General features: G+C 43.5%; 80 protein-coding genes and 2 pseudogenes. 42 read left to right on the top strand and 40 right to left on the bottom strand.

The window, feature by feature from the left end:
• Nucleotides 1–375: 375 nt before the first annotated feature.
• The 4 genes from IFO66_RS15395 to zwf form a co-directional block, all read right to left on the bottom strand.
• Nucleotides 376–1,722 carry a glucose-6-phosphate isomerase gene (locus IFO66_RS15395; protein WP_192026008.1) on the bottom strand — a complete coding sequence of 449 codons (1,347 nt, stop codon included), beginning with the start codon at nt 1,720–1,722 and terminating at the stop codon, nt 376–378.
• A gap of 107 nt (nt 1,723–1,829) precedes the next feature.
• Nucleotides 1,830–2,480: a fructose-6-phosphate aldolase gene (fsa, locus tag IFO66_RS15390; protein ID WP_192026007.1), complete on the bottom strand. Its 651-nt coding sequence runs from the start codon at nt 2,478–2,480 to the stop codon at nt 1,830–1,832.
• Between the two features lie 236 nt (nt 2,481–2,716).
• Nucleotides 2,717–3,610, bottom strand: coding sequence for a phosphogluconate dehydrogenase (NAD(+)-dependent, decarboxylating) (gene gnd / locus IFO66_RS15385; protein ID WP_192026006.1), 894 nt, complete (start codon nt 3,608–3,610; stop codon nt 2,717–2,719).
• Between the two features lie 532 nt (nt 3,611–4,142).
• Complete coding sequence (gene zwf / locus IFO66_RS15380) at nt 4,143–5,657, bottom strand: glucose-6-phosphate dehydrogenase (RefSeq protein ID WP_192026005.1); 1,515 nt, start codon at nt 5,655–5,657, stop codon at nt 4,143–4,145.
• 263 nt (nt 5,658–5,920) lie between these two features.
• Between zwf and IFO66_RS15375 the strand changes: the two genes are divergently transcribed.
• A complete protein-coding gene (locus IFO66_RS15375; RefSeq protein WP_192026004.1) occupies nt 5,921–6,250 on the top strand; it encodes a winged helix-turn-helix transcriptional regulator in 330 nt (109 codons plus the stop codon).
• Between the two features lie 116 nt (nt 6,251–6,366).
• Here the strand turns inward: IFO66_RS15375 and IFO66_RS15370 are convergent, their stop codons facing one another.
• Both IFO66_RS15370 and IFO66_RS15365 read right to left on the bottom strand, forming a co-directional pair.
• A complete protein-coding gene (locus IFO66_RS15370) occupies nt 6,367–6,978 on the bottom strand; it encodes an acetate uptake transporter (protein ID WP_192026003.1) in 612 nt (203 codons plus the stop codon).
• 313 nt (nt 6,979–7,291) lie between these two features.
• Nucleotides 7,292–7,609, bottom strand: a complete 318-nt coding sequence (locus IFO66_RS15365) for an MTH1187 family thiamine-binding protein (RefSeq protein ID WP_192026002.1) — start codon at nt 7,607–7,609, stop codon at nt 7,292–7,294.
• A gap of 217 nt (nt 7,610–7,826) precedes the next feature.
• Between IFO66_RS15365 and IFO66_RS15360 the strand changes: the two genes are divergently transcribed.
• The 5 genes from IFO66_RS15360 (at nt 7,827) to IFO66_RS15340 (ending at nt 16,942) form a co-directional block, all read left to right on the top strand.
• The gene (locus IFO66_RS15360) at nt 7,827–8,438 is read left to right on the top strand and encodes a TetR/AcrR family transcriptional regulator (RefSeq protein WP_192026001.1); all 612 of its coding nucleotides are present in this window, start codon (nt 7,827–7,829) and stop codon (nt 8,436–8,438) included.
• A 1,387-nt stretch (nt 8,439–9,825) separates the two neighbouring features.
• Complete coding sequence (locus IFO66_RS15355) at nt 9,826–11,328, top strand: MDR family MFS transporter (protein ID WP_192026000.1); 1,503 nt, start codon at nt 9,826–9,828, stop codon at nt 11,326–11,328.
• Between the two features lie 438 nt (nt 11,329–11,766).
• Complete coding sequence (locus IFO66_RS15350; protein ID WP_192025999.1) at nt 11,767–14,628, top strand: 2-oxoglutarate dehydrogenase E1 component; 2,862 nt, start codon at nt 11,767–11,769, stop codon at nt 14,626–14,628.
• A gap of 37 nt (nt 14,629–14,665) precedes the next feature.
• Nucleotides 14,666–15,955 carry a 2-oxoglutarate dehydrogenase complex dihydrolipoyllysine-residue succinyltransferase gene (gene odhB, locus IFO66_RS15345; RefSeq protein WP_192025998.1) on the top strand — a complete coding sequence of 430 codons (1,290 nt, stop codon included), beginning with the start codon at nt 14,666–14,668 and terminating at the stop codon, nt 15,953–15,955.
• 348 nt (nt 15,956–16,303) lie between these two features.
• A complete protein-coding gene (locus IFO66_RS15340) occupies nt 16,304–16,942 on the top strand; it encodes a toxin-antitoxin system YwqK family antitoxin (protein WP_192025997.1) in 639 nt (212 codons plus the stop codon).
• Between the two features lie 270 nt (nt 16,943–17,212).
• Here the strand turns inward: IFO66_RS15340 and IFO66_RS15335 are convergent, their stop codons facing one another.
• Together IFO66_RS15335 and IFO66_RS15330 are read right to left on the bottom strand one after the other, a co-directional pair.
• Nucleotides 17,213–18,139, bottom strand: a complete 927-nt coding sequence (locus IFO66_RS15335; RefSeq protein WP_225445801.1) for a hypothetical protein — start codon at nt 18,137–18,139, stop codon at nt 17,213–17,215.
• Nucleotides 18,136–18,285: a hypothetical protein gene (locus IFO66_RS15330; RefSeq protein ID WP_192025996.1), complete on the bottom strand. Its 150-nt coding sequence runs from the start codon at nt 18,283–18,285 to the stop codon at nt 18,136–18,138. Before IFO66_RS15330 ends, IFO66_RS15335 begins: the two co-directional genes overlap by 4 nt.
• Nucleotides 18,286–18,566: 281 nt before the next feature.
• Here IFO66_RS15330 and IFO66_RS15325 point away from each other — a divergent pair, with 281 nt between their 5' ends.
• From IFO66_RS15325 to IFO66_RS15295, 7 genes are all read left to right on the top strand, one after another.
• The gene (locus IFO66_RS15325; protein WP_192025995.1) at nt 18,567–20,351 is read left to right on the top strand and encodes a vWA domain-containing protein; all 1,785 of its coding nucleotides are present in this window, start codon (nt 18,567–18,569) and stop codon (nt 20,349–20,351) included.
• Between the two features lie 148 nt (nt 20,352–20,499).
• Nucleotides 20,500–23,889, top strand: coding sequence for a tubulin-like doman-containing protein (locus tag IFO66_RS15320; RefSeq protein ID WP_192025994.1), 3,390 nt, complete (start codon nt 20,500–20,502; stop codon nt 23,887–23,889).
• A gap of 4 nt (nt 23,890–23,893) precedes the next feature.
• A complete protein-coding gene (locus tag IFO66_RS15315) occupies nt 23,894–26,422 on the top strand; it encodes a transcription initiation factor TFIID (RefSeq protein ID WP_192025993.1) in 2,529 nt (842 codons plus the stop codon).
• A gap of 249 nt (nt 26,423–26,671) precedes the next feature.
• On the top strand, nt 26,672–27,958 hold the full coding sequence (locus tag IFO66_RS15310) for a vWA domain-containing protein (protein ID WP_192026017.1): 1,287 nt from the start codon (nt 26,672–26,674) through the stop codon (nt 27,956–27,958).
• 761 nt (nt 27,959–28,719) lie between these two features.
• Complete coding sequence (locus IFO66_RS15305; RefSeq protein WP_192025992.1) at nt 28,720–29,364, top strand: beta-mannanase; 645 nt, start codon at nt 28,720–28,722, stop codon at nt 29,362–29,364.
• Between the two features lie 13 nt (nt 29,365–29,377).
• Nucleotides 29,378–30,640: a hypothetical protein gene (locus IFO66_RS15300; protein ID WP_192025991.1), complete on the top strand. Its 1,263-nt coding sequence runs from the start codon at nt 29,378–29,380 to the stop codon at nt 30,638–30,640.
• Entirely contained in the window at nt 30,637–33,534 is a 2,898-nt protein-coding gene (locus IFO66_RS15295) for a GAP1-N2 domain-containing protein (protein WP_192025990.1), read from the top strand. The genes IFO66_RS15300 and IFO66_RS15295 overlap by 4 nt, the downstream gene beginning before the upstream one ends.
• Nucleotides 33,535–33,699: 165 nt before the next feature.
• Here IFO66_RS15295 and IFO66_RS15290 read toward each other — a convergent pair whose 3' ends face one another.
• Nucleotides 33,700–34,200 carry a GNAT family N-acetyltransferase gene (locus IFO66_RS15290; RefSeq protein WP_192025989.1) on the bottom strand — a complete coding sequence of 167 codons (501 nt, stop codon included), beginning with the start codon at nt 34,198–34,200 and terminating at the stop codon, nt 33,700–33,702.
• Nucleotides 34,201–34,337: 137 nt separating this feature from the next.
• Between IFO66_RS15290 and IFO66_RS15285 the strand changes: the two genes are divergently transcribed.
• Nucleotides 34,338–35,528, top strand: coding sequence for an MFS transporter (locus tag IFO66_RS15285; RefSeq protein ID WP_192025988.1), 1,191 nt, complete (start codon nt 34,338–34,340; stop codon nt 35,526–35,528).
• A 211-nt stretch (nt 35,529–35,739) separates the two neighbouring features.
• Here the strand turns inward: IFO66_RS15285 and IFO66_RS15280 are convergent, their stop codons facing one another.
• Complete coding sequence (locus IFO66_RS15280) at nt 35,740–36,504, bottom strand: TrmB family transcriptional regulator (protein WP_192025987.1); 765 nt, start codon at nt 36,502–36,504, stop codon at nt 35,740–35,742.
• 522 nt (nt 36,505–37,026) lie between these two features.
• On the opposite strand from IFO66_RS15280, the gene tnpA reads away from it, so the two are divergent.
• The 6 genes and pseudogenes from tnpA (at nt 37,027) to IFO66_RS15250 (ending at nt 42,895) form a co-directional block, all read left to right on the top strand.
• Entirely contained in the window at nt 37,027–37,425 is a 399-nt protein-coding gene (gene tnpA, locus IFO66_RS15275) for an IS200/IS605 family transposase (protein WP_192025986.1), read from the top strand.
• A gap of 5 nt (nt 37,426–37,430) precedes the next feature.
• Nucleotides 37,431–38,509: pseudogene (locus IFO66_RS15270) on the top strand (RNA-guided endonuclease InsQ/TnpB family protein).
• Between the two features lie 30 nt (nt 38,510–38,539).
• On the top strand, nt 38,540–38,713 hold the full coding sequence (locus tag IFO66_RS15265; RefSeq protein WP_192025985.1) for a hypothetical protein: 174 nt from the start codon (nt 38,540–38,542) through the stop codon (nt 38,711–38,713).
• Nucleotides 38,650–39,053, top strand: a pseudogene (locus tag IFO66_RS15260) (3-oxoacyl-[acyl-carrier-protein] synthase III C-terminal domain-containing protein); the annotation flags it as partial. The gene IFO66_RS15265 and the pseudogene IFO66_RS15260, both read left to right, overlap by 64 nt.
• A 226-nt stretch (nt 39,054–39,279) precedes the next feature.
• Nucleotides 39,280–41,961 (top strand): PAS domain-containing protein, encoded by a 2,682-nt coding sequence (locus IFO66_RS15255; RefSeq protein WP_192025984.1) that lies wholly within the window; start codon nt 39,280–39,282, stop codon nt 41,959–41,961.
• Between the two features lie 97 nt (nt 41,962–42,058).
• A complete protein-coding gene (locus IFO66_RS15250; protein WP_192025983.1) occupies nt 42,059–42,895 on the top strand; it encodes an alpha/beta fold hydrolase in 837 nt (278 codons plus the stop codon).
• Nucleotides 42,896–43,041: 146 nt separating this feature from the next.
• Here the strand turns inward: IFO66_RS15250 and IFO66_RS15245 are convergent, their stop codons facing one another.
• From IFO66_RS15245 to IFO66_RS15235, 3 genes are read right to left on the bottom strand one after another with little or no spacing between them, the layout of a single operon-like run.
• Entirely contained in the window at nt 43,042–43,707 is a 666-nt protein-coding gene (locus IFO66_RS15245) for a hypothetical protein (RefSeq protein ID WP_192025982.1), read from the bottom strand.
• Nucleotides 43,704–44,603 carry an ATP-binding cassette domain-containing protein gene (locus tag IFO66_RS15240; protein ID WP_192025981.1) on the bottom strand — a complete coding sequence of 300 codons (900 nt, stop codon included), beginning with the start codon at nt 44,601–44,603 and terminating at the stop codon, nt 43,704–43,706. The genes IFO66_RS15245 and IFO66_RS15240 overlap by 4 nt, the downstream gene beginning before the upstream one ends.
• Nucleotides 44,600–44,935, bottom strand: a complete 336-nt coding sequence (locus tag IFO66_RS15235) for a GntR family transcriptional regulator (RefSeq protein WP_192026016.1) — start codon at nt 44,933–44,935, stop codon at nt 44,600–44,602. Before IFO66_RS15235 ends, IFO66_RS15240 begins: the two co-directional genes overlap by 4 nt.
• Before the next feature lie 326 nt (nt 44,936–45,261).
• Between IFO66_RS15235 and rluF the strand changes: the two genes are divergently transcribed.
• Nucleotides 45,262–45,987: a 23S rRNA pseudouridine(2604) synthase RluF gene (gene rluF, locus IFO66_RS15230; RefSeq protein WP_192025980.1), complete on the top strand. Its 726-nt coding sequence runs from the start codon at nt 45,262–45,264 to the stop codon at nt 45,985–45,987.
• A gap of 18 nt (nt 45,988–46,005) precedes the next feature.
• Here the strand turns inward: rluF and IFO66_RS15225 are convergent, their stop codons facing one another.
• From IFO66_RS15225 to IFO66_RS15175, 11 genes are all read right to left on the bottom strand, one after another.
• Complete coding sequence (locus IFO66_RS15225) at nt 46,006–46,923, bottom strand: type II CAAX endopeptidase family protein (RefSeq protein WP_192025979.1); 918 nt, start codon at nt 46,921–46,923, stop codon at nt 46,006–46,008.
• A gap of 120 nt (nt 46,924–47,043) precedes the next feature.
• The gene (locus IFO66_RS15220; RefSeq protein ID WP_192025978.1) at nt 47,044–48,306 is read right to left on the bottom strand and encodes an MFS transporter; all 1,263 of its coding nucleotides are present in this window, start codon (nt 48,304–48,306) and stop codon (nt 47,044–47,046) included.
• 1 nt (nt 48,307) lies between these two features.
• Nucleotides 48,308–52,423: an amino acid adenylation domain-containing protein gene (locus tag IFO66_RS15215; protein WP_192025977.1), complete on the bottom strand. Its 4,116-nt coding sequence runs from the start codon at nt 52,421–52,423 to the stop codon at nt 48,308–48,310.
• 32 nt (nt 52,424–52,455) lie between these two features.
• Nucleotides 52,456–65,301 carry a non-ribosomal peptide synthetase gene (locus IFO66_RS15210; RefSeq protein WP_192025976.1) on the bottom strand — a complete coding sequence of 4,282 codons (12,846 nt, stop codon included), beginning with the start codon at nt 65,299–65,301 and terminating at the stop codon, nt 52,456–52,458.
• 101 nt (nt 65,302–65,402) lie between these two features.
• Nucleotides 65,403–66,188, bottom strand: a complete 786-nt coding sequence (locus IFO66_RS15205; RefSeq protein ID WP_192025975.1) for a HalD/BesD family halogenase — start codon at nt 66,186–66,188, stop codon at nt 65,403–65,405.
• Between the two features lie 76 nt (nt 66,189–66,264).
• Nucleotides 66,265–67,473, bottom strand: a complete 1,209-nt coding sequence (locus IFO66_RS15200; protein WP_192025974.1) for a hypothetical protein — start codon at nt 67,471–67,473, stop codon at nt 66,265–66,267.
• A gap of 89 nt (nt 67,474–67,562) precedes the next feature.
• A complete protein-coding gene (locus IFO66_RS15195) occupies nt 67,563–68,273 on the bottom strand; it encodes a hypothetical protein (RefSeq protein ID WP_192025973.1) in 711 nt (236 codons plus the stop codon).
• Nucleotides 68,274–68,566: 293 nt separating this feature from the next.
• The gene (locus IFO66_RS15190; RefSeq protein ID WP_337913160.1) at nt 68,567–69,289 is read right to left on the bottom strand and encodes a YiiX/YebB-like N1pC/P60 family cysteine hydrolase; all 723 of its coding nucleotides are present in this window, start codon (nt 69,287–69,289) and stop codon (nt 68,567–68,569) included.
• Between the two features lie 37 nt (nt 69,290–69,326).
• Nucleotides 69,327–70,046, bottom strand: coding sequence for a hypothetical protein (locus IFO66_RS15185; RefSeq protein ID WP_192025971.1), 720 nt, complete (start codon nt 70,044–70,046; stop codon nt 69,327–69,329).
• Nucleotides 70,047–70,166: 120 nt separating this feature from the next.
• Nucleotides 70,167–70,883 carry a hypothetical protein gene (locus IFO66_RS15180; RefSeq protein WP_192025970.1) on the bottom strand — a complete coding sequence of 239 codons (717 nt, stop codon included), beginning with the start codon at nt 70,881–70,883 and terminating at the stop codon, nt 70,167–70,169.
• Nucleotides 70,884–71,881: 998 nt separating this feature from the next.
• Nucleotides 71,882–72,094, bottom strand: coding sequence for a cold-shock protein (locus IFO66_RS15175; RefSeq protein WP_028594471.1), 213 nt, complete (start codon nt 72,092–72,094; stop codon nt 71,882–71,884).
• A gap of 350 nt (nt 72,095–72,444) precedes the next feature.
• Here IFO66_RS15175 and IFO66_RS15170 point away from each other — a divergent pair, with 350 nt between their 5' ends.
• Nucleotides 72,445–72,864, top strand: coding sequence for a CHRD domain-containing protein (locus IFO66_RS15170; RefSeq protein ID WP_192026015.1), 420 nt, complete (start codon nt 72,445–72,447; stop codon nt 72,862–72,864).
• Nucleotides 72,865–72,923: 59 nt separating this feature from the next.
• Here IFO66_RS15170 and rnhA read toward each other — a convergent pair whose 3' ends face one another.
• Nucleotides 72,924–73,571 carry a ribonuclease H gene (gene rnhA / locus IFO66_RS15165; RefSeq protein ID WP_192025969.1) on the bottom strand — a complete coding sequence of 216 codons (648 nt, stop codon included), beginning with the start codon at nt 73,569–73,571 and terminating at the stop codon, nt 72,924–72,926.
• A gap of 275 nt (nt 73,572–73,846) precedes the next feature.
• Between rnhA and IFO66_RS15160 the strand changes: the two genes are divergently transcribed.
• Nucleotides 73,847–74,389 (top strand): copper resistance CopC family protein, encoded by a 543-nt coding sequence (locus IFO66_RS15160; RefSeq protein ID WP_192025968.1) that lies wholly within the window; start codon nt 73,847–73,849, stop codon nt 74,387–74,389.
• A complete protein-coding gene (locus tag IFO66_RS15155) occupies nt 74,386–75,468 on the top strand; it encodes a copper resistance D family protein (RefSeq protein WP_192025967.1) in 1,083 nt (360 codons plus the stop codon). The genes IFO66_RS15160 and IFO66_RS15155 overlap by 4 nt, the downstream gene beginning before the upstream one ends.
• A gap of 157 nt (nt 75,469–75,625) precedes the next feature.
• On the opposite strand, the gene IFO66_RS15150 is transcribed toward IFO66_RS15155, so the two are convergent.
• Complete coding sequence (locus tag IFO66_RS15150) at nt 75,626–78,706, bottom strand: copper amine oxidase N-terminal domain-containing protein (protein ID WP_192025966.1); 3,081 nt, start codon at nt 78,704–78,706, stop codon at nt 75,626–75,628.
• Nucleotides 78,707–78,914: 208 nt separating this feature from the next.
• Nucleotides 78,915–79,490, bottom strand: coding sequence for a GNAT family N-acetyltransferase (locus IFO66_RS15145; protein WP_192025965.1), 576 nt, complete (start codon nt 79,488–79,490; stop codon nt 78,915–78,917).
• A gap of 98 nt (nt 79,491–79,588) precedes the next feature.
• Between IFO66_RS15145 and pdxR the strand changes: the two genes are divergently transcribed.
• A complete protein-coding gene (gene pdxR, locus IFO66_RS15140; protein ID WP_192025964.1) occupies nt 79,589–81,007 on the top strand; it encodes a MocR-like pyridoxine biosynthesis transcription factor PdxR in 1,419 nt (472 codons plus the stop codon).
• Between the two features lie 107 nt (nt 81,008–81,114).
• On the opposite strand, the gene IFO66_RS15135 is transcribed toward pdxR, so the two are convergent.
• Nucleotides 81,115–81,975: a DegV family protein gene (locus tag IFO66_RS15135; protein WP_192025963.1), complete on the bottom strand. Its 861-nt coding sequence runs from the start codon at nt 81,973–81,975 to the stop codon at nt 81,115–81,117.
• 30 nt (nt 81,976–82,005) lie between these two features.
• Nucleotides 82,006–82,506 (bottom strand): hypothetical protein, encoded by a 501-nt coding sequence (locus tag IFO66_RS15130; protein WP_192025962.1) that lies wholly within the window; start codon nt 82,504–82,506, stop codon nt 82,006–82,008.
• Between the two features lie 527 nt (nt 82,507–83,033).
• Between IFO66_RS15130 and IFO66_RS15125 the strand changes: the two genes are divergently transcribed.
• Nucleotides 83,034–84,026 carry a hypothetical protein gene (locus IFO66_RS15125; RefSeq protein WP_225445799.1) on the top strand — a complete coding sequence of 331 codons (993 nt, stop codon included), beginning with the start codon at nt 83,034–83,036 and terminating at the stop codon, nt 84,024–84,026.
• A 72-nt stretch (nt 84,027–84,098) separates the two neighbouring features.
• On the opposite strand, the gene IFO66_RS15120 is transcribed toward IFO66_RS15125, so the two are convergent.
• From IFO66_RS15120 to IFO66_RS15100, 5 genes are all read right to left on the bottom strand, one after another.
• Nucleotides 84,099–85,451 (bottom strand): hemolysin family protein, encoded by a 1,353-nt coding sequence (locus tag IFO66_RS15120; RefSeq protein ID WP_420488674.1) that lies wholly within the window; start codon nt 85,449–85,451, stop codon nt 84,099–84,101.
• A 308-nt stretch (nt 85,452–85,759) separates the two neighbouring features.
• On the bottom strand, nt 85,760–86,143 hold the full coding sequence (locus IFO66_RS15115; RefSeq protein ID WP_192025960.1) for a hypothetical protein: 384 nt from the start codon (nt 86,141–86,143) through the stop codon (nt 85,760–85,762).
• Nucleotides 86,144–86,273: 130 nt separating this feature from the next.
• Entirely contained in the window at nt 86,274–87,557 is a 1,284-nt protein-coding gene (locus IFO66_RS15110; RefSeq protein ID WP_192025959.1) for an ABC transporter substrate-binding protein, read from the bottom strand.
• Nucleotides 87,558–87,813: 256 nt separating this feature from the next.
• Entirely contained in the window at nt 87,814–88,653 is an 840-nt protein-coding gene (locus tag IFO66_RS15105) for a carbohydrate ABC transporter permease (RefSeq protein ID WP_192025958.1), read from the bottom strand.
• Nucleotides 88,653–89,534 carry a carbohydrate ABC transporter permease gene (locus IFO66_RS15100; protein WP_192025957.1) on the bottom strand — a complete coding sequence of 294 codons (882 nt, stop codon included), beginning with the start codon at nt 89,532–89,534 and terminating at the stop codon, nt 88,653–88,655. The genes IFO66_RS15105 and IFO66_RS15100 overlap by 1 nt, the downstream gene beginning before the upstream one ends.
• Nucleotides 89,535–89,708: 174 nt before the next feature.
• Here IFO66_RS15100 and IFO66_RS15095 point away from each other — a divergent pair, with 174 nt between their 5' ends.
• From IFO66_RS15095 to IFO66_RS15080, 4 genes are all read left to right on the top strand, one after another.
• Nucleotides 89,709–91,583 carry a cache domain-containing sensor histidine kinase gene (locus IFO66_RS15095; RefSeq protein WP_192025956.1) on the top strand — a complete coding sequence of 625 codons (1,875 nt, stop codon included), beginning with the start codon at nt 89,709–89,711 and terminating at the stop codon, nt 91,581–91,583.
• Nucleotides 91,580–93,307: a response regulator gene (locus IFO66_RS15090; protein WP_192025955.1), complete on the top strand. Its 1,728-nt coding sequence runs from the start codon at nt 91,580–91,582 to the stop codon at nt 93,305–93,307. Before IFO66_RS15095 ends, IFO66_RS15090 begins: the two co-directional genes overlap by 4 nt.
• Before the next feature lie 140 nt (nt 93,308–93,447).
• On the top strand, nt 93,448–94,077 hold the full coding sequence (udk, locus tag IFO66_RS15085) for a uridine kinase (RefSeq protein ID WP_144992969.1): 630 nt from the start codon (nt 93,448–93,450) through the stop codon (nt 94,075–94,077).
• 172 nt (nt 94,078–94,249) lie between these two features.
• Nucleotides 94,250–94,432 (top strand): hypothetical protein, encoded by a 183-nt coding sequence (locus IFO66_RS15080; protein WP_420488673.1) that lies wholly within the window; start codon nt 94,250–94,252, stop codon nt 94,430–94,432.
• Between the two features lie 75 nt (nt 94,433–94,507).
• Here IFO66_RS15080 and IFO66_RS15075 read toward each other — a convergent pair whose 3' ends face one another.
• A complete protein-coding gene (locus tag IFO66_RS15075; protein WP_192025954.1) occupies nt 94,508–95,227 on the bottom strand; it encodes a YebC/PmpR family DNA-binding transcriptional regulator in 720 nt (239 codons plus the stop codon).
• A 301-nt stretch (nt 95,228–95,528) separates the two neighbouring features.
• Here IFO66_RS15075 and IFO66_RS15070 point away from each other — a divergent pair, with 301 nt between their 5' ends.
• The 4 genes from IFO66_RS15070 to IFO66_RS15055 all read left to right on the top strand — a co-directional run bounded on the left by IFO66_RS15070 (nt 95,529) and on the right by IFO66_RS15055 (nt 103,859).
• Nucleotides 95,529–96,506 carry a CgeB family protein gene (locus tag IFO66_RS15070; protein WP_225445798.1) on the top strand — a complete coding sequence of 326 codons (978 nt, stop codon included), beginning with the start codon at nt 95,529–95,531 and terminating at the stop codon, nt 96,504–96,506.
• 37 nt (nt 96,507–96,543) lie between these two features.
• Entirely contained in the window at nt 96,544–97,521 is a 978-nt protein-coding gene (locus tag IFO66_RS15065; RefSeq protein ID WP_192025952.1) for a CgeB family protein, read from the top strand.
• Nucleotides 97,522–97,838: 317 nt separating this feature from the next.
• On the top strand, nt 97,839–98,405 hold the full coding sequence (locus IFO66_RS15060; RefSeq protein ID WP_192025951.1) for a class D sortase: 567 nt from the start codon (nt 97,839–97,841) through the stop codon (nt 98,403–98,405).
• Between the two features lie 120 nt (nt 98,406–98,525).
• Nucleotides 98,526–103,859 carry a SpaA isopeptide-forming pilin-related protein gene (locus IFO66_RS15055; protein ID WP_192025950.1) on the top strand — a complete coding sequence of 1,778 codons (5,334 nt, stop codon included), beginning with the start codon at nt 98,526–98,528 and terminating at the stop codon, nt 103,857–103,859.
• 166 nt (nt 103,860–104,025) lie between these two features.
• Here the strand turns inward: IFO66_RS15055 and IFO66_RS15050 are convergent, their stop codons facing one another.
• On the bottom strand, nt 104,026–104,580 hold the full coding sequence (locus tag IFO66_RS15050) for a CGNR zinc finger domain-containing protein (protein WP_192025949.1): 555 nt from the start codon (nt 104,578–104,580) through the stop codon (nt 104,026–104,028).
• Between the two features lie 332 nt (nt 104,581–104,912).
• Between IFO66_RS15050 and IFO66_RS15045 the strand changes: the two genes are divergently transcribed.
• The gene (locus tag IFO66_RS15045; protein ID WP_192025948.1) at nt 104,913–106,112 is read left to right on the top strand and encodes an epoxide hydrolase family protein; all 1,200 of its coding nucleotides are present in this window, start codon (nt 104,913–104,915) and stop codon (nt 106,110–106,112) included.
• 119 nt (nt 106,113–106,231) lie between these two features.
• On the opposite strand, the gene IFO66_RS15040 is transcribed toward IFO66_RS15045, so the two are convergent.
• The 3 genes from IFO66_RS15040 to IFO66_RS15030 all read right to left on the bottom strand — a co-directional run bounded on the left by IFO66_RS15040 (nt 106,232) and on the right by IFO66_RS15030 (nt 107,971).
• Nucleotides 106,232–106,603, bottom strand: a complete 372-nt coding sequence (locus IFO66_RS15040; RefSeq protein WP_192025947.1) for a hypothetical protein — start codon at nt 106,601–106,603, stop codon at nt 106,232–106,234.
• A gap of 166 nt (nt 106,604–106,769) precedes the next feature.
• On the bottom strand, nt 106,770–107,588 hold the full coding sequence (locus tag IFO66_RS15035; RefSeq protein WP_192025946.1) for a protein-glutamine gamma-glutamyltransferase: 819 nt from the start codon (nt 107,586–107,588) through the stop codon (nt 106,770–106,772).
• 182 nt (nt 107,589–107,770) lie between these two features.
• On the bottom strand, nt 107,771–107,971 hold the full coding sequence (locus tag IFO66_RS15030; protein WP_028594447.1) for a cold-shock protein: 201 nt from the start codon (nt 107,969–107,971) through the stop codon (nt 107,771–107,773).
• A gap of 298 nt (nt 107,972–108,269) precedes the next feature.
• Here IFO66_RS15030 and IFO66_RS15025 point away from each other — a divergent pair, with 298 nt between their 5' ends.
• The 5 genes from IFO66_RS15025 to IFO66_RS15005 are packed head-to-tail and all read left to right on the top strand — an operon-like array spanning nt 108,270 to nt 112,108.
• The gene (locus IFO66_RS15025) at nt 108,270–108,962 is read left to right on the top strand and encodes a hypothetical protein (protein ID WP_192025945.1); all 693 of its coding nucleotides are present in this window, start codon (nt 108,270–108,272) and stop codon (nt 108,960–108,962) included.
• A 44-nt stretch (nt 108,963–109,006) separates the two neighbouring features.
• Nucleotides 109,007–109,717 (top strand): cytochrome c biogenesis CcdA family protein, encoded by a 711-nt coding sequence (locus tag IFO66_RS15020; protein ID WP_192025944.1) that lies wholly within the window; start codon nt 109,007–109,009, stop codon nt 109,715–109,717.
• Between the two features lie 21 nt (nt 109,718–109,738).
• A complete protein-coding gene (locus tag IFO66_RS15015) occupies nt 109,739–110,329 on the top strand; it encodes a TlpA disulfide reductase family protein (protein WP_225445797.1) in 591 nt (196 codons plus the stop codon).
• A gap of 20 nt (nt 110,330–110,349) precedes the next feature.
• Nucleotides 110,350–111,039 (top strand): response regulator, encoded by a 690-nt coding sequence (locus IFO66_RS15010; RefSeq protein ID WP_192025943.1) that lies wholly within the window; start codon nt 110,350–110,352, stop codon nt 111,037–111,039.
• Nucleotides 111,040–111,064: 25 nt separating this feature from the next.
• Entirely contained in the window at nt 111,065–112,108 is a 1,044-nt protein-coding gene (locus tag IFO66_RS15005) for a sensor histidine kinase (protein WP_225445796.1), read from the top strand.
• Between the two features lie 277 nt (nt 112,109–112,385).
• Here the strand turns inward: IFO66_RS15005 and IFO66_RS15000 are convergent, their stop codons facing one another.
• On the bottom strand, nt 112,386–113,585 hold the full coding sequence (locus IFO66_RS15000) for an MFS transporter (RefSeq protein ID WP_192025941.1): 1,200 nt from the start codon (nt 113,583–113,585) through the stop codon (nt 112,386–112,388).
• A 182-nt stretch (nt 113,586–113,767) separates the two neighbouring features.
• Here IFO66_RS15000 and IFO66_RS14995 point away from each other — a divergent pair, with 182 nt between their 5' ends.
• Both IFO66_RS14995 and IFO66_RS14990 read left to right on the top strand, forming a co-directional pair.
• Complete coding sequence (locus IFO66_RS14995; RefSeq protein WP_192025940.1) at nt 113,768–114,364, top strand: TetR/AcrR family transcriptional regulator; 597 nt, start codon at nt 113,768–113,770, stop codon at nt 114,362–114,364.
• Between the two features lie 69 nt (nt 114,365–114,433).
• Nucleotides 114,434–115,192 (top strand): aminoglycoside adenylyltransferase domain-containing protein, encoded by a 759-nt coding sequence (locus tag IFO66_RS14990; protein ID WP_225445795.1) that lies wholly within the window; start codon nt 114,434–114,436, stop codon nt 115,190–115,192.
• The last annotated feature ends 151 nt before the right edge of the window (nt 115,193–115,343 follow it).

Below are 115,343 nucleotides of genomic sequence, written 5' to 3'. Positions count from 1 at the left end.
CCGGATGCCGGAAGCAGAAAGTGGAGTCTCAAACTTTACCACCGCTTTGCCTCGGCCTCACAGGGGTCATGGGGTAGCTCAAGCCTGAAGTAAATAACAACCTCCACAATCAGCAACCTTGAAAACCCCCTCATTATCAAGCTCGTCGGCTAGCCATTGCCTCAGCTGTGAATAATAAGGGGGGTTATATGTGCTTGTTTAAGAACTGACCCTGTCTTACCTGTCTCCACTAACGCTAACTATGGCTGTAGGTACCAGAGATGCAAAAAGTGCGACAGGACAGAGACTCCATAAGTGTGATTGTTGTCTGTAACAATTCATACTTTGTGATACCAATACGCAGAGAATTACAAATACTCACACTCACTCTCCTGCTTAAACGTTTGTACCTTCCAAACGCTTCAGAAGAATCGCTTGTTCTTCCTCATAGCCCGGCTTGCCAAGCAGAGCAAACATGTTCTTCTTATACGCCTCTACACCCGGCTGATCGAATGGATTAACTCCGAGCAGAAGTCCGCTAATCGCTACTGCCTTCTCGAAGAAATACACCATCTCACCAAATGTGTAAGGATTCAACTCATCCAGCGTAACGACCAAGTTCGGCACGTTGCCGTCTACGTGCGCAAGCAGGGTGCCTTGGAAGGCACGGCGATTCACTTCATTCATCGTCATGCCGGATAGGAAGTTCAAGCCATCGAGGTTCGCAGGATCACGCTCAATCGTAATCTCACGACGCGGCTTGCTTACTTGCAGCACCGTCTCGATTAGATCACGGCGACCTTCCTGCACATATTGTCCCATTGAATGCAGGTCAGTCGTAAAGTCGACCGATGCTGGGAACAATCCTTTTTGATGCTTGCCTTCACTTTCACCGAATAGCTGCTTCCACCATTCTGACACGGTGTGCAAACCTGGTTCATAGTTCACAAGCAACTCAATCGATTTGCCTTTGCGATATAACGCATTGCGCACTGCCGCATATTGATAGCTTGGATTGCTCGCTAGGTCAGGATTGCTGAATCGCTCTGCTGCAGATGCCGCGCCCAACATCATCTGGTCAATGTCGATACCCGCTACTGCGATGGGTAGCAGCCCTACCGGTGTTAGCACCGAGAACCTTCCACCGACATCATCAGGAATGATGAACGTCTCATAGCCTTCTTCATCAGCCAGCTTGCGCAAAGCTCCTTGCGCCTTATCTGTCGTTGCAAAAATACGCTTGCGCGCGCCATCTTTCCCGTACTTGCGCTCCATATAGTCACGGAACAAGCGGAAGGCAACAGCAGGCTCCGTCGTCGTTCCTGACTTGGAAATAACGTTTACGGAAATATCCTTGCCTTCAAGCAGTTCCAACAGGTCAGACACATAATCCGAGCTCAAATGATGTCCGACATAATAAATACGCGTATTGCCTGCCATCTCATTGTGGAACGTATGCGACAAGGAATCGATTGCTGCCCGTGCTCCCAAATAAGAGCCGCCAATCCCGATAACGACAAACGCATCGGAATGTTCGCGAATGGAAGCTGCTGCTTGCTTAATGCGAGCGAATTCTTCACGGTCATATTCACGCGGCAGATCAATCCAGCCCAAATAATCAGAACCAGGGCTCTTCTTCTCATGCAGCAAGTTGTGCGCCGTTCGCACAAACTCGCTCATATAATCAACTTCACTAGCCTCCATAAAAGGCAGTGCTTGCGAATAGTCAAATGAAATAGCCATCGTTAGTCTCTCCCCCAAATCATTATATGATTACCAATATGATTGCCAACATGATTGTCAACGAAGTGCAGCACCTCTAGTCAGCGCCACACTTAACGTCACACCTATTACTTCGTTTGCGGTACAGAAGCCCAGTCTTTCAAGAAGCGCTCCAGACCAATATCCGTTAACGGATGCTTCCACAACGAAGGCAATAGCGAACCCGGAATCGTTGCAATATGAGCGCCAGCAAGCGCCGCTTGTTCCACATGCTCAATACTGCGAATGCTGGCAGCAATAATTTCGGTAGAGAAGTTGTACTCGTTTAAAATGGTCTTCAAATCACGAACGAGTTTCATCCCATCAACGCCGATATCATCCAACCGACCTACGAAGGGGCTAATGTAAGTTGCCCCTGCCTTCGCAGCCATCAAGCCTTGTGCAGCTGAGAATACGAGCGTCACATTCGTCTTGATACCTTCTTGAGAAAGTTGATACGTTGCCTCTAATCCACTCTCTGTTAAGGGAAGCTTAACGACGATATTGGGAGCCCAAGTCGCAATTTCACGACCTTCTTTGATCATCTCTCTGGTTGATGTACCGATAACTTCCGCACTAATCGGCCCAGGTACAGTACGAGCTATATCTTGAATAATATCCTTAAAAGGACGTTTTTCCTTCGCGATAATAGACGGATTCGTTGTTACACCGTCAACAAGACCAAGACGATTGATGCGTGTGATTTCCTCCATGTTGCCTGTATCCAAGAAAAACTTCATGATAATACCCTCCCTGTTTTCATGTCCGTAAAGTGTTTTGGAAAAGAAAAGCGTTCGTGTTACCTATCAACTAGCAAAATGTTATATCGCTACAACAATGTTGGTGTACTTTCGTGCCAAATAGAATCTCATCGTGTTATTTAACGTGCTACTCCATGTTGTACTCAGTGGTTATTCAGTACTTATTAAATGTGTTATACCGTCTCTTAAACGATCTTCCCCACTTTTGAAGCTAATTACTTCTTCTCTACAGCATGTCCGCCGAACTCATTACGAAGCGCTGCAACTACTTTGCCGTTAAACGTATCTTGATCTAGCGAGCGATAACGCATCAGCAATGACATCGCAATAACCGGTGTCGAAGCTTGAAGATCAAGCGCTGTCTCAACCGTCCATTTGCCTTCGCCGGAAGAATGCATAACGCCTTTGATTTCATCCAGCTTCGCATCTTTGGAAAATGCACGCTCCGTAAGCTCCATTAGCCATGAACGAATAACAGAGCCGTTGTTCCACACTCGCGCTACTTTTTCATAATCGAAGTTGAAGTCACTCTTCTCTAATACTTCAAAGCCTTCACCGATCGCAGCCATCATGCCGTACTCGATACCGTTGTGCACCATTTTCAAGAAGTGGCCGCTGCCAGCTCGTCCGCCATAGAGATAACCGTTCTCTACCGCTGTGTCACGGAAAATAGGCTCCACGTGCTGCCATGCATCTTCGTCTCCACCAATCATGTAGCTAGCTCCGTTGCGAGCGCCCTCCATACCGCCGGACGTGCCGACATCCATGAAGCGAATGCCTTTCTCTTTCAGCAGCTCGTAACGACGAATCGATTCTTTAAAGTGAGAGTTACCAGCTTCGATGATGATATCGCCTGTGGACAGCAAAGGTGTCAACTGATCGATGACCGAGTCAACCACACCATGAGGCACCATGATCCACAATACTCTCGGCGCTTCCATCGCCTGTACCAGTTCCTCCAGGGTATAAGCACCCTCGGCACCAAAAGACTTCATTTCTTCTACCGCTTGCTTATTAAGGTCGAATGCTACAACCTCATGCTTATGATCGAGCAAGTTCTGACCAAGATTAAGTCCCATTTTTCCTAATCCAACTAATCCTACTTTCATGCTGTTTCCCTCCACCAATTTTCTTTATATTTGAAAGATGTAAAATAGCTTCTATATATTACAAATAGCATTAACGCTAATGTTCCAAACTTTGTTCAAGCCTGTTTATTTAACCATTACATACACAGCCACGTTTACAACCTTTGAAAAAGTAATTTCAGACTGCGGGACGTTGTGGCATACCTTTGCAATGCCACTAACGAACGCCATGGACTTTATTTTCGTAAAATTGCCCATTTCAGATTTGTAACGGTTGTAGTCGAGCTTATTTTAGCAATATTGGCGAATGATATCGTTCACTCAGACAATTAAGCTCATTGACGCCCGTTACATTTCAAAATCGAGCCATCTCCACGAAATAGCCTCTGTGGCAACCGTTACGCAATTGTTGCTATGCTTCCTATGGCTATGACTTGCCTTGTTTTCCATCCAGGACACTCAACTGAACTACCCCTATACGCCATAGCTTCAGTCACTTCTTTTATATAGGGTTCTTGCCTTCTTGCGGTAAAAGGTGCGAACTTGTGTTCAATCAGGCCATTACAGGCTCGTTCTTTTTGCTATTGATAGCGGGCTTTACTTCGGAATCCAACCACCATGTGTTACCGTCCTGCCCAACAAGTCCCTCAGAAGCAGCAGGACCGTAAGAACCAGACTTATATTTGTACAATGGAACGAGATTCTCTTCGAAAGCTTCAAGAATAGGCTGTACAAACTTCCAAGACAACTCCACTTCATCCCAATGCGCGAAGAAAGAAGCATCACCACGGAAAGCATCATAGATCAAATTCTCATACGCTTCCGGCATCTCTTTGGCAACTTTGTAGTCGATTTGAATCGGCTCTATGCCTTCGCCTTTTGCTACGTCTTTGCTATTTAACTGGAGCGTAATTCGTTCATTAGGACTAATCTCAATGACCAACAGATTCGGACGTTCTGGCTCAGATGGATCTTGCGTATAATATTTGTTCATCGGGTCCTTGAACTCGATCACAATTCGAGTCGATTTCTCTTTCATCCGCTTACCTGTGCGAATATAGAACGGTACTTCACTCCAGAACGTGTCATCGATCCATAGACGTGCTGCGATGAACGTATCATTTTGCGAAGAAGAATCAATGCCCGGCTCATCGATATAGCTAACAACAGGCTTGTCATTCACGGTACCCACTTCATATTGACCACGCACAACAGATGCAGCTACTTCTTCTTTATGAAGAGGACGAAGAGCTTCCAATACTCTTTTCTTACGATTGCGAATATCTTCTGCATTGCTTCCTTTAGGCAAATGCATCGCGATCATCATAAGCAGCTGTAACATATGATTCTGGAACATATCACGGATAGCTCCTGCTTGATCATAGTAATCTGCTCTGCCCTCTAGTCCTACCGTTTCACTTGCTGTAATCTGCACATTATTAATGTAGCGATTATTCCACAGTGCATGCAGAACTGGATTGGAGATTTCCAACACTTCAAGGTTCTGAACCATCGTCTTACCTAGGTAATGGTCAATACGGAACACTTCATCTTCCGCAAATGCCTTACTAAGTCGTGCATTCAAGTCACGAGCAGATGCGAGGTCATGACCGAATGGCTTCTCAATAACGAGCCGCTTCCAACCGGCTGTATCCCCAAGACCGCTAAGCTTAATATTCTGAGCAATCGTGTCAAAATATTCAGGGGCAACCGAAAGATAGAACATGCGATTCTGCGGAAGATTCAACTCAGCTTCTCTTGCTGTCACGACCTCATGCAGCTTCTTATAATCTTCCGGTCGTGTTACATCTAATGCCTGATAGCGTATCGCCTGCAAAAAAGAATCAAGCTTCTTCGTAGCACTTGGCTCACGACGAGAAAATGTCTCTAGAGACTGACGTACCGTTTGTTGAAATTCCGTATGCTCGATATGCTTTCTCCCCATACCGATAATGGAGAATGCGGACGGCATCTTCCCATCTATATAAAGGTTAAATAGAGCGGGAAATATTTTTCGCTTCGCCAAGTCGCCTGTCGACCCGAACAGGACAAAAGTTGCTGGTTCCATCTCTTTCTCCTCCTTATATGCGAACAACCTTACATTAACTGGTTTATATTTATGATGTTAGTTACTTTTTATAACCTATTTACTTTACGAGATCATAATACTCCTCTTAAAGTCATCCGTCAACCCTTATTTGTCCAAAATGTGAACGTTAGAACTTTCTCTTTCTTGTTAGCGTTTTCTGTGATAAAGTATGCTAAATTTACAAATCATAAATACAGATAACCTGATTACTATTAATAACTAGATGAAGGAGGAGTTTAGAAATGGATGAGGAAAAAAAGAGAAAAGAAGATTGCCCTTTATGTGACAAGATTGAATACTCGTATCAGCTAATCGGCAAGAAGTGGATTGGGTTAATTATTCATACGCTTCTGGATGGACCTAAACGATTCAGCGAGATTCACGCCTACATTCCTGACCTCAGCAAGCGCGTACTAAATGAACGCATCAAGGAGCTAGAAGACTGCGGCATTATTAATCGGAACGTCATTCCTACCCGACCGATCCGTACCGAATATTCACTGACGATCAAAGGAACGGAATTGGGAAAGGCGCTTATACCAGTAGAACAATGGGCAAAAAAGTGGCTATAAGCCTTTCTACCACACATCATTGCAACCATCTAACAACCAACCACAACTACCAACACATACGAAAAAGGCGTTCCCTCTGCAGCAAGCAGCAAGGAACGCCTTTATTCATATCAAACTTATTTTTTGAAAATACCGAACGGCTTACCGACTGGCAAGAATATACGGCCAAAGTGTGTATTCAATACTGCTGCCGCAGAACCGTAGAAGCTGAGCAATGCGATCAACAACTCGGATACAGCCGCAAGCGTATGCGAGAATGGCGTCATGATGCCAAATGCATCAAGGGAAAGACCAATGAACAAGAAGTCAATTAGCACGAAAATAAAGAACAACACTTTATGTGTTTCCATAGCGCCAATTGTCATGAAGATCGTAAAGATCAAATAACCAACGAATGCCATACCAAGCTGATGCGTATCAGCCGCTTGTGCCATAGACTCACCGAACATACCATGTTGGATCATCCATGTCATCGATACCCCAAGCCAGAAGAACGCATAAGCACCAAAAGCAGTCGTACCAAACGTGTTGTTCTTTTTAGCATCGTGAATACATGCGAACAACTGTGCAAATGCACCCAAGAAGATTGCCCATGGAATGATAAGCGAAGTCCCTTCTGTCCATCCGAGCTTCTGTGAAGAAGCAACGAGTGTAACGATTGCCAAGCCGAACAAGCCGATAGCACTTGGATCTGCCGTCGTAATTTTTACTTTTTGCTCTGTCTGCATTTTCGATAATACCCCTATCCATTTGTTTATCTATTTATATACTCCGAAAAAAACACCAAAAGATATTCTATCACACTGCACAACTGGTGAATATATCAAATATGCTTGTAACAATTTACATTTCACTTCTTTTTAAAATATGTGCAAAAAACACCTTTCTATTCACGCTGCTCCATAAGCGGAGACAGCAAAGGAAAGGTGCTTGAAATGCTCGTTAAATTAGATACATTTGTTACGTTTTTTACGTCGTCTTCGTTGTTCTCGTTGCATCTGCTGAATAGGCACAACAGGGATACCACTGAAATTCGCTCAATTAATTATCGATGGATTGCGACAACTTCGCTTGCACAGATTGAAGCTTCTGTTGAGATGATGCTTCGCGATCACGTCGATCATCGATCTTGATGCTCGTAGACACTCTAGCTGCTCCCGCTTCGAACGTCGATTCATGCAGCACATGAATGACCTCTAATACACGCGCAAGAGGTCCTTCAATAATTGTGCTCATCGAAGTTAATTCGTAACTTATTCCCTCCTGTTGAGCCAGCACACGCTGCATATGTGCGACATAGTGACTCAAGCTTGTTGTTGCTGTGCCAATAGGAATTATCGTCACTTCAGCAATAGCCATAATTTTCATCCTCCAATATGTAACGATTATATGAAGTTATTCGTAATATAAACGAGGGAGCCTACATCATGTCATCACCATTTACTTATCCCGCTAAATATTGACAAAACACCCTTAACTCCCTTACATTACCAGTGTCTAGATTAACCTACATACGAGTACGGAAAGACTTACGTAAGACCAGAAAGGAGAAGCAGGAATCTCCTGCAGGTATTTGATGAAGAAAAGAAAATCATCGAATCGGGATATCGTACTCCGAGTTGCGGCTGAACTATTTCTCAAAGCAGGCTATCATTCCACTAGTATGGATGACATCGTCGCAATCAGTAAAGTATCCAAAACGAACATTTATTATCATTTCGCAAGTAAAGAGGCGATACTGCTGGAGATCGTCGATGATGCGGTAGCTTATTACGATGCACGCTCCGCACTAATCAGATCTCAACAGCATGTAGAGGTTATTACAAGAATAGAGTTTCTGCTGCGGCTCATCGCGTATGATCCCTATCAACAAGATTGCCGCGTAGGCGGTACGTTCCTGACATTATTTGCGCAAACCTCGCGCGAAGTGCCGGCAGTTCGTGAACGGATCGATCAATTCTTCCGTCGACATCAGCAGTACCTCGAGCAGTTGCTCGAAGAAGGAATTACAAACGGTCAACTGCATGTATCGCTCCCTGTTCCGCAAACAGCAGCACTTGTTCTGTCGATTTTTGAGGGCAGCCTATTCCTATCAGAAGTGTATCAAGATGGCGATCACCTACAACATGTATTCCAGTCGCTCGAATGGCTGATAAGGCTGCATCCTCCATTACGCACAACCTTATAATATAGCACCTCGTTCTGGATGGCCTCTTCTATGCGGCCTCTATTATTCTACTAGGGTATCATTCTATTAGAGCGATAATAGAGGCCGTTATTCAGCCATCCTATTCAGCATGCTGTTCAACATATCATTGAACTTGCTGTTCATCTAAAAAGTCTATCCTCACCTTTTCCATTCCGATCCCTACCGTACACTTGCCTTTACACACAGTACACAGTTCATAGTTCAAAGTGCACAACACAAAAAAACACATCACCAAAATCTTACAACTACACATAAAACCATGTTGACAGTTACATATTACCCCTTAATAATTAGGTAGTGCTGCTTCATTACAAAATAGGCTGGTATAGATTGATAATAGAACTGCATCTGCATCTAACTCTAATCGAGACTAGCCAAGGTTAGCCTAATGTAACCGAGTCTATTTCGCTATTATCAGTCCCTTCTGGGAATTGAATGTTTAGGCATACCAGAAAGAAGTGACCATTTAATTTCTCAAAATTATGTTTGCCTATTCAACAACTTTTACAAGGTAATTACAATAAAAAAGGTAGATATGAAGGCAGCGTAGATCCGCATTATATGTTGGACTCACGCAACCATTCACGTGATTGCCGTCATACGTTGCATAGCGCATACATGCATGACATACATGCCTATCGCGAATATGTAATATGCGTTCATAACACGTGCGCCTTTCGCGAGCATGTAGAATAGGCGCATGACTATGCGCATATAGCATGAGTTAATGGCATGTGCAACAACAATCATACTTTGGACAAAAGTGCAGTTATTTTAAGCGGAAAACGTCATTTAACCGTAAATATGGACAAATGTGCATCTATTTTTCTCAATTAGTCATCTAAATGGACAAATAAGCAAAAATAAATGCATTTTTGTCCAATAACCATCCAAATAAGCTCATTTACAGGTAAAATAACTGCATTTTTGTCGTCAATCTTCATGAAGCGCTTTCCACGGCAGGCTGATTTGTCCGTTAGTATGAGTTGTATGATTGTTGGTATCAGCCTAATTCAAATTAAGCAACTATAGCCTAGAGCTGATTAATTTCACTAACTCTACTGCTTTCTTTTTCAAGAATTGTTCCGTGTTATCGATATCAAAATAGCTGTATGAGCAGTAGAGTATACTTCTTCATAGTTCATGCTGTTGATGCTGTTTATACTTTGCATGCTGATTACGCTCTGTATACTGTTCATTCAGATTATACTTTGTACGCTGATTGCGCTCTATATACTGTTCATTCTGATTATGCTGTGTATGCTATTTAGCTGTTCAGCTGTTCAAATGTTCATCCTACTCACACTGCTCCACAGCTACTCCCTATCGTCCACGGATAAATAATAGAAAGGATTGAATCTTGAACATGAATCGCACAATGATAATGGCCTCCCTCATGGTAGCCACATTCTTAGCGGCAATTGAGGGCACCATCGTCAGTACAGCCATGCCCAAAATTGCAGGCGACTTGCAAGGCTTCCATATGATGAGTTGGGTATTTACTGCCTACTTGCTAGTCTCTTCCGTATCCGTACCTATATACGGAAAGCTGTCTGATATTTGGGGCCGCAAAGCTATTTTCCTTACAGGTATTGCTCTCTTTCTTATTGGCTCTACCTTATGCGGCTTCGCGCAAACGATGGAGCAGTTGATCTGGTTCCGCGTCATTCAGGGACTTGGAGCAGGGGCCATCCTCCCCGTCACCAATACGATTATCGCTGACCTATATCCCTATGAGCAGCGTGCCAAAATTCTCGGCTATATCGGTGCCGTATGGGGAACAGCAGGAATTGCTGGACCACTCGTAGGTGGCTTTATGGTCGACCAAATTTCATGGCACTGGATCTTCTTTATGAACATCCCATTTGGTGTAGTAGCAATGATACTCGTTGCCATTTATTTAAAAGAAGAAAAACGCACGAACAAGCAGCCGCTCGATTTCGCCGGCGCGATCACCTTCACAATTGCCGTTACTGCTTTGTTATACGGCGTTCATGTTGGCAGCGAAACAGGAGAATGGCTCTCTATCAGCGTATTAGCTCTATTCGCTGTATTTATCGTGTTTATTATTGCCTTTATCCGTATTGAAGCAACAGTGAAAGATCCGATCATGCCTTTGCAGCTATTCCGTAATCGGGCTGTGGCCGTAACAAATGTACTTTCTTTCATTATTCATGTGTTGCTAATCGGCATCGTCGTTTACGTTCCGCTATGGATGCAAGGAGTAGCTGGCTCTAATGCAACACTATCTGGCTTAGCGCTTGCACCTATGTCTATCACTTGGACATTCGGTGCCTTCCTATGTGGAAAACTAATGATCAACCGAGGCATGCGCACCTCTTCCATTATTGGAGGCCTCTTCTTATTTTTGAGTGCCCTTGCCTTGCTCTTTATGCAAGTAGACAGCAACCATTGGTGGCTGTATGTTATAACAGCCTTTATCGGAATCGGCTTCGGAATTTCCGTCACGCTGCATACCGTTGTCGTACAATCTGCGATAAGCCCAGATATGATCGGAACTTCAGTTGGAACGAACGTGCTGTTCCGTAATATTGGGCAAACGATTGGTGTGTCGCTTATCGGCAGTTATTTCAATGTTCAAACCGCGCAGACGATTGGTAGCCACCCAGACAATGCGGGCGATATCACACCTGCAATGCTGAACACGATGATTCAGCCTTCACAAGATAGTATGTCTCTGAGTGAGTCTGTCATTTCCGTCTTGCGAGATAGTCTTGCAAGCAGCATTCACGTGATATTCATCATCTTAATTGTCGTTGCTTTCAGTATGGTAGCACTATCGTGGGGGTTACCTTCACGTAAACAAAAGTCATTTGAGCAGGAAGCAGATTCACCTACATCAGCATAAACAATACAATGCTCGTCGTATGGAAAACTTCTATGGCGAGACGCATATCATTCATGCCGCTACCCCCTAACAAGGTGTAGCGGCATGTTGTTTTCTGAAACACAATTATAGGATTTTATTTTTCGAAAATATATTTCCCTTCCCAATTGCGCATTCAACTCTCTCTACAGCACATCCTATGATCTTACTACCATCCAAATAAACGCATAAAATCAGCGTTTTCCCTTGCTATAGAGCCATCTATCTCTTATTGATATAATTATCATCTTTAATCTGTATCTAAAATTTAATGCTCTTTATTATTCAATCCGTCAATTGTTTAGTATAATGAAGACGTTTCCAGTATTCTCTATTGAAAGCGCATTTATTGGCTTATTATTAAGATTAAAAAACTACTACACCAACAACCTGTACGAGAACATTAAGGAGGTCCTATCCATGTCGGCTGGGGTGTCACACAAGAACGGGGCGTGGGAGCGATATTTCGGTCCCAATCTTGGATACATTCATGAGCAATACGAGCAGTACCTAGACAACCCGGATGCGGTTGATGCACGATTCCAAGAATGGTTTGAGCAGTATGGTCCACCACCTGCTTATGCTAATGAGGAATACACATCACAATCCGTTAACAGCACTGCTTCTACAATCCATTATGCATTGAGCAGCGGAGAAGCGCTCATGCAAGCAGTCAATGCAGCAAAACTTGCAGAACATATTCGTACGTACGGTCATTTGGCAGCTAATATCGATCCACTTGGCATCAATGCTACACCAGACCCTCGTCGCTTCTCTCCAGAAGCGTACGGTTTAACGGTTGAAGGCCTGCAAGCTCTTCCTGCTTCCATCGTATGGAATAACCATCCTGCTGATGTGAAAACTGCATGGGATGCTATCCAGCACTTGTTGAAGTCTTACACTCGTTCGATTGCTTACGACTTTGGACATGTGCATGATGTGAACGAGAAGCAATGGCTTCGCGACAAAGCAGAACACAAACAAGTTCCTCCTGTCATGTCGAACGAAGATCGCATTCAACTCCTTCGTCGCTTGATGGAAGTTGAGCATTTCGAGAAGTTCTTGCATAAGACTTTTGTTGGTCAAAAACGATTCTCCATCGAAGGCAACGATGCACTCGTACCTATGCTTGATGAGCTTGTACGCGACTTCGCGCGCGATGGTGCTAAACATATTTTGATGGGTATGGCTCACCGAGGACGTCTGAACGTGCTTACTCATGTATTGGGCAAGCCTTACGGCGCTATTTTCTCAGAGTTCCATCATTCACCGAATAAAGATCTGTTCCCTTCCGAAGGCTCTACAGGCATCAACTACGGCTGGACTGGGGACGTAAAATATCACTTGGGTGCCGATCGCGACTTCGAAGAAAACGAACATAAGACGACGATCAACTTGGCGAACAACCCGAGTCACCTTGAATTCGTAGACCCTGTCGTTGAAGGCTTTGCACGTGCAGCACAGGAAGACAGAAGCAGCGCTGGTTTCCCTGTACAAGATACAGAGAAAGCCGTTGCGATTCTGATGCACGGAGACGCAGCATTCCCTGGCGAAGGTATCGTAGCAGAAACATTGAACTTCAATAATCTGCGCGGTTACCAAAATGGAGGAACGTTGCACTTTATCGTCAACAACCGCATCGGCTTCACAACGGAAAGTGAAGACTCCCGTTCTACGCTGTACGCGAGTGACTTGGCGAAAGGCTATGAGATTCCAATCATTCATGTGAACGCTGATGATCCAGAAGCTTGTATCGCTGCAGCACGCATGGCGTTCGAGTATCGCGATACATTTAAGAAGGACTTCCTTATCGACCTAATCGGCTACCGCCGCCATGGTCACAATGAGATGGATGATCCGACCGTAACACAACCAAAAACATACGAGAAGGTGCATGCTCACCCGACCGTTTATCATTTATATGCCGAGCAATTAAAGACTCAAGGTGTCGTAACGGACGAAATCATCAAGCAATTGCAAGATGATGTAGATGCTGTCTTGCAGCAAGCTTATGATCAAATGCGCGATACGGCTGAGGGCCAGTATCAATCCCATATCGACAAGCTTCCTAGAGCGCATATTCCTAATCCAAAGAGCGCGCCAGTTACATTGGAGCAGTTGAAGTCGATTAACAACGGATTGCTGGAAACTCCAGAAGACTTTAAGCCTTATCCGAAGCTTGAGCGTATCTTGAAGCGCCGCGCAACTTCACTTGATGAAGGTGAAAAAGTAGAGTGGGCTAACGCAGAGGCACTTGCTTTCGCTACGATTCTAGCAGAAGGACAACCGATTCGAATTAGCGGTCAAGATTCCGAGCGTGGAACGTTCGCTCATCGCCATCTTGTACTGCACGATCATACGAACAACAATACGTACTGCCCATTGCACCACTTGCCAGAAGCAAAAGCATCTTTCGCTATCCATAACAGCCCATTGTCCGAAGCTTCTGTACTTGGCTTCGAATATGGCTACAATGTGTTCGCGCCAGAAACGCTTGTTATTTGGGAAGGACAGTACGGCGACTTCGCTAACACGGCTCAGGTCATCATCGATCAGTTCATCTCTGCTGGCCAAGCGAAGTGGCATCAGTATTCCAACTTGGTTATGCTTCTGCCGCATGGCTACGAAGGTCAAGGGCCAGAGCATTCCAGCGCACGTTTGGAGCGCTTCTTGCAGCTGTCAGCGGACAACAACTGGACGGTAGCGAACTTGTCGAGTGCAGCTCAGTACTACCATTTGCTTCGCCATCAGGCAGTAATCGGTGGTACGCGTCTAGCACGTCCATTGGTTGTTATGGCGCCGAAGAGCTTGCTGCGTAACCCGCGCAGTGCTTCTCCAGCTGCTGATCTTGTTGACGGTTCATTCCAAGCTATCGTTGAAGAACCATTGTTAGGTCAAAAGCCTGCTAAGGTTAACCGCCTTGTTCTCTGCAGCGGCAAGATCACTTTGGAGTTGCAAGCAGAACTGGATAACCATCCAGACAAAGACTGGAGCTGGCTGCACATTATCCGTGTCGAGCAACTGTATCCGTTCCCAGCAGAAGCTATCGCTGAAGTGATCGGCCGTATGAAAGGTCTCAAAGAGATCATGTGGGTACAAGAAGAGCCTCGCAACATGGGTTCATGGACATTTATGGAATCACGCCTTCGCGCAATTATGCCTAAAGGTGCAGAAGTAACGTACAACGGACGCGCCGAGCGCTCCAGCCCTGCAAGCGGCTATGCAGATGTGCACAGCTACGAGCAGCGTAACATTATCGAACAAGCGTTAAACTTGAAATAAATAATCCGAATGTACCGTGCTAAAGGAGGAAGCTACCGTGACAGAAGTAAGAGTGCCTGATTTGGGAGAATCAATCACAGAAGGAACGCTGCACAAATGGCACGTTCAACAAGGTCAAGCAATCAAACAAGGTGATATCGTAGCTGAATTGGAAACGGATAAAGTTAACTTGGAAATTAGTTCGGACGAAGATGGGGTTGTTGGTGAGCTTCTTGCTCAAGAAGGTGACAACGTACTTGTTGGTTCCGTCATCGCAATCATCAACGCTGGTGGTGGTGCTGCTGCACCTGCTCCAGCACAAGCTGCAAGCCAACCTGAAGCTGTAACTCCAGCTCCAGTTGCTGCGGCATCCGCAGTAGCAACTGCTCCTGCTCCAGCAGTGGCTGTTCCAGCGCCTAGCGCGGACGGCGTACATGCAACGCCATCTGCTCGCAAGCTTGCTCGCGAGCATGGCATCGACTTAGCTCAAGTGCAATCACGCGATCCAATCGGTCGCATTACAACCGATGATGTGCAAGCACAGGGCCGCAACGGAAGCCCAGCACCTGCTGCTGCGCCTGCTCCTGCAGCACGTCCTACAGCGGCACCTGCTCCGCAACTGGGTGCAGCTGATGCAGAGAACGGCAAGCCTGTTGAGCGCACAAAGATGTCCCGCCGTCGTCAAACGATCGCGAAGCGTCTTGTTGAAGCACAACAAACAGCTGCGATGCTGACAACGTTCAACGAAGTTGATATGACTGCGATTATGGACGTTCGTAAGCGCCGCAAAGATTCTTTCAAAGAGAAGAACGAAGTCAATCTTGGCTTCATGTCCTTCTTCACCAAAGCCGTTATCGGCGCATTGAAAGCATTCCCATTGTTGAATGCTGAAATCGACGGCGACGAGCTGCTCGTGAAGAAATATTACGACATCGGTATCGCGGTATCCGCGAAGGAAGGTCTTGTCGTACCCGTTGTACGCGATGCAGATCGTCTTGGCTTCGCTGGCATCGAGAAAACGATCATCGATCTTGCAGGCAAAGCACGCACGAACTCTCTTGCGCTGTCTGACTTGCAAGGTGGTACATTCACGATTACGAACGGCGGCGTATTCGGTTCCTTGCTGTCCACGCCAATCTTGAATGCTCCACAAGTCGGTATTCTCGGCATGCATAAGATTCAATGGCGTCCAATCGCTATCGATCAAGAGCGCATGGAGAACCGCCCAATGATGTACATCGCCCTGTCCTATGACCACCGTATCGTAGACGGCGCAGAAGCAGTTAGCTTCCTTGTAAAAGTGAAAGAATTGCTAGAAGATCCAGAGTCCTTGTTGTTGGAAGGCTAAGCCGACCGAACAGGATTACTGAATATAGAGATGCTGTCATTTCGTATCATCTGCGAGGTTCAGCACAACAGGGGCTGTTTCGCGAGTGTAGATATTCTACCTCCGACGCAAGCCCCTGTTTTTTATACCGCTGCTATTATAGATACTAGGAAAATATACGATATAAGTAATAACCCAGCCTAGTGGCGATGGTGTTATTTTGTTCTTCCACCACTCTTCTAAAGTTGGTACAATAAGGATAATACATATAAACAACTTTCATATATCTATATCCCAATTCTGTCACCTATCTACGCTATCAATCCCTTATGACATACATATACTTATACCTACAACAGGGGGCGCATAATGCGATTCGATCTTATGGATTGGTTTTTATTAAGCATGATCATGTTTTTTATTTTACTAGGCATCACAACAGCTACCGTCGCTTACAAGAAAGGACGCTCATACTTCCCCGGCTTAACCTCTATTTTCATGGCAGGCTTATTTACAATACTGTTTGCATTTAAGCTCTATCACATTGCAGATGCGCAGCGCGCTGCACTCGATGCAACGATTACAAAGGCTTGGTACCATCCAGAGAAAGGCAACAATAAAGATAACCCTACCGACCTCACCATTACATTTAACGACCAAATATATCGTTACCAAGGAAACATTGTCGGCTTTGTTGCTAATGGCCAGGGAGAGGCTTATGACAATCAGGGAAATCTCATCCTCGCCGGCACCTTCCGGGATAATCAACTTCATGGCACTGGGGTATGGTATCGTCCTGATGGTACTACGAGATATTCAGGCCACTTCCGTTACAATCAGTTGCATGGTAAAGGGATAACCTACGACACGCAAGGAAATATCGCTATTAATGGAACCTACCGAAATAGCAAGCTCCATGGAGAAGTGTATCACTATCAAGACGGCAAGGTTCATACGTTCAGCAAATACGAGAATGGCAAGAGAATTAAAATTTTGCGGCAGTATTGAATGTGAAACGTAGAACGTAAAATCTAGAAACTCTACATAACGATATGAAAAGACCTCCCCTACCCTTATCAAAATAAAGGTGTTAAGGAAGGTCTTTTTCGTGAACTCATTTATCGTCATATACCCTTTTACATGCATCCATTCGATAACAGTCGAGATATTCCAACGTCTATTTGAAGGTGTTGAACAAACGACTTGCGTCATATAACCCAGCAGGTTTGTTGCAGGTCGTTCCTTTACGTTATTGCAACCTATCACAACTAGTTAGCATTAGTGAAAATCCGCATCCCAGCGGTATTTTTCTTGATAGATGCGATAAACTTCCTCCTGCAACCCACCCCAATCGTGGTCCGGGTACTCGGCCAGCATTCGATACAGCCGAAGGAAACGATCTTTCGGTAGACTGAAAGCATAGCGCCGCACAAGCGGTGAATACGATGCGACATAATGCTTCGTTCGAAGGGATGCACCGACGACCGACGTCATAATCGCAAGCCCTGACTCAAGACGAAGGATGGAATGTTCATGACGCAGCACATAGCGAAGCGTTCGATCACGAATCAATTCTCGTTTGAGCTTGGCAACTTCACCGATGTAATTAGCTAGCAGTGGTTCAAAATGCCTTAACAAGAGAGGATCCAATTCAAGATCCATGTCTTTTCGCAAAATAAACGAATCGAGCATATGCAGCTGCTGCATCCGAATGGTGTCATTGTGCATCAATGTTGCAATCTCACGAAGCATTGCGTATGTTAACGGCTTGTCCTTGTTCCAGTTCTCAATGGCTACTTCCCAATCACGGAATACACCATTCACGATTACTTGCTGTTCCTGCTTGATCAGTTCAAGCAGCTGCCTAGACACCGCTTGCGGTCGCAGCATAACTTGGACTCTCCATAGAACAATGATGACTGGGAGCCCTATCGTACCGCAAATGAGTCGTTGTTCTGTCGAGTCGCCGAATAGTACGGCAGCGACCGCGATCAGGAGAGCGATCAACAGCACTTTTATATGCGAATGGCGGACAAGTGAAGAGGCATGTTCATCTAGCGAAATCAGTTTATTTTTGTCGCAGTAACGGCACCCTTCTTCCGATAACATCGTGAAATTTTTACAATGTTTGCAAACTCTTAACTTTTGATAGCCGTATCTCGTTATACTATAGGACTTAAGCCGAACGGGTTGTTTATGGTTCATTTTGTATCACGTCCACGGTTTAGTATCGTTAGCAGCACTTCATCAACCTCTTCTGAGGTTGGCACTCGCTTTCGCTGCATGTAGGCTTTCATGCTGATTACAGCAGCATATACGATAAGAATAGCAAGACATCCATATGCGATCATAGGAATATTCCTTTCCTCTGGTTGTATGTCATTATTTTATTATTCGACCCAGATCGAATACCAACACTTACTAGCGGCACATTGCAAGTGTAATGCCGAATTCAGTCAGAAATCAACTGTCCACTGTCAATGTTTGAAAATTGCTGGACATTTATGAGATAAACTTCATACAATCTTAAGAATTTTAACATACAATAGAATTGATAGACTTGTAGGACGTTTAACCTAATTTAACCGTTATAGCCGTTGAACAGCCTCAATACATCAAAAGGAGACATTTTATGCAACGAAATATATCTATCTCTATTCGCATACTACTAGCACTTTCGATCATATTTGTACCACTCGTCGGTACGCTGCCTACAGCATACGCGGCAACGCCATCTTCACAGATTGATGCGGTACTCGCGCTTGATGTGAGTAACTCGATGAAAGAGAGTGATCGCAATAAGCTTGCCAATGAAGCAATGAAGATGTTCATCGATATGCTGTCGCCAACAGGCGATAAGGTAGGCATCGTCGCCTACACCGATCGAATCGAGCGAGAAAAAGCACTGCTCGATATTAAGTCAGAATCAGATAAGCAAGATTTAAAGCAGTTCATCGATCAAATCAATCATGGTGCATACACAGACATCGCAGTTGGGGTTAAGGAAGCTGTCAAAGTGTTAGAGAACGGCGCTGATCCCGCGCATGAGCCGATGATCGTACTGCTAGCAGACGGCAATAACTATTTGAACAAAAACGGCAGCCGTACACAGGCTCAATCCGATCAGGAATTGAACCAGGCAGTAGCTGATGCGAAGAAGATGGGCATTCCCATTTATACGATTGGTCTTAATGCAGACGGTCAGCTGAACAAATCCGTATTGGATCAAATCGCGAGCAAGACCGGAGGTAAATCCTTCGTCACCGATTCTGCGGACGATTTGCCACAAATATTGAGTGAAATTTTTGCAAGTCACCTGAAATTGAAAGTCGTGCCAATTGACTCGATTACATCAAACGGCAAGTATCAAGATGTAAAAATTAACGTACCGAACGCAAACGTATTGGAAGCAAACATTTCGATTATGTCGGAGAAGCCCGTTGAAGTTCGATTGATCGATCCAGCTGGCAACAGCGTGCCTATTCCTTCCTCTGACGTGCTTCAGTCCAAGTCTAAGAGTTACTCTTTGCTGAAGCTGATGCAGCCTGAACAAGGCGACTGGACGTTGCAAGTAAAAGGTGTTGCGAAGGACAAGATCGATATTAACTTGATCTTTAACTATGACCTGGCTCTGACGATGAAGCCGATTCCGTCCAAGAGCTACAAGCCAGGTGACACTATCGATATTGAATCGTATCTCATCAGCAATGGACAGCCGCTCGACAACAAAGAGCTGTATAACAACATGAACGCCGTGGCCCTGCTGAAAGATGTAGATACAGGCAAGACCGTCGAGGTGCCATTAAACAATAAAGGTGATCGTTTTACAGGAGAAGTCTCCATTAAAGACAAGCATCTTTATGAATTAATCGTCAAAGCCGAAGACAAGAGCTTCTACCGTGAAACAAAGCCTATGCAGATCGATGCGAAGTCAGGCAAAGTAACAACGCCTCCGCCAACAGAGTCAGGTGACTCGTCGGAGGATAAACCCTTCCCTACCCTGCTCGTGGTAGGTGGAGTGCTTGGAGCTGCTGCATTGGCTGCTGCCGCATTCTTTATTATGAAGGCGATGAAAAAAGCGAATCGCGGCTTCGTTGGACAGCTTGTCATCGAAATTAAGGATGAGAATACAGGCGAGAAGAGCTATCCGCAGTATAAGAAGCTAAATAGCTTCCGCGGCAAGTTCACCTTGCATCAAGTGTTGCAGCTGGCGCCAGAATTGAAGGAAACAGAAAAGATCGTATTTACACCGAGCAACCAAGACCGCATCATGATCCGCAGCAACGGGGACAGCACAATTGAGAAGTCAGGCCGTGCCGTTCAAGCTAGCAACGGTGTTGAGTTGAAAAATGGCGACCGTATTACCGTTCCACTTGCTAGTGTAGATAAAACGATTATGATCGAATATCTCGTATAGTCGATTAAATATGTCCTTAGGCAGTCCTTGGGCAGTAGATAGTGAGCAGCAAATAGTAGAAAGTTTCAGCATATCAAGTGCATAAACCATACATGCGTTGCTTCGTATATAGAGAAACCGTGTTTGACACTAAGGAGGTCAATGTAACATGAAACCAGTAGTTCGCGAACATATACAGCAGTTAGATGTATCCCTTGGTGGAGGTATTGTCAGTGACAAGATTCGCGTTGATACGATTGATAATCCCATTCTTATTATCGGACTAGGCGGGACAGGGATCGATGCCCTGCTCCGTTTGAAATATCAAATTAACCGCCGCTTTAAACTGCCGGAAGATCCGGTATCGAAGCGCAAAATGGAGAAGCCATCGAACGTCGAGTTCTTGGCCTTCGAAACGAATGAACAAGATCGTGCTAAGAAATACAAAGGCATTGGCCTTGATCCATTGAACGAATTCGTGCTGCTATCGAATGCAGAAGTTGGTGGGTTACTGCAAAATCGCAGTATTTTGGAACCATACATTACAGAATGGCTGTCCCCTGAGCTGTCGATTACAGACGGTATGAACGGTGCAGCAGGTGTGCGCCAAGCTGGACGACTATTGTTGTTCACGAAGATTAACCAAGTAGTTCAAGCGATTGATAAGAAGATTAAGACTTTGTCTGTCGGTACCAATAAGAAGCTGATGGTATTCCTGCTGTCCGGCTTGTCCGGTGGTACAGGCAGCGGCTGCTTCCTCGATATTTCCTATATCGTGCGTGGTATCATTGAACGCGATCACGGCTCCGCAGGTATCGACCGTGTCAATACACTCGGTTACTTGTTTACGCCAGACGTCAACTTGGCGAACAAGAGCTTGAGCGAGCACACACGTGAGTACATCAAGAAGAACGGCTATGCCGCGCTTAAAGAGCTTGATTACTGGATGAACGTAGATAGCCGCGGTGAGCGATTCCAGCAGAAATACGGCAATATTTTGAGCGTTAATTCACCATTGCCGCCGTTTAACTTGTGTCATCTGATCTCGGCTACGAATACAGAAGGCAAGCTGCTGGAGAATGCGTATGACTACTGCATGAACGTGACGGCTGAAAATATTACGAACTTTATGGCGAGTGAAGAGAAGCAGTCTGGCGAAGAGTTCGCGATTCATGACTATATTAGCAATATCCGTACGAATATTGCGCAAATGAACAAAGCTTATCCAGCCAACTATGAATACAACATTATCGGTGCCTCCTCTGCGGTGCTGCCGATTGAAGAGATGACAACATACCTTGGCTACCGACTGTTCCAGAAGATGGACAAGATGTTCGAGAAAGCGCCAAGCCAAGAGGATATTGAGAAGTTCGCGCGCAAGATTGGTATCGACCTCGATTCGATGGTCAAAACGTTCGAATCACGAGTACCTGAGCCATTGCCAGGCTACGAGAACAGCGAGCGACTCAGCTACAGCAACGTCGTTAAGATGCAAGTCGTCAATATGGACACGGAGCTAGAACAGAACTTCCTAGCACGTGCACGCGAAGAATATATTAAGGCGAAAAAGCAGCTGCCAGGCCAAATCGTCGAGCAGCTTAGCGAACAATTGCGCCGCTTCTTCCTACATCCTGAGCAAGGCCCGTTCTACGTATCGCGTCTTATTTATACCGAAAAAGGTTTCTGCTTATTAAAAATGATCCTTTCATATATCGAGACGCTGCGTGAGAGTTTGCATCGCATTCCACGCGACATCGAGTCTGCACAGGATCAGGCTCATGATCGTCTCGGCGATGCGAAGAGCGCCTTCATCTCGAAGGATAAGAAGAAGAATGTGTTTATCGAAGCAAAAATAAACGAGTACTGGCTTCATGCCGATCTAGAACGTACCGAGCAAATGATCGAGTTCTATGAAGATCTGTATGAGCTGCTCAACAAAGAGAACAACCGCATTTATAGCGTATTTACCGAAATATTGAATGCACTGAACTCTATTTTCGAGAAAAACGGAGATATTCTGATCAACGGTGATGAGCAGTCTGACTATAAAGGCAACCGCTCTTACTACTGGAATATCGTCAGCGTCCCAGACGTTTCTAAAGTGATTAGCAAAGTAATGGAGCAGAAGGAAGTCGACGATCTCATTCGCGACTTTACGATGGAATTGTTGAACCGTTCGGATCAATGGATTAAGGAGAATGAAATCGATATCGTAAGCTCGATTTCCGACTTCTTGTCTGACAAGTTCGGCGATTTGATTACACAGTCGATGGAAGAATTCTTGATCATGAAATTCGGTCAGGAAGAGTCAATTGAGAAATTCGTAGAACGCAATATTGCTAGTAAGCTGGATGACGAAGCGGTGCCTGTGTTCCACTTGAGCAACAGCTCTGGCAGCATGTACTTCCCTTCTTGGGGCTTCGTATCCGTACCTGTTAAGGCACCTAGCATTTTGAAGGGTATTAAAAACTATCAGAATAATGCGGTTGGTAAGTCTCACTTTACGGTAAAAGAGAGCGAAGTGAAGAACCGTATTTTCTGGCTCAATACGCGTAACGGTGTTCCATTGTTCGTCTATACACCACTTAAAGTGTACGAGGAAAGCTATGAGCGCACGATTCTTGATAAAGAAGGCATCGGACGCCATCTCGTGCAAACGGATAAGATCAACTGGACGTACTTGCCGTCTCCAATCCCTGAGCAATCTTGGGGTGATACGTATGCGAATGCTCGTGTGCGCAGCTACAACGAACGCGTACGCGGTGAATTTGTGAAGGCACAAGGCTATAAGGTCGTCGTGGAAAAAGACATTGACCACAATACGAGCAACCGCTATGCGGTCGTGCTGACACCTTCGTTCGATCTAGAGCAATTGTTGAGCGGCTATGATCTGCAATTGAAGGCTGCGAAGCCGAATCTTGGCGAAGTGAAGCGCGCGCAGCTTGAACTAAAGCGTCTGTTAGCAGAAGGATTACCGCAGCAGGCTACGAAAGATATTTTTGGCAGCATTAACGAAGAACTGGCTAAAGAAAACTTGATACGTACGCCTGATTTGACTCGCAGCGTTCGTGAAGAAATTGCGAAGTACGAAGCGATTGCCAGCAAAGTGGCTGAATTCGATAAGCTGCTAAGCCTTCATCAAGATGAAGAGAAACTGCAAGATCAGTTCATCGAAGTGATGTACACAGGCACGATTACGAAGAAGGGCGCTCTGTTTGTATACGACCGTGATGAGGAAGAGGAAGCATGGGAACCGTTTGCTAATCTAATGAAGATTCGCGACTATGTGGAGTTCGAAATTTTCGATCAATTCCGCAAGCTCGATGATAAGAGCCGCAGCACGATGCTGCGTAAAGCTTCCCGTCGCGATGCAGAACTAACTGGCTCGGAAGACGTAACGCCGCTGCTGGAAAAGTTAGAAGATTTGTATTCCGCCTTCCTTGACGCTCGCGATCGTCTTGAGTACGAGAAGATTGAATTGGCGAACGGTGAAGAAGCATACCAATTCTACAAGCAGCTTACGAGCAAGCTGAATACGATTCGTAGAAAGTTGAAGTAAGCCTATGAAACAGCTACTACAGCGTTTTGCTGATGAATATGCAAGTGCAGAAGAGAAATTAAGCGGGCTAGCCGATGATCAAAGCAGCATTCACTACCCTACTCTATTTTTGTTCATCGGTGATAAGTCAGCGGAAGCGGTTGAGCAAATTGCTCGCATCAATGCGAAAAAGTGGGACAACAGCGCAGGCGTTATATATGTTCATATTGCCTCGGAGCAGGAAGACGAGCGGCGTCGAGGACAGCAGGAACATGGACGGTATGAGGCTTCGCAAACAGAAGACATAAATAGACAGATGGATCAAGGACAGGAGCAAAAAGAGTTGGGCCTAAAACAGGCTCGACTCCTCGATCCTGGCGCGGCTCAGCGTGCTCAAGATGCAATCGGCTCAAGCATACGCCGTATCACGCTGCCTATTGATAAGTTGCAGCACAATCAAGCCAAGTCTTTGCGCCCTGCCATTTATAGAGATTGGCATCAAGATGAGCATCAGCTATTTGAAATGAATCGTACGTTGCGACAAGTCAGCCGTCACATTTCAGACTATGGACGACTCTACTCTTCTTTCGACCGCATCCACTTGGCAGTCATTACAAGAGTAGATGACCCCATGAATGTACTCGTACCGGAAATTACGTTGTTGGCGCAGTCCATTTTCAGCCAATCGTTCAAGTCCGTGCAGATGGACATGTACGCGCTTCTCAGCGAGCGTGATCAGATTGACGCTTTCGGTACGAGCAGTTGTTACGGCGTGGCATTCTTGCGTGAGTTGGAGCATGTGCAGGCAGCAGATTATGCGTTATCCGCTCCACTTCATGTTACGGAAGACGGTATTCGTATTCCTATCTCGCATGGGCCCGCGCCATTATTTGATCTTGTATACGTTCTATCCGACAAGAACGAACGAGGCATTTCAGCAGCATCTGACATGCAGGATAATTATGAAATGATTTGTCATATGAGCTTGTTGAAAAACCGCAAGTCGAAAGATGCCGCCTATGATCAATATGCGAACTTTTCGACGAGCTATAACAACGCAGCATTTAAAAATAACATGATGACCGAAGACGGACGTCAAGGTTATGTATCAGCTGGATTTTCTAAAGTTAAACGACCTAATGAATCTATCGCCCTGACTGTGCTTTATCATTTTTACAAGCAACTGCTAGATCGACTGCAGACAGCACCTGACTGGAGCAGTCGTGAGAAATTGGCATTACTCGGACTGTCACCCGACAAAGTCGCTGTCCAAGTCAATGAAGCGATTCCAGATGCAAGCCGCATTAACGATATGAATGGCATCATGACACATGATGTTAGTTTCTCCCGTTTGAAGCCGTTATCACTGCGAGAAGCAGAAGAAGCGTTGTTCGGTGATGGATGCAAGCTTTATTTCCGCGACAACTTTGTCCGTCCGGCGAGCAGCTATATGGAGCAATTGGATGTACGCACCAAATTGCGGACTACGATGCAAAAGCAAGCTGCTGAGCATCCGAATCTTAACGTCTTTCATTGGTATGAATGGACGAATGAGCAAGAAGAAACGGCAAGTATATGGAAAGACGTACGTGCTCGCATTCGCGACTTATCGCGCGAGCTAGAGCTGGCCCAAGCCGAGCTTGATCAGCTTTATACGGAGAAGGCCGACAGCCTATCCTTCCAGCGCCTTCCGTTCATGGACAAGCACAATGTACGCGGCTTTGTGCGCAGCTTCTGCCAGACGATTTATAGCAAGAAGCTGGAACTTCTTCATACAGAAACTGAGTTGCAGTTCATGCGCCACTATGAAACAGAGTTAGAGCAGCTTCATACTGAATCGGCTCGCCAAGTACAGCAAATGCGGGAATTGGAGCGCCTGCTGCATGAAGCGGCATGGGAGAGTATCCGGACCGCCGATGACTATATCGGGCAGAATATTATGGAGTACTATGAACGAGTTACTTCTGATGTGATGCGAGAAATCGAAGCCAAGCGCGGCGCGATGATATTCTTTGATGAGCGATACGTAGGGCATTTGCCTGACTTGCTCCATGTTGGCAGTGACCATTTCTTACTCAGGTTGATGGAAGTATGCCGTACACATATTTTAACGGCAGCTCCCTTCCACCAAACGTTCGAAGAAGAGCTGCTTCGTCGCTCCAATGTCACGATTTCGTACGATGACAAGGATGTTCTTTCAAAAGAAGAGCTGTTTAAGCGCCTGTATCGTACACTTGAGGAACAAGCGAATATTCATATTCGTCTCCTAGATTACACCCATGAGCATCGTTATGAAGAGAAATACTTCTTCGGTGATTGTACGAGCGAGTTCATCCGTTATGCACAGCAAGCAGATGAAGGATCAAGGCTGTATAAGCTCGGAACGGTGCACGAGAAGCGCAGCAGCGGTGTGGAAAAGCTGAATCTGATGGGCGGCTTCCATGTAGAGGATCTTATGTATTACCGGAACGGCAAAGTGTACTACGATAGCTATGTACAGAACGGATATACTTTCCACGGTATCGATCCTGCCAAGCTTCCTGCACTTCGTTAAGCATGATATGGAGTGTCGAGCACAATTAGAGGAAATATACGTGAAGATACTAGCTTGCTCGCACAGTGTGTCGATCCGTCGATCGATAGCAGCAGCTAACCGATTGACCATTATGTCATAACACTTGTGTGCCTTCTATTTAAATAGGCATAAAGCGAATACATGCAACCTTTAACAGCGAGAGCAGGATCGGCGCTTCACAGTGTCTTCCCTGCTCTCGCCATTATTCAAGAGAGAGGAAATGTTACGATGCAGCGTAAATTGAACTTGATGCTAGTCCTGTTTAGCCTTATCGGCGGCGGCGTTGGCTTCATTTTAGGTGAGGTGCTGTTGTACCAGTTGTCTGGTGAAGTACCGAACGCGGTACTAGTCGGCTTGTACTTTGGCGTACTCGCATTATGTATCGGATTGGGTGCCCTTATTGCGGAGCTGATGTCCCCTCGCCTTAACGGTGCCTCATGGCGCCAACGCTATGCAGGGGCGTCATGGAAATATATCGCACCAGCTACATTGGTTCTGTTGTTCGTTGTAGGACTTACCCTGCAATTTATCTACGGGCTTCAACTCGGAGGCGCTAAGAAGGTCAACGACATCGTGCTCGTCATCGACAACTCGGGTAGCATGAACCGAACAGATCCAAACAACGATCGCAATGAAGCAGCCAAGCGCATGATCGCACAGATGGATGCAGACAAACGAGTGGCAATCGTTGAATTTAACGATCAAGCCGCTGTACTTCAGCCATTTATACAAGTGAAAGATCAAGCAGCCAAAGACAGCATCTATGCCACGTTGGACGCACAGAAGACTACAGATGGTGGAACGGACATTGCGCGTGCGCTCGATGAAGCGATGCAGCATATTAAAGAACAAGCTGACAGCATGCGCGGCACGATGGTCGTTCTATTGTCAGATGGTGTGAGTGAAATGAACTTGGACGCTGCTACTTCCGAGTATGCGGCGCAGCATATCGCCGTTAACACGATTGGACTTAGCTTGATTGAAAAGGCAGGCTCTAACCTGCTGCAGCAAATTGCCGAACGCACAGGCGGCCAGTACTATGATGTATCCGAAGCGAATCAGCTATCATTTGTCTTCCAAGACATTTACGAGAAAATAGACAATCGCACGCTTATTACCGAGCGTACAGGCCCGACTGCAGATAACACCTACTATAGCATCTTACGCGTCATTGCCATCGTGCTAATCGGAGCAGCAATTGGTCTAGCGCTTGGACTGATGTTCGACAATCGCTATTTGGCGCGCAGCTTCGCTATCGGCGGTGCAGTCGCCGGACTATTCGCAGGCCTCGTTCTGGAGGCTGGCCTAACAGGCATTATCGTGCTAGACAGCGTGGTCCGATTGATTGCAGACTTGCTGCTGGCAGGTATAATTTCCGTATTCACGCTGGTGGTTCCGATTAAAGAGAATTACACACTGCGCGACAATACGCACCGTCCAAGCCGTTCAGCGGGCAGAGGCGCGAGCGAAGAGTTTACGGAGAAGCCAAGAGACAGCCGCAGCCACGGGTTCTAAGGGTTTAAATGAAATAAAATTATGGACCCATTCGTACGGATACATTTATGTGATTGCATTTAAATAATTGCATTCATATGAACGCCATCGTGCAACCAGATGGAACTACTTGAAGTGGAATGCTCCTAGTTTTGATGTTATGTTTTGATGTTATGTTTTGATGTTATGTTTTGATGTTATGTTTTAATCTTCTGGTATTCTATTTTTTAGAAATTTTAATTGTGACAAATGTGCAGTTATTGAATCGAAAATCATGCTTATTTGGGGCATTATCGGCAAAAATGCAGTTATTTTTGTTCCCTAGCCCCTTTTGAGTGCCTAATCGCGAAAAATAACTGCACTTTTGTCCAAATATACCGTAAAATTGCGTTTTCCACTTAAAATAACTGCATTTTTGTCCATAACGCCACTGCCGGTTACGATGCGAGTTATGCGCGATGCGCGAGCTATACAGGTTATACGAGTTATGTGAGCTATGCGGATTATACGAGTTGTGCGGGTTATACGATCTATGCGAGCTATGCGAGCTATTCGAGTTATACAGATTATACGAGTTATGCGAGCTATTCGGGTTATACAGATTATACGAGTTATACGAGCTATTCACAGGTTATACGAGCTATGCGGGTCATACAGGTTATAGTAGTAGGATTTATGAAATAGAAATCGATTCAACATGCTGTATAAATGCTATAAATGATGCTCTAGATCTGATCTATAAAAAACCGCGTCACACTGTCATATGCAGGGGGCTAACACATATGCACGTTATTAATGCGGATTCAACGACACCAGTCATCCGTGAACTTACCTACAAAATAGATGAAGACCGCTGCACGCTGCGCTGGCTATGGCCCGATGGTGTACAGGCAGTATACATCCAGCGAGCGCCAGTTGACGGACAACAACTGCAAGAAGAGGAAGCTCCGTCGCCAAGCAGCCTTAAGCTATACACGAAAAATGAATACAAAGCCAACAACGGCTATCATGAACGAATTGACAAAATCGGCAGGCTATCCTACACCGTATACGCCAGCCTAAATACCGACGAAGGAATAGCACTCATTCATCAGCCTGACGGGCGGAACCGTATTTTAATGAGTACGGGCAAAGCCCGTATCTATTACTCCCTTCGCCAGAGCAGCGGATGGTTCAAGCGCTACAAGACCGTGCAAATTCAAGTAACAACGGAAGTACCCTTAGCCAAAGACGTGCTCTGTTATGTTAAAAAACAAGGCGGTTCCCCTGTCAACAAAGAAGATGGCACCGTCTATCCGTTCGTAGAGTCATTCGTTGCAGGCAAGACCGTGCTGCCAATTATCGAAGTTGGCAAGGACGACTACATCCGGCTCTTCTTCACCGACGGACGCCACTATGGTCAGGTGTATGAACTAATACCGGAATAAGGAGGAAGACAACATGGGTATTTTTGATCTTTTTAAAAAGAAACCGCAAGCTGCGCCTAAGCCGCTTTTTTACGATATTGTATGTCCCTACTGCTTCAGCAAATTCACACCTGATGAGGTCGTATTCCGTGCGACTCACCATCGCGAAGACGATGAAGATTATGCACTTCGGGAAGATGAACCGTTGAATAAATACAGGGAGCGATTCGGCCTTGATTCCGTCTACGATATGGAGGCAATCCTGTATCCACGTGATATTCCAGAGGAGCATCATATCTATTCCGATCACGTCCTATTGGGACTCAACGATCGTTACGGCGTCACGACTCGCCGCAGGCTTTGTCCGACGTGTCACAATGAATTGCCGATTACGGCGGGTAAAGTGCCAAGCAATATTATTTCCATTATCGGTGCTTCCCAAGTTGGTAAATCCGTGTATATGACATCGCTCATCCATACACTGCAGCATCGAACGGCCGATCATTTCGATGCCGCTTGTATGCCGCTCAATGCCGAAATTAGCCGTAAGTTCCGTACGATGTACGAAGAGCCGTTATTCGAGCGCGGGGATCTGCTTGCGTCGACTCAGAAAGAGAAGATGCAGGAGCCGTTCATTTTCCAATTCGTATTCAAAGATGAAACGAAACCGCCACTAACGCTGGTGTTCTTCGATGTTGCAGGAGAAGGTATGGTCGATCAAGATTATCTTGGTCTGCACGGTCAGCACATCAAAAACTCGGCGGGCATTTTATTTATGGTCGATCCACTGCAAATTCGTTCCATTCGCGAGAAGATTCGTATCAACACTGGCGACACCCCCGGTGAATGGGTATCTCAATATGATGAGCCGCGCGATGTTGTACTGACGATGTTCGGCGACTTTATCGCGTACGAGCAAAATACGAAGACCGATATTCCAACAGCTGTTGTCCTAACAAAGAGCGATATGCTCCATACGCTGGCCGACGAAGGCGATGACTATTTGAAGCCAAACAGTAATATTTTCAACAACATGGTTCATCGTAAATATCTTAATTTGACAGAACAAGCGAATATCGATGGAGAAGTACGTCGCTTTATTGAAAAAGTAGATCGCCCATTCAAAGGTACGATGGACGTTTACTTCACGAACACATCGTATTTCGCCGTATCTGCATTAGGTAGCAATCCGGTCAATCAGAAGCTGCAAGGCGTAGTCAATCCGATTCGGGTCGATGAGCCATTCGTCTGGCTGCTGCACAAGCTCAACTATATTGAGGGGAGAGAAGAACATTGAATCGGTCCACTCCCCCGTTGATTCAGCAGCAAATGTACACGCGTGAGCGGAGCGGCATTTTCCGATCGACGGAAGGCTATGATACGATTGCCCGTTCAAATGGTCTAGACCCTGCTTTTATTAAAAAGATTTTGCATCCGTTCTGTATGTACGATGCACCCGCTCAATTAAGCAATGTCGGGGAAAAGGATGAATCGCAATATCCTGAAGCTGTCCATCTGATCCATACGGAGGGCGGACAAATAGTGCTTGGGTGCAGTGTCTATCAAGCCGCGGACTTTACAGGTTTGCGCAGTGCTTTTTTTACACATAACTATGTCATTCCTGCGGAGCGCTCGCAAGAACTTGTAACCGACTATGTATCTTGGTTGAATGCAACATTCGTTCGTAGTTACCAACTTGAAAATGGTGCCGAACTGCCTGAGCTTGCTGAGCTGACAACTGCGAGCGCCGCAGAAGTCAAAGAGGAATGGAACATTGAAAGCCCTGCTGCCATGCGCTCTGTGCTGGCTCAGCTAGGTATAGATGAAACCATGTTCAAGCAGATGCTGTTTGCTGTAATGTCGGCTGTTGCGAACAAAAAGAAAGTCTATATCGCATTAGACGTGCCCATTAGTCAGACTTCGGCTATTGCTAGGAAGCTGCTAGGCATTTTATATGCAAGTATGCCGTATGCTTTCCGTGCACAGCTTGGCTTCCTCTCCTATGCAAAAGAACCGCAGAGCAAAAAAGGCGTTCATGTGACGTTCGTAGAAAAAGGCAGCCTGCGTCCAGGAGATCGTGCAATTGAAAAGGACTACACGTTTGATCTAACAGCTCAACGCGTTACGAACGTAGAAGCCGATCTCGCCCAGCAGCCGTATCTTGACTTTGCTTGGCGAAATCTTGATCGTGTAGAACGCGCTACAAGCTTCTACACCTATGCGGAGCATATGCTCTCGGACATGGGGCCAGCACGCAGTATGTCATTAGCAAGCTATCATGAGTTGGCGGTATTGTTCCAAATCGAAGAAGGTAAACATTCGCTGTATGAACAGAATCGGATTCCTGTGCTGCAGACGCTACTGGACTATTTGGCACCTGAAGAAGCTCTACAGAAGAAACAGCAGCTCAACAACCTATTCGTACAGCTATTTCAACGCGAATACGAAGCCGTTAAGCAGCGTCATGTTCCAGAGCTTGCTGTTGTGGAACGGTTTAAAGAATACGATCAGCGAAATGGGACGACTATCCGTGAAGCATTTATCGGCTTCTTAATTAGCGCCCTTAATCATGCCCTGGCAGCTCAACGTACGCAAGAAGCGAATGCTATCTATGCCTTGATCGAGCGCAGTAATGAGTTAAGTAAGCCTTTATTTGATAAAGTGCTGAACGGAGGATTGGCAGGAACGTTATTTATGCCGTTTCTTCATCATAAGCTTCAGCAGACAAGTTCGGCAGAAGAAGCTGTGCGGATCTTGCACGATTGGACGTTACGACACCATCAGTTGCTAAGCTTGCCTGCTTATAGCGAGATGGCTCACTATCATTTGGAGGATAAGCTTCGTCGCGCTCCAGATCTCGTTACAGCTGTGAACGATGTGTTAGAACAAATCCATCAACTAGAGCAAATGAAGCCCGTTCATTCTGCGTCGACTAAACCGTCGAAAACAGAGCCGCACGAACAGGATGGCAACAGTCCTTTGTTGCTGCAGCTGCTGTATGCAGCGAACCAATTCCTGCTCACAGAGCTTGACTTGGATCAAGTAACCAAGCAGCAGCTGTTGCAAGTAGGCTTCCTAGAAGAAGCGGCTGAGTTCCGCGCATGGGTCACTCGCTATGACCAACGTATACGCGCTAAGGCAGCTGTGATGCTGGCAGCGTATCAGTGGTTCTCATTTACCAAGCCAGATGCAACGATATTTGATAATTTGTCCCCTGCTGAACTTGATCGCGTTCAGAAACTTGGACAGCGCTGGCTGCAACAAGATTTACAAAATGGTCAATTCGATAAACTTGTATTGGCATTTTGTCAGGATACCGATGAGGGTGTTGTGGAGTATGGGACGATGCTGCAGTTTATTCATACACATGCACAAGGTCGGGAGACGTTATACCAGTTCTTTAACTGGTCTGAAACGCACCCTAGCTTTATACGAGCTCGCAAGCTCCATCCGAACTATGCGGCAGCAATCATTACTTATTTTAAACGTCATGATCAGGATGCGTTTAAGTCTCGCCAATATCGGAAGCAATATTTTGAACAAGCTGGACCAGCACTAGAACCTGTATATGAAAAGGCGCGCTATGAGTTGTCATCGCCTTTGGCTAGACTATTTAACAAACGTAAAAATGTTGTCTTGTTCTCGGTCGGTACAGCTGTTGTTATAGTGAGTACGACTGTAGGGCTGTATGCTGGAGGTGTATTTGGAACTACAGAAGCTCCAACTGCAACAACGGATTCTGCTCTCGGAGCTGTGGCAGACCCCACAGACCCCAATACAAGCAATCCAGCGACTCCAACGGACTCAGCTAATACAGCTGAACCGTCTGTTATACCAGGTCTTTCTGCCGTTTATGTGGAACAGGTAAAGGAAGGTACAGGTAACGAATCAAGTGAATCAAGTACTGATACGAGTAACGATACAACACAGCTTGTATTTGAATTTGAGACTACCGAACCTTGCAAAGTGCTAGAGCAATCTAAGCCTGCCAGCGCAAGTATATTGCCTGTCAACGAGCAAGCTCAAGAGCAATCGTTGTCCATCATGACACCGACAGCTTCTTGTGATGCAGTTCCCTATCAAGTGAAGCTTCCACTTGCAGAGAAGATGGATTTGCAAGCTGGTGCACGTATTCGAATCGGTGAGCAGACATACACGCTTTCTGAACCAAAGCAGCCCACTGGTGAGTAAATTAATGAAGCAAAGTGGAATGGCTTGTCTAAGTTAGTTGCCATCTATATAGTCGCAATCGAAAAGGCTACCATGTTTATGAACACATATCCAAATCGTTAGACGTATCTAACCAATGGAAACGTTCAAACAATGGTAGCCTTTTTTTGTGTGTCATATGTCGATTCATTCACTAGTAATCAAATAACTCATAATCCACTGCTCTCCCAGTGGTCCTTCCTTTCTCCTCCCGCTATCCTCAAACCCCACATTCAAATAAAGCTGTTGTGCAGCCGTATTTCGATGATTGACAGCTAAAACAATCTCATTGCAGCTTGGAAAATGTTCTTTTACAAACGCACTTAACTGCTTCATTCCCCGCTTCGCAAACCCTCTTCCTTGCTGAGCATGATCAATCGATAGTGCGGTTAGCAGCATCGCGTGGGAATTGTCGGTGTACTGCTTCACTCGCTTCGTTGCATGCAGCATAAAGAAACCAACTGCATCTGAGTCATGCTCAATGACGACGAGATATTGTCCTTCCGTCACTACCTCCAACATTTCTACTGGCAATGCCGTGAATTTCTCCTGCTCCTTAGGTAGCTTAAACTGCTTCAATGAAGCTAAATGCTCGGATCGATAAAATGCTAACTTTACTTCCGGTGAAGTATGTAACCTAGTGATCATAATCGTTTATCCTCCTAATCATGCTGTACGTATAATTATCATGTACGCCTATTCCTCACAATTTGAAATAAAACATTGATCCATTTCAAAAAGGTTACTATAATAGTAGTAACTTTTAAAGATAAGGATGTGTCGTTTTGCCGTTTCGCGTATATATTTTAGCTATTGCAGCTTTTGTTGTCGGCACAGTGGAGCTCATCGTCGGTGGTATTCTTGAACTGATCGCAGCTGACTTGAACGTGTCCGTTAGTGCAGCTGGTCATTTTATAACAGTATTCTCAGTAGCTTTCGCTGTATCTGCACCTATATTAATGAATGTCACGGCGAAAATGGACCGGAAGAAGTTATATATAATCTCCCTATTCGTGTTCATGATCGCCAATCTAATCGTTGCCATGAGCTCCAGCTACAATGTTATTCTTGCAGCTCGTGCTCTTTCCGCCATGAGCGGATCGATCATCATCGTACTATCGATTATGATGGCATCCCAACTTGTCCCACCTTCCCATAAGGCACGTGCAATCGGCACCATCTTTATGGGGATTAGCGGATCACTTGTACTAGGTGTCCCGCTTGGTATGGTATTGGGCAATGCCTACGGATGGCGTGCTCCATTCTTCTTCATTGCTGCACTAAGTGCAATCGCGATGATTTGTATACAGCTGCTGATGGAGAAGACGGCGCCGAATCCGATTATTCCACTGCGCAAGCAGCTTGCTTCGTTAAAGGACAGTAAAATTGTCAGCGGTCAATTGATTTCATTCCTGCTGTTGACGGGTCATCTAACGCTGTATGCTTACTTTGCACCTTATGTACAATCGAACTTTAACGTTAGTGCAAGCACAATGAGCATGATCTACTTCTTGTTCGGCATCGCGGCCGTATCTGGCGGCGGCATCGGCGGATGGATTGCAGATCGTATAGGTACACACAAAGCACTTCTAATTATCGTACCAAGCTTCGCTGTGTCTATGTTTGTATTGCCCTTGGCTGCACAGGTTTCCTTCTACGTCTTCTTGGCGGTCGTTATGGTATGGAGTGCACTAAGTTGGGCCATCTCACCAGCACAACAAACGTACTTGATGCAATCGGCGCCTGAAACAGCGGACATTCAGCTCAGCTTGAATACGTCCATCATGCACCTTGGTATTGCTTGTGGTTCCTTTATTGGAGGGATCGCGATTAATGAAGCATCTGTCGCAATGAACCCTTGGATCGGTGGAGGTATCGCCATGCTTGGACTAGCAAGCGCATTATTCTCACTTAGCCGCCGTTCACGTGCTGTTAAGCAGCCTTTGGCGACGACGAAGCTTGCAGCTAAAGCGTAGCATGCATACCATCTGGTATTGTTCAAACAATCATTAACCACATGAATAATATGAATCACGTCGTGTACGTGAATCGTATATCGCCTTCATATTAATAAAACAGGTCCTGCTATTCACATCAATCTATATGAATAGCAGGACCTGTTTTTCATTTACCACAACCATATTCCCATGCACTCTGCACCGTAGGTGTCAATCACTATGATTCTAATTAATAGCGCAGTCGCAGGAGCAGAGAACGCATTTCATCATCCTGCAATAGCTCGTCTACATATTTGAGTGAAATTTTCGCAAGAGCTACATCATGATAGAAGAACTCCGTAAAGAACTTCACAAACGGCTGTGCCTGGGTCCGAATCGCATGCCAACTGCCGTCCTCCATGCCTGCAAACAATACCTGCTTGCCGTCAATTACAACAAGAGTAAACCGCTCCATATGCGCCGTTCCCTCAGCAGGAGTAAGAAAATGCAGCTTAGATAACTCGACATCTACAGAATCAGTACCAATGACCAGCGCCTCTACTTGAACCCCTACTTGCTCTTTTTGCTCGAAGGTATTCGCATAACCTGCAAACTCATCCGCCCACATCGACACGACGATCGACTGCTGTGCCCCAGCAATCATTTCTTTACAATAAGCAGCAATCGAGCTTTGAGACTTCAGGCTCCATACTTGATCATCACCATAATTGCGGCGCACGACACTTGCTCTCAGCTGCGTAATATCCTGCTCGAATTCACGAGTCAGCTTATCTATAACGACTTGAATCGGAAGTGCCGCATACGTACGCTTCTTGCCTGAGATTGCATCGAGTATGATGCCCTTCTCTGCTAAACGGCTTAGTACTTCATATATTTTTGCCTTTGGTACACCCGAATACTTCACAATGGACGTTGCATCCATCGCTTGCTCACTCGTAGCTAACGTCTCGTACACTTTACTTTCATATTGGGAATAACCGAATCGTTGCAGCATAGTACCTCCTTAAATGTCTGCATATGACTGCATGTTGTATCCCTTTATCTTACCGAAAGTACGAATAGATGCAAATAGATGCGCTTGTAAGCCATCCGCAGTTGCTAACGCCTAATTGCAATTCGCTGCTCACTAGTGATGTTTTCATCCTACACATTGACGCTGCGTAAAGGTCAACCCATTTTAAAAACAAATATCTTCTTCCCTATATAACAAGTAAACGAAAATAGTCGTAGCAGACGCACATGTGTATCTGCTTGCTCATTATTCCATATAAAGGTTATGATTGTTCTCGATAGCTTACACGCAAATTTATAACTTTTACCTATATGAGCAGAAACACTAACCAAGATTACAGCCCTTCCCGAACGGGAAAGCCCACTTCTTTAGATGTGGGATGAAAGTGAGGTCGTATACAGAGTACCACTATAGCCGAAGGTTTGTGGTGCTTAAAGTATCCGAAAATTGTTGACTTGTGTCTTTGTTGTTGCAGTTTTATCTATCAACTGATAAAACACTAGCATGAATGAATATAGAAGAACATCCACAACGGTATCCTTGCTTAACTATCATTTTGTGTTTTGTCCACGATACAGGCGAAAGATATTTCTAAAGTCAGAAGTTGAGCAACGATTCAAAGAGATTGTGAAAGACGTATGTTCGGAACTAAGTATTGAAATTGTAGCCCTTGAGTGCGATAAAGATCATACTCACATGTTTCTGAATGCTCTGCCTTCGTTAAGTCCTGCTGATATTATGGCAAAAGTGAAAGGAGTCACATCTAAACAACTACGCGAAGAATTTCCACATCTTCGGCATTTGCCTAGTCTTTGGACACGATCATACTTTGTTTCTACGGCAGGAAATGTATCCAATGAAACAGTTAAACGTTATGTAGAGCAACAAAAGACGAGGGGGTGATACGCATGAGTCAAACAGTGACAGTCAAGGTAAAACTACTTCCAACCTCAGAACAAATCAAGATGTTGAAGCGAAGTGGACAAGAATATATTCAAGTCATTAATGCACTTGTAGCCGAAATGGTAGAAGAAATGAAAAGTACAAAGAAGACGACAAAGGACGTTTTTGCTAATCTGCCAAGTGCGGTAAAAAACCAAGCGATCAAGGATGCGAAAAGTGTCTTCTCAACTAAAGTGAAAAAGAGTAAATACAAGATTATTCCAAGTCTAAAAAAACCTGTTTGTGTATGGAACAATCAAAACTATTCTTTTGATTTCACACATATCTCCCTTCCATTCATGGTTGATGGAAAATCAAAGAGAATTAAAATTCGCGCTTTGTTAATAGACAAAGGTAATCGCAATTTTAATTTGCTTACACATAAACTTGGAACTCTTCGTATCACTGAGAAATCAGATAAGTGGATAGCACAAATATCAGTGACGATTCCAACGATTGAAAGAACTGGCATGAAGATTTTAGGCGTCGATTTAGGGTTGAAAATACCTGCGGTTGCAGTAACTGACGATGATAAGGTTCGTTTTTTGGAAATGGACGAGAGAACAAGTACATGAAAAGAAAGGCTCGATCTATACGTAAAAAACTAGGGAAACAAAAGAAAGTAAACGCAATCCGTAGGCTAGATGACAAAGAACAACGGTGGATGAAAGATAAAGATCACAAAGTGAGTCGCCAAATCGTTAATTTTGCAGTCGACAATAAAGTTTCTGTCATTAGATTGGAACAGTTAGCGAATATAAGACAGACGACAAGAACAAGTCGTAAAAACGAAAAGAATCTACATACATGGTCTTTCTATCGCCTATCTTCTTATATCGAGTACAAGGCGAACTTAGCAGGAATCAAAGTGGAGTATGTGAATCCTGCTTATACTTCACAAACATGTCCGAAGTGTTCCGAAAAGAATAAAGCAATAGATAGAAGGTATATGTGCGCGTGTGGATTCAAGAAACATCGTGATGTGGTGGGCGCTATGAACATTCGTTATGCACCTGTGGTTGGCGGCAACAGTCAATCAGCCTAAGCATCTATATGATCTGGCTTAGGAGGGGCGATGGCACGCCCTAATCTTAGCAGTTGTCCAAAACAGAAATGGACTGCGGACGCAAAACTAGCTAAGAATCCCAGTCACTTTAGTGACCTTGCGGCTTTAGCCGTGGGAGTGTCAAGGATTATACAGACCGTACGACTTGCATTTTATTTGGAGACGGAGCTGGTGCTGCCCTAGTAGAGCGCGATGCCCAACATCCTAGCTTTATCAGTGCGGTTCAAGGAACGAAAGGTGAAGGCGATAAACATGTATATGTATCAGGATTGTCCCACATAGCGCCAACCAACGTATTTTAGAGTCCATCAGCGAGCGCATCGATGTTCCGATCGAGCGCTTTCTATCAAGCATTGAATATTATGGCAATAACTCTACGGCTTCGATTCCACTTGCTATTCAGGTGGGTCTTGAACAGGGTAAGCTGCAAAATGGGGATCATCTCATTCTATTCGGATTCGGCGGCGGCTTAACGTATGCTGGCCTCCTCCTTCAATGGAATCTTGACCCGGAAACAACATAAAGACGTTGTAGCAGGATCGTTTATGGAGCATAGACACTTCAAAGACGGTCCTTTCCTCTACCTGTTCTTATTTATCTATTTTGCTTCTGCTGATACAAATCAAGTAAATGGTGTTAAGTAATAGGTATCGACTTCATTTTCATGAAATGAACCAATCGGACGGACCCCTATTCACGTTAATGAGAAGTCTATACCTATTCAACTTTCAAAGTGAGGCAGCCCAATCATGACAGGTCAAATTGACAGTACAGTATTTGCTTATATGGTTAATCAAGCTTCGAACGGTCTCGCGCTCTTGTCTCCTACCGATGGGACATGGATTAGCATCAATCCTGCATACAGCAATATGCTTGGCTATACGCCAACTGAAATAATGAATGTAACGGACAAAATGCTAACGCATCCTGATGATCAAGATCGATGCGAGGTGGAACCTATATTAGCTCAGATTCGAACCTCTCCAAAAGAAAAACATACGTTTCAAAAGCGCTACCTGCATAAGGCTGGGCATGAAGTTTGGGCATCTATTACGGTTTCCAAATTTACTAATCCCGAATCAGAAGTGCCTATGTATCTGATTCAAGAAGCCGTTGATATCAGTGCCCACAAAATGAAGCTGGAATCTGAGAAAACAATATATACAGAAGATGAATGCTTGTACCAGTCCATGTCCCAAGCCTTTCGTATTGCCAATATGGGCTCCTGGTACTGGGATTTGACCAATGATCGCCTGCATTTCTCACAGGAAGCTCGGCTTATTTTTGATCATATGCTCCAACCAACTTATCTCAATGAAATTCCCTTCTCGCAGTTCGTCCATCCTGACGATTATGCCAATATCGAACATTGTATTCATGAAGCCATTGTTCATGGCAGATCCGGTGATGTTGTCCATCGCATCAACCTTCCCGGACAAGTCACGAAGACCGTTCATGCGCAATGGGAAATACTCAAGGATGGGAACGGCAAACCGATTCAACTCATCGGGATGGTTCAAGATATTACAGCACGGGTACGAACAGAGAAACGGCTGCAGGAAAGCGAGAAGAACTATCGACGCATATCTGAATATGCGCTCGACTTTATTTCCCGTCATGCACCTGATAACGATGCGACTTATCTGTATGCTTCGCCAATATGTCGGCGCATGCTAGGCTATGAACCAGAAGAGATGATAGGCACTACAGGGACAAGCTATGTTCATCCCCAAGATGCAGATTCGCTCCGCAACTATTTATCGGACATTAGGCAAGGAAAAGCATCTGCGCCCGTTTCTTTCCGCTTCCGTCGTCATGATGGTACGTACATGTGGTTCGAGACGACCAGTCAATGCATTTATGATGAGCATGGACAAGTACAAGAACTAATTGCCATTTCGCGTGATATTACGGAGCGCAAGCGATTAGACCTACAGCTCCAAGAGTATAAGTCCTTATTTGAATATAATCCGTCAGGTGTTGCTTCACTTGACTTGGATGGCAATTTGTTAAGCGCGAACTATGGTCAAGAAATGTTAACAGGGTATACGCAGCAAGAACTGATCGAGTGTCATTTTGGACCGCTCGTTGACCCGGAAGATTTAGAAAAAACATCGTATCACTTTAGTCTCGCCAAACAGGGACTGCCGCAAATGTATGAGATCGGGCTTAAGCATCGTGACGGCCATCGTATTGATGTCAATGTTATTAATGTTCCGATTATTTTGGATAATCGGATAGTCGGCGTGTACGGTATTACGACAGATATTACAGAAAGAATGCGTTATATTGAACAAATAGAGAAATTGAGCAATGAGCATTCTCTGATTCTCAACTCCGTAACGGAAGGTATATTTGGACTCGATCTGGATGGTCGCTCCATGTTTATTAATCCTTCCGGTGCAGCTATGCTTGGCTTCACCCAAGAGGAGTGGTGCGGCAGCAATCATCTTGGCTGGATTGAGCAAATAGGTCAGGATAACTGCTATTATCCTGCTCATGAGACGCCGATCCAATTAGCACTTCACCAAGGAATATCACTGCATGCAAATGAAGCTGTCTTCTGGCGCAAAGACGGTACCAGCTTCCTAGTCAGCTATCAAGTTACACCGATCTATGACAATGGCGAACGCAAGGGTGCCGTCGTAACTTTCCATGACATTACGAATGAGAAAGAGCTACTGAAAGCAAAAGAAGCGGCGGAACAGGCGGATCGTGCCAAATCTGAATTTTTAGCGGTTGTCAGTCATGAACTACGCACCCCGATGAACGGCATTATCGGCATGATTCATTTACTGAGTGATACCCAGTTAACAGAAGAACAGCGCATGTATACCGAAATCGTAAAACAGAGCAGCGACACCCTGCTTCACCTACTTAACGAGATCCTTGATTTCAGCAAAATTGAAGCGGGCAAGATGGATCTTCATCATGAACCGGTACACATGCAATCGATCATCGATACGATCATGAACTTATTCCGTGCAAGAGCGGCAGAGAAACAACTTGGCTTAACGTATTCAATCGAAAGCGATCTCCCACTGTTCTTAGGCGACGCTTCACGAATTAAGCAAGTGCTGCTCAACCTAACGAGCAATGCAATCAAGTTCACTGAAGCAGGGAGCATTGGCATTACTATCGAAATGGCGAGAGGCGCGGATGATCGTGACATGCTGCTTATTTGCTCCGTTCAGGATACAGGTATCGGTATCGATATGGACAAGCAGCATTTGCTGTTCCAATCCTTCACCCAACTACACCCTGCCATTAATCGCAAATATGGCGGAACAGGACTTGGGCTTGCCATTTGCAAAAAACTTGTAGAGTTAATGGGCGGTATGATTACCGTATCCAGTGAGGTTGGTGCTGGCTCGACCTTCACGTTCTCCTTGCCTTGTGCCGCAGTGGCAGAACAACAATGCACAACTTGAGGAATTGCCGTTTAGGCTAGAGCATTTCACCTCCTCCTCCCTCATAAGCTGAATAGATAAGATACTTAGCAGAACGGACGCAGAGGGAGTGAGGAAAATGGGATATTACGTGCCCGTTGAAAAAGGTGTGAATGTGTATGTAGAGGATGTTGGAACAGGTAAGCCCGTCGTCCTCATTCATGGCTGGCCCGTCAATCATAAGATGTTCGAATACCAAGCATCTCAGCTGCCTAAGTATGGCTATCGTACGATTGGCATTGATCTGCGGGGATTTGGCAAGTCTGATCGGCCTTGGCAAGGCTATTCTTATAATCGGATGGCCGATGATATTTATGAGGTATTGGAAGCTCTTCGCTTGAAAAATGTACGGCTAATCGGTTTCTCCATGGGAGGAGCCATAGCGATTCGCTATATGGCGCGTCATGCAGGGAAGCGAGTTGCACAGCTTATCTTAGTTGATGCAGCGGCACCTGCCTTTACGCAAAGGCCCGGCTTCCCCTATGGCTTCACCAAAGCCGAAGTCGATGCCTTGCTGGAGCTGAATGACAAGGATCGACCGCAATTGCTGACCAATTTCGGAGATATCTTTTTTGCCAAGCCGATTAGTAACAGCTTCCGTAATTGGTTCCAACTGCTTGGTCTAGAGGCAGATTCCCATGCAACCTATGAGACATTAAAGTCACTAAGAGACGAAGATCTGCGCGCTGATCTGGCTAAGGTCCATGTCCCTACAGCTATTTTTCATGGCAAGTATGACAAAGTCGCCCCTTACCCACTTGCTATTGCCATGAATGAAGGGATAAAGGGATCTCTCCTTGCCCCATTTGAGCATTCTGGTCACGGCAGTTTCTATGATGAACGTGAGAAGTTCAACAAGGAGCTTCTGTCATTTCTGAATAGCTTACGGTATTTCACAGGTGAAGAAGAAATCTGATTAAGTGAATAGAGCTTATCGCTATGAACATGATATAAACACACAAAACCTTCCCCCAGCATCGTGGAGCGAAGGTTTTTCGTTGTTTTACTTTGAAAGTTTGACTGAACTAGCAGGTAACGAAGAAGAAACAAAGTAGCAAGACATTAAACGGAAGCTCTTCGCAGCAAACGATAGGATAGGAATCCGCAAACGACAGTCAGTGGAATCGACCATAGCGAAATTTCAGCAAGTGAAATGGAAATTAGCCACATATACAACTCGTGCCCATCTTCATATACGAGCGACAGCAGAAACAAGCAAGGAGGTATAATTAAGATCGTCAGCACAGTTAGCAGCCCTTTGGCTTTGTAGCGCTGAAATGCACTCGAAATGATAAAACCGATATAGAAAAATAGCATGAATAACACAAACAAAATTCCAAAAAGTTCGAGTATATTGACCCCCTCCACAAGTTGGAGCCCCCATCGATCGGACAACTCCAGTTCCAATATAATGAGAATAAGAGAAAACAACGTAAGGCCCGCTGCTATCATAACAGCCATGAAGGAAGTCCCTAAGAAATAATCCTTTCTCCTAACTTGCATACCGATCGCAAACGAGAACGTCTGTGGTACGCTTACGATCCCTGTTACGAACATGTAGACCCAACTGGATGACACTAAAATGAAGGCAAGCGATATATAGTAACTGATGAAGCTGCTAATGATGAGGTTAGGAATTAAGGCAGAACTTATAATGATAAGGGGAGTCAGAAACCAAATCCATTTGTCTCTGAGGTATATGGTGACGACACCTTGTATTCGATTCATCGGGATTCAACTACCTTTCTCTCATCCTTTTTATTCGTCAAATACACGATAAGTTGTTGCAGTGATAATGGGACAACTTCTAATTCCAGTTCCTGCGCTTGCTGACGGCAGTCGCCTGCTTCTCTGCTATTCACCAAGGTTGCCTTAAGCAATCCGCCGAATTCCTCGAGATGTACAACGTTCTTGCCCATTAGGAAGCTTTCAACTTTGGATGCTGTTCCGACGACCGTAAACGCCCTCTCTCTAAGCTGGTCGACATCTTCATTAATCAAAACATTACCCTGCTCAAGGAGGACAACATGTTCAAGTATTCTGCTCGCTTCATCAATCAAGTGAGTAGACAAAATAATCATTCTTGGATGCTCCTCATAGTCCTCAAGCAATCGATCGTAGAATATGCCTCTAGCTACAGCATCAAGACCTAGATACGGTTCATCGAATATTGTAATCGGTGCTCGGCTGGCAAGCCCCACGATAACACCTAGCGCAGAAAGCATACCTCGTGATAATTTGCGAACATTCCGCTGTAACGGCAATTCAAAGTCATTTACCAGCATATTCGCATAGTCTCCATCCCAGTTAGGAAACAAAGCAGAAGCAACTTTTAATACATCCATAACACGATAGGTTTCCGGGTACTTCTGACTTTCCTTTACAAAGCACATTTGCCGCAGCACCTGTTCATTTTCAAAGGGATCTTCCCCTAATACCTTCACTTCTCCACTTGAAGCAAATAACTGCGCGCTGAGTATATGAAGCAACGTCGTCTTACCTGCCCCATTTCTACCAAGCAGCCCATATATTTTATTCTGCGTTAAATGGAGAGTAAGGTCGCGGATAGCTGTTACACTACCGTAAGACTTGGTTAATCGTTGCAATTCAAGGATGTTGCTCATTCCTGCTTCGCTCCTCTCGCTAGCATCTCTGTCAGTTGATCTACCGTAATGCCCAACTTCCCTGCTTCACGTAACAAGGTTATGACATACTGCTCGAAAAACTTCTCTTTGCGCTGCTCGATGAGTATATCCAGCGCACCTGACGCTACAAACATCCCTATCCCCCGCTTCTTATACAAAATACCTCGCTCAACGAGTAAAGTAACGCCTTTTGCTGCAGTCGCCGGGTTGATTTGATAAAAGGATGCGAATTGATTCTTAGAAGGTACCGGAGACTCTTCGGTTAATCGACCTGCGATGATGTCATCCTCAATACGCTCTGCTATTTGCATAAATATAGGACGACCATCATCGGTTAACAATTCCACTACAAACACCTCCCCTTGGTCGGTTGATTAGTTGTGTAATCAACTATACTTGGAAAAATGAACCATGTCAATTAGTTGAATTCCACAATTCACCTTCTTGCTAGATAATCCAACGTGCTACGCTTATCCGTATAATAAAGGCTCAAATGTATAACCGTCCCGCAAGCAAGAAATATAGTATAATAGACCATGTTGAAGTAAGGATCGTTTTTCAAACCTGTATATAAAGGGAATTCGATATGACGTTAGGAGCAAATACGAATTCGCCGCGACATAGAAAGGGATTACCAATGAGAATTAATAAATTTATTAGTGAGACAGGCATCTGCTCCAGACGCGAAGCTGACAAGTGGGTAGATGCCAAACGTGTTACGATTAACGGCAAGGTAGCCGAATTAGGGAGCACGGTAGAAGACGGCGATGATGTTCGTGTAGATGGCAAGCCAATCGGGAATAAAAGAAATACCGTATACATCGCTTTGAATAAACCCGTAGGAATTACGAGCACAACCGAGCATCATGTCCAAGGCAATATCGTGGACTTCGTGAATCACAAAGAGCGCATTTTCCCGATTGGACGTCTTGATAAAGATTCTGAAGGGTTGATCTTGCTTACGAATGACGGGGATATCGTCAACAAAATTTTACGTGCGGAGAACGACCACGATAAGGAATACATCGTGACCGTGGATAAGCCTATTAATCAAACGTTCGTGGACGGCATGTCCCGTGGCGTTCGAATTTTAGGTACAAAAACAAAACCTTGCCAAGTGACCCAAATTGGTGAGCGTATGTTCAATATCGTGCTGACGCAAGGATTGAACCGCCAAATTCGTCGCATGTGTGAAGTGTTCGGCTTTAAGGTTGTGAAGCTGAAGCGTATCCGTATTATGAACGTTCATCTGGGCAGCCTGAAAAGAGGACAGTGGCGTGATTTGACTGATAAAGAGCTTGCTGAAATTATGAAGCTGACTGGGCATGTAAGCCGAGACGGCAAAAAAGGAAGGGCCTACTAGGGCACCTTCCTTTTTTTATTAAAATACAGCAATTTCGACTATAAATAAACCCACAGCTATTGCAATTGGCAGCAGCCAATACCTACTTATTGAACCGGATGATTCTTGTTCATTCGCATCATCTCTTGTTTTCTCTATCTTCTCAATTTTTCGCAATAGCAACCAGCATATATATAACGCCGGAATCGATGCGGCACCAACGAGGGAGAGCGTTACATAATCAGGAGATCCCCCAGGAGAAGACACGCTTTTCACCAAGTCACCACCTTGAACATAGGAACCAATAACGTATGTAATATTGGTAGCCATATGAATGACGATGCCCGGCCAGATCGAACGGGCGTACAACACAATAATCGCCGATACCCATGCTGCAAAAAACAATTCCACAAGTCGATATGGGTTGTCATGAAATAGAGCAAATAGAATTGAACTCATTGCCGCTGCAAACCATCTTCCTTTTTGCTCATACCCTGTTAAAAGGCTCCCTCTGAACAGCAATTCCTCGCAAATGGGCGGAATGACACCAATAGCAACAATCAGCACAAATAGTGAAGTCAAATCTGAAGCTATCGGATAGACAGATACTTGATACGTCCGTCCAAGTGCAACCGATACGATTTCGGTCATCTGATGAATAAATAGCATAAAGACTTGACTAATCGCATAAATGAGTATACTGAGCACCATGGTAGTCCAAGCAACTTTACGGAATTTAAAAACAGACTGCCATGAAAGTCGTTTACTCGATATCCACGCCGTTGAAGGAATTACATTCAACCCAATTTGTGCGAAAGCTACGTATATTAGAAAAAACCATACATTCGCATATAATTGTTGTTTGTCAGGAAATAAAAAGGTAGATAAGATGTTTCCTGCTATATAGGAAGTGAGAAATAGCCATCCTGCATGCGTCGCATTCAATCCTCGATTCATTACTCGCTCCTCTCATGAAACACATTCTATCCGACATGAACTGAACAACATTGCAGATCTAAATCATCGTTTTAGAGCAACTTTTCCCGATAGGGCGAACAATCACGTTCTGCGTACTACTTATATAGCCTGTTTGGATCGTTCAATTTCTTTGTCAATCCGCTGCATCGCACGATTGGACTTGAATAAAGCGGAGGAGATGGTTACAACAATGCCAGATACGATTGGTATCCATACCCAGCTAACTCCTTCTAATAGTAACCCATACACCCATATCCCCAGCGGCGCCGTAATATCTGTAAGGGTATTGGCAACCCCCCATACTTTACCGCGATACTGTTCCGCAATACGAAATTGAAAATAGGTGTACAACGGAATTTGTACAAACATTTGCAATACTCCGATCATAAACACCATGCCGCAATATAACACAATGATTGGATCGTTCCCAAATGAATGAAGCCAAGAAATACCAGCTAGTGACCAACCTATAATAATAACACCTTGAAGCATAAGCAAATCGAAAAATCTTCGAATAAATCCTTGTGTGGAAGGCAGCCTTAACATGGTTAATGAACCGCCGATCATGCCCAAAGCCCAACATGCTTGGATGACGGCCAATTCTGTTCCCGTTACTTTCAACACTTGATAAACGATATAGGGTAATACGAGAATCATCATAGGATATAAGATGAAGTTCATGAAGGAAGATATTTTTAGAAAGTAGGATAAGAAGGAATAGTCACGAATGTAGCTCATCGTTTCCTTTAATTCTGCAAATACAGTTGCTTTAGCAAGCTGCTGCCTCCTCTTAGGAAAAGTCAATCCTATTAACAGTAAACCTGAAGCAGCATAAGACAAAGAACTCCATAACAATACAGCTGCCATCGTAGACCATTCATACAGCACAGCTGCCAATAATGGACCTACAATGAGCACGAGTGCCCCTATGGATTGAAACAGTGCATTCGCTTTATTTGCAGCCAGCTCATCAAGAAGAGTAGGAATGGAAGAATGGATAGATACACGCAACAAGCTACCGCACATACTCAGCAGCACGCTTCCCACGCATGCGATCATCCATGTCATTTCATTTAGTATAAACAAAACATATAACGAGATCAAAACAAATCCATTTAGAAACTCAGCAAATATAATCAGTGCCTTCTTATCAAAGCGATCTACAATTACACCTGCAATCGTATTCGCTATCACTCGGGTGAAAATGGAAGCAGTAAGAATGAATGAGTATTTCAGAGCCGAACCTGTCGTATCTAAGACAAACAAGCTCAAAGAAAAAGTGAACATCGCACTTCCCAACTCTGAAATAATACGACTAAATAAAAGAACATAAAAATTGTATGTTCGATGCAGCCTCTTCATGTTAATTTTCCACTGTTACAAGCACAGATGATGCAAGTATTCCTTCTATTTGCAGGGTTAACTCTTTCTCCGAAACCTCAAATGGACATGTCAGTGACAGTCGAAGTACCTGCTCAGAATACATGATATCTATCGTAACAAGATCAAGTACAATTCCACCATTGACTCGTTTCTTCTGCTCTTTTTCTATCGGGTTTACAAGTCCATTAAATAACAAGATCTTATCGTGCTCTACTTGACCATGATAGTTGAAAAGAATACCCGTGTGTGCTGATGGATGAATAAGTTCGGCTGCTCGTGGAAACTCCTCCTGAATCCGCTCATCAAAAACAAATGAGATGAAGTTTACATTAGTATCCGCAGCCTTCCTCATATATTCGCTAATTTGCGCAGAAGGTTCGCTCGTCCCTTGTTCCAATACCATAGGCAATAAGTCGATAAAGGGGCCGATTGTATCGTAGAACGATGACTGCTCATATCTTCTTCCGTAATGAAACATCAGAAGTGGCAATGGAGACGGCAAACGGTACATGCTTCCAAACTGCTCAACCATATTCAAGCATAAAGAAAACAACTGTTCAGCCTTTAGCTTGTCGTAATATTGCTCAAATGGTACTTCAATCCTATATTGGCGAGTTGGTTGTTCTTCATATCTCTGCAGCCAATCATAAAGCTGCTTGGATGCATGATGATAGGTCTCTAATCGGAAATTTGTAATAAGCTCCGGCTCCGATATCTGCGGCCCTCTTTTAATTTGGGAAACAAAATCACGATAATGGAATATCGGCTGCTGTCTCGTAGGAGAAGGTAGAGAATGAACTAACAATTTATCCATTACAGCTCGTTCCAAAATATCTCCACTCATTCCATCGTAAATGGCATGATGGCATGGAAGCACAAGTCGATATTCTCGTATATTTAATTTAACAAGGAGTAAGCGATATAGCGGTCTGCCTATTACCTCGTAGGGTGCGTAATAAAGCTCTGTAATTAATTCCTGCATGACAAGGGCTTGCTCAGATAAGGAGCATTCTGTGATATCAAGAAAAGGCACAGCCAAATCGGCCGTCCATTCATATTCCGACCATTCCCATTCCCCTCCACCCGTCATGCTCAGTTCGCTGCGCAGCAAGGCATGATCACGGATTACTAGGGAAACACCTTCTCTAATTTGCTCTGACTCTAACGCTGCATGGATCGGTAGGACTACTCCCGAGTACGCAGCATCAGAAGCAAGAAATGCCCTTTGGATAGCACTGACTTCAAATCTACCAATCGTAGGCTGACGCAACCATCCATCTCTATAAGCCGTAACTTCTTCCACAGCCTTGGACAATATCCGTTTCGAAAAATCATGCCAATCTTTTCTCGGTTGCTGCTCCCTCTCATTAAGGTTATTGTTTGTTGCTAGAGGTACGTTAGATACAGACAACGACAGAGCCGCGATTGATGACCATCTCTCAGCTAAGCTTCGTATCGTCTGATATTTAAAGATATCATGAAGCTTAACATGGATACCCATCCCTTCAAGCTCCATCATAATCCTTAATGCCTTCAGCGAATCTCCTCCTTCTTGAAAGAAAGAATCATGGACGCTCCAACTCCGTTCTCCCAATACCTTCGTCCACACGTCGGCAATCGCCAATTCCCATTGCGTGGTAGGTAGCCCATCATACTCATCCCTATCCTCAAGAGACTTCATGCGAATCGCGGGAGGCGGAAGCTGCTTCCGATCGATCTTCCCATTCGGTGTGAGCGGAAATTGATCTACAAACAAAAAATAGGCAGGGATCATATAGGACGGTACTCTATCCATGACGTACCTTTGGGCTTCTGCTTCTTCTAACCTTGGCTCAGATGTGTAATAAAGAGCTAGTTTCCCCTCATATCCCGTCTGTGAAGTTATTTCAGATGAATGGAGTGATTCAGGAGGGTGATAAACAATTGCAATCGCCGCTTTTATTTGAGGGTGAGATAGCAGCGCTTGCTCAATGTCACCCAACTCAATCCGATAACCATTTACCTTCACTTGAAAATCTTTGCGGCCAAAATACTCAATTTGCCCATCGAACAACCAACGAGCCATATCTCCTGTTCGGTAAAGCCTTATTCCTGGATAGTATGGATGCTCGATAAATCGTTCAGCCGTCTTATCGACTTCATTTAAATATCCTCTACCTACATTACAACCACTTATGTATAATTCACCCCAAGCACCCTGTGGCCGCAACCTCATCTGGCTGTCTAATATATACACACCTTGATTAAGCAGCGGTCGTCCAATTGGAATAATTGCGGGTAACTTCTCCAATGCATGTAGATCAATTGCATAAGCAGTTGTATCCACACAGCATTCTGTTGGGCCATATACATTTGTAATTTTAGGAGAGGTAGGTTGACATACTCTAACAAAGTCGCGAACCACATTAGCTGGAAAAGCTTCGCCACCAATCATAAAATGTTTAACCGACATTTCTTTATATCCGCGATAGATAGCCGCTACAGTCAGCATCTGTATGTGCATAGGTGTTCCATCAGATATCTCGATCTCATGCTCCATATAAAATTTCCATAGCGCCTCCCCATCAAGCCGGACCTCATTCGGTACAATATAAAGACTATGCCCCAGCAATAGTGAGGTGAAAATTTGTTTTACAGAGGCATCAAAATAGAGAGGTGCCACGCAGGCAATCTTACTACAAACATGCTCATGATACACTTGTGCTTGCAACCCTTGTATTAAATTAAGGACATTGCGGTGTTCAATCATAACTCCTTTTGGTGTTCCCGTTGACCCGGAAGTGTACAGTACATAAGCTAGATGATCCCCTTTAATGATGGGGCTCTCGTACACTGCTTCCATTTTAGGAAAAGGAGCACTCATATCAATTACATCGATATCGGGTCCAACGAGCAAATCCGAAGCACATTTCACCACTAAGGAAGCCTTGCTGCTCTCCAAAATATCCTGTACACGTTTCGCAGGCCAAGCGGGATCTATTGGCATATACGCACATCCCGCCTTGATTATGCCTAGCATTCCTGTAATAACAGAAACAGAACGATCCGCAGTGATACCAACGATACTGCCCGGCATTACCCCTCGACGCTGTATTTCATAGGCTAGATGATCAGATCGAAGATGGAGCTCCCGATAGGTCAAAGTTACCCCTTCACCCCATACCGCGATACGCTTAGGGTTGCGTACTACTTCCGTTTCAAACCTATCAACCAAATTAGCTCCTGCTGGGATAGGAGATTGGTGCTCATCTCCAACATACAATCTGATGACGTGTTCAATGGATTTAGGCATAAACGAAGTCTTATTTATATCTGCTTTTGGATGGCTAAGCATCTCTGCCAAACCATGCAAGAAACATGACAAGAAGCACTCAGCAGCATACTTCTCTAGTACAGCCTCGTTATAATGGATAACTAGAGAAATGGGCTTGTCGTCCTCCCTTTCTCTCAACTCCGTACCAGGGTGAAACTCAACCTCTATTTGCCCTAACAAATGGCTTGGTAAGGAAGCATGAAGTCCCTCAAACCTGCACACTAGCTCCAACTCCACTGTCTCCAGCTCTTGCTTGAATTGCTGCTTAAACAATTCAGCTATGGGATAGTCTTGATGCATATATCCTTCCATTAGTGAAACTTTTAGCTGTTTTACATGTTCAGCGTAAGATCCTTGGTTGGCTCTATGGCTTGGAAAAAGGACCGTTTCGCTTAGCGTATTTGGGCTGTTAGAAGATTGAAGAATAGGTGTAGCGGTCATTATGAGATCTTGATCCGAATAGTAGTGAATGCTCTGCTGTAGACTAGAAAAAAGAAGAGTAAAGAGGGACAGATCGTCCCTCTTACTAATTTTCATCAACTGTTGCCATAAGCTTTGATCCAACGTGTGCTGTATGCTGGCCATACGTCTACCTGTATTTCCGCCTCTATTGCTGTCCACACTTTTATTGCTATTGTCTCTGGGACTGTGATGGACGACACAGCCCATCCATCTGTCATCGGCATCTGCTGCGAAGTCAGACAGACGTTTCTGCCAGAACGATCGCATTTGCTTAAACTTGTCTGTTTGCAGTAATACTGCTTTTTCTAATTGATTAAGCACATTCTCCACTCCCTTAGAGCCTGTCAGCTGTATTACTCGAAGTCAAAATCTGCTGCAGCTTCTACGATTTGAGATGACATGTTTGTTTCAACAGACTGTCCATCACTCGCTTCTTCCGGCAGCAAAGAGAGTTCCGATATCGGTTTCTTGGAATCCTGCACGACTTGCTGCCATATGAGTTGAATATGATCCATGATGGTATACGCCGTCTCCTTGCTGAATAACCGATTCGCATATTGCAAATCCAATAAAATTTGGTCTCCATTATCACGAGCTGTCAAGATAAGATCGAATTTAACTGTTTTGTCCTTCCAGTTGTGCAGCTCCGTTGTCCACATCAAATCCTTCAGTTCCGTCTTCTCTGCCGTGTCCACAGCAAGCATCGTGTTGAACAACACAGAGCTGCTTCCATTACGTTCCACATTCAGACGACGTACAAGGTTATCAAATGGATAGTACTGGTGTTCCAAGCAATTCAAAACGTTATCTTTTACTTGATTCACATAAGCTGAGAATGAGAGCTCTGGTGTCACTTTATTACGAACAGGCAGCGTATTTACAAACATCCCGACAATTGACTCTAGCTCGATATGGGCACGCCCAGACACAGGTGTTCCAACGACAATATCCTCTTGCCCAGAATATTTGGACAGCAGAATTGTGTAGCAAGCAAGCATAAGCATGTACAACGTACTATCCGTCCGTTGAGATAGCTCTTTAATTTGATTAGATAGGGGCACACTTAACATAAGCTGCACCGCATCCCCTTCGAAACTTGGAACAGACGGTCGTTTATAATCCGTTGGGAGCTGTAGCAGATCAGGCAGTGAATCAAATTGTTGCAGCCAGAAAGACTCGTCCTCGATCCATTTCGCTGTTTCCTTCATTCGGTGCTGCCATTCTGCATAATGTCGATATTTAACAGGTAGTGCCGGCAATGATTCACCTCGATAAATACGTATAAAATCTTCAATTAGTACAGCCATCGATTGGCCATCTGAAATAATATGATGCATATCGATGAACACGAAATTTCGCTCTTCGGAACGATACAGTCCAATTCGGAATAACGGGAGCATGGTTAAATCGAACGGTTGAACGAAACGCTCCATTACGCCATCCAATCCATCGCCCATATCTTCTAACATCACCGTCTCTGCGGTCCAAGAACGACTAATAATCTGGAGGAGTTCCCCATCAATCATTTGGAATCGGGTGCGCAGTGCTTCATGGCGCTCTACCAATTGCTGAACGATATAATGGAAATGGGCTTCATCCACTTGTTCACTCCATTCAAATACTTGCGGCATGTTATAGCTCGTACCTACTCCTTCTAAATGATGGACGATGTACATCGCTTGCTGTGCCGCCGAAGCAGGTGCTTTGATATACAATCCACATTCAAGCTCACCTACCGCGTCCACCGTTGCCGCCACCTCATGCAATGACAATTCATTAGCAAGTTGAGGAACTTCTAGAAATGGTATACGCTGTTCGTCAATCCATCGCGCTTGTTCTTGTATCGTTGTTAGTGAGAACAAATCACGCAGCGCGATGTCGATGCCGAACTGCTGCCGTATGCGCGATGCAAGGGCAAACAACTTTAATGAGTGCCCACCCAACATAAAGAAATCATCTGTAATACCAATATCATTAAAATCAAGAACACTTCTCCACATCTTATGCAGCTTTTGTTCTGTCAACGTGTTCGGCTGAACTCTCTCTCCATACTGAATCAAATCAGGAGCAGGAAGTGCTTTCCGGTCTACTTTCCCACTTGGCGCAAGCGGCATTTCAGTCAGTTGAACGAATAATGGAGGGACCATGTAACTAGGCAGAATAGCAGATAGCTTCTGTTTAAGCATCATCGTATCAATAGGCTGTTCATCAGATACAACATACGCGCACAGCATCGGTTGGCCTTCGATATCAGCAGCAGTTACGATCGCTTCTTTAACGAGATTTGTTTGCAAGATTTGAGATTCAATTTCTCCTAACTCAACACGGAGACCGCGAATCTTCACTTGGAAATCAGCACGACCAAGGTATTCAATTTCGCCATTCTTTCGGTAACGAGCTAGATCACCTGTTCGATACATCCTATTCCATCCACTCTCTGGATACGGATGAGGCAGAAAAACAGCATCAGTTTTAACTGGATCATGTAAATAACCCGTACCTAAACATAAGCCAGCAATATAAATCTCTGCTGTAACTCCTGGAGGAGCGACCTGAAGATGCTTATCTAGTAATAGAATCTGCGTATTATAAATCGGTTTGCCAATCGGAATACGATGCCCTTCATTTCCACGAACTTGATGGTAAATACAACCGATGCTGGCTTCCGTAGGCCCATAAAGATTCGTTAACTGCACATCCGGAAGCAGGGACTGGAATTTATACACCGTTGAAGCAGCAACCTCTTCTCCCCCAACGATGACACTTGTTAACGTACGCAATCTAGCAGTCAGCTCTCTGGAGCCCGCCAACAGTTGTTCAACGATGACATTAAATACAGACGGGACAAAATCGGTTAGTGTAATTTGATGCTTCTCAATCGTTGCAGAAATATAATCTGCCGAAAGAAGCTTATCCGAATCTGGAAGAACCGTCTTCCCACCACGCGTTAATGGCCAGAAAAACTGCCATACAGAGCTATCAAATACATGAGCTGTCATTTGCAATACCGCACGTGCGGCAGTGTCTCCAAAGTAGTCATTCATCCATGCAAATCGATTCGCAATACCGAGGTGAGGAACAACAACTCCTTTGGGCTTTCCTGTTGAACCAGACGTATAGATAACGTAAATAGTGTCATCCAACCCTGCAATACGGCCCAAGTTGCTTGCGAGTGGCCATTCTTCCAAGTGAACGGCAATTGCTGAGACTTTTGGAAATTGCAACAGCACCTCACTATACTTTAGGCTGTCATTCGTTAATATAAATGCTGCTCCTGTATCTTCTAAAATAGAAGCAACACGACCAGTTGGCCAACCTGCATCCATTGGAACAAACGCTGCTCCCGTCTTCATTACAGCAAAAATAGATACAACCAATTCTATGCAACGATCCATCCACACCGGCACATAACTACCTGGTCCGATCCCTTGATTGCGCAGCCAGTGTGCCATTGCATTTGCACGCCCATTCAGTTCAGCGAAACTAATCGCTTCATCTCCACATTCAACAGCAATACGCTCTGGATTTATAGCAACCTGTTGTTCCACCCAATAGTGGACAGGCTCCAGCTCAAGGGAAGTTTCAGACGGATTGTACTGAGCCAATTGCTGTAGTGATTGCTCAACTGATAATAGAGCGATATCCGCTAGAATGATGTCAGGCTTATCGATAATAACATCCAGCACCTGAAGAAGATGGTGGCCGAACCGCTGCATCGTTTCTTCACGGAATAAGGAGACGGCATAATTTAATTCGAACGTTATACGGTCTTCGTGCTGGACAGCCTCCATAGCGAAGTCGAACTTTGACTTCTGATTCTGCAGTGGCATCACTTGAACGGGCATACTTCCGAAATGAACTTGCGATTCTTCTTCCCGATGTGAAAACATCGTCGTGAAGAGGGCACGGTAATTTACATCTCGCTGCTCACGTTGTGCATTCCATTCATCAATAACCCATTCCAAAGGAAGATCTTGATGCTGAAACGCTCCCGTTACTGCATCTTTTACCTCGCGAATGTAAGTAGTAAATGATTTATCACTGTGAGGGAATATGCGTAAGGCCAGTGTATTTACAAACATACCTACGACGGATTGCAGCTCAGAACGTGAGCGGCCAACTACAGGAACACCGACGATGATGTCCTCTTGCGAACTATACTTAGACAACAAGATGCAATAAGCACTCAATAGGTACATGTATGGCGTAACACCTAACTTAGCAGCCACTTTCTTTAAACGCTCGTATGCAACACTACCAAGTTCAAACGTCAAACTATGTCCTTCCGAAAGCTGTTCACCTGCTCCCTTCACATAATCAGTTGGGAATTCCAGTGTTGGTAATTCTCCTCTGAGCTGCTCCAGCCAGTAGTCACGTTGACGTTCAAATTGCCCCTCTTGCGCAGCTTGACGTTGCCAAGCCGCAAAATCTTTAAACTGTATCGTAAGCGGCGGTAAGGTAGATCCATGATAGAGCTGATCAAGTTCATGGAAAAGAACTTCTATGGAGACAGCATCTGAAATGATATGGTGCATGTCGATGAAGAATAGATGCTCTTCCTCTGCCAAACGAATTAGTTTTACCCTTAGAAGTGGCGCTTTACTTAGGTCAAACGGTCGTACATAGCGCTGCAGTTGCTCTACTGACCAACCGTCCCCCTCTAGCTGATAATCTTGTCGACCTTCTACCTCAGCATCAATATATTCAATGGAAAAGTTGACGCTCTCATGCACAAGCATTTTCGGTTCGCCATCTACCAGATCAAAGGACGTCCGTAAGCTTTCGTGCCGATCTACCAGTTCACTCCATATTTGCATCATACGCGTCAGCGACAATGGACCTTCTATATAGAACGCCCCTGGCATATTGTAAGCAGTCGAGTCCGTCTCCAACTGCTCAATTACATACAATCTCTGCTGCGCTGCAGACATATCATAGCTTGATTGCAGCTCAATCGGGTTTATGGAAGAGCTATAAGCAAATGCTCCTAATGACTCCTTCTCACTCCAATTCAAGTTACTCATTTCATCCGAAATATCGCATAGACGCGAGAAGCGGAACAGATAACTGACGGGAACTGTTATATTCAACTGCTGCTCCATTTGATTTACGAGCTCAAGCGCTTTTAATGAATGGCCACCAATTTCAAAGAAATCATCAGTTATGCTGATATGTGACAGTCCGAGAACTTCTTTCCAAATATTCATCAGCTGCTGATCAAGTAAATTTCTAGCAGGTTGAACTTCTTTTCCACTTACAAAAGTATCCTTTGGATTTGGAAGAGCACGACTATCCAGCTTTCCATTTGTAGTCATTGGCAATCGTTTTAGCTCAATAAAGTAAGAAGGAATCATGTAGTCTGGTAAATGAATAGCTAAAAAACGTCTCAATTCCGCTATGCTCCATGTTCCTTTTGGAACGAAATATGCACATAAATAGGACGTGTCTTCTGTTTCTTTATGGCAAACGACAGCGGCCTCCGCAATTACCTCATATTTAAGCAGTACATTCTCTACTTCTTCCAACTCAATACGGTAACCACGAATATTTACCTGCTGATCGATCCGTCCTAAATACTGAATATCGCCGTTCGGTAGCCATTTTGCTAAGTCTCCAGTACGATACAGCTTATCTCCCTCTTTATACGGGTTATCCGCATATTTCTCCGCTGTAAGCTCAGGGTTACCCCAATAGCCACGCGTCACCCCTGCTCCACCTATGCATAACTGTCCGGCAATACCGATCGGCACTGGACGATCCTCGTTATCCAAAATATAGATGTGAACATTAGCTATCGGCTTACCGATAGGAATTGACTCATAAGAAGTCCCCCGTTCAACATGATGATAACTCGCACAAACCGTCGCCTCGGTTGGACCGTACGTATTGAACACATCGCAGTGCTCAGACAACTTTGAGATGTACGACCATCTCAATACGTCTCCTCCGCTGATTGCAAGCCTCAATTTAGAAGGGACGGGGTATTTATTAATCTCATTAAGCAACAACGGTGAAGCACTTATTACGGTTACCTGCTCTTGCTCCAACTTACTTAGAAGCTGTGGAATCTGATGAAGGTCCTCCGATCTCGTTAACAAAATCGAAGCGCCACATGTCAAAGCAGGGAACACTTCTTCGACATACGTATCAAAGGAAACAGAAGCCTGCTGCAGCACAACGTCACTAGATGCAAGCTGAAATTGTCGTTGAAATGCATGGATGTAGGCTGATAAATTGCAATGCTCTACCATCACACCTTTTGGCTGTCCCGTCGAGCCAGATGTATAGATCATATAGGCCAAGTTACTAGGAGTGTTTATCAATTCAAATGAAGGATTTGATGTGGATGTTACTGGCCACGTTGCTTCCGTTGTAGAAGCTGGCAGCAAATGATTACAGCGTGCTTCATTTAGTAATGCATTCATGTCTGCAACAACAATATTTGTAGGAGTGGCTATTTCCTTGCGGTTATCCGTTAATAGCACAGAAGCCTGACTATCATTTAACATAAATGCGATCCGTTCTTGTGGATAAGCAGTATCTATTGGCACATAGGCCCCGCCTGACTTCAGCACGCCTAGAAGTGCAATAACTTGCTCAGGACCTCGATCAATCAGAATCGCTACTTTTGACTCTTGGCGAATCCCCATCTCTCTCAGTTGATGTGCCACTTCATTTGTCAGATGATTGAGCTCATGATAGGTCAAAACGATATCTTCAAATCGAATCGCTATCGCATTCGGTGTTCGTTGAGCTTGTGCGATAAATAATTGTGGGAGTGTTACTGTCAGATTCTCCGCATCGACCGTATCATTAAATTGATACAATACTTGCTGCTTCTCATCCTCGTTAAGCAGCTCGATCTCTGCTAGCTTTAGGTGTGGCTGTTCGACTAGGATATGCAGTACTTGTACATAATGGCGCATCATACGTTGCGCTGTTTCGGACGTGAACAAATCTGTACTGTACTCTAATGAAAATTGCATCTCCCCATGTAAATCCATGCATTCCAACGTGAGATCGAACATAGAGTTAGTATGTTGAATTGGGTAAAGAGAAGCTCGCCAATCCTTCGTACTCATAGTTGGTAATTCGGCATTTTGCATGACAAACACAGTATCAAACAATGGATTCCGCCCGCTGTCACGTACCACTTGTACACGTTCAACAAGCCGCTCGAACGGGTACTGCTGTGCCTCTATTGCATCTAACACCGTTTTCTTTACATTTTGAAGCAATAATAGAAATGAGTCCTCCCGTTCTGGGTGGCAACGAATCGCAAGCGTATTGACGAACATTCCTACAATGGCTTCCATATCTGCGTGAGATCTGCCTGCAACGGGTGATCCAATAACGATATCACTCTGCCCGGTATAAATGGACAGTAATGTCGCATAAGCAGACAGCAGCAGCATATATAAGGTCGTATCTGTCTGATTTGTTAACTCGTACAACCTCTTCTGAACGGATTCATCTATCGTAAATGAGAGGGTAGCACCCTGAAAACTTTGCATCCGAGGTCGAGCATAATCAGTAGGAAGCTGAAGCACATCCGGCAGTATCTTAAATTGCTCCAACCAGTAAGCTTCCTGCTCTGACATAAATTCAGAAGATAACAGTTCATGATGCCATGCAGCATAATCGCGATATTGCAGTTCATTTGTTTTTAATATATTACCTTCATATAATTCTTTAAATTCGTTAAGCAAGATACCGACTGTAGTCGCATCACTTACAATATGATGCATATCTACAACCAGTACAGAGCGCTCCGTGTCCAATTGATAGACAGCCACTCGCAGTAACCCAGGTCGTTCTAGAGCAAAAGGCCGAATATAGGATGTCAACATGCTAGGAATATGATCGTTATCTGCTGTCATCCAATCTACAGCAATCATCACACCTTCATGTATATGCTGCCATACTTCACCGTTCGTAAAATGAAACGATGTTCGCAACAATTCATGTCGATGGATTAATTGATTCACGGCAGCTTGAACTTTTTGCTGTTCCAGATTTCCTTCTATTAGAAGTGCCTTACTGATGTTATAACTCGTAGAATTAGGGTCTATTTGATGCAGCATAAACATTCTCGTTTGTGCTGCAGAAGCTAAACATACCGTACTGGTACGATCACGCTTAACTAACAATGGTAGTTTACTAGGTCTGGATAATTGAATCCGATTCGCAAGTTGACGTATCGTAGGTTCTGCAAAAATATGCCTTATCGTTACGGCTGCTTCAATTTCTTTATCGATTCGAGACGCTAATATCGTCGCCTTCAACGAGTGTCCTCCTGATAGGAAGAAATCATCATGAACACTCACCTGAGAAAGTTGAATCCCTAAAACATCTGCCCATATATTAGCTAAACGGCGCTCAATATCTCCTTCTGGCTTCACCATTTCCTCACTTGAAGTTGGGCTCAGAGTAGGATTCGGCAGCTGCTTGCGATCTAATTTACCATGAACCGTCATAGGGAACCGTTCAATCTCAATAAAGTACGACGGTATCATATAATCCGGCACCTTCTCTGCTAGCTCTCGTCTTAACTCAGCAGCAGTCCATGGCCTAGCAGATAATATATAAGCGCACAAATATAAACTAGAAGCTCCTTCTCGCGTCGCAATAACTCTTACCCCAGAAACCATCTCCAACTGTTCAATTGCTTTTTCTACCTCACTCAGCTCAATCCGATAACCACGAATTTTCACTTGTTGGTCTGTACGCCCCATGAATGCTAAATTTCCATCCGGTAGCCATTTCACTAAATCGCCAGTTCGATAAATACGTTCTCCTTCGACAAACCAATCTTTTTGAAAACGCTCAGTCGTCAATTCAGGATTGCCCCAATAGCCTCTGGCTACACCAGCACCTGCTATGCACAACTCTCCTGCCACACCAATAGGAACTGGCTGCAAGGACGCATCCATAACATAAATTCGATAGTGAGAAATCGGCTTACCAATTGGAACCTGCTCATCCGGTACATAGCAGCGATAGTAACTTGCACATACCGTAGCCTCTGTCGGACCATATGAGTTGTAGACCGCACATTGCTCTTGCAAATTAGACATGTACTCCCACTTCAGCACATCACCACCGCTAATGACGATTCGTAATGAAGAAGGAAGTTTTATTTTATTAATCTCATTAACCAACAACGAAGAGCAGCTTATTATCGTCATTTGAGATTCAATCAACCGTGAAGACAATATCCTCATATCGAGTACGTCTTCCTTTTTCATCATGACGAGCTTAGCACCATACGCTAACGCAGGAAATACTTCTTCAATGAAATTATCAAAAGCAAATGATGCTTGTTGGAGAACAACGTCATTCGAAGTTACTGCAAATTCCCGTTTGAAGGCGTCAATATAAGCAGTTAAATTGCCATGCTCAATCATAACCCCTTTAGGATTTCCTGTTGTCCCTGACGTATATAAAATAACAGCTAAATGATTCTGTTCATGATGATCTAGAGAAGAAACTAGACCTTCATAAACGGTACAGGTTTGCAACTCCAATACTTCACCTTCATAGGATAGCTGTCCACTCCAGTTTCGATCCGTCAGTAATAGCGCAGGTTTGCAATCATTGAGCATATAAAGAATGCGTTCATCCGGGTAATTCGGATCGATAGGCAGATATGCTCCACCCGCTTTCCAAATGCCTAGTATCGCGATGACTTGCTGAATACCACTTTCCATCCATATACCAACAACCACTTCTCTTCCAATACCTTTATCTTGCAAGGCTGCTGCCACTTGATCAGTCAATCTATGCAATTCACCATACGTAACCTTCTCTCCAGCATATTGAAGCGCCATTTTATCTGGTTGTGACCGCGCCTGCTCTGAGAACAAAGTTAAGAATGGCTTGATCTGCTCCAACCCTGGCTCAATCATTCCACTATTTTGGAACTTAGCAATCCATTCCTGCTCCTGCTCGTTCATAATGCTGAGCTTATCAAGCTGAACACTTCGCTCCCTGACTAACGTCTGCAAAATATTGCAATAACGGACCGCCATACGTCCCATAGAAGCTCGGTCGAACAAATCAGTATTGTATTCCCAAATTAGAGACAGAGTCCCCTCACGTTCTACCACTTCCAATGTTACATCCAGACGCGATGTTTTGCGTTCCAGCTCTTCCAGCTCAATATGCCATTCCTCGCCTATCATTGGAGCAGCCATGTTCTGCATGATGAAAACCGTATCATACAACGCATTCCGATTAAGCTCAGGATGAATTTTCAGTTTCTCAACTAACTGCTCGCACCAATACGATTGATGCTCCAAAGCCTGATATACATCCTCCTTTACAATTGCCAACAGTTCCTCAAAAGTGTTTCTTGCTTGACCATTTATCCGCAGTGGGAGTGTATTAATCAACATCCCTACCGTCTGTTGGATATCTGGGTGTGTGCGATTGGCAAATGGAGAACCAATTACGATATCCCGCTGACCTGTATGCTTAGATAACCACACATAATAAGTGGTTAGCAGCACCATGTATAAAGTCGTTCCTGTGGCTTGAGCCAAATGCTTGAGCTCAGCGGTCAATTCACTATTAACAGTAAAGTGTATAGAATCACCGTGGAAGCTTTGTACAGTCGGACGTTGACCATCTATCGGCAGCTCCAATATAGGAATCTCATCGCTGAATCGGCTCATCCAATAAGCTTCATGAGCTGACCATGCTTCAGAAGCCTCCTGCTGCTTTCTCCATAGGCAGACATCTTTAAACTGCACCTTAGGTTGCTTTAATACATGACCAGACAGTGCAGCAAAAAAATCTTCAAGCAGTTGCATCACTGAACTTCCATCCATAATCATATGGTGAAAATCGAAGACGAGTGTATGCTCCTCCTTCTTCTGCCCAGCAGTAACCCCTACGCGCCATAATGGATAGGTTTGCAAATGATAGGGGGTAATCCACTCCCCCACAGATTCACTTAAGGTCCCTTTCATTTGAATCTCTTCAATTTCTATTGGAGTAGGGACATGAATAAACTGCATTAGCTCTTGATCAACAATTTGGAACGTCGTTCGAAGCGCTTCGTGTTTCATTAGAAGAGAGTTAACTGCCAACCTACATTTCTGAGGATCAAGCTGCCCTTTTACTTTTAGAGCTATGGTAATATGATTGCTTGTTCCTACCCCATCAAGTTGTTCGAGTACATATAATCTCCGTTGGGACAATAGCGAAGGAAATGGCCCTAAACCCTCTATTCTCGCAATTGGTCCAATGGAATCTGTATAGGTAGTATCAGCGGTATCAATATACTTTGCTACGTTTGCAACGGTCTCCAGTTCGAACAATTTTCCTAGCGGAATTTCTAACTCAAAATGCTCCATAATCTGGGCGTTTATGTAAATAGCTTTGAGTGAATTCAATCCTATTTCACGTAAACTATGCATCAAGCTAATCTCTTTTTTTCCTGTCGCAGCTTTAACCAGTGCTAAGAGCTTACGCTCTGTCTCAGTGATTGGCTCTCTGTCAATAGATGCCTCTTCAGCGCTCAGCTCCGTGTACTTACGGATTTCATTAATGATTTCGCTGTAAACACCATCTACATAGTTGGCTGCCAGTTTATATCGCTGTACTTTGCCGCTCGTCGTCTTAGGAATACGACGAATCGGAATCACTTCTTGAACGTCTAGACCCATTTTATCTTTAATCGTTCGCTTCACTTCACGAGACAAGGGAATGAATGTTTCCATATTAGGCTTCGCATAGAGGAAAATAATCAAATCATCTTGAGCACGTTCCGTATTGTAAGCACCGCATGCGACTACTCTTCCTAATTGAATACCTTCAATAGTTTCAGCTACGTTCTCGATATCATAAGGATAGAAGTTCTGCCCATTTACAAAAAGAATGTCCTTTTCTCTGCCCGTAACAACGAGACGTCCATTATGTATAAAGCCAAGATCTCCCGTTCGCAACCACCCATCTGTCGTTAGCACTCGTTCCGTTGCTTCAGGATTGTTATAATATCCTTTCGTTACGTTGTCGCCTTGAATGTGAATATGACCAATCGTCCGTTCTGGCAGCAATTGATCATCATCTCCGCAAATACGAATGCGGCAATTATCTACAGGGAAACCCTCGTCAACAAAAATGACTCCTTTGCTATCTTCTTCTGTAACAAAGCGGACTCGTTTTCCTTTGTTCAATTGATTACGGGCCAGGCATACGCTCTGCAAACCATCTCCTATTTTGGGAAATGTAATAGCGAGGGAAGCTTCAGCCATTCCGTACACTGGGAAAAACACATCTGCTCTAAGTCCCTGCGGAATGAGCTTTTCCAAAAATCGATGGCAAAGGCTCGCTGAAATTGGTTCTGCTCCATTAAATATCAATCGGACGCTCGATAAATCTAATGCAGCTAGGTCACTATCTTTGCACATATCAAGCACATATTTATAACCAAAGTTAGGTGAGGACAAATACTCAATACGATATTCACTCGCCTTTTTTAGCCATAAAGTAGGCCGACGAACAAACAAAGAAGTTGGCATCTGATACTGATCAACCTGCGCCGTTAAGGGGGTTAAATGCCCTCCAATCAAACCCATATCATGGGTAAATGGCATCCAGTTCAAGCATGTCTCCCCTACTTGTATATGCATGCCTTTCATAATTGCCCGAATATTTGTTAATAAGTTTCGATGGGTTAACATAACCCCCTTAGGCTCTCCTGTCGATCCTGACGAGAACTGTATGAAAGCAATTTCATCCTCTTCGGCTGTATGAACTACTCCTTCGTCACCGTTCCAATCATTCGAATCAATAAACATAGTACGGTCAGCACTATGCTCGCTGCTCCATAGACCATGTACATCGAGAGATTTTAAATCCATATCCGTAATTAAAAAGGCATTTCCCAGCACACCTGCTATTTTATTTAATTTACTTATATGCTCAGGCGTTGTTGAAGCGGTAACAGGTACGGGAATAAAATTTCCAAGTACACAAGACCAAAATGCGTATAAGAATTGGACATGATTGTCTATATAAAGAATCACTTCTTGTCGGGGCTGAATGCCCCGACGCTGAAGATGATTGAGTACAGAAAGAGAACGTTGAAGCAATTGTTCGTACGGGATAAAATGATCCTGCTTACCATCAATGACGTAAATCCCCTTATCCTTCTTAGCGGCTGTTAAAAGTACATTCTGCAAAGTCTTCATCCCAGACTATCCTCTCCTCAAGAAATGAATGTTCAAATGCTGCGGCTGAACAAACTCTTGCTTACGTCTATACTTCTATTTTTCCAACCTAACCGTTCTCTCTAGTTACCTACAGGCTGAGGATCATCCTGTTTAATTTCTTTCGCCCAGATTTGTTCCATTGTTTCGTGAGAGATATCTTTCGTCATATCTTCTTCCGTCGCGTATGTGAATACGATAACTGTACGTCTAGATGATCCTACCAATGGACTTATCCTATGCAAAGTTGTATTCGCCTTCATAAAGTAGCATCTCCCTTGGGGGATATACTTGGAATTTACCGTATGTGTATCCAATATTTTTTGCACACAATTTTTTTTATCCGTTTGATCCCACTCCGTGTGAGGAATATATTCGATTAAAGCGCCCTCTTCTGGCCTCGGTGCTTCGACAATCCAGATAAGCGCGAACGTGTAGTCGTCCCAATGCCAGCCATGTGTATCACCTGTCGCTTGTTGACTATTAATAATATATTCTTCAGGTTGATACGGTACTGGAAGTACAGTTTGATTATTATTAATAGATGCGAGATATTGTTTAATCGGCTCCGAAGCAAAGAAAGCCGGAATATATTGACCATGCTCAGCAATCGCATCTCGGCCTACACTATTAAAGTTGCGCGGCGTATTTCCTGTTTCTTTAATAACAAGATCCCTCCGCACACCATAGTGGTGAAGGATGGATAAAGCCTCATCTTCCATTTTGATCCGTAATGCTTCTGGCAACATCGCCTCGAATACGACCACATCATTCGTTGAAAAATCATGACGAAGCTGTTCGTTTAGCGTATCCGGCAAGCTATTAAGGTGCTGTATAACATCTGCATCAAATTGTTCTTGAAAAGTCATATTAATCCCTCACTCTATCCGTTTTATAGTCGATACAATGTAAACAATGTAATGGATCTTGCTATTGGTAATAAACTTAGTGGTTTAGAATTTTGAAATCATATAAATAGACAGAATCTCTTCCAATTTCTTTTTTCAAATCGGGTAATTTCAAAGTATTTACTACTTTCCCCTCCAAATTGTACGTTTCAATCTGATGGGATTTGCTCTTCTCATGGAAGTGATAGAAATACAAATGATCATTATAGAAATAGACGATTTCATCCTGGAGTTTTTCATCACGTTGATAATCATTGAGGTGGAATTTTTTATTTAGCTTGTTCGTTTCTAGGTTGTAGGCGTACACGTCCCCATATCCATCAACGAAATAAACTTGTCCATCTTTGAGGTAAATACTTTCTTTATTGAAGAAATAATACTTCGTGTTAGTGCCATCATATTGAAGTAAAGGATGCTTCTTAAAAGGAGTCTTGTTGTCCTTCGCTACTTGCATCAGATTCAGCTCAACCTTATTGCCTATAAGATCAGCGTAGACACCTACCATGTCATCACCCGCAGCAATCAACTTGGTGAACATGAACCTGCCTTCTTCCTTGCTTTTTTCTAGAAGTGTCTTACTGTCGAACTTGAGCTGATCGCCTTGGATCGAAGCTTTATGGAAAAACTTCTTAGAAGGATCCTCCACATCAGAGGAAATATAATAAATATGCTTGCCATCATCTCCTGTTGCTTCAACAAATTCACGAATGTCTTTACAATAATGCTTCGTTTCGTCTCCCCAACGTACTTTAGAAATGTAATACTTCATATCTTCACTAAAACGTCCATTGAAAATGGAATAGTACGTTTTTCCGCCATTTAATTCCCCTGATGACTGACCGTAACCTGCCGGCACTTTGCAATCTTCTTTGTATGGGGTTGTTTGAATATTATTATCAGCCTGAATAGTCAGCATTTGTTCCTTCTGATTAAGCAGTAACGATTGCCCGAGCGGAATGACTGAATTTAACTCCAACCCTCGCTTCTTAATCTTCGTATACTTTCCTTGCTTATCAATCAGGAACAAATAACTCAACCCATCTCCTATTCGCTCATGTGGGAGATCGGTAGAATAATAAACAATAGCATGCGGATCATCTTTAAGCTTTACCGTCTCTGGAGCCACCTCCTTATTCGTAGCAGAGTCTGTACAAGCCGTCACAAAGAGCAGTATGATGGCAATCAACAAAGTAAGCCGTACCCGAAAAGACCTTCGTTTCGCTTGAAATATCATTTGTAGTCTCATTAGTAGTCTCCCAGAATGTAGATTTAGAGGTTCAGAATTACTGAACCTCTTTTCATTACTTGTACTTACACATATAGCTATAGGAAGGATTAATTATAAGATTTAAGAGTTGTAACTAAGCTGGAGTCACGGATATCTTTTGGATATACGCCCAAACCGCCGTTTTTATCGAGATCAATATTCGCTACGCTTTTAAAAGCACACCATACAAGCTGAGAACAGTTGAAGGAATTAACGTTACAGAAACGGTTGTGGAAAAATTGGATGTCATAATCAAGCCCCACTTTTCCTTTTGCCCATTCTGTTGCACTATGGTTTTGTGCAGTAGATGTGACGTTTACTTTCATAATGCGAGCGCCACTCTTTACTTTGCGATCGGCTACCGCTGCAAGAATAACACCATATTTCGGGCTAGATGATTCAACAATCGTGCTAGGAGTGTAGTATAAACCTACATGTCCATGCTCAACGCCAGCAAAGGAAGCTGGCTGATAGAACAAGTTACCTTTAGCACTTGAATCCAACTGAATCGTTCCACCTTCAACCGGAGAACCATACGTAACAATATCTTCTGGCTGACTTAAGAGTTCATTCAAAATTTGAGTAGTAATTTGCTGTTCTGATAAACCTGAGTGCTTTGTTAACTCCGTAATACTTTGTTTCAAATCTTCTTTGGTTAGACCATTTCCATGCAAGGACACGATTTGATCCAATTGCTGATTCGTGGAACCAGCTGCAGCCTGTAGTGGAGCAGCTATCAACATCAATGCACATAATGTTAAGAACACAAGTTTTTTCATCTACTAATCTCCTTTATAATGAATTTATGATATTGCTGGACTGCATATTTTTTTGACTTTACATCATCTGAGGAAATGCATACGTATGAGCTAGTTAATAGAAGAATGACCCTTTAAAAATACCATTAGTGGATAAATACCAATGTCGATGCCCAAAGTTGAAATTTCGTGACTTTTCTCAAGTTTTGCGAGGAGTTGTTTGTGGATTTGATCAGTCACCGATTGCTCTGTAATTCCTTTACCCGAGCATGAATACTGGGCGTAAATTCTCAAAATAATATTGAGAAAAATGCTTAAACCCCGTATTCTTTAATTGTTTTTACTGATTTGTGGTCACGAATATCACGCGGATAAACCCCTAAACCACCATCATTATCAAGATCAACGTTAGCTTTCTCCTTGAATGCACACCATACTAACTGAGAACAGTTAAAGGAAGTTCCACCACATGACCGATTAATCGCGAAGTTCTTATTATAAGATCCTGTTGTCTTTCCTCCAGCCCAGTCAGCTGCATTGCTATCTTGCGTATAAGTCGTTGAAGTGACATATTGGATTTTAGAATGTTTGTCCACTTTTCTACTACCAAGAGTAGATTTAATAATACCGTCATCAGGATTTGCGGCCTCTACTATTTGATTTCTAGCAATATACATACCAACATGTCCATGGTTGAAAACCTTATAGGAGGTAGCTGGTGTATAGAAAATATGTCCTTTTTGACTTGGATCTAATAAGTAAGTGGCATTATTACCACCTCCTGAAGAGAATACACCTACATCCTCAGAAAGTTCTGATTGCAATTCGGAAAGCACTTGATTCACAATTTGCTGCTCACTTTTTCCCGTTTCTCTAGCAAGTTGAACGATATCCATTTTTAATTCTGCCTTTGTCAGTCCATTACCATGAAGCGTCACAATTTCATTCAATTGATGTTCAACAGAAGTTGCACCCGCTTGCACCGGAATAACAAGCAGCATCATTGCGCTTAATACGACAAGTAAGAGCTTTTTCATTTTCAATTTTCATGCTCCTTCATAATCGAATTGGAATTTAATATTTTTTAATTGTTCTCACTAGACTCGAATCACGAATATCAACAGGGTAAACGCCCCACCCTTTATCTTTATCAATGTCAATTCCAGCTACTTGTTTGAATGCGCACCACACAAGCTGAGAGCAGTTAAACTTTTTACCACCGCAAGAACGATTTTTCAAAAAGTTCTTGTTGTAATTATTTTTACCGAGTTTGCCGTGTGCCCAGTTCGCTGCCTTGCTATCTTGAGAAATAGATGTACTTTTAACTTCCTGAATGCGAGCTCCTTTTCCTACTTTCCTAGTAGATACTGATGCTTTACGAATACCTAGATCACTATTAGCAGCTTCTACAATTACACTGCTCGTATAATAAATGCCAATATGTCCATGATTAACAGGTCCTAATGATGCAGGAGCGTAGAAGAATGTCCCTTTGCGGCTGGTTGCTAATTGCTTGCTTCCCCCACCACCACCAGAAGAATAGGCACCGATATCACTTGTTTGTTTAGACTCAAGCTCTTTTAGTAATTCCGCAGTAATTTGTTGTTCGCTTGCTCCGGATTCTACTGCAATGGAAGCAATATCTCGCTTCAACTCTTGCAAAGTTATTTCATTTCCATGAAGCGTCAAAATTTGATTCAGTTGCTGCTCATTCGAGCTAGCACCGACCTGCGCTGGAATAGTAATCAACATCATTGCAGAAATTGCAGATATCCATAACTTTTTCAGTTTCATATTTGCATCCTCCAAAATGTTTGCTCTTATCTAGCTGTAAGTGGAGTGCCGTACTATTTACGACACTCCCACCCAGTATTTGCACACACTAACTCATTCTTATTCAGTTATCAAATGATATTAGTAAGTCTTTATTGTATTCACGAGGCTAGAATCACGGATGTCTTTAGGATAAACACCCCAACCACCATCTTTGTCGATATCAATACCAACAACTTGTTTAAATGCGCACCATACAAGCTGAGAGCAGTTAAAGGAGCTTCCTCCGCAAGAACGATTGCTCACAAAATTGTTATTATACGAGCCACCAACTTTTCCATTTGCCCAGTTCGCTGCATTACTATCTTGAGTTGTCGAAGTTGAATTTACAGTCTGTATACGAGAGCCTCCTTCTACTTTTCTACCAGAGACGGATGCTTTACGGATGCCTAGGGTACTGTTAGCAGCTTCAACAATTTGAGTAGTGGAATAATAAATACCAATGTGTCCATGAGGTACGCCGAAAGTAGCGGCTGGTTGATAGAAGAATGTTCCTTTGCGGCTTGTATCTAGTTGGTAGCTTCCTCCACCGCCACCTGAAGAGAAGACGCCAATGTCAGAGGATTGTTTGGATTTCAGCTCATCTAGAATCTGCTGGCTCACTTGTTGCTCGCTCAGACCAGCTTCTTTAGCCAGCCTAGAAATATCCTGCTTCAATTCTTGCTTCGTCAGGCCATTACCATGTAGCGTCACAATTTGTTCCAACTGCGGTTCACTTGAAGTTGCACCCGCCTGTACAGGAATTACTAGCAACAATACTGCACACATCGTCAAGAATAAAAGCTTTTTCATCTTCACACTTTTGTCCTCCTAGTATAATTTTTAAAAGTCTATTGGCCAGATAAACTTCTAAAATAATCATATTTTATAAAATAATGTCACGTCAATCATTTTTAGATCGATTTTTCTATCTATTTTTATCGACTTTATTCGACTAATTTGAAGTAGAAATTTACTGTCTTAAGCCAAATCTTTTTTTTGTGAATGACAAAAAGACCTGAATCATGATTGCTATCCATGTATATGTCTATCGAACAATGGAGTTAAAAGGTATTTATGTAAATAGTGATATAAAAAGCGTAATTAGTATTTTCGTTCAAAATTTGGATGCAGAACGTGTCGAATTACTATAGACGATAGCAGCCACAAAAGTACGAAATACGAAATTGAAAACGTGGTTAGTTTCTAATACAAATGAAATAGGCAATGGAGTATGAGAAGATATTATGATGAAATTACAATTTAAACGTAGTTGTCGTACCGACATTAGAAAAACGAAAAGGAAGTAAGCATTATCGGAGTATCAAATGCGAAGAATCATATTATTAATAAAATACATATGTATACATAAACAAATGGTTGCAAAAATGCCTTCAGCAAGATTTTAAAATAGGGGGTTGAAGTTGGGTTATCATTTTACTTAGCTGAGAAATGATTCAATTTCCATTCACCATTTCAATTGGTAATTAGATGTGGATTACATCCAAAATGAGGTCAATCATAAAAACTGCTGGATGCTTTTCTATATCCTGTCACACCCTTTAATTTCCAATATACTCCTTATAGATATCATTTTCAAGCATTTCTTAACATTTTTCATCAGGCATATAGAGGCAGTATGTCCAGACTGTCGTTCTCTTACTTTTTTTATATTATGGTCATTATCTATAAAGAAAAAAATCACCCTACTGGGTGATTTTAACTTTAGGTACCAAACCCACGTGGAAATGACTGCATAAACAATCACCTCGCTACAGGACAGCACCAACTACATGATTAATAGCAGATATTCTATCTTATTTCTTTGACTGACTCGGACTTGTATTCACTAGCACGGCCAGCTTTCTTTCGCTCTTAACCATTGGCGAGTTGCACTGAACGCACGTTGGCTCAGATGAGAAGACGAAGTTATCTCTCATCCATCCTTTACAGTCCTCACTTGTACAAGCCCATATGGATGTGATTTCTTCAGGAATGTCATCTTGAGGTTTCTTACGTGAATTATACATGAACCATCCCTCTTTCTTTTCAAGATTCACATGCGATACAATAAGTGCCCCAAACGCTATGTTCGGGGCACTTACTTCAGCGTGCAATAACTTCGATAGTTGTATTATAACACATTTGAGCGCAAATCTTTCACAGCAGAAAAAAATTTTTCCAACGCCCTTTATGGCAACCAATCTTTTGCATGAATAGAAGCGATGAGATTGAGGCCACTACTGATATCATATGCACATGCTTAGTTAAACATGACAGCTTTTCGGTAATTATTTCATTTCTCTAGTCAGGAACACAGCCGTTCCCTCTTCCTTCAGAATAAGTTAAATCAACTTCATAATAAAAGGAGTGGGTAGTCATCGGTACTTTAAAACATTCGAAAGCGTTCAAGGCCGTCCTAAGAGGCCGTAACGAAGTTCCACCAGTCAAAACGAAAGCATCAGGAATTGCAGTACTTAAAGTAGTTAATAATGGAACACAGATCAGGTTCCGTCTTGCCGTTCGAAACATTTCCAAATTACTTCAAGCACACATTCATCTCGCAAGAAAAGGAGCTAACGGACCTGTTGTCGCATTTTTGTTCAGCACAACCAAGTATCCAATATCGGTTAAAAAAGGCTTCGTTACAGGTGTATTAACAAGCAACGATCTCGTCGGGCCTCTGGCTGGCAGAACGATCGCAGATTTAGTCGCTGAGATCAAAAGCGGCAATGCTTACGTTAACGTTCACACGGTTAAGCATCCGAATGGAGAAATTAGAGGACAACTACGTCGCTAAGTATCCATTTCAACAAAAAAACACGGATCCCTATTCATCCGTGTTTTTTTGTGTCTATTTTATTTTCTACCGTAGTCCGCTTTAATCTCACCCCACTGCTGGGTTTGCCACTTCAGCAGCTTATTCTCATAGCTATTTGCTTGCAGCCAATGCAGTGCTCGATCTACAAGCGTCCATACTTCCTTTGTTGATTCATTTCGCTCCAGTGTCGTAGCTACCTTCTTCTCACGTACCCACTTCAAAGCAGTTTGAGAATCACTGTATACCGTCTTGTTGCTGCCTTGTTTCTTTAAGTATGCCAATGAATGAACAATTGCTAAAAACTCTCCCAAATTGTTCGTTCCATTTTGAACGGGACCGTGAGCGAATAGAACTTCCCCTGTCTTCGTATCTACACCTCTATATTCAATAGGGCCCGGATTCCCTTTTGTTCCAACGTCTACCGAGATACTATGATAATCAATTTCAGCCGTCGTATGGATCCCGGATGAGGTAGCAGACCGCCCCTTCTCTGATGCCTGATTGCTACTCTTTCCATAGTGACGTGCCCATCCATCTTGATAGGCTTGTTCTGCTTCTTCTTTAGACGTAAACGATTTATATTTGGCATCTTTAAATGCCTCAACTTGTACTCGGCATTCATTCCAGTTCGTATAAATACCAGGTGTGTTCCCAACCCACACGACGTAATACTTCTGCTTAGCCACACTCATTCTCCTTTACGTAAACGTTACTCCTTACTTCTTATCGCCTTACCTTACCACACGTAAACCTCCATGCATACATAGTTGTTTAACACTAAGAATTGCACTACACAGCCTCTATTATGAATGTGAATATACTGTCACAACATTTCCTTTATTCGGATAGGATTAATGCGAAAAAGGTGTTCATCCCACCTATTTTTCGTTAAAATGAATAAGTTCCCAACAAGTTTGAATCATACATCATGACCACACACAAGGAAAGGATGCATTGACAGATGAGAAATTTTTTTGCATGTATACTAAGCCTCTACCTTATTCTAATTCCTACTCAAGTATGGGCTCACAGTAATCTTACGGAGTCGATTCCTGCTATAGATGCAGTGGTGAAGGAAGATGTCAAAGCACTTCAATTAACTTTTAATACAGACATACTCAAAGGAAGCACGTTTACCCTTGCAAATGAAGCTGGGCAAGCCATTGCTGTAGACACGATTCAAATTGACGGACCTCATTTGAAAGGTACGACATCAGTTCCATTGCCTAATGGAAAAATAACAGTAAACTGGTCTATCATCGGAGCAGACGGTCATCTTATCCACGGAAACTACCAATTTACCGTACAAGATGAGCAAACTGCAGCTAACGATGGTAAGAAACAGACAACGATTACTACAGACGCAGCTACCTCTGTAAACGAGCAACAAAATACATCCAAACTTGACGGTGACAGTCTTATGCTCCCTATTATCGTCGTTGTGCTCGGAATCGCAGTAATCGTATTGTTCTTTATTATGAAAAAGAAAGACGCTAATTCATGATTGGGCTGTTAACCGTTACCGAAGCAGCGTTATACGTGTGCTTCGCTATATTAATTGGGGGACTGTTTCTATATTCTCTACCTGAACGCACTCGTCCAGCATATACACTGCCTACTTGTTTACTAACGGGCAGCAGCTTATTAATAGCTCTGTTATCATTTGTACCACTTATTCCTATTTTGGATTTTCTAGCGGAGCAATCGGGGCAACCGTTCTCAATATTCCGTTATCTTCTAAGTTCCGATATGGGGATTCAATGGCTGACACTTGGCTTAGCTGCGATCCTGTTAGCCGTTTTTATACAGCTTATCGATGTAAAAGCTTCTAGAGGTGCAGCTGCTACTGCATTCGTATGGAGCTTACTGCTGAGTGTCCTAATCGCTTGGACGAGTCATGCTTCATCCGTAGATGCCATAGGAGGATTTATTGCGCACTGGATTCATTTTGCCGCCGTATGCCTGTGGTTTGGCATTTTGCTGATAGTTAGTTGGTTCTCTACCAGTGAATCACGCTGGAACACATTCATGAACTGGTACTCACCATTAGCTATCGGATGTATGACTGCCATTACAGCAGCAGGCCTTATCCTAATGGAATATATCACACCGACTTATTGGGATTCTTGGCTGCTGCCTTACGGACAAGCGCTGCTGTTGAAGCATCTCTTATATGCTGTATTGATAAGCCTAGCATTCATCAATGGATTTTTACTTAGAAAGAAAATGCATCTAAAGTGGCTGCGCGCAGAGACGATCGTCGTTGTTATTATTTTGCTAGTGACTGCATTTATGACGCATTCCGCTTCACCCCGTGATGTAGCACAAGTACTCCAAACGGATGGTGTATCCCAATGGTTTGAACTGCTGCACCAAGGAGGCTGGAGCATCAACTGGCGAGTGGACTTAGCTTTTAATAGCTACACTCTAATACTGTCTTTCATGGCTATACTATTCGCCGCTTTGATGGTTATGGCTTATCGGAAGAAACAATCTCCATTTGTGTTCATTGCGATAGGTTGTTTAGCAGTTATTACCGTATTTATAGCTGTTCTGATATCGATCGTGCCTGCTATAGTGTAACTGTGCAAAGATCGATGCTGACATGCTACTATGTGCTGCTTCCTGCATACCAATATGTATTACTAACTGTATAACATGAAAGCTTGATTATCATATGGGAACATATAAAAGGGCTCTCTAGTCCGTCAATTGCGACGGCAAGAGAGCCCTTTATTATTTACAACACAATCTCATTAGAAGCGGAAGACAATGCATTGCCTGTTCCGTTAGCTCCGTTGGAAATAGATAACACAAACACTTTATATGCTACGCCCCTTTGAATAGAGCTACCATATATGTCAACGTCACTCGTTGACCAAGTAATCGTGTTGTCTCCATTGCCGTTTGAGAACTTGTAGCGATTGGAATGAACTTGGTTAGCTTGCTCCAACGTAAAGCTTCCTGCTGCATAAGTCGGTACGACCATTACTGCATAATAAGCAACTTGACTGGAGTTCGTCGGTTTTTCAAATACGGACTTAAAACTATATTGGTTGCCATCTGAATATGCAGCTACATAGTTTACAGCAGGTACTGCTTGCTCAGATAACGTAAACTCAGCATAACCATTAGACAGTGAACTTGTTTGATGTGGATTATTGCTAGCAACCGTAAGAACGTACGTACGGTAAGTAACACCTTTAATCAGAGGATTGCCCAGCATATCCTTAGCCGTATCAGCAATTTGTTGCTTTACATATCCCCCCTGCTTGGAGACTCTTGTAAAATTGGACTCCGCAACACCTAAAGCAGTTGAAGCATTTAGGATATGTGCTTGTTCAGCACGAACCAACAAAATTCGATATTCTTGCACATTAGATTCATTACTGTTTGTATAGAAGCTAACATCAATCTTACGATTTGTCGTATGCTGGTTCACAACTTGAGCCGTCACATTCGTTACAGGGCTAGTGTTCAGCGTACCAGATAACGTAAATTCACCCGAAGGAGCTGACAATGTGTTGCCGTATAAACCAACTGACATGACGTAAACTCGATACCTTTCACCACTGCGGATAGGATTTCCATCTACATCTTTCATATCAGCATTCATCGCCTGCGTAATATGTTTTCCTGTCTTACTCACATAAGCTTGATAAGAGCTATTTACATTGTTCGCATGAGCCAATGTGAAATTTCCAGCTTGATGAGCTTTAACGATTAGAACGCGATAGTGATTGATATTCGACTCATCCCCTGCGCGGTTAAAGGATACCTGCACATCACGTCCATCGTTGAAATCGCTAATGTCACGTACATGAACATTTGAAGCTGCTTGCACACTTGAGTTGCCCGACAATGTAATCGAATCGGAAGCAGTGGATAAAACGTTGTAATGCTGATTATTGTTGACTGCCATTACAAACACTTTATAGCTCTCTCCACTTTTAATAGGCACACCATCGATATCGCGAGTAAAGGAAGTCAATGTTTGACTAATATTACCGCCCGTTTTATTTACATACGTAAAATTGCTCGTTCCCACACCATTCGCTTGATGTAAAGTGAAATTGTGTGCTTGTGATGACTTCACCACAAAAATTCGATAGTGATTAAAGCTGGACTCATCATGCACTTTATTGAAGGAAACCGTTAAATCTCGACCATCGTGATAATCATTTACATCTCTTACTATTACATTAGTCGGAGCATTCGAATAATTATTATCAGATAGAGTCATCGTTTGAGATGGAGCAGACAATCTGTCCTTATTCCAAGACACCGCCATGACAAACACTTGATAGCTTTCCCCATTACGGAGGTATGATCCGTCCACATCTCTCGCACTAGAAGTAAGGTTCACTTTATAGCTATAGTAGCCATTTTTACTTACTTCCGTATATCTACCAGAAGATACTTTACCTGCCTCCGCAAGATTGAAACTGCTCGCATTTCTTGACTTAACGACGAAGACACGATATTGGCTGACGTTAGACTCATCATCAGCACGATTAAAGCTAACTTCTAAGTCACGCCCATCTCCATAGTTGCTTACATCTTCAATCTTAGTAATAACCGGCAGGCCAGAGGCCCCTTCCAGTGTAACTACTGATCCAGCAGACAACTTGTTAGGTGAACTACTCGAATTGTTGCTTACTGATAATACAAACACCGTATAGGATTCGCCATTACGAATGTAATCGCCTGCAGTATCCTTAGTTGTCGAATTCAGCTTCTCCGTGAGTGTAGATCCATTCTTATATACCGTACTGTAATGCTGACTAGGAACGGCATTTGCCGCATTGAGATCAAAACGATGTGCATCCTTCGTCTTAACAACCATCACGCGATAATTGGATACTAGGTCATCATTGTATGGTCTGGAGAAGCTAACCGATAGATCGCGTCCATCTCCGTAATCACTTACATCCGTTGCCTTCACATTTGTAACCGTGATTCCTGTTGCACTTTCTGGGATCTTCACCGTAGAAGACGCATAAGATAGTCCCGATCTATGATTCAAACCTTGAGTCAGTATATACACCTTATAGGACTGATTTGATCGAATCACATCTCCATCAACATCACGCAAACTTGCCGGCAAATTAACTGACTGGTTAATGCCATGTGTATTCACTTCTGTATAATTGCCATGCGATGCTGACTTCGCTCTCGTTTCGTTGAAGCTGCTAGAATTGTCAGCTTTCACAACTAAAATACGATAGTTCTTCACATTTGCCTCGGTGGAAGACTTATCAAAGTGAACCGTAATATCGCTCGCGTCACCTGACTTACCTGTAATCTCAGCTCTAACATTTCGAACAGCTGAGAAAGAAGTATTGTCTGGATTTTGCGGTGTACCTGGATTTGGATTGCTTCCGGAACCATCCGAAGTCGTGATGTGCACCGTTCTGCTATATCGCTCATAATCAGCTTGCGCTCCGAACGACTGACTAACAAATCGGACAGGTACCATCGTTCTGCCCCCGATTGACTGTGCGGGTACATCCATCGTAACATTTTTACCATTTACTTTTGCGTTCTTGGATCCTAGCTTTAACACTACTGTGGTGCCGCTTTTGCTTGACGTTACTGTTCTTGTCTTTTTATCATAGTGAACCGTTGCATTTAGTCCCTCAAATACGGATTTGAGCGGAAGTAGCGTTCTACTGTTTACCACAATAGGTGGCTGAGGTGTAGATAAATACTCCCCATCAATATAGACTTTTATAGCTGGTGCGGCTTGTGTTTGCGTTGAAAACAACGTTAATGAGCTACCAATCAATAGCGCAGATAACAGAACTCGCATTTTCCTCATACTTGCATCCTCCTGATCGACTTAATAAGGCGAATTTTACCTATATGTAAAGAGTCGAAAAGTAAGGAAAATGTTTCATGATTTCCTGCTTTATTTGTGTCTATTTCGTGAACATTTAGTTACAAATATCAATTCCTAACTAATATTGATACTTTAACTGATATTCGCCGCCCTTAACGCTGAGATTCTAACTCCTCATACAACCGTTTCATAACTCTGATATCCCATACTTCGCACGATACTCATCTGCTAACATACTCATCGTAATAACATCATGGTATTGATGATGATAATAGAGTGCCTTACGCTTAATTCCTTCACGTACGAAGCCCAATTTCTCATACACATGCGCAGCACGGGGATTGTAGGTGAACACTTCGAGTTCAATTCGCTGCAAATTCAGCACACCAAATCCATACTCAAGCAGCAATTGCATTGCCTCTTGTCCATACCCCTGGCCTTGATGCTGCTCATAACTAATTGCGATACGAATGCCTGCACTACGATTAATGGTATCGATATCTTGAAGCGCAATATCACCTATGACTTCATCTGACTCCTGTAATGCAATAAGCAGCAATACACTTGAAGCATCTTGTGATTTGGCATCGATATAACGGGAGATCTGCTCTTTGGTAGCATACTTGTGTGTTCCAGTGAGTCTTCTCGTCTCTTCTACATATAGGTGTTCATAATACATGCCCGCATCTTCCCCATTAATGGGACGCAAATATACGCGGCTGCCTGTGAGCAATTTGGGTTGAGTGGTAGCGATAGTCATCATAATCCCCCTTTTCGTTATATACCTATCGTAGTGAACAACTGTATACTTCAAAATAGACAGAATCGTTATTAAAAAAAGGACAGATGGAGGACTACCTCATGTTCATAGCTCCTAAGCTTGATGAGCAAAGCAAAACGCCCTTTTATTTACAGCTATACGAGTTCTTCAAACAAGAAATACGACTAGGAAATCTATCCCCCAATACTCGTATGCCTTCTTTGCGCAAACTTGCAGAACATCTTAATGTGAGCACGACTCCTGTAGAGCTCGCCTTTCAGCAGTTAGTGGCAGAAGGATTTATTAAGAGCAGGCCAAAGAGCGGTTATTATGTTCAAACGCTGCACCCTATTTACCATAAGTACGCAGTTTCTTCTAAACAGCCTCCAACACATCGGATAACAGCACGTGATCCTCACTATTATCGCTATGATTTTCATATATCAAAAAACGACTTCTCTACGTTTCCGCATCGTATTTGGAGGGGCTTATTACACGATGCACTCGATCACGCCGATGGCTTACAGTATGGTAATCCACAAGGGGAACCTGCATTGCGACAAAGTATTGCAACATACTTGCGCCGCTACCGAGGACTTCGCTGCACGCCTGATCAAGTCATTGTTGGGGCGGACCAATACATACTCGCTTCTTTGTTAAGCTTACTGCTCAAACATAGCGGCAGCGGCAATCGCCTAGGCATCGAAGACCCTTGTTATCATTTGGTGCCAGCCACTTTTAAAAATCATGGATATGAAGTCGTTCCCATCCCACTGCAAGAAGACGGGATTCAGATCGAGCCATTGTACAGTTCGAATATAAACGTCGTTTACACAGCCCCATCGCATCAGTTCCCAACAGGGTTGATGACGCCAATTGCTAAGCGAATTCAACTACTGGAATGGGCCAACGATTCACAAGGTTTCATTATTGAAGATGACTATGGCGGTGAATTCCGCTATCATGGTCGATCCATCCCGTCCATCCAAGGACTGGTCGAAAATAGTCCTGTCATTTACTTAGGAAGCTTTTCTCAGGCGATTGCACCGACTTTTTGTATTCATTACATGATCCTGCCTAATAGCTTACTACCTACTTATCATCAACTAAAATGGGAGCTATACCTAGAGCACTCAGCTTCTAGAATCAATCAACTTGCTCTGCATCAGTTTATGGAAAAAGGACATTTCGAGAAACACTTGCGACGAATGCGTCAGCTATATAAGAGAAAGCACGACATCCTAATTCGATCGATTCAAGAACAATTTCAAGATCGCGCTGTTATAACCGGAACAGATGCTGGTTTCCATATCCTTTTGACCGTTCACGATCAGCGCTCAGAAGCAGAGCTTGTTGAGTTAGCTAGAGAAGCCGAGATACGAATGACACCTATGTCTTTCACATGGTGGCTACCTTCTCAACGTAATGAGCTGCATTTCATAATCGGTTTCGGTGGAATTGCAGAGGAGTTCATAGATGAAGGAATACAGCGCTTGAAAGAAGTTTGGTTCCCTAAATGAAAAAAAGACTGAACCCAGGTCCGTTTCGCGGCTTGAGAACAGTCTTTTTTGCACACTTACTTATTTGCATACTTACTTATTTACGTACTTGCATATTTTATAATTTATTATGAGTTCTTCGGCTCATTATGCCAAATAACAGCGACAGTTCCTTCACCAGCATGTACAGCAATGGCAGAGCTGATTTCCCCGATTACAACCTCAAGCTGAGGGAAAAGCGCTTGAATCTGCTGCTTCAATGTTTCTGCTTTATCGATCACATTACCGTGCATGATTTGAATGCTTTGGACACGATTCCGTTCATAAGCCTGTTGAAATAGCTCAACTAAACGTGCATATGCCTTTTTTTCAGAACGTACTTTATCAAATAGTTCAAACGCGCCTTCGTGGATACGAAGCACTGGCTTAATACGAAGAAGTGAACCGACTAAGTATTGCGTGCCTGACATTCTTCCACCTTTGTAGAATTGATCCAGATTGCCCAGTACAATATAATTCTCTGCTTTATTTGCTTCCTGCCGTAATTGAGCTGCGATCTCTTGATAGCTTAGACCTTGTTCAGCAAGCTCCAGCCCTTTGTAGAGAAGTGTCGTAAGAACATAGGACATCGCCTTCGAATCGACAACTTCGACATCAAACGACGCAAGGTCAGCAGCAGAGTGACAACATGCCAACGTTCCGCTTATTTTTTCTGATACATGAATAGCAATTGCGCAATCATAACCAGCATCTTTCAACTGTTCAAATAACGCCGCATATCTACCGATTGGCGGCTGAGACGTCTTCGGCATTTCCTTTTCCTCGCGAATGCGACGGTAGAGCTCCTCTGTGGTGAGATCAATGCCATCGTCAAAAACGTCGTTGCCAAATACAATGCCCATTGGAATGACAAACACATCTTCGTTATGTTTCAAGTTATCCGGCATATAAGCGGTACTATCCGTTATCCAAGCAATTTTCTTCGTCATTGCGCACCCATTTCTGTTCGTATGATGTAATTACTTTTTCATTGCAGGCTTGAAGCCTTCTTCCTCGAGATATTCCTTCGCTTCCTCATACGTTTCAAAAACAGTATCTAAGTTTAACCCTGCATAAATGTACCACATTTGATCTTCATCTTCGAATTGCAGGGTAAGCGTCTGATTGCTGGCATTAGTCCAATATTCTTCCTGTGCAGACTCATCAGAGCCATGAGAGTCATCAGACTCTAGTGATGCAGGCATTGCAGATAAGGAGCGAATAGATTGTTCAATAATCGTACGCAATTCATCCGCTGTGAAATCACGAATATTCACAAGTCCCTTGTCATCCTTCTCATAACCTTTCAACAAACCTGCGTAAACAAATCCATTACCATTCGGATGCAAATGATACACAACCGTTTTTTTGTCGTACATACTTTGTTCGAAATGGTAATTTGAGCGACCTAGTGATACTTGTCTGCGTTCTAATTCTAAAAATGAATCCGCAATCGCGGATTTTTCTTCATAACTAAGCATGTGAAATCCTCCAAAACCTACATTAATTAAATGTATTATATCATACCAAGGATACGGTATCTTAATCGCTTTCATGACAATGTTATAGCGCTCTAATTAGATCAGCGCTTTAACATAATACTTCACCTGTTTAAGAAGTCAATAAAATATCAATAGTCATGAAACTACGGTTACTGTTAGTAATATGAATGTATTGTAAGCGCTTTACAAAATACATTCATATCATCCATATATTCCTGAACAATGGTAAAATAAATACGCTTAACCTTTTTTCCCTTAATTTTTTTCATAAGGAACTATAAAGAAAATGTTGAAGATAGCCGATAAAAGACAAAAATTGTCGATCAATCTGTTGGTATGTGGTACTATAAATTGGAATATATAGTATCATTCTGTACAAGTATCCATCCGATACGTAGATGTTAAGGCCGTGCATCTCTTACATCTACGACAGGTATACGACAAAAAGGTGGTGAATATTCCGTTACTTATCTTTACCCTACTAAATAGCAAATGGAGGCGAATTTATGAATTCATGGCTTCCTTCGTGGAGCAGCAAGTATATGCATGTAAAATGGTTTACTGAGGATCAAGATTGGATCCCTTCACCTATTGCCAATGTGATTACCCCTACATTTTTGTTTTGGCTTATCTTTACCACCATTGTCTTACTTATATTAGCTTTCTTCAATGAATCAATTCGAAATGTCGGCGTTGTTAGCCGCATTCATCGTCATCTACATGGGTTAAAACGCTTTAATTCGATTATTCTGCGTGTTGGACTCGGAATTGGGCTGCTTTTACAGCTTAGTACAGGATCGTATTTGGCACCTGACCTTGTTTCGAATCAATGGTGGGTTTACGTGGTCCTTACCGTTGCCCTATTTGGATTGCTGCATCGCAAGACACTCTTCATAAGTGCATCCGCTCTCACACTCCTTTACATCCATGCCATTATGATATACGGCCTGTTTCATGCACTCGATTATATGTTTTATATTGGGATCATCTATTATTTATTCGTTATTCATACGAAATGGAGCCACACAGCAACATCTGCCCTTTTTATAAGCACAGGACTATCCTTAGCATGGCTGGCGATTGAAAAAATCACAATTGCTAAACTCGCTTGCTCCCTTTTTCATGAGTATGGGCTTCCTTCCTTAGGATTTACGATTGAGGACTTCGTTCTTATTAGCGCTTTCATTGAAATCGGGATTGCTTGGGCCTTTATTGTGGGGATGATGAATCGATTTGCCGCACTCGTTCTGACAAGCGTATTCCTTATGACGACAACGGTATTCGGCCTAAAAGAAATCGTCGGGCATATGGTTGTACATACGCTTCTCGTCATGTTTATCATTGAAGGCGCGGACGAGACAAAAACGATGCTCAAATTCAAGTTTCTTCGTTCGCCAAAGGTACGCAGTACATTTATAGTCCTTAACTTCAGCGCCCTGCTCTTCACATTAATGATTATCTATGTATGGATGGGTAGACCAGGAAGTGTATTTGTGTAAAGCATTCACAAAAATACCGCCATTGCATTTGGATTGCGCAATGGCGGTATTTTTATCTCAATAACTATTTCATTACGTTTCCAATATCGGTTCAGCAACAGAAGATACTTCCGCATTAGAACGAAGCACTTTCAATTTATGAATTCGCTTCTCGTCCACTTCAAGCACTTCAAATACGAAACCACCAAACATCACAACAGGCTTCTCCGACTGCTCAGGAATTCTTCCGAGCTGACCAATAACGAAACCACTTAATGTATCGTAATCATCCGTAGGGAAATCTGCGTCAACGATAGGATTAAGCACGCGTAGTTGAATTGTTCCGTCTACAACCCAGACGCCCTCTTCAACCTGCTCGATCTCTTTCTCTTCTTCCTCATCATCATGTTCGTCAAAAATGTTACCCACGATCTCTTCCAGCAAATCTTCGACTGTTACAATTCCTGCTGTACCGCCATACTCATCAATCGCTACAGCGATATGAACTTTATTGTTCTGCAGTTCTTTGAACAAATCATCGATACGCTTAGAAGCCGGGATGAAGTAAGGAACCCGAATGAGATCTTTCAAATTAAAGGAATCATCTACGTCCGTTTCAAGATACTTAATAATATCTTTCACGTGTAGAATACCGACAATATTGTCGATGTCACCTTCATATATAGGATATCTCGTATATTTTTCAATATTAATTAGCTTCGCAACTTCTTTAAGTGAGGAATCCATCGAAATGGCGATTACACTGCTTCGATGTGTCATAATGTCCGTCACTGTCTTATTGTCCAACTCAAAAATGTTATTAATCATCATTTTCTCGTCTTCTTGAATCGTACCATTTTCGTTACCAACGTCGACCATCATTCGAATTTCTTCTTCCGTTACCTGCTCTTTGTTCTCATCCGGGTTAACACCCAGGATACGTACGATCAAGTTCATTGAACCTGTAAGTAATCGAACAAATGGCGCAGTAACCTTAGATAGAACGGTCAATGGCACGGCTGCGAACATCGCAATCGACTCATACTTTTTCATCGCCAATCGCTTCGGTACTAGTTCACCAAATACTAACGTGAAATAAGACAAAATAATCGTAATCACAATGACTGATACCGTCTCCAAAATCGTTCTCGGAATAGGTACCCCTGCTTCATAAAGATATTGTGCCAACCTGCCAGCAAAGCTCTCAGCGGCGAATGCACTCGCCATGAACCCCGCTAACGTTATACCGATCTGGATTGTGGCCAAGAAACGGCTCGGTTCGCTCAGAAGACTGTGCAATAGTTTTGCTTTTTTATGCCCTGCCTCCGCCATAGACTTAACTTTGTTGTCATTCAATGAAATAAGAGCAATTTCTGAGGCTGCAAAAAAAGCATTTAGCACTATGAGTATCAAAAGAATCAAAATTTCCGTAAACACACTATTCATCCTCCATCATCATTTTCAAGTATTCCTATAACCATCGATATCCATGAGTTTGGAATACATGATTTAATTCCGGCGATAATAGCTTGTTTTTAAACGTATCTTGATCTTATTGATTACACATAATGCCTGAATCCTATTACCCGCTTCCCCTGGCTCATCGTCCATAACTGACGCCACCTCCTCAATGAAATCTAGTATTTGTATAAAAGTATACACTATCTTTAGTATAGTGACCTATGGTTCAGTAGGCAAGTTATTGATCAGAAATGATGTAAATTCATCCAATCTCAGATGTGAATACGTGAAGATTACAGCGACTTTATGAAGCTGAGAAGCAGCTTCAGCAGGTACATAACAAGCGTATCCTGATTCGGATTATCGCTTACGGAGAATCCAAAGTCCCCGCCTTGAAAGTTATTCGAAGGCTGCTCTGATTCTAAACCATACTCCTCCAGAAGCTGCTGCTTACGCTCTGAATCGATCTCTTTACTTGCTATGTCTATGCTGCCTTTATTGTCATGTTTCATATTACTTGTAGTCTGGACAAGGTGTTTCTCGGTAGCATATGCGCGATAAGTACCAAATTGGTTAGAGAGAGCTACAAGTAGAACAACGAGTAGTGTTACAGTTTTAAGACGACTTAAAAAGCGTTCTGTTCGTGAACGAAGCGCTTCATGCCGCATCTTTTGCATCGAATACTCCTCCCATTTACTGTTATATCAATATTCATTTTACTACAGGGCTAACGGATAACAACATGCATCATCTCCCTTAATAAATACAACAAAGCTACCCACTAATCCGTGGATAGCTTTGCTACTCTTATTTCTTGCTCAGATTATCCCATGCCTTCTGGAAGTTCTCCAACAACTTCGTCTGATCATCCTTGCCCGCTACATAGGCCTGAATCATGCTGCCGAACTCTTGCGTCGCACCATCCGGATATTTGAACCAGTTCCAGCTCAACGCTTTGTCCTCTTGGCTGTACTTCATCACATCAGCTGCGATATCACCAAGGTCTTCAGCTGTTGCTGTAATCGTAGAGAATGCTGGAATGAACTTAAATTCCTTCGTAATATACTTCTTGCCTGTTTCGGAAGATACGAGCCAGTTCAAAAAGATTTTCGCTTCTTCTTTCACTTTTGAATTCTTATTAATAACCCAGTTGTTCGGTACGCCTACAAGCAACTTGTCATTTTTTGAAGCATCTTCATCGATTGGCATTGGCAGGACGCCCAAGTTCAAGTCTTTGTTAATGCCGTCGATCTGTACTTGCGTCCAGTTCCCTTGCTGCATCATCGCTGTTTCACCCTTAGCGAACAACGTAACTTGCGTATTGTAGTCTGTCGTCAACGGATTCTTATTACCGTATTGAATCGTCAAATCAAGCATCTTCGTCCAATCTTGGAACACTGTATTGCCCGTCATTTTCGCAGATCCATCTTTCAATCCTTGAATAAATGCATTCGGATCTGGTTGATGTGCGAAAGCAACGTTTAAGTTGTGAATGCCTAGAATCCACCACTCCTGATAGCCGTTAGCGAATGGAGTAATGCCTGCAGCTTGCAACTTCTTAGCTGCATCTTCTAGCTGCGATAATGTTTTAGGCAACTCTGTAATGCCTGCTTTGGTAAACAAGTCTTTGTTATAAATAAAGCCGTAGCCTTCTAAGTTCATCGGTTGACCATACAACTTGCCATCCTTCGTCATCGGCTCTTTAGCAAGTGGAATCACGTCTTTCACCCAAGGTTCTGCGGACAAGTCCTCCAAGTGCTCCATCCACGTCTCCATCTCTTGGAATCCACCATTGTTGAAAATATCAGGCGCATCATTAGCAGCGAACTTCGCTTTCAAAGCAGCGGAGTAATCGGCACCGCCGCCCACGGCTTGAATGTTTAGCTTAATGTTTGGATGCTCTTTCTCAAACTCCGCCTTCATACGCTGCATCGCATCCGCGATTTCTACTTTGAATTGGAATATGTTAACCGTCTTCGTGCTATTTCCGTTATTTGCTGTGCTCTCTTTGGAATCTTTGGAGCCACATCCTGCTAACATGACCGAAACTGCTACTAGCATTAACAACGATAATTTTGCGAACTTCTTCATCCGTAAGCCCTCCCGTTCAGCTGCTTATGGCAGCTGACTTCTTTGCACTACCATTTAGTAAGACAATAAAATGGCAACTCCGATAAATACGAATCTTATTTACAAACTTAGTATAGCTCTTCTATTGAAAGCGATTACACCAACATAATTGACCATTAAGGTGTAAATCATTGATCGGATTGTTGGATCAAAAGATTAATATGCTAAAGAATGAACAGCATGTATGGCCCAACCATCCACCGACTTATCGTTCATATCACCCTTTTACCGAACCAGCCGTAATCCCTTCAATGATGTACTTCTGCATCGCTAGGAAGAAGATAATAATCGGCAGGATGCCAAGCGTTAATGCAGGCAAAGCCAAATCCCATTGCTTCGTGTATTGCCCAAACAGCGCGAATGTCGCGATCGGAATCGTATGCAGCGCGTCACTTTGCAGCATTAAGGATGGAAGCAAGTAATCATTCCAGATCCAGAGGCTGTTCAAAATAATGACGGTGACGAGCATCGGCTTCAATAATGGGAATACAATTTTCCAGTAGACCGAATATGGCGTACAGCCATCTACAACTGCCGCCTCTTCCACCTCAAGCGGTACGGATTTAATAAATCCGTGGAACAAGAAGATCGACAGCGGCGCCCCGAATCCGAGATAACAAATAATGAGCCCTGTGCGGCTGTTCGCCAAATCAAGCCAGCCCGTTACTTTGACGAGCGGAATCATAACGGATTGGAATGGAATAACCATCGCAGCTACAAACACCATGAACAACACTTTATTGAAGCGGCTGTTATGTCTCACCATGCGGTACGCAGCCATCGAGCTTATCAGAGCAATGAGCAATATACTTACTACCGTTATGAACAAGGAATTCATAAAGGCTTCGGGGAAGTCTGTAATTTCCCATGCACGCTTATAGTTGCCCCATTCGAACGTTGTCGGCCAGCTAGCCGCATTCGTCAGCAAGTCACCGAACGATTTTACCGAATTGACGAGTAGGAAATAGAATGGAACGAGAAACAGCAATCCCATTAAGATCATAACGATTTCGACGATAAACGTTTTGCCTGAATAATTCCTGTTTAGCTTTTTCATTACGCTTCAACCTCCTTGCTCTTCGTGATGCGTACTTGGATGAGCGTTATGAGCGCTACGATAACGAAGAAGATAAAGGCCTTTGCTGCACCTAAGCCATAGCGATTATTTTGGAATGCTTCCAAATAGATGTTGAGCGCTACCGACTCTGTAGACTTGAACGGCCCGCCTTTCGTAAGCGACAAGTTCAGATCAAACATTTTGAACGACCAAGAAATGGCGAGGAACAAACATACCGTAACCGCTGGCATAACGAGCGGCATAATGACCGTTCTCAATACCTGCATACGAGATGCACCGTCAATCTCTGCCGCCTCCATGATATCTCGCGGTACGTTGGTTAATGCTGCAATATAAATAACCATTAAATATCCAGCCGTTTGCCACACAAATACGATAACGATACCCCAGAAACCTGTCTTTTCATCTCCCAACCACGGCAGATTAAAGAAGGACCAACCGGTTAATTCACCGAGAGTAGCGAATCCTTTTACAAAGATAAACTGCCAGATGAATCCGAGCAGCAGGCCTCCAATGACATTGGGCATAAAAAATATCGTTCGCAGTGCGTTTCGCATTTTAAGCGGCTTAGTAAGCACATAGGCAATAACGAAACCCATCACATTCGTAAGTACAACGCCGACTGCCGTAAATTTAACCGTGAACCAAAAAGCTGCAAAATAATCGGAATCGCTGCTGAAGATCGCTTTGAAGTTATCCAGTCCGATCCAAGTTACCGTTCCAGCTACACCATTCCAATCGGTGAACGAGTAGTACATCCCCATTAAGAATGGAATACCAACAATAATCATAAAGAAGAAGGTTGCCGGTCCGACGAAGAACAGTTGTTGACCTAGCTGTGACCTAGCTTTTCGTGACATCCGCTACACCCCTTTATTGTGAACTAGGACGATACGATCAAAATTCACTGTTGATCGTTTTCCTGCTTATCCTTTCAAATATCCTGTGATATTCTCATTATGAATGGATTGAGAATGAGACAACACCGATGGATATGAACGGATTGGTGTAAAATATTGACCGGGGGTTCGAACATGCGCTGGAACCGTATTCGCACAAAGCTGATCACGCTGCTGCTCATTGCAACAATCGTACCGACCATGTCTACGATGGTCATTACCTATATAAACAACTATCAATCTTTGCAGGAACGTACATTAGAAGAGAACAAGAAGCTTATCTATCAAGGAAAGCACAATTTGCAAAATATGTTGCATGATTTGAATCAATCTTCTCTGTTCGTCTATACGAACTTTGAATTTTTCAAAATGCTCGAACGAGGCTACGATGATACGTATATGGAAGCGCAAGCTTATGCCGTCATGCAAAATATCGAATCTTCGATGCGACATGTCCATCAGGTGTATATGTACCGCAATGAGGTGAAGCGAGCCATTCTAGTTGCACAAAGCCTGCCTCACCGCAAATACGAGTCAGAACCGTATGAGCCTGCGGCCAACTATGCGAAGCAAGGGATTCAAATCCAGCCTACTTATAGGAGTGAGACATATGGCTTTGCCCCTTCTACCCAGTGGAAGCCAAGCGTTCCTGTCTTTACGCTGCACCGTCCGATTTACAAGGTGCCGTCTACGAAGGAATTAGGCATGCTTTCTATTGATGTGAAGCTGGAAGCGATATCTGAAATAACCGACCAGCTATATGAGAAAGACAAGGAACAACTTTATATTGTTGATCAAAATGGCTTAGTACTGTACACAGATGACGAGACGCTGCTGGGTAAGCCACTGCAAAAGCCTTGGCTAAGCGATAGCTTGCTCACAGCTGAAACGAAAGGCAACTTTGAACATGATAACGCTTTATATGTCCATGAAAGTATAGACTCACCCATTGCCCAATGGACATTAGTAAAAGAAATGCCGAAGAAATACTTGCTTCAAAATACGAATCGGACCCTGATGTTTAATATGGCCCTACTATCGATATCAACGCTTATTATTATTGGAGCTACCCTTTGGATATCGATTCGGATTACGAAGCCGATTGCACAGCTTATGCGTTATATGAATCAAATTCAAGCAGGCAAAATGAACGTCAACATCCAAGTGGACAGCCATGATGAAATCGGCATGATGTCCAAACGGTTCCGCGATATGATGAAGACGATTAACGACTTAATCGTTCAAGAATATAAGCTGGAACTTGCGAATAAAACGAATCAGCTCAAAGCTTTGCAAGCACAAATCAATCCGCATTTTATGAACAACGCCTTGCAATCGATCGGTACATTAGCACTGAAGCATGATGCGCCGCACATCTACTCGCTTCTGTCAGCGGTAGCAAAGATGATGCGCTACAGCATGTATAATAATGAGAGCACGGCCTCTTTACGTGAAGAAGTCGATCATGTAAAAGCCTACTTGCAGCTGCAAGGCCAACGATTCGAGCACGCATTCGAGGTAGAGCTGGCTATTGATCCGTCCACGCTCTCTGTCATCGTACCGAAGATGACATTGCAGCCGATCGTAGAAAACTATTTCAAACATGGTCTTGATCGTACGGTTCAAGGTGGGCTGCTGCGAATAACCAGCAGATGGCATGCTTCTGACACGCTAGAAATTAGCGTGCAAGATAATGGTTTCGGCATTGCACCAGATAAGCTCACGCTTCTGAATGAGAAGCTGCAAGCAGCAGGCGCGCCTGTGCCGACGAAACGAAGCACGATTATGTACGAGCCGAATCATCTGCTCTCTAACCAAGAAGAAGAGAAGTCTTTATATATGGATGGCGATGCTCCATCTGAAGAAAGTGTAAGTGGCATCGGTCTTATTAACGTAATGACAAGGCTCCAGCTCTTTAACAGCTATCCTGCATCCATGCAGGTGGAGGCTGTCGTTCCGCACGGAACAAGCGTGAAGATCTTATTGAAAGTGGGACGAGAAACGGAATGAAGGTACTTATCGTTGATGACGAAACTCATGTAAGAGCTGCCATTCGCCTGCTCGTCGATTGGCAAAAGCACGGTATTGAACAAGTTGATGAAGCCGCTGATGGGGAACAGGCCATTGCCTATATAGAGCAGCACAAACCGCAAATTATTATGACCGATATGATGATGCCAAATGTGAACGGCATGAAGCTGATGGAGTGGATTAGCGAGCATAGTCCTACTACCAAACTGATAGCAATTAGTGGACATGGTGACTTCAACTTGGTACGCCACACACTCCAGCACGGTGGAATCGATTATTTATTGAAGCCGATCGAACCAGATGGCGTTAATGAAGCAATCGGAAGGGCTGTAGAGGTGTGGAATAAGGAAGAAGCAGAGCGCAGCAAGCGCAATCAGCAGCAAATTCAAATGAATGAATTCAAACCGGTCGTCAGCGAGAAACTATGGTCAAGCTTAATTGATGACCCTAGCGCTAATGCACAAATGTCTACGGTACGCCGCATTCAGCAGAGCTTTGAACTGGCCTCCGACATCGAGCATATCCGCTTAGCTCTTGTGTATGTAAATGCAGATGACGAAGCGTTCAAACATCGCTTCCGGCATCATCGCGACCTGCTGTATTTCTCACTCGTCAACATTATGTCTGAGTATGTAAATGACAGCCATCAGCGCGGTGTTGTATTTCGCCGCTGGAACTCCCCTGGAGAGATCGCAATCGTGCTATGGCAGCAAACAGAAGCATTGGACATTTTACTGCAAGATATAAACGAAGCGTTATACAGGACTTTACATCGCAGACTGCATTTTGGATGCAGCGATGTTCGGAATTTCCCAGCAGGCATGGCTCAATGTTATGAAGAAGCAAAGCAGGCATTGCTCGAGCGCAATTTGCTGCTTGGGGACCGTTATCTTCATAACGTCCCAGCAACAGCTTCTACATTTGCAACTGCTGCAAGTGATACGACAATTGCCACCAGCTCGCATAATGATGCAACAAGAGCAATAAGTTCCCCTACAACGGGAACTGGCGCTGAAGGCGTAAGATCGATTCGCCTATCCGCCTATGAGGAGAGCTGGAAGCTAGCCGTGCTTAGCGGCAGCGCCGCTCAAATGACGGAGGCTGTGCAGCCGTTTATGGAAGCCGTGCGGGCTTCGGGATATTTAACCCCGAAGCTGCTTCATGCCAGCTACCGCGAATGGGAAACGATTCGCGCCAATATTGCGCATGAAGCAGTTGGTGAAGCCGCAGAGCAGCTGCTGCGACAATACCCGTCGCAGACGGCGCACACGCATGCTTCACCGCATATCGCAGAGCCATTTTCGCTGGATGCATGGCAGCGCTTATGGCTGCAAGAGCTAACCCTGTTGGCCGATGCCTGCTATATGCAGCAGGGCCAAGAGCAGCACATCATCTTCGACATCGCTAAATATGTCGAGCAGCATTACCACCAGGACATTTCGCTGCAAGAAATGGCGCAGCGTTTCTTTGTAAGCCGCGAGTATATCTCGCGCAAATTCAAACAACAATTCGGTATTAACTTGTCCGACTATCTTGCTGCGATACGAACGAAAAAGGCCAAGCTGCTGCTTATGAACCCGCATCTGCGCATTTCACAAGTTGCCGCTATGGTAGGTATTCCAGATGAGAAATATTTTAGCAAAGTGTTCAAGAAGCAAGTTGGTGTCTCGCCTAACGAATATCGAAAAAGTCAGCAACTATAAGGCCTCACAGATGAAAATAAATGTGACCTGTGCTAAAATACTATAATTGTGTGTTCGATGCGAGCTCTTTTTTAGAGTAAGGATCTGAATGCTCACAATTCGTATCGGCAGTCACCACTAGGGAGGTTTACTCAAACACCATGCTTATCATTGGTATCGCCGGCGGCACCGGCTCAGGCAAGACAACTGTAGCAAGATCCGTCATTGATCGTCTTGGTTCAGACAAAGTGACATTTATATCTCAGGACAACTATTACAAGGACCACTCTCATCTCAGCATGTCAGAGCGCGAACAGATCAACTTCGATCATCCTTTCGTTTTTGACAATGAGCTGTTAATTGAGAACTTGAACGTCCTGAAGTCAGGACAAGCGGCTCATGCACCTGTCTATGACTTTACGACACACTCCCGCAAAACTGACGAGACTATTGAGCTGAAGCCGAACAACATCGTCATTATTGAAGGCCTCCACGCATTGTCTGACGAAAACTTGCGTCAGCTGCTCGATATTAAAGTATTCGTTGATACAGACCCGGATGTTCGCATTCTTCGCCGCGTATTGCGTGACATTGAAGAACGCGGGCGTACAATCCAATCTATCCATCAGCAATACTTGCGCTCGGTTAAGCCGATGCACGAAGCATTTATCGAACCATCCAAAAAATATGCTGACATCATTATCCCTGAAGGTGGAGAAAATGAAGTAGGCATTCAATTGCTGTCTATTTTGACTGAGAAATATTTGACGAGCGACTGGTCATCCAAATAATTGAGACCTGAGCTTTTCTTCTATATAGAATTGGACAAGCATTCCTTTCGAGCAATCGCAATAAACCGCGGTTGCTTTTTTGTATGGAATGGAACTGGAATAGAAAGAACATTATTATCCGTAAACTAAGGAGACCTGTATTAGATGATTTATTTAAGGGGATTATAGCCTTTTGGAATCGTTGGAGGAATACAGCACAAACGAAGCAGAGGCACACGCGAGCACGGAGGTCATCTCGCGTGTGAAGCGCACTCTGTACGATGGTAACAACATGTATAAGGTGTTGTTTAACCGAATGTTAGACAAGCAGCAAACAAAGCCTGACGATAATGAGAATTCCCCCATTGAGCCGTGAGCAATGGTTAAACGGGCAACCCTCTTCTCCATAAATGGCCTTGATTCAGTCTAATCACAGTTTAGCGAGTCGGACTTATTCGTCGCCCTCTACGTTGTGATAAACTTGCTGTACATCGTCCAAGTTTTCCAATGCATCGATCAACTTTTCGAATTGCGGCTGAGCATCAGCTTCAATTTCAACAAAGTTTTGCGGCAGCATCGTCAACTCCGCTACGCTAAATTCCGTAACGCCAGCAGCCTTGCATGCCTCTTGCACCACATGGAATTGATCCGGTTCCGCGTAAATAATGACAGCGTCATCTTCTTCTAGGATGTCACGAACATCAATATCTGCATTCATAAGCAGTTCCAACACTTCGTCTGCTGTCTTGCCTTCAAAGCCGATAACGGCTGTTTGGTCAAACATATAGCTTACAGAGCCGCTCACACCAAGGTTACCGCCATTTTTGTTAAATGCAGAACGAACCTCAGATGCCGTACGATTCACGTTATTCGTCAAAGCGTCTACGATAATCATCGATCCGTTCGGTCCGAATCCTTCATAGCGAAGCTCCTCATAGTTCTCATCAGAGCCGCCTTTCGCTTTCTCAACAGCACGGTCAATGATCGCTTTTGGTACGTTGTATGTTTTGGCACGCTCGATAACGAATTTCAAAGCCTGATTGGACTCAGGATTTGGTTCCCCTTGCTTCGCGACCACGTAAATTTCTCGACCGAACCTAGCATAGATACGACTCGTATTCGTATCTTTCGATGCCTTCTTCTCTTTAATATTGTTCCATTTACGCCCCATACTAATCTCGCTCTCTTTCCACATTTAAATGTGCATAATCAACCCAATTATATCGCTTAACGTAAATCTCGGCAAATTGGAGCCTATCTTTTTTACCAGCAACAACCTCTTTAGCACTTGGAAAATTACTGTATATATAAAGGTACCTATATATGGTCATTTTTCATATGCGTTTTTCCCTTACTAGGTTCGAGCCTGCTCCCTTATTGGGATTGTGAATATATTGATAGCGAGTACATGTCATTACGCCCGCTGTTCAAAATGATTAACGCTTTACTATGGCTGACAAAAGGTGGTTGTCATGAAAATTTTATTTCTAGAACGCGGAAAGCTGTGGTCGTATGGCTTACCCGACGGTCTTAGAGATCTTGGACATGAAGTACGCACATCAGGCCCCATTACGAGACACTCTCTATCCACCCTTTTCACCTTCTACAAACCAGACCTCCTCATTAATGTTGGCTGGGGTCTTGACCATACACCCAAAAACGAGCTTATGATGCGAGAGTTAGCGACATCATTCAAAATACCTTTGATTTACTGGTCTACTGAGGATCCCAATTTTACAAAAGTGTTCACCCTGCCTCTATTAAGCAGATTGAAGCCTGACTTCGTATTTACCATTTCACCTCAAACCGTCGACGTGTTCCGCAAAAAGGGCTATGCAGCAGCACATATGGATTTCGGCTTTCATCCTAACGTACATCGTAAACTACAGCCCATTCGAAAATATAAAGCAGACTTCGCTGTAGTCGCCAACGCTTATCCAGATGTACTGCAGAAATACCCCAAATTGTATCGACGCACATCCCTAAACACCCTTATAAAACCGCTGCTAAAAAGTGGTGCCAAAATTGACTTCTACGGGCGCAACTGGGCACGGATGAAACCGTATCTAGGCAAAGCGATTCCCAAAAGATTCCTCAAAGGACCTATTCCCTACAAAGATACAAATAAAGTGTACAGCTCAGCAAAAATTATATTAGGATTGCAAAATTATACGGACATGGTCACACAGCGCACCTATGAAGCAATCGGCTCAGGTGGATTTTTATTAACAAACAGCACCCCCGCTACGAGGCAACTATTGAAGTCAGGTCGCGACGCCGCCCTATCCTCTTCCCCGGCGGAAACTTTGAAGCTTGCCCGCTACTATTTGGCGAATGCACAAGCACGAGAACGAGTAAGACGAAATGGACGGCAGACAATATCCAAGCATAACTATACGAATCGAGCACGCTACATGCTTTCCATTCTCAAAAAACACGGATTGATTTAACTACTCTTAACGTAGACAAGAAAAGGAGGATGATAAGATGAGGGTATTGTTTCTTGAAAATCATCCGATGTGGATTCATGGTCTGCCGAACGGCTTCCGTGACTTAGGACATAACGTAAAAATTTCGGGCGTGCTGACAAAAAATAAAATCCCTTATTTGCTTCGTACCTTTCGCCCTGATCTTATTGTTAGCCTAGGATGGACAGCAGAACATAGTGTAACGAAGCGAAAATGGGTTCATCAATATGTTAAGAAATCAGGTATCCCTCATGTTTTCTGGGCGACAGAAGATCCTACCCATCACCAAACATTTTCAGCCCCCTATGTTAGCAACGTTCAACCTGATTTTGTGTTCACGATAAGTGCGGAGAAAGTACGAGACTACATCCGTATGGGCATTCCAGCGGCACATATGGACTTCGGCTATCATCACAGCGTTCACCAGCGAGGAAAAATCGAAGCAAAATATAAAAGCAGCCTTGCCGTTGTTGCAAACGGCTATTCAAAAATATTGAAGCAGTACCCGGATCATTATCGAATCCATTCCTTGCAGCAATTAATCGTACCTCTTCTGCAAGATGGAACAAAAATTGATTTTTGGGGAAGACATTGGAGTCAAATGAAGCCCATACTCGGCATTCAAGTGCCCACTGCTTGGATTCATGGCTATTTGCACTATACAGAAGCATGCAAAGTATACAGCTCTGCCGACATGATCATCGGCCCACAAAACCACCTATCTCAAGTTACGCAGCGCACATACGAAATTCTTGGATCCGGAGGATTTCTATTAACGAGCGATACACCAGAAGTTCGCCGCTTGTTTATACCTGGCAGGGATCTCGTTGTATCCAGCTCCCCTTTCGAGACACGACAGCTAATCCATTACTATTCGAATCGTCCTAATGAACGCGAGCAAATACGTCAGCAAGGTATGCATGCTGTACAACGGCATAGCTACAAAGAGCGTGCAAGTTATATGATCCATCAACTTAAAATGCATCATATTATTTAGCTTTTTTGATACAAAAAATAGGGTTGAATAATGAGCTCCTATCAAATTTCCAGTTTAACATGAAGCAAATCAGGGTATTTGTATCCGCAGGCTATCTAGCTTTTGCTGGATAGTCTTTTATTTTCTTTTTTTGAACAATATACAAATCACTGCAACAAAAACCGATAAATTACGTTAAATACTATGTAAAATGAAAGAAAGGTCGTGAAACTATTTCAAGTTCTTATCATTTCAAGAAAAACGGCTTAACGATAATCGCTTTGCTGCTCCTACTTAGCGGACTCCTCCTTATCATTTATCCGAAATGGAATACATATATGGAAGAACGACGAGAACTACAACTTCTGACGGAATGGGATACGTATTTAAAAGAACACTCCCAAGCAGGACAATCTATTCATTCTTCACAGACCACACCCACGACTACAAACAAAGTAGCTATGGAGCCAAAGCTACTAGATGGAATTCCTGTGCACGGCACGATTGCCATCGATAAGATCGACCTACGAGAACCGATCGTAGAAGGCGCTACTCCACAATCATTAAAAGTAGGCAGCGGAAGCGTTGTACCTGGCAGGGCGCCAGGCGAGATAGGAAATTACGTCTTGGCGAGCCATCGCAGCTTGAAGTTCGGACGCCATTACAACCGACTGGATGAGCTTGCAATCGGAGATTCCATTCAAGTCGAAACAGCTGATCGAACATTCACCTATACGGTTCGTTCCATAAGCATAGTCACCCCAGATGATTTATCTGTGCTGGATCAAAATCCGCACGAACGCGAATTAACACTCATTACATGTGATCCAATTGATACAGCTACCCATAGACTGATCGTAAAAGCATTTATCGAAGAAGAATTGAATTCGACAAAAATCGATTAAATTTGACAAATCCATGTCCATCCGATCACAATAGATATCCGTTATAGTTATTGATCAACAGGCAAACCAATCCTCTGATCAATTTCATATAAAATACTACACAGGAGAAGGAGAGAATCTATGCATAAGTACAACACTAGAACGTTTTTCTGTGGCCTACTGGTCATCTCAATTCTGGTGAATCTTGTGCTGCCTCCTTCACTAGTCGTTGCAAACTCAGGGCAGGGTACTCCCCTATTCCCGATAAGCAGTCATTCCAATCAATCGGTCTCGAATGCAACCTACGGCAACAATACTAGTGTCACAGGCAGTACCTATGGTGTTATTTCTACGAACATCATCACCTCTGTAACCATCACCGATGAGAAAGGGAATAATATTACCCAAGTCAGACCTAACCTAGATGAAAAAGTACAGGTCGATTTAACTTGGAAGCTCCCTGCAGGTCATCCATACGGGAATGGTTCCACTTTTACGTTCCAACTTCCAGACAAGTTCAAAGTAGACCGTAAATTAGAAGGTCAATTGGACGGTAAAGTCGGAACGTATGTCGTAACACCAGAAGGAAAAGTAACCTTCACCTTTAACGACCTCATTAAAGGCGGTCAGGAGATAGAAGGTGACTTCTTTGTATGGAGATATTTCAACAAAGACAAGTTTACAGGTGGGACGCATCAAAATATTGAATTCGTATTCGAAGCGGATTCCATCATTATCCCTGTTCATTTCAAAGGTAAAGACAATGGGAATATGAACAAGCAAGGCAAAGCCAACAAAGGCATGAATGCTAGCGAAATTAACTGGATCGTCGATATTAATACTGGTGAGCAAAAGATCGATCAAGCTGTATTCACAGATAAGCTACCCGCTGGTCTTACGATCGACTTAGGTTCCATTCGTTTGTACAAAGTGGATGTTAAGCTGGATGGTACGCTCCATCCAGAGACAAATCCAATTCCAGGCATTACTCCACAACAAACAGCAGATGGATTCGAACTGCCGTTAGGGGATATACATAATGCTTACCGCGTAACGTATACGACGAAAATTGACGGAACCGTAGATGCCTTTTATAAGAATCAGGCAACAGTTACGGGCACAAATCTGACTAAGTCGCTAGTGGGAACAACGACTGTAGAGGTAAAGTACAGCAAACCACTTGGCAAACAAAAGCTAAAGTATGATCGTGATACACAATCCGTTAATTGGTCTATTCAATACAACTATAACGAACAGCGTATCGGCCAAGCGAAAGCATATATCGAAGATCATTTTGACAAGACGAAGATGAAGCGAACAGGCGATGTCATCGTCACGCAGATGATTATTGATGACAACGGCACAGCGAAACAAGTTGGCGCCCCGCTCGTCGCAGGAACGGACTATGTCATCGATGACACAGTTAGTCACGGATTTACGGTGAAGTTCCTTAAAGATATTGAGCATGCCTATGAAATCAAATACAAAACGGAAGCCATCAATCGCGTGCACCAAGATGTGAGCATTACGAACAAGGTTATAATTCCCGACAATAAAGACAACATTACGGTGGGAGAAACGCTCACTCAAGCCATCTTCCATAAATCTGCGGTAGGTACTAACTATGCGGATAAGACAATTGGATGGAAGCTTGAGCTAAATGCTGACAAAAAGCGTATGGACAATGTTGTCATTACAGACAACATTAAAGGTCAAAATATGGCATTCATTGCTGACAGCTTTGCGGTTTCAGGTTTGAAGAAGGATGTCGACTATAAAGTCGAACCCCACCCGCAATACTCGGAAGGCTTTAAGCTCACCTTCCTAGTCAATATTACAGAGAAACATGAAATCACATATCGAACAAAGTTCGATCCGACTGCCAACAAGTCGCTATACTCGAACAAAGCTACTTTGAATTGGGAAGAGAACGGCGTTGCCCAACCTTCAATTACGAAGACGGCTACCGTTACGCCTGACAGCTACACACAGGATAATGGCAACAAGACAGGCGTTTATGATGCAGCAACAAAAGAAATTACGTGGACGATTGATATTAACTACAACCTCCACACCATTAACGACCCTGTACTTCGCGATTACTATAAAGGTAAGCAAACGTTCTTAAAAGATTCATTCAAAGTGCAGCACCTGACACTGTCCGGTAATCAAAATACGGTTACACCAGGAGCACTCGTACCGCCTTCGGAATATTCATTTGATGATACGGTGAAGAATGCAGCTGGTGATCAAGGCTTTGAGCTTCGATTCAACCAGCCGATCAATTCTGCTTACCGTATTACGTATAAGACAAGCCTTAAAGGGCTTGCTGTTGAAGGTTCATACAGTAACCATGCTATATTACATGATGGGGCCAACCCAACCAAAAATCTTTTTGAAAAAACAGCTACGGTAACACCTAAGCATAACAAGGAATATGTATTCAAGAACGGCAAGCAAGGGACAGGTGCTAATTCCGAATTTGCTTATTGGCAAGTGCATATTAACCGCAGCCAGTCCTTTATTACGGCAGGCTCCACGCTGACAGATACGCTTTCGACGAATCAGATTCTACTGCCAGATACGATTAAGCTGTATCACTACACTGTAGGAACAGACGGAACAGTTCGTAAAGGAAGTGCGGTAAATTCTGCAGACTATACCCTTGCTGCCAAGGGCAATACACTGTCGCTTACGTTTAACAAGGATATCGAAACAGCTTATCTGCTAGAGTACACCTCCTTTATTAATGCGGGTAACAAAGAAAAAATTACAAATAAGGTTTCCTTTAAAGGACAATCGACAGGAACCGTAAATGAAGACAATAACGGTGAAGTCGAAGTCAGTTTCTCCGGAGCTGGCGGCGGCGGTTCGATTGTTCAAAAAGGAAATATTAAAATCCTTAAAGAAGACAAAATTACGAAGCAGCCACTAGCTGGCGCTAAGTTCGGTCTCTATGATAAGAGCGGCAGCATGCTGCTGCAAGAAGTAGTCACGGATGCGAATGGCGAAGCTACCTTTACCAACTTTAAATACAACGAATATATCATTAAAGAGTTAGAAGCCCCGACTGGATATGTCTTGCATGCACAATATACGGGTAAAGGAAAGATCGTTCAAGTAAACAATGCATTGGTGCCAGTTACAGTACCTAATACGAAAGATGAGTGGGGAGTTGTATTGACGAAAGTTGATGCTGACGCACCTACGAAGCTTCTAGATGGCGCTGTGTTCAAGCTTCAAGCAGACGATGGCAGCGGTAGCTATCAAGATGTAGCTGGCCATACGAATTTGAAGACAGTTAAGGGTAAGATTGCTGTGAATGGCCTGAAGCCAGGTAACTATCAACTCATTGAAGTTGCGGCACCAACAGGCTATAAGCTTGATAACACACCAATCAAATTTACCATTGACTCCAATCAACAAAAATCTAAGACATTAACAGCTAGAAATAAGCAGATCAGGGGCTCTGTTGAATTGACGAAAGTCGATGCGAGCGATACTAGCAAGACAATTGCTGGTGCTGTATTCCAGCTGCAAGATCGTACGGGCAAGGCCCTACGCAGTGGATTAACGACTGCTCAATCTGGAAGACTCCCTATCGGCAATCTCCCTGTAGGAAGCTATCAGCTAGTAGAAACGAAAGCACCAGTTGGATATGTTCTAGATCCAACACCATTGAAATTCAATATTGTGGACGAACAGATGCTAACGTTCACTTTCGAAAATAACAAATCGCCAGGTTCCTTGAAATTGATCAAGATTGAAACGGGTAAGCCAACCGTTACACTTGCTGGCGCTCAGTTCAGATTGCTGGACGAGCATCAACAGCCCGTTACGGATAAGGCTGGTAAGCCGCTTCCGTTGATGACGACGAGTACAAATGGGCAGCTTATTATTCCTGCTCTACAGCCAGGCAAATATTTTGCTGAAGAAGTTGTAGCTCCTAAAGGCTATCTCATCGTTCAAAAATTGACTGAGTTCCATGTTGTGAGCGACAAAGAAACGGTGGTCACAGTAGAAAATATGCGTGAGCCACTTCCAGGTTCACTGAAGCTCATCAAGATCGAAACAGGTAAGCCATCCGTTACACTTGCAGGTGCTCAATTCCAGTTGTTAGATGAGCATCAACAGCCAGTTACCGATAAGGCTGGTAAGCCACTTCCACTTATGACAACGGGTACTAACGGAGAACTTACTGTTCCTGCCCTGAAGGCAGGTAAGTACTTTGTGGAAGAAGTGAAAGCACCTGACGGCTATCTTATTGAGCAGACGTTAACCGAGTTCGTTATCGTTAGCGAGAAAGAAACACTTCTCAAGATCGAGAACAAGCCTGAACCGCTTCCAGGTTCGTTGAAGCTTATCAAGATTGAAACGGGCAAGCCAACGGTTACACTCGCGGACGCTCAGTTCAGAATTCTGGATGAGAATCAGCAGCCAGTTATCGATAAGGCTGGTAAGCCGCTTCCGTTGATGACAACCGATGCAGATGGAATAATCAAGATTCCTACTCTTAAGCCTGGCAAGTATTTTGCCGAAGAAGTGATTGCGCCAAAAGGCTATCTCATCGAGAACAAATTAACCGAGTTCACTATCGTAAGCGAAAAAGAAACCGTTGTGTCGGTAGAAAATAAATTCGAACCACTTACAGGTTCGTTGAAGCTCATTAAGATTGAGACAGGCAAGCCGACGGTTACACTCGGGGACGCGCAATTCAGATTACTGGATGCGAATCAACAACCAGTAACAGACTTAGCGGGACAACCGCTCGCACTCATGTCTACAGACAAGAACGGGCAATTGATGATTCCGACGCTTAAACCGGGGAACTATTTTATCGAAGAGGTTAAAGCACCAGAAGGCTATCTCATTGAGCAAAAACTTACGGAGTTCACAATTGTTTCTGAACAAGAGACAGTTGTAACAGTGGAGAACAAACGCAAACCTGTTCCACCACAGCCGCCAATTATTATTCCACCAGTAGATGGCGGTGAAGAGACGCCAGAACAACCAGATGGTGGTTCGGACAACGATAAGGACAATCCTCCTGATGGTGGTACGGATAACGGTACTGACAACCCTTCTGACGGTGGGTCAGATAACGGCACTGACAACCCTTCTGACGGTGGGTCAGATAACGGCACTGACAACCCTTCTGACGGTGGGTCAGATAACGGCACTGACAATCCTGCCGACGGTGGGTCGGATAACGGCACTGACAATCCTTCTGACGGTGGGTCGGATAATGGTACTATCAATCCTCCGGATAGTGGTTCGAATGGCAGTACTGATCACCCTTCCGATGGTGGCTCGAGTAAGAACGAAACACCTGACAAAACAAAAGATAAATCTTCTAACCATGTACTACCTAAGACAGGGGAAGAAAGCTCCCTGCCTATGCAACTAGCAGGCTTTATATTGATGCTGCTCGGTGCTGCATTGCTAGTAACACGCAAGAAATGGCTGAAATCATAATATTCATTCCATAAAACAACCGCCTGCTAATATACATAGCAGGCGGTTTTCCTTTATTTTGTAACGAAAATAGCATAAAATTTCAAGTTTCCATAGGTAGTGCGTGAACTTGTTGAAGTAAAAAGTATGGAGTCAGCTCGCTGGCAGTGCACCGGTCATGCTCATCCTACAATTGCTTGTTACGAGCACGGTATGCCTTATTTTTCGCGCGATTGCCACAGGCCTTCATCGTGCACCATCTCCCCGTTCCCGGACGTGAATGGTCTACAAATACCCACTGACAGTCCGGAGCCGAACATACTCGAATTCGATGCCACATCTGGTTTCTTTTTAGCTCAAATATAAGCCCGACCAATCTTGCTACCCCATTCATTCCATCATGGTGAGCAGGATGCAGCTGTGCCGAATCATCACGAAAACGAATCGTAAACGCAAATTGATTCATCAGCTCATTCACAGCTTCCCACCCATCCTCTGCGTGATCGAACTCATTGTTTACGATCATTTTCCTAGCTTCCATTCTCAATTCCAAAGCCCGCTCCAGCACCTGCTCCGTCACTTCATCCTGTTCATCAATCAGTTGATGCTCAAGCAACCAAGCATATAAGTGCTGTGAATGCTGCAGATGCTCTTCTCCAACATCCCCTTCAAAGCGCGTCCTTCTATCGTATGTATTAAAAAAATCCGCGAGTATCTCAAGTTCTATATACGCCGTACTCATCGTCAACACCCCTATTGACTAGCCTAACATTAACCAATAAAATAGTTTTAACGGTTAATTAACCAGTAAAATAATTTAAACAGTCATATAATAACCTTTAAATGAATGAACGATCTCCAACATGCCCCCAACAACTAGAAGCATCTCCTCATCCTAACGGCAGCAATTACACAAGCAATCTTACGAATCTATGTAACAAAAGTTTATCAGAGTACCCTCAATTATCACAGTATTCATCCTAATTTTCAGCTTCATTGGTCTATGTATTTCGATTTCAGAAGTATCAGATTTTCTTATCATTCACAACCTCATATGGATAAGGAGTGTCATCTATGATTAGTACACCTTTTACCGTAAACATTGATCGCAAAGAAATTGACTATCTTCATCAACGGTTAGATCTAACTCGGTGGCCAGATGAAATTCCTAACTCTCAGTGGGAATACGGCATTCCATTGAATTGGGTGAAAGAAATGGTCAGCTATTGGAGACATGAGTTCGACTGGCGTAAAGTGGAATCCAAAATCAACTCGTATCCTAATTTCAAAATGACGATTGATGGGCTTGAAATACACTATGTCCATGTTCGTGGAAACGGTCATAATCCGATGCCGATCTTGATTTCTCATGGTTGGCCAAGCACCTTTTACGAAATGCTAGATCTCATCCCTTACCTGACTAATCCTGAACGGTATGGCGGCAATCCCGAGGATTCCTTTGATGTGGTCATCCCTTCGATTCCGGGGCATGGATTCTCAGACATTCCTGGATCATCTGGGTTTGAGGATCGGCAGGCAGCAGATATCCTTGTAAAGTTAATGCACGGATTGGGCTACAACAAGTTTGCTGCACATGGCTATGATCTTGGAGCGAGCATTCTAGGCTTACTTTGCTTGGACTATCCTGAACACGTAATCGGCTATCACACCACTTCCCCGGGCAACCCAAGCCCTTATATAGCAAAAGATGCCGCTCTATCTGAGGCGGAGCAAAAGTACCTCGACTGCTGCAAGCAGTGGTATAACGAAGAAGGTGGTTATGCGCATATACTTGGAACAAAGCCACAAACATTAGCCTACTCACTCCATGATTCACCTGTGGGGCTCGCTGCATTTATTTTAGAGAAATGGCACTTGTGGACAGGACCACAGAGCGTAAATCTAGAGCACCATGTTAGCAAGGAAAGCTTGCTGGCAAATGTGTCTTTGTATTGGTTCACCCAAACGATGAATGCGTCCAATCGTTTTTATTTTGAAGGCAAACATACGAAATGGCCAGATGAGCATGATATTTCTCAAGTACCGCTTGGTGTTGCTCTGACCGCAACACAAGCACATGAACGTCCTCCAAGAGAATACGTGGAGCGAATGTTTCCTAACCTTATGAGTTGGGAGGAGCTGAATACAGGAGGACATTTTGTAGCGGCTGAACAACCAAGATTGCTAGCGGAGAAAATACGAACGTTTTTTAGCAAGTTGAGGCAAATGGGCGATTACAACTATGATACCCAACACGTCAATACACATTCGTAGTTGATGTAAGGACAGTCCAAACACAGCATATAAATCTACGCCCGTTTCTGCTGTGTTTGGTTTGTTACTGAAAACTGAATTTACCCCGTCTAGATACTAGCTCCAACCAACCTTTACCTTTATGATGAAATTCTCACCAAATTATGCTGAAGCACGGTGTCTCCTGACTGTGGAGCAAAGGTTACTTTCGTAACGCCTGTTACGTTAGAAATCAAATCACGCGCATCTGATTGTGTGATGCGAACCTCGTACTTAAATTTAACTTTGGATACATCTGCGTACACATACACTGATTTATTAGGACCAACTCTAATCCTGCAGGTTCTCAGGCTATACGGAACGAGCTTTAGCGGAACAGGATTTCCGTCCGACCAATCAAACACCTGAACCGTCACGCTTCGACTATGGCGAGTATTTACGTTCACCACATCTACCAAAGCATAATTGGTCCTTGGTCCCTTACGTAAAATGCCAGTTGAGTATTTCACCATTCCTAACTCACCTTTCCTTTCCTACTCCTACAGTAGATGACCGGAATAAGGTAAAGTTATGGACAATTGCCTGTATTTCAGAAAATAAAAAGCCTTCAAGTACGCCGCCATGACGCACTTGAAGGTACATAGGTTATATGAAACTTCACGATACCCATACTTCAAACTAACTGTTCTGATAACTATATTTCCTTATTCCAATATGAGCAATAACTACATCTTCGATATCCGCTTCTGTGCGCTCTTCCCTCAGCGGAAGCGTTCGAAGCAGTTCATATTCCAAAATAACGACTTCATCCATGAGGTAAGCTGAAGTGTAGCTAAATGGTCGTCTTGCTTTATTCAAGGCATCGATTATCCCTCTCGATGTTCGGATTCCGATACCATGCCCAAAATACAAATTATCAGCAAGCACAACCACATTTTCTCCCTGCCACTCCGGTGTTTCAGGATCATAGTCCGGATTTTTAAAATATTGGACATCGCCAGAGTAAACCTCTAGACCACTTTCTATTTTCCGCAATGGCAAATCCCTGTCATAATGCCAGCCATATAAAATAATATCCTGAAAATGTCTATTAAAGGTTTGCTTCGGAAGTACATCTAATATGCCCTTATATAACACCATCACGATTGCCATCGAGCATTCGAATGCGTAGCGTTTGCCATTTCGGAAAATATCGTTAATTCCATCAGAAGGCAGTACATCGCTCCGCAGTTGGAACCCCCCATTTTCCATGCGATTCCAAAATTGCTCATTGCATCGCGATTGATCGAAGTCAGCAAAGTCTACCCCACTAGCATCCAGGGCTTTGGCGGCTTCCACAATACTAGCTCTTGTCTTTAGTTCAAAATGGAGAGCACCAAGGGAATCGTAACGATAAACGACAGGGCTGTTTTGTTTCTTGTTCAATATACTTCTTTCTAAGAAAGATAAAGGCAGCATATTGATTTGTTCAGCACTAACACCATGAATCAGAATCATCGTTATCCCCCATGATTTTTGATTTAGGCTATTGTATGTGTCTGCTGTGAGGTTGGTGCAACGATTCAAGCATTACACCGTATCGGAGACCGCGAATGGAATTACCATGTTGATGGGAGGATGAGCAATGAGCAAATAAAAGAGCTCTGAACCGAAGTTCAGAGCTCTTTCATCTTTAAAAATTAAAGCTTAACAACGTTCTCAGCTTGTGGACCACGGTTGCCTTGTACGATGTTGAACTCTACGCGTTGACCTTCGTCCAAAGACTTGAAGCCGTCGCCTGTGATTGCGCTGAAGTGTACGAATACATCGTTTCCGCCTTCAACTTCGATGAAACCGAAACCTTTTTCTGCGTTAAACCATTTTACGATACCTTGTTCCATTGATAAGTACCACCTTTAATTAAATGTTATATGACATTCTTATTCTTTATGCAAAAAATAAAAATCCACATACTGTACAAGGTTATTAAAGTATCAATAGCCCTCTACGTTATGTGAATTCGTTTGGGTCTCTATATCATTATTCTTATCATAACACATCTCCGCGAAAATAGATATTGGAATTAAATAAAAGACCACAAAATCGTAAAATTTTATGTTCTTAGCCTGTTCAAGTTTAACGAAACTTAACAATCAGGTTGTAATGTTGCAAGTACATAATATTACAAGGAGGGAAAAGATGCAAGATGCTATCTTTTGGGGCCCATTCATTATTAAGTACTCGTATATCGCTTTTGCCCTTTCTGCACTAGCTGCTTACACCGCCATGAAGTATTGGTTGAAAGACATGAATGAAGTAAATACTCCTGTTCTAGATGATATTACTAACGTTTCATTTTGGAGTTTACTCGTATGGAAATTCAGTGTGGTTATTTTTAACCCTATTCAAATTTTCAACAATCCTTACTACCTGCTTTATTTTAACGGAGGCGAACGCGGAATATGGCTGGCAGCTATCGTGGCCCTTATCTTCCTCATCATGAAATCGAAAAAACGAGAAATTTCAGGTTGGGTCTATATGGCAACAGTAACAACTGGCTTTTTAACCTATAAACTGATGGAAGCTCTGTTCCAGCTCTTGTTCAGCAGCACGACACAATCGATTGTGTCGGATCTCATTCCTTTTGTTATAACGTTCGCACTACTCATGTGGCTGGACATCAAAAAAGAGAACTTCAGACAACCCTTTGAAATGTACCAGCTTATTGTTTGGTTCAGTATCGGCCAAATACTCAGTGCCTTTCTACAAGATAATCGGGCAGCCGTGTTTATGGGATTATCCATAGAACAGCTTATTTTTTTCATTCTTGCACTGAGCTGCTTATTTTTACAGAACTTCAAAATGAAGAGCGACTTTCATGTTTCTAAGTAATATCGCTCTCTCGTAACCGAATTATTTGGCTGGAGGATATATAAATGGATGATATCTCAATTTTATTTGCTATCGCAGCAGGCATGCTCTCTTTCCTTTCGCCTTGTATTTTCCCGCTTTTGCCTGCCTATGTGGCCAATTTGACAGGCTCCTATGTGAGCGGGGATAAATTAATTATTTCCAAAAGAACACTGTTTATGCGCTCCATCTTCTTTATTCTAGGTTTTACTATCGTATTTATGACAATGGGTGCTTCCGCTAGTGTAATTGGACAAGTTTTCGCTGCAAATCGAGGAATCATTGAAAAAGTCAGCGGACTGCTCATTATTATGTTCGGCCTACAAACAGCAGGGCTCTTAAACCTTCGTTTTCTTATGTTTCAAAAGAGGTGGGAAGCCAAAGGTTCTAAAGGAAGCTGGAATTCATTTATCGTAGGGCTGGCATTTGGAACCGGCTGGACACCTTGTGTCGGACTGGCATTATCTTCAATCCTAATCCTTGCAGGATCTACAGAAACGATGTCCAGCGGAATCCTCCTTTTGCTTTTTTATTCATTAGGCTTAGGAATTCCCTTTCTACTGATCTCATTCCTGTTGACCAAATCTTTTAAAGTGATGAAAAAGGTAAACAAGCTACTTCCTCGGCTGTCGCTCATAAATGGATGGATTCTAATCGTACTGGGCTTGCTGCTATTTACCGGACAACTACAAAAACTAAGTGCTTGGCTCGCCGCTATGGCGCCGCCAATTCTTTAAGCTAGAAAGGATAACTATACTATGAAAACATCGATGAAGAAGAATATATTCATTATCGCCATCCTGTTCGGATTAGTTTCATGGGGTATCTACGATACAATCAAGAAAAACAATATGAAGCAAGAAAGCCTAGCAAACACGGAGCAGGCTAAAAATAAAGTGGATGAGTCTTCACTTGAAGTAGGCATTAACCAGGGTAACCTTGCCCCCGACTTTGAGCTCAAGACATTAGAAGGCGAAAGCATCAAGCTTTCCGATTATAGAGGAAAAAAGGTAATCTTAAATATGTGGGCAACATGGTGTCCACCTTGTAAAGTTGAGATGCCAGATATGCAAAAAATTTACGAGAAATACAAAGATGAAAATGTAACTATTCTAGCTGTAAATATGACGCAAACGGAGAAGAATGTAGATAGCATTCCTACATTTTTAGATGAAATGGGGATTACATTCCCCGTTGTATTAGACCCTAAAAGTGAAATAGCCTTCATTTATCAATCCTATATGCTTCCGACAAGTTATGTCATTGATTCTAATGGAATTGTTCAACAGAAGATTACAGGACCGATGCATTATGAAATGATGGAAAAGATGATTACTGAAATAAATTAGTGAGGTTGGAGGTATTCAGAATGACTGCAATGGGGACAGGGATATTGGTGGTAGAGGACGACTTTAAGATTCGTAAGCTCATCGTCCTTTATCTTCAAAAGGAAGGGTATGAAGTATATGAAGCTGGAGATGGGGAGGAAGCCCTCGAACTCTTTAAAAAGCACGATCCTTGCCTCGTCATTCTGGATTTAATGCTTCCCAAAGTTAGCGGAGAGGAAGTCTGCCGAAGTATTCGGGCAGATTTAAAAGAACAAGTTCCTATCATTATGTTAACCGCGAAAGTAGCTGAACATAATCGGATCGAGGGTTTGAAATCTGGGGCCGATGATTATGTTACGAAGCCATTCAGTCCAGCTGAATTGGTTGCCCGCGTAGAATCTGTTCTAAGGAGAACGGGCCAACGCTGTAGCAAAATCACATACCGTGGTCTCACGATCAAAACATTACGAGGAGAAGTCCACTACAACGGAGAGCCCATTTTGCTGACACAACATGAGTTTCGCCTTTTGCATTTTTTGATGACACATCCGAATCATATTTTGACAAGAGAACAAATCATTAATGAACTATATCCCAATAATGAAAAGGTCGTTATCGAAAGAACGATTGATGTGCATATTGGCAAGCTGAGAGAAAAACTAAAGTGGGATGGGGATAGCGAACTCATTGAAACCATCCGGGGAATGGGGTATCGCTTTGTTGCCTTTTAAACATAATCCCATACGGATCAATGTCATGTGGAAATTAATTATTATCAATGTAGCCGTCATTGGTATCGCTATCTGGCTAGCTGGTGTTTCGGTAAAAGACTATGCCTGCCTATTATTTTCCAACTATCCTTCTGTAAGTCCAGAAGACAGCATTGCCTTTACTCAAACGATGCAAGCTTTCTTAATCAAGGCCAGTCTGTTGGCCGTTGTCATTGCAGGCGTGTTCCATTTCTATTTTGTTAAAAAACTTCTTCTTCCTCTGAAAAAGTTGAGTGATGCTACGCGACAACTGGCCCAAGGCGAGATGCCTGAACCATTATCCGTTCAAATACGTGACGAAATTGGTCAATTAACGGAAGACTTTAATCATTTAAGTCTGCGATTGCGACAGGTGGATGAGCTTAGAAAAAAAATGCTGTCCGATATTGCCCATGAGCTGCGTACACCTTTGACGAATATTAATGGCTATTTGGAAGCTTTAAGCACAGGAATTATTCAAGGCAGCAAAGAGATGTATGAGTCTCTTCATGAAGAATCGATCCGCATAACCCGTTTAGTTGAGCAACTGCACCAGTTAAATGTATGGCAAGCTAAGAAAATTTCTAATGAGCAAGAGAAAAAGGTACTTCCTATTCATAAAGTAATTGAATCCTGCATCGATCACTTTGCACTACAATTTAAAGATAGAGGCATCTCTCTTCAATACGATACGGAATCTGCGCGAGTGTTCGGAGATGAGGATGGGCTCATACAAGTGCTGTATAATCTTTTGACTAATGTGCTTCAATACGATCAGGGGGGCTGGGTTACAATTGAAGGGAAGTTGAACGACGCCCATACCGATTATCAAATTATAGTCACCAATATAGGTCAACCTATCCCAGATGAACAAACATCTCTTATCTTTGAACGATTCTACCGACTGGATTCGTCTCGCAGCAGAGATACGGGTGGATCAGGATTAGGGTTGTCTTTGGTTAAGGAAATTGTAGAACAGCAGGGTGGTAAAACAGGATTACACTCGGAAGGAAATGAGCATTCCTTTTGGTTTACAGTGCCATTACAGTAATGCCTTTTACGAGGCATTTACAACATCATCAGTATTCCGTGCAAGGACTGGTTGCTTAAAAAGATCGGTCCTTTTAAGTTCTATTCCGCTCATTCATACAAAAGAGAGCACCTCATAAGGTACTCTCTAATCTGAAGGAAATGCAGCGGATATAGCCGATGCTTGTAAATCGTTCGAATTATTGAAATAAGAATGCCCATCTACATCTCCTCCAGAATCTAAATGCCCGAATTGCACCTGACCAGGAAGCAAGGGCTGAGCTGAGTAAGGAACACTATTAACTTTCTCTTGAGCTGAGATATGCGGAACGCAGTATCTTATAACCAACCAGCGCGATTGCCACTGCAGCCATTCCCGCTGCAATAGCTACGACAAACCCCGTTCGAGCCCCCAAGCCATCCACAATCCCTCCTGCAGCAGCTGAACCTAGAGACACGCCAATGCCCAAGCCAGTAATCGCCCAAGTCATCCCTTCTGTTACCTGAGATTCGGGTACTATTTTCTCCACCAACCCCATCGTAATAATCATGGTAGGAGCCACGGATATTCCAGCAAAAAAAACGGCTACCGCCAATTTTCCTATACTATCTACAAGCAATAATGGAAACATCGTGACCATCGATAAGGTCACTGCCCACAAAAATTGGCGTTGTAGCGGTATATTCAACCGAAGCGTGCCATAAATGAGTCCTGCCAAGCAAGAACCTATCGCGTATACAGAGAGCACAAAGCTTGCGGCTACCGTATTCCCCTCATGTTCTGCAAAAGCAACACTTACTACATCGACCGTACCAAAAATAGTCCCAATAGCAATAAGCGTTAATACTAGCACTTGAAGTGATCTAATTTTAATAACCGTTCCTGTGTTGTTCATACTAAGTGGATGTACAGCGGGTTCTGTACTTTTCTGCATCGTAAACAGCAATACACCTATCGCCAGAAATACGCATGAGACCAGTGGACCCGCTTCGGGAAACATCATGACACTAAGCCCAACCGATATAATGGGGCCGACAATAAAACATAATTCGTCAATAACGGATTCAAAAGAAAACGCGGTATTTAACTTTTGGGAACCCCTATACAACTCAGCCCAACGCGCCCGAACCATAGCTGACATATTCGGCATACATCCCGCTAGTAGCGCAAATAGGAAGAGTGTCCAATCCGGCGCTTCATATCTCGTGCACAGCAACAGCAAAATAACCGATGTTACACTGAAGCCTGCAGCTGGCAGCAGTACACGAGATTGTCCCAACCGGTCTACAAGACGAGAAATTTGAGGAGCTATCAACGCAGTTGCTAACGCAAAAGTCGCTGCTACAGCACCAGCCAACCAATACTCACCTCGCAGTTGAGACAGCATCGTAACAATGCCAATTCCCATCATCGATATGGGCATACGGGCGATAAATCCCGCCGCAGAGAAGCCCTTTGTACCAGGGGCATCGAATAGTTCACGGTATGGATTAGCCATGATGCACCCCCAAATAGGAACCAACTAGAAAAACAATACTCATTCCTCTAACTCCTCTCTATGATGAAACTCGAATCATTTGACATACGCCACGTATGTGAATTAATATAAATACATACGCTACGTATGTCAATGTGCAATTTAGTAATTTCAATTATCAACTTAGGTAAGCAGGTGAATAAATGGCTCGTAAAGCACGTTCAGAGATGATTGCGGAAACGCGCACCAAATTAGTTAGTGCCGCAAGAGAGGCGTTTGGCACAATTGGCTATGCTCAAACATCGATGGATGATTTCACAGCTTCAGTCGGTCTGACACGAGGGGCACTTTATCATCACTTCGGGGACAAAAAAGGGCTGTTAGAAGCCGTAGTCAAACAAATTGACGGGGAAATGGATATTCGTTTAGGGCACATTTCAGATGCAGCCGCAGGAATGTGGGAAGGTTTCGTTGAGCGCTGTCAGGCCTATCTCGCTATGGCACTTGAACCAGAAATACAACGCATTGTGCTTAGAGATGCGCCATCTGTACTCGGCAATGCCTATGCGCAATCTTCTCAGTCTCACTGCCTAGCCACGATGGCAAATACACTACAGAAATTGATGATCGACCAAGTCATTATAACCACCGATCATGAAGCATTGGCAAGAATGTTAAATGGAGGACTTATGGACAGCGCCTTTTGGATCGCTAATTCTGACAATCCTGACGCCGAATTGGCCAAGGCTATGCAGAGCGTTTCCATTGTATTGAATGGTTTGCTAGTGAAGAAAGATTAGTTACGTTACATTCATGTAAAAAGGACACCTACAATGGTGTCCTTCAAAACTTTTAAAGGCGGAATATACTTGGATACTCAAATATATTTAGACAAAATTGTAGCTCACTTCAAGGAAGAACTTAAAGAAAACTTGCTAGGCATTTACTTACATGGATCACTATCTATGGGCTGCTTTAACCCCCATAAAAGCGATGTTGATTTCATCGTCGTTATTAAAGATCGTCTAACTTCGGTCAACGGACTCAATATTGCAAAAATTGCATTAAACTTGCACAACGAGATGCCAAATGCGAGAGGCCTCGAATTTCATGTTATTTTGGAGTCCTACTTGGCTCAGTTTGTATATCCTACCCCTTGCGAATTTCATTACTCTGACTTTCATAAAGAAAGATATCATTCAGATACAAGTTATCTATGTGGAGGATATGAAGATTATGATCTTGCCTCCCAACTCGTTGTTGCCTATCATCGAGGATTGGCGTTATACGGTAAACCATTGAATGAGTTGTACGAGCCTATTGAAAAACAGTACTATTTAGCGTCTATACTTTATGATATCGAGAATGCGAATGCTGATATTTTGCATAATACGATGTACATCACGCTAAATTTGTGTAGAGTTCTGCATTATTTAAGAGAAGATATAATTTGCTCCAAGAAGGAAGGTGGAGAATGGGGCATTACTTCGCTACCAATTCAATATCATGATTTAATAAAAAAATGCTTAGGGGAATACACTGGCTCTGCTGCAAACATTAATTACGAAGATCAGCCTTTGTCTGATTTTGCTCAAACGATGTTGCATGAGATAAAACGTTTCATTTAATTGCTTATCCTATCAGACTCCTACCTATACAATCGAGTAGGAGGGGGCGCCTAGCCCCCGTCCTCTCACACCACCGTACATGCGGGTCCGCATACGGCGGTTCCAAAAGGTTAACAAAGTTCTACATAACGAGTAAGTAAACTTCTCAGCC

The organism is Paenibacillus arenosi (assembly GCF_014841135.1).
In the GTDB taxonomy this organism is placed as follows: Bacteria; Bacillota; Bacilli; order Paenibacillales; family Paenibacillaceae; genus Paenibacillus_B; species Paenibacillus_B arenosi.
This window is presented reverse-complemented; position numbering and strand designations above follow the sequence as displayed.

Bases quoted from the DNA above. Each gene is read 5' to 3' on its own strand.
- IFO66_RS15395 (WP_192026008.1), bottom strand. From the start codon at position 1,722: ATGGCTATTTCATTTGACTATTCGCAAGCACTGCCTTTTATGGAGGCT.
- IFO66_RS15005 (WP_225445796.1), top strand. From the start codon at position 111,065: ATGTGGAAATTAATTATTATCAATGTAGCCGTCATTGGTATCGCTATC.
- IFO66_RS15030 (WP_028594447.1), bottom strand. From the start codon at position 107,971: ATGGAACAAGGTATCGTAAAATGGTTTAACGCAGAAAAAGGTTTCGGT.
- IFO66_RS15300 (WP_192025991.1), top strand. From the start codon at position 29,378: ATGGGTATTTTTGATCTTTTTAAAAAGAAACCGCAAGCTGCGCCTAAG.
- IFO66_RS15100 (WP_192025957.1), bottom strand. From the start codon at position 89,534: ATGTCACGAAAAGCTAGGTCACAGCTAGGTCAACAACTGTTCTTCGTC.
- IFO66_RS15075 (WP_192025954.1), bottom strand. From the start codon at position 95,227: ATGGGGCGTAAATGGAACAATATTAAAGAGAAGAAGGCATCGAAAGAT.
- IFO66_RS15210 (WP_192025976.1), bottom strand. From the start codon at position 65,301: ATGAAGACTTTGCAGAATGTACTTTTAACAGCCGCTAAGAAGGATAAG.
- rluF (WP_192025980.1), top strand. From the start codon at position 45,262: ATGAGAATTAATAAATTTATTAGTGAGACAGGCATCTGCTCCAGACGC.
- IFO66_RS15305 (WP_192025992.1), top strand. From the start codon at position 28,720: ATGCACGTTATTAATGCGGATTCAACGACACCAGTCATCCGTGAACTT.
- IFO66_RS15355 (WP_192026000.1), top strand. From the start codon at position 9,826: ATGAATCGCACAATGATAATGGCCTCCCTCATGGTAGCCACATTCTTA.
- IFO66_RS15070 (WP_225445798.1), top strand. From the start codon at position 95,529: ATGAAAATTTTATTTCTAGAACGCGGAAAGCTGTGGTCGTATGGCTTA.
- IFO66_RS15135 (WP_192025963.1), bottom strand. From the start codon at position 81,975: ATGACGAAGAAAATTGCTTGGATAACGGATAGTACCGCTTATATGCCG.
- IFO66_RS15090 (WP_192025955.1), top strand. From the start codon at position 91,580: ATGAAGGTACTTATCGTTGATGACGAAACTCATGTAAGAGCTGCCATT.
- IFO66_RS15335 (WP_225445801.1), bottom strand. From the start codon at position 18,139: ATGAACCATAAACAACCCGTTCGGCTTAAGTCCTATAGTATAACGAGA.
- IFO66_RS15235 (WP_192026016.1), bottom strand. From the start codon at position 44,935: ATGCAAATAGCAGAGCGTATTGAGGATGACATCATCGCAGGTCGATTA.
- IFO66_RS15045 (WP_192025948.1), top strand. From the start codon at position 104,913: ATGATTAGTACACCTTTTACCGTAAACATTGATCGCAAAGAAATTGAC.
- IFO66_RS15255 (WP_192025984.1), top strand. From the start codon at position 39,280: ATGACAGGTCAAATTGACAGTACAGTATTTGCTTATATGGTTAATCAA.
- IFO66_RS15310 (WP_192026017.1), top strand. From the start codon at position 26,672: ATGCAGCGTAAATTGAACTTGATGCTAGTCCTGTTTAGCCTTATCGGC.
- IFO66_RS15350 (WP_192025999.1), top strand. From the start codon at position 11,767: ATGTCGGCTGGGGTGTCACACAAGAACGGGGCGTGGGAGCGATATTTC.
- IFO66_RS15365 (WP_192026002.1), bottom strand. From the start codon at position 7,609: ATGGCTATTGCTGAAGTGACGATAATTCCTATTGGCACAGCAACAACA.
- IFO66_RS15015 (WP_225445797.1), top strand. From the start codon at position 109,739: ATGAAAACATCGATGAAGAAGAATATATTCATTATCGCCATCCTGTTC.
- IFO66_RS15220 (WP_192025978.1), bottom strand. From the start codon at position 48,306: ATGAAGAGGCTGCATCGAACATACAATTTTTATGTTCTTTTATTTAGT.
- IFO66_RS15375 (WP_192026004.1), top strand. From the start codon at position 5,921: ATGGATGAGGAAAAAAAGAGAAAAGAAGATTGCCCTTTATGTGACAAG.
- IFO66_RS15280 (WP_192025987.1), bottom strand. From the start codon at position 36,504: ATGCTGCAACGATTCGGTTATTCCCAATATGAAAGTAAAGTGTACGAG.
- IFO66_RS15120 (WP_420488674.1), bottom strand. From the start codon at position 85,451: ATGAATAGTGTGTTTACGGAAATTTTGATTCTTTTGATACTCATAGTG.
- IFO66_RS15360 (WP_192026001.1), top strand. From the start codon at position 7,827: ATGAAGAAAAGAAAATCATCGAATCGGGATATCGTACTCCGAGTTGCG.
- IFO66_RS15195 (WP_192025973.1), bottom strand. From the start codon at position 68,273: ATGAAAAAACTTGTGTTCTTAACATTATGTGCATTGATGTTGATAGCT.
- IFO66_RS15065 (WP_192025952.1), top strand. From the start codon at position 96,544: ATGAGGGTATTGTTTCTTGAAAATCATCCGATGTGGATTCATGGTCTG.
- IFO66_RS15205 (WP_192025975.1), bottom strand. From the start codon at position 66,188: ATGACTTTTCAAGAACAATTTGATGCAGATGTTATACAGCACCTTAAT.
- IFO66_RS15250 (WP_192025983.1), top strand. From the start codon at position 42,059: ATGGGATATTACGTGCCCGTTGAAAAAGGTGTGAATGTGTATGTAGAG.
- IFO66_RS15175 (WP_028594471.1), bottom strand. From the start codon at position 72,094: ATGTATAATTCACGTAAGAAACCTCAAGATGACATTCCTGAAGAAATC.
- pdxR (WP_192025964.1), top strand. From the start codon at position 79,589: ATGTTCATAGCTCCTAAGCTTGATGAGCAAAGCAAAACGCCCTTTTAT.
- IFO66_RS15315 (WP_192025993.1), top strand. From the start codon at position 23,894: ATGAAACAGCTACTACAGCGTTTTGCTGATGAATATGCAAGTGCAGAA.
- IFO66_RS15290 (WP_192025989.1), bottom strand. From the start codon at position 34,200: ATGATCACTAGGTTACATACTTCACCGGAAGTAAAGTTAGCATTTTAT.
- IFO66_RS15240 (WP_192025981.1), bottom strand. From the start codon at position 44,603: ATGAGCAACATCCTTGAATTGCAACGATTAACCAAGTCTTACGGTAGT.
- IFO66_RS15185 (WP_192025971.1), bottom strand. From the start codon at position 70,046: ATGAAACTGAAAAAGTTATGGATATCTGCAATTTCTGCAATGATGTTG.
- IFO66_RS15060 (WP_192025951.1), top strand. From the start codon at position 97,839: ATGGAAGAACGACGAGAACTACAACTTCTGACGGAATGGGATACGTAT.
- IFO66_RS15115 (WP_192025960.1), bottom strand. From the start codon at position 86,143: ATGCAAAAGATGCGGCATGAAGCGCTTCGTTCACGAACAGAACGCTTT.
- IFO66_RS15190 (WP_337913160.1), bottom strand. From the start codon at position 69,289: ATGAAAAAGCTCTTACTTGTCGTATTAAGCGCAATGATGCTGCTTGTT.
- IFO66_RS15200 (WP_192025974.1), bottom strand. From the start codon at position 67,473: ATGAGACTACAAATGATATTTCAAGCGAAACGAAGGTCTTTTCGGGTA.
- IFO66_RS15330 (WP_192025996.1), bottom strand. From the start codon at position 18,285: ATGATCGCATATGGATGTCTTGCTATTCTTATCGTATATGCTGCTGTA.
- IFO66_RS15160 (WP_192025968.1), top strand. From the start codon at position 73,847: ATGAGAAATTTTTTTGCATGTATACTAAGCCTCTACCTTATTCTAATT.
- IFO66_RS15145 (WP_192025965.1), bottom strand. From the start codon at position 79,490: ATGATGACTATCGCTACCACTCAACCCAAATTGCTCACAGGCAGCCGC.
- IFO66_RS15370 (WP_192026003.1), bottom strand. From the start codon at position 6,978: ATGCAGACAGAGCAAAAAGTAAAAATTACGACGGCAGATCCAAGTGCT.
- zwf (WP_192026005.1), bottom strand. From the start codon at position 5,657: ATGGAACCAGCAACTTTTGTCCTGTTCGGGTCGACAGGCGACTTGGCG.
- IFO66_RS15265 (WP_192025985.1), top strand. From the start codon at position 38,540: ATGGCACGCCCTAATCTTAGCAGTTGTCCAAAACAGAAATGGACTGCG.
- IFO66_RS15055 (WP_192025950.1), top strand. From the start codon at position 98,526: ATGCATAAGTACAACACTAGAACGTTTTTCTGTGGCCTACTGGTCATC.
- IFO66_RS15020 (WP_192025944.1), top strand. From the start codon at position 109,007: ATGGATGATATCTCAATTTTATTTGCTATCGCAGCAGGCATGCTCTCT.
- IFO66_RS15000 (WP_192025941.1), bottom strand. From the start codon at position 113,585: ATGGCTAATCCATACCGTGAACTATTCGATGCCCCTGGTACAAAGGGC.
- IFO66_RS15225 (WP_192025979.1), bottom strand. From the start codon at position 46,923: ATGAATCGAGGATTGAATGCGACGCATGCAGGATGGCTATTTCTCACT.
- IFO66_RS15095 (WP_192025956.1), top strand. From the start codon at position 89,709: ATGCGCTGGAACCGTATTCGCACAAAGCTGATCACGCTGCTGCTCATT.
- IFO66_RS15340 (WP_192025997.1), top strand. From the start codon at position 16,304: ATGCGATTCGATCTTATGGATTGGTTTTTATTAAGCATGATCATGTTT.
- tnpA (WP_192025986.1), top strand. From the start codon at position 37,027: ATGAATGAATATAGAAGAACATCCACAACGGTATCCTTGCTTAACTAT.
- IFO66_RS15150 (WP_192025966.1), bottom strand. From the start codon at position 78,706: ATGAGGAAAATGCGAGTTCTGTTATCTGCGCTATTGATTGGTAGCTCA.
- IFO66_RS15110 (WP_192025959.1), bottom strand. From the start codon at position 87,557: ATGAAGAAGTTCGCAAAATTATCGTTGTTAATGCTAGTAGCAGTTTCG.
- IFO66_RS14995 (WP_192025940.1), top strand. From the start codon at position 113,768: ATGGCTCGTAAAGCACGTTCAGAGATGATTGCGGAAACGCGCACCAAA.
- IFO66_RS15040 (WP_192025947.1), bottom strand. From the start codon at position 106,603: ATGGTGAAATACTCAACTGGCATTTTACGTAAGGGACCAAGGACCAAT.
- IFO66_RS15155 (WP_192025967.1), top strand. From the start codon at position 74,386: ATGATTGGGCTGTTAACCGTTACCGAAGCAGCGTTATACGTGTGCTTC.
- IFO66_RS15130 (WP_192025962.1), bottom strand. From the start codon at position 82,506: ATGCTTAGTTATGAAGAAAAATCCGCGATTGCGGATTCATTTTTAGAA.
- IFO66_RS15320 (WP_192025994.1), top strand. From the start codon at position 20,500: ATGAAACCAGTAGTTCGCGAACATATACAGCAGTTAGATGTATCCCTT.
- IFO66_RS15050 (WP_192025949.1), bottom strand. From the start codon at position 104,580: ATGAGTACGGCGTATATAGAACTTGAGATACTCGCGGATTTTTTTAAT.
- udk (WP_144992969.1), top strand. From the start codon at position 93,448: ATGCTTATCATTGGTATCGCCGGCGGCACCGGCTCAGGCAAGACAACT.
- IFO66_RS15325 (WP_192025995.1), top strand. From the start codon at position 18,567: ATGCAACGAAATATATCTATCTCTATTCGCATACTACTAGCACTTTCG.
- IFO66_RS15010 (WP_192025943.1), top strand. From the start codon at position 110,350: ATGACTGCAATGGGGACAGGGATATTGGTGGTAGAGGACGACTTTAAG.
- IFO66_RS15245 (WP_192025982.1), bottom strand. From the start codon at position 43,707: ATGAATCGAATACAAGGTGTCGTCACCATATACCTCAGAGACAAATGG.
- IFO66_RS15025 (WP_192025945.1), top strand. From the start codon at position 108,270: ATGCAAGATGCTATCTTTTGGGGCCCATTCATTATTAAGTACTCGTAT.
- fsa (WP_192026007.1), bottom strand. From the start codon at position 2,480: ATGAAGTTTTTCTTGGATACAGGCAACATGGAGGAAATCACACGCATC.
- IFO66_RS15125 (WP_225445799.1), top strand. From the start codon at position 83,034: ATGAATTCATGGCTTCCTTCGTGGAGCAGCAAGTATATGCATGTAAAA.
- gnd (WP_192026006.1), bottom strand. From the start codon at position 3,610: ATGAAAGTAGGATTAGTTGGATTAGGAAAAATGGGACTTAATCTTGGT.
- IFO66_RS15105 (WP_192025958.1), bottom strand. From the start codon at position 88,653: ATGAAAAAGCTAAACAGGAATTATTCAGGCAAAACGTTTATCGTCGAA.
- IFO66_RS15035 (WP_192025946.1), bottom strand. From the start codon at position 107,588: ATGATTCTGATTCATGGTGTTAGTGCTGAACAAATCAATATGCTGCCT.